General features: G+C 69.0%; 114 protein-coding genes and 1 pseudogene (2 of these 115 running past the window's edge). 58 read left to right on the forward strand and 57 right to left on the reverse strand.

The annotated features are described in order from the left end of the window. On the forward strand, positions 1-66 hold the end of the coding sequence (locus ATK30_RS10890; RefSeq protein WP_101435495.1) for a VOC family protein. It extends 414 nt beyond the left edge of the window; only the last 66 of its 480 coding nucleotides appear in the window; the start codon falls outside the window, past its left edge; it ends in the stop codon at positions 64-66. Here ATK30_RS10890 and mptB read toward each other — a convergent pair. The 3 genes from mptB to ATK30_RS10905 form a co-directional block, all read right to left on the reverse strand. After that, positions 63-1511: a polyprenol phosphomannose-dependent alpha 1,6 mannosyltransferase MptB gene (mptB, locus tag ATK30_RS10895; protein WP_101435496.1), complete on the reverse strand. Its 1449-nt coding sequence runs from the start codon at positions 1509-1511 to the stop codon at positions 63-65. The genes ATK30_RS10890 and mptB overlap by 4 nt on opposite strands. 136 nt (positions 1512-1647) lie before the next feature. Further along, positions 1648-1860: a superoxide dismutase family protein gene (locus tag ATK30_RS45590; RefSeq protein ID WP_208637320.1), complete on the reverse strand. Its 213-nt coding sequence runs from the start codon at positions 1858-1860 to the stop codon at positions 1648-1650. Positions 1861-1969: 109 nt separating this feature from the next. Next, positions 1970-2914 carry a hypothetical protein gene (locus tag ATK30_RS10905; RefSeq protein ID WP_220818183.1) on the reverse strand — a complete coding sequence of 315 codons (945 nt, stop codon included), beginning with the start codon at positions 2912-2914 and terminating at the stop codon, positions 1970-1972. Between the two features lie 64 nt (positions 2915-2978). Here ATK30_RS10905 and ATK30_RS10910 point away from each other — a divergent pair, with 64 nt between their 5' ends. From ATK30_RS10910 to ATK30_RS10940, 7 genes are all read left to right on the forward strand, one after another. Further along, complete coding sequence (locus ATK30_RS10910) at positions 2979-3518, forward strand: PadR family transcriptional regulator (protein WP_208637321.1); 540 nt, start codon at positions 2979-2981, stop codon at positions 3516-3518. An 88-nt stretch (positions 3519-3606) separates the two neighbouring features. Beyond that, positions 3607-4764, forward strand: a complete 1158-nt coding sequence (locus ATK30_RS10915) for a WXG100 family type VII secretion target (RefSeq protein WP_101435498.1) — start codon at positions 3607-3609, stop codon at positions 4762-4764. Positions 4765-4789: 25 nt separating this feature from the next. Then, positions 4790-5116, forward strand: a complete 327-nt coding sequence (locus ATK30_RS10920) for a hypothetical protein (protein WP_101435499.1) — start codon at positions 4790-4792, stop codon at positions 5114-5116. After that, positions 5113-5913 (forward strand): ESX secretion-associated protein EspG, encoded by an 801-nt coding sequence (locus ATK30_RS10925; RefSeq protein WP_101435500.1) that lies wholly within the window; start codon positions 5113-5115, stop codon positions 5911-5913. The genes ATK30_RS10920 and ATK30_RS10925 overlap by 4 nt, the downstream gene beginning before the upstream one ends. Before the next feature lie 29 nt (positions 5914-5942). Then, on the forward strand, positions 5943-6350 hold the full coding sequence (locus ATK30_RS10930) for a YbaB/EbfC family nucleoid-associated protein (RefSeq protein WP_244194582.1): 408 nt from the start codon (positions 5943-5945) through the stop codon (positions 6348-6350). After that, positions 6347-6655 (forward strand): type VII secretion target, encoded by a 309-nt coding sequence (locus ATK30_RS10935; RefSeq protein WP_101435502.1) that lies wholly within the window; start codon positions 6347-6349, stop codon positions 6653-6655. Before ATK30_RS10930 ends, ATK30_RS10935 begins: the two co-directional genes overlap by 4 nt. Beyond that, positions 6652-7581: a hypothetical protein gene (locus ATK30_RS10940; RefSeq protein WP_101435503.1), complete on the forward strand. Its 930-nt coding sequence runs from the start codon at positions 6652-6654 to the stop codon at positions 7579-7581. The genes ATK30_RS10935 and ATK30_RS10940 overlap by 4 nt, the downstream gene beginning before the upstream one ends. Here ATK30_RS10940 and ATK30_RS10945 read toward each other — a convergent pair. From ATK30_RS10945 to ATK30_RS10955, 3 genes are read right to left on the reverse strand one after another with little or no spacing between them, the layout of a single operon-like run. Beyond that, positions 7559-7981, reverse strand: coding sequence for a VOC family protein (locus ATK30_RS10945; RefSeq protein WP_101435504.1), 423 nt, complete (start codon positions 7979-7981; stop codon positions 7559-7561). The two genes, ATK30_RS10940 and ATK30_RS10945, sit on opposite strands and share 23 nt — an antisense overlap. Continuing rightward, on the reverse strand, positions 7978-9441 hold the full coding sequence (locus tag ATK30_RS10950; RefSeq protein WP_101435505.1) for a BTAD domain-containing putative transcriptional regulator: 1464 nt from the start codon (positions 9439-9441) through the stop codon (positions 7978-7980). The genes ATK30_RS10945 and ATK30_RS10950 overlap by 4 nt, the downstream gene beginning before the upstream one ends. Beyond that, on the reverse strand, positions 9438-10604 hold the full coding sequence (locus ATK30_RS10955; protein WP_101435506.1) for a sensor histidine kinase: 1167 nt from the start codon (positions 10602-10604) through the stop codon (positions 9438-9440). Before ATK30_RS10955 ends, ATK30_RS10950 begins: the two co-directional genes overlap by 4 nt. Before the next feature lie 142 nt (positions 10605-10746). Here ATK30_RS10955 and ATK30_RS10960 point away from each other — a divergent pair, with 142 nt between their 5' ends. Next, on the forward strand, positions 10747-11427 hold the full coding sequence (locus tag ATK30_RS10960) for a TetR/AcrR family transcriptional regulator (RefSeq protein ID WP_101435507.1): 681 nt from the start codon (positions 10747-10749) through the stop codon (positions 11425-11427). A 241-nt stretch (positions 11428-11668) separates the two neighbouring features. Further along, positions 11669-12565: a C1 family peptidase gene (locus ATK30_RS10965; RefSeq protein ID WP_101435508.1), complete on the forward strand. Its 897-nt coding sequence runs from the start codon at positions 11669-11671 to the stop codon at positions 12563-12565. 81 nt (positions 12566-12646) lie between these two features. Here the strand turns inward: ATK30_RS10965 and katG are convergent, their stop codons facing one another. After that, the gene (gene katG, locus ATK30_RS10970) at positions 12647-14890 is read right to left on the reverse strand and encodes a catalase/peroxidase HPI (RefSeq protein ID WP_101435509.1); all 2244 of its coding nucleotides are present in this window, start codon (positions 14888-14890) and stop codon (positions 12647-12649) included. Between the two features lie 24 nt (positions 14891-14914). After that, on the reverse strand, positions 14915-15343 hold the full coding sequence (locus ATK30_RS10975) for a Fur family transcriptional regulator (RefSeq protein ID WP_009073531.1): 429 nt from the start codon (positions 15341-15343) through the stop codon (positions 14915-14917). Between the two features lie 148 nt (positions 15344-15491). On the opposite strand from ATK30_RS10975, the gene ATK30_RS10980 reads away from it, so the two are divergent. After that, positions 15492-16322: an SAM-dependent methyltransferase gene (locus ATK30_RS10980; protein WP_101435510.1), complete on the forward strand. Its 831-nt coding sequence runs from the start codon at positions 15492-15494 to the stop codon at positions 16320-16322. A gap of 63 nt (positions 16323-16385) precedes the next feature. On the opposite strand, the gene ATK30_RS10985 is transcribed toward ATK30_RS10980, so the two are convergent. Beyond that, positions 16386-17069 carry a TetR/AcrR family transcriptional regulator gene (locus tag ATK30_RS10985; protein WP_101435511.1) on the reverse strand — a complete coding sequence of 228 codons (684 nt, stop codon included), beginning with the start codon at positions 17067-17069 and terminating at the stop codon, positions 16386-16388. A gap of 238 nt (positions 17070-17307) precedes the next feature. Here ATK30_RS10985 and ATK30_RS10990 point away from each other — a divergent pair, with 238 nt between their 5' ends. Both ATK30_RS10990 and ATK30_RS46840 read left to right on the forward strand, forming a co-directional pair. Next, positions 17308-17544, forward strand: a complete 237-nt coding sequence (locus ATK30_RS10990; RefSeq protein ID WP_101435512.1) for a hypothetical protein — start codon at positions 17308-17310, stop codon at positions 17542-17544. After that, positions 17541-17672, forward strand: coding sequence for a hypothetical protein (locus ATK30_RS46840; RefSeq protein ID WP_279629989.1), 132 nt, complete (start codon positions 17541-17543; stop codon positions 17670-17672). Before ATK30_RS10990 ends, ATK30_RS46840 begins: the two co-directional genes overlap by 4 nt. Positions 17673-17989: 317 nt before the next feature. Here ATK30_RS46840 and ATK30_RS10995 read toward each other — a convergent pair whose 3' ends face one another. Both ATK30_RS10995 and ATK30_RS11000 read right to left on the reverse strand, forming a co-directional pair. Then, positions 17990-18643 carry a response regulator gene (locus tag ATK30_RS10995; RefSeq protein WP_101435513.1) on the reverse strand — a complete coding sequence of 218 codons (654 nt, stop codon included), beginning with the start codon at positions 18641-18643 and terminating at the stop codon, positions 17990-17992. Then, the gene (locus tag ATK30_RS11000; protein WP_101435514.1) at positions 18631-19878 is read right to left on the reverse strand and encodes a sensor histidine kinase; all 1248 of its coding nucleotides are present in this window, start codon (positions 19876-19878) and stop codon (positions 18631-18633) included. The genes ATK30_RS10995 and ATK30_RS11000 overlap by 13 nt, the downstream gene beginning before the upstream one ends. Positions 19879-20025: 147 nt before the next feature. Here ATK30_RS11000 and ATK30_RS44665 point away from each other — a divergent pair, with 147 nt between their 5' ends. Both ATK30_RS44665 and ATK30_RS11005 read left to right on the forward strand, forming a co-directional pair. Next, on the forward strand, positions 20026-20208 hold the full coding sequence (locus tag ATK30_RS44665; protein WP_143271368.1) for a hypothetical protein: 183 nt from the start codon (positions 20026-20028) through the stop codon (positions 20206-20208). A 25-nt stretch (positions 20209-20233) separates the two neighbouring features. Continuing rightward, positions 20234-21118 carry a CPBP family intramembrane glutamic endopeptidase gene (locus ATK30_RS11005; protein WP_101435515.1) on the forward strand — a complete coding sequence of 295 codons (885 nt, stop codon included), beginning with the start codon at positions 20234-20236 and terminating at the stop codon, positions 21116-21118. Here ATK30_RS11005 and ATK30_RS11010 read toward each other — a convergent pair. Both ATK30_RS11010 and ATK30_RS11015 read right to left on the reverse strand, forming a co-directional pair. Further along, positions 21112-21906 carry an SDR family NAD(P)-dependent oxidoreductase gene (locus ATK30_RS11010; protein WP_101435516.1) on the reverse strand — a complete coding sequence of 265 codons (795 nt, stop codon included), beginning with the start codon at positions 21904-21906 and terminating at the stop codon, positions 21112-21114. The two genes, ATK30_RS11005 and ATK30_RS11010, sit on opposite strands and share 7 nt — an antisense overlap. 16 nt (positions 21907-21922) lie before the next feature. After that, the gene (locus ATK30_RS11015; protein WP_101435517.1) at positions 21923-22648 is read right to left on the reverse strand and encodes a LysR family substrate-binding domain-containing protein; all 726 of its coding nucleotides are present in this window, start codon (positions 22646-22648) and stop codon (positions 21923-21925) included. Positions 22649-22692: 44 nt separating this feature from the next. Here ATK30_RS11015 and ATK30_RS11020 point away from each other — a divergent pair, with 44 nt between their 5' ends. Further along, positions 22693-23067: a DUF5997 family protein gene (locus ATK30_RS11020; RefSeq protein WP_101435518.1), complete on the forward strand. Its 375-nt coding sequence runs from the start codon at positions 22693-22695 to the stop codon at positions 23065-23067. A 498-nt stretch (positions 23068-23565) separates the two neighbouring features. Here the strand turns inward: ATK30_RS11020 and ATK30_RS11025 are convergent, their stop codons facing one another. From ATK30_RS11025 to ATK30_RS11050, 6 genes are all read right to left on the reverse strand, one after another. Then, positions 23566-24174: a response regulator transcription factor gene (locus ATK30_RS11025; RefSeq protein ID WP_101435519.1), complete on the reverse strand. Its 609-nt coding sequence runs from the start codon at positions 24172-24174 to the stop codon at positions 23566-23568. Next, on the reverse strand, positions 24171-25232 hold the full coding sequence (locus ATK30_RS11030; protein ID WP_244194583.1) for a sensor histidine kinase: 1062 nt from the start codon (positions 25230-25232) through the stop codon (positions 24171-24173). The genes ATK30_RS11025 and ATK30_RS11030 overlap by 4 nt, the downstream gene beginning before the upstream one ends. Before the next feature lie 10 nt (positions 25233-25242). Beyond that, the gene (locus ATK30_RS11035) at positions 25243-25662 is read right to left on the reverse strand and encodes a hypothetical protein (RefSeq protein ID WP_101435521.1); all 420 of its coding nucleotides are present in this window, start codon (positions 25660-25662) and stop codon (positions 25243-25245) included. Between the two features lie 143 nt (positions 25663-25805). Continuing rightward, complete coding sequence (locus ATK30_RS44670) at positions 25806-26816, reverse strand: hypothetical protein (RefSeq protein ID WP_143271369.1); 1011 nt, start codon at positions 26814-26816, stop codon at positions 25806-25808. 263 nt (positions 26817-27079) lie between these two features. Further along, a complete protein-coding gene (locus ATK30_RS11045; RefSeq protein ID WP_101435522.1) occupies positions 27080-27769 on the reverse strand; it encodes an alpha/beta fold hydrolase in 690 nt (229 codons plus the stop codon). Between the two features lie 84 nt (positions 27770-27853). Then, positions 27854-28618: an AraC family transcriptional regulator gene (locus ATK30_RS11050; protein ID WP_101435523.1), complete on the reverse strand. Its 765-nt coding sequence runs from the start codon at positions 28616-28618 to the stop codon at positions 27854-27856. A gap of 86 nt (positions 28619-28704) precedes the next feature. Here ATK30_RS11050 and ATK30_RS11055 point away from each other — a divergent pair, with 86 nt between their 5' ends. After that, complete coding sequence (locus ATK30_RS11055) at positions 28705-29469, forward strand: sulfite exporter TauE/SafE family protein (RefSeq protein WP_101435524.1); 765 nt, start codon at positions 28705-28707, stop codon at positions 29467-29469. Here ATK30_RS11055 and ATK30_RS11060 read toward each other — a convergent pair. Beyond that, a complete protein-coding gene (locus ATK30_RS11060; RefSeq protein WP_101435525.1) occupies positions 29462-29818 on the reverse strand; it encodes an ArsC/Spx/MgsR family protein in 357 nt (118 codons plus the stop codon). The two genes, ATK30_RS11055 and ATK30_RS11060, sit on opposite strands and share 8 nt — an antisense overlap. 110 nt (positions 29819-29928) lie before the next feature. Here ATK30_RS11060 and ATK30_RS11065 point away from each other — a divergent pair, with 110 nt between their 5' ends. Beyond that, on the forward strand, positions 29929-30462 hold the full coding sequence (locus ATK30_RS11065; RefSeq protein WP_101435526.1) for a GNAT family N-acetyltransferase: 534 nt from the start codon (positions 29929-29931) through the stop codon (positions 30460-30462). Positions 30463-30744: 282 nt separating this feature from the next. Here the strand turns inward: ATK30_RS11065 and ATK30_RS11070 are convergent, their stop codons facing one another. Next, positions 30745-31380, reverse strand: a complete 636-nt coding sequence (locus ATK30_RS11070) for an FMN-dependent NADH-azoreductase (RefSeq protein ID WP_101435527.1) — start codon at positions 31378-31380, stop codon at positions 30745-30747. Positions 31381-31464: 84 nt separating this feature from the next. On the opposite strand from ATK30_RS11070, the gene ATK30_RS11075 reads away from it, so the two are divergent. Together ATK30_RS11075 and ATK30_RS11080 are read left to right on the forward strand one after the other, a co-directional pair. Beyond that, positions 31465-31941: a MarR family winged helix-turn-helix transcriptional regulator gene (locus ATK30_RS11075; protein ID WP_101435528.1), complete on the forward strand. Its 477-nt coding sequence runs from the start codon at positions 31465-31467 to the stop codon at positions 31939-31941. 15 nt (positions 31942-31956) lie between these two features. Then, entirely contained in the window at positions 31957-33546 is a 1590-nt protein-coding gene (locus tag ATK30_RS11080) for a DNA polymerase domain-containing protein (RefSeq protein ID WP_101435529.1), read from the forward strand. A 42-nt stretch (positions 33547-33588) separates the two neighbouring features. Here ATK30_RS11080 and ATK30_RS11085 read toward each other — a convergent pair whose 3' ends face one another. Then, positions 33589-34146, reverse strand: a complete 558-nt coding sequence (locus ATK30_RS11085) for a helix-turn-helix domain-containing protein (protein ID WP_101435530.1) — start codon at positions 34144-34146, stop codon at positions 33589-33591. Positions 34147-34188: 42 nt separating this feature from the next. Between ATK30_RS11085 and ATK30_RS11090 the strand changes: the two genes are divergently transcribed. Further along, the gene (locus ATK30_RS11090; protein WP_183126730.1) at positions 34189-34710 is read left to right on the forward strand and encodes a GNAT family N-acetyltransferase; all 522 of its coding nucleotides are present in this window, start codon (positions 34189-34191) and stop codon (positions 34708-34710) included. On the opposite strand, the gene ATK30_RS11095 is transcribed toward ATK30_RS11090, so the two are convergent. From ATK30_RS11095 to ATK30_RS11110, 4 genes are all read right to left on the reverse strand, one after another. Beyond that, positions 34707-35702: a hypothetical protein gene (locus tag ATK30_RS11095; RefSeq protein WP_101435531.1), complete on the reverse strand. Its 996-nt coding sequence runs from the start codon at positions 35700-35702 to the stop codon at positions 34707-34709. The genes ATK30_RS11090 and ATK30_RS11095 overlap by 4 nt on opposite strands. Continuing rightward, on the reverse strand, positions 35699-36262 hold the full coding sequence (locus ATK30_RS11100; RefSeq protein WP_143271370.1) for a hypothetical protein: 564 nt from the start codon (positions 36260-36262) through the stop codon (positions 35699-35701). Before ATK30_RS11100 ends, ATK30_RS11095 begins: the two co-directional genes overlap by 4 nt. Before the next feature lie 160 nt (positions 36263-36422). Next, positions 36423-36719 (reverse strand): DUF6204 family protein, encoded by a 297-nt coding sequence (locus tag ATK30_RS11105; RefSeq protein ID WP_208637322.1) that lies wholly within the window; start codon positions 36717-36719, stop codon positions 36423-36425. A gap of 1 nt (position 36720) precedes the next feature. Beyond that, complete coding sequence (locus ATK30_RS11110) at positions 36721-37356, reverse strand: TetR/AcrR family transcriptional regulator (RefSeq protein WP_101440750.1); 636 nt, start codon at positions 37354-37356, stop codon at positions 36721-36723. Positions 37357-37465: 109 nt separating this feature from the next. Here ATK30_RS11110 and ATK30_RS11115 point away from each other — a divergent pair, with 109 nt between their 5' ends. From ATK30_RS11115 to ATK30_RS11125, 3 genes are all read left to right on the forward strand, one after another. After that, a complete protein-coding gene (locus ATK30_RS11115) occupies positions 37466-40555 on the forward strand; it encodes an AfsR/SARP family transcriptional regulator (protein WP_158242462.1) in 3090 nt (1029 codons plus the stop codon). 51 nt (positions 40556-40606) lie between these two features. Next, positions 40607-42859, forward strand: a complete 2253-nt coding sequence (locus ATK30_RS11120) for a hypothetical protein (RefSeq protein WP_101435535.1) — start codon at positions 40607-40609, stop codon at positions 42857-42859. A gap of 69 nt (positions 42860-42928) precedes the next feature. Further along, positions 42929-43597, forward strand: a complete 669-nt coding sequence (locus ATK30_RS11125; protein ID WP_101435536.1) for an alpha/beta fold hydrolase — start codon at positions 42929-42931, stop codon at positions 43595-43597. On the opposite strand, the gene ATK30_RS11130 is transcribed toward ATK30_RS11125, so the two are convergent. Both ATK30_RS11130 and ATK30_RS11135 read right to left on the reverse strand, forming a co-directional pair. Beyond that, positions 43594-44580, reverse strand: a complete 987-nt coding sequence (locus ATK30_RS11130) for a glutathione S-transferase family protein (RefSeq protein WP_101435537.1) — start codon at positions 44578-44580, stop codon at positions 43594-43596. The two genes, ATK30_RS11125 and ATK30_RS11130, sit on opposite strands and share 4 nt — an antisense overlap. A gap of 26 nt (positions 44581-44606) precedes the next feature. Continuing rightward, entirely contained in the window at positions 44607-45089 is a 483-nt protein-coding gene (locus ATK30_RS11135; RefSeq protein ID WP_101435538.1) for a MarR family winged helix-turn-helix transcriptional regulator, read from the reverse strand. A 97-nt stretch (positions 45090-45186) separates the two neighbouring features. On the opposite strand from ATK30_RS11135, the gene ATK30_RS11140 reads away from it, so the two are divergent. Continuing rightward, positions 45187-45744 carry a YceI family protein gene (locus tag ATK30_RS11140; protein WP_101435539.1) on the forward strand — a complete coding sequence of 186 codons (558 nt, stop codon included), beginning with the start codon at positions 45187-45189 and terminating at the stop codon, positions 45742-45744. Positions 45745-45793: 49 nt separating this feature from the next. Here ATK30_RS11140 and ATK30_RS11145 read toward each other — a convergent pair whose 3' ends face one another. From ATK30_RS11145 to ATK30_RS11165, 5 genes are all read right to left on the reverse strand, one after another. Then, positions 45794-46246 (reverse strand): pyridoxamine 5'-phosphate oxidase family protein, encoded by a 453-nt coding sequence (locus ATK30_RS11145; RefSeq protein ID WP_101435540.1) that lies wholly within the window; start codon positions 46244-46246, stop codon positions 45794-45796. A gap of 47 nt (positions 46247-46293) precedes the next feature. Next, the gene (locus ATK30_RS11150) at positions 46294-46884 is read right to left on the reverse strand and encodes a TetR/AcrR family transcriptional regulator (protein ID WP_101435541.1); all 591 of its coding nucleotides are present in this window, start codon (positions 46882-46884) and stop codon (positions 46294-46296) included. 49 nt (positions 46885-46933) lie between these two features. Beyond that, a complete protein-coding gene (locus ATK30_RS11155) occupies positions 46934-47467 on the reverse strand; it encodes a hypothetical protein (RefSeq protein ID WP_101435542.1) in 534 nt (177 codons plus the stop codon). A 71-nt stretch (positions 47468-47538) separates the two neighbouring features. Next, positions 47539-49038 (reverse strand): alpha/beta hydrolase, encoded by a 1500-nt coding sequence (locus tag ATK30_RS11160; protein WP_101435543.1) that lies wholly within the window; start codon positions 49036-49038, stop codon positions 47539-47541. Beyond that, positions 49035-49328, reverse strand: coding sequence for a hypothetical protein (locus ATK30_RS11165; RefSeq protein WP_101435544.1), 294 nt, complete (start codon positions 49326-49328; stop codon positions 49035-49037). The genes ATK30_RS11160 and ATK30_RS11165 overlap by 4 nt, the downstream gene beginning before the upstream one ends. A 430-nt stretch (positions 49329-49758) precedes the next feature. Between ATK30_RS11165 and ATK30_RS11170 the strand changes: the two genes are divergently transcribed. The 3 genes from ATK30_RS11170 (at position 49759) to ATK30_RS11180 (ending at position 52438) form a co-directional block, all read left to right on the forward strand. After that, positions 49759-51150, forward strand: a complete 1392-nt coding sequence (locus tag ATK30_RS11170; RefSeq protein WP_101435545.1) for a sugar porter family MFS transporter — start codon at positions 49759-49761, stop codon at positions 51148-51150. Positions 51151-51449: 299 nt separating this feature from the next. Further along, entirely contained in the window at positions 51450-51770 is a 321-nt protein-coding gene (locus ATK30_RS11175; RefSeq protein WP_143271372.1) for a hypothetical protein, read from the forward strand. Positions 51771-51880: 110 nt separating this feature from the next. Beyond that, on the forward strand, positions 51881-52438 hold the full coding sequence (locus tag ATK30_RS11180) for a hypothetical protein (RefSeq protein WP_143271373.1): 558 nt from the start codon (positions 51881-51883) through the stop codon (positions 52436-52438). A 389-nt stretch (positions 52439-52827) separates the two neighbouring features. On the opposite strand, the gene dinB is transcribed toward ATK30_RS11180, so the two are convergent. Beyond that, positions 52828-54045, reverse strand: coding sequence for a DNA polymerase IV (gene dinB, locus ATK30_RS11185; protein WP_101435548.1), 1218 nt, complete (start codon positions 54043-54045; stop codon positions 52828-52830). A gap of 98 nt (positions 54046-54143) precedes the next feature. On the opposite strand from dinB, the gene ATK30_RS11190 reads away from it, so the two are divergent. After that, the gene (locus ATK30_RS11190) at positions 54144-54722 is read left to right on the forward strand and encodes an HAD family hydrolase (protein WP_208637323.1); all 579 of its coding nucleotides are present in this window, start codon (positions 54144-54146) and stop codon (positions 54720-54722) included. Between the two features lie 12 nt (positions 54723-54734). Here ATK30_RS11190 and ATK30_RS11195 read toward each other — a convergent pair whose 3' ends face one another. Further along, positions 54735-54935 (reverse strand): hypothetical protein, encoded by a 201-nt coding sequence (locus ATK30_RS11195; RefSeq protein WP_101435550.1) that lies wholly within the window; start codon positions 54933-54935, stop codon positions 54735-54737. Positions 54936-55404: 469 nt separating this feature from the next. Continuing rightward, a complete protein-coding gene (locus ATK30_RS11200) occupies positions 55405-56886 on the reverse strand; it encodes a serine/threonine-protein kinase (protein WP_101435551.1) in 1482 nt (493 codons plus the stop codon). A 136-nt stretch (positions 56887-57022) separates the two neighbouring features. On the opposite strand from ATK30_RS11200, the gene ATK30_RS11205 reads away from it, so the two are divergent. The 3 genes from ATK30_RS11205 (at position 57023) to ATK30_RS11215 (ending at position 61405) form a co-directional block, all read left to right on the forward strand. Beyond that, positions 57023-58273, forward strand: a complete 1251-nt coding sequence (locus ATK30_RS11205) for an MFS transporter (protein WP_101435552.1) — start codon at positions 57023-57025, stop codon at positions 58271-58273. Positions 58274-59668: 1395 nt separating this feature from the next. Beyond that, positions 59669-60955, forward strand: a complete 1287-nt coding sequence (locus ATK30_RS11210) for a GGDEF domain-containing protein (protein WP_208637324.1) — start codon at positions 59669-59671, stop codon at positions 60953-60955. Positions 60956-60988: 33 nt separating this feature from the next. After that, positions 60989-61405, forward strand: a complete 417-nt coding sequence (locus ATK30_RS11215) for a VOC family protein (RefSeq protein ID WP_101435554.1) — start codon at positions 60989-60991, stop codon at positions 61403-61405. Between the two features lie 163 nt (positions 61406-61568). On the opposite strand, the gene ATK30_RS11220 is transcribed toward ATK30_RS11215, so the two are convergent. From ATK30_RS11220 to ATK30_RS11240, 5 genes are all read right to left on the reverse strand, one after another. Continuing rightward, positions 61569-62324: an SDR family NAD(P)-dependent oxidoreductase gene (locus ATK30_RS11220; protein WP_101435555.1), complete on the reverse strand. Its 756-nt coding sequence runs from the start codon at positions 62322-62324 to the stop codon at positions 61569-61571. 69 nt (positions 62325-62393) lie between these two features. Further along, complete coding sequence (locus ATK30_RS11225; protein WP_101435556.1) at positions 62394-63236, reverse strand: SCO6745 family protein; 843 nt, start codon at positions 63234-63236, stop codon at positions 62394-62396. A gap of 95 nt (positions 63237-63331) precedes the next feature. Continuing rightward, complete coding sequence (locus ATK30_RS11230; RefSeq protein ID WP_101435557.1) at positions 63332-64348, reverse strand: S1 family peptidase; 1017 nt, start codon at positions 64346-64348, stop codon at positions 63332-63334. A 174-nt stretch (positions 64349-64522) separates the two neighbouring features. Beyond that, positions 64523-64825 carry a GNAT family N-acetyltransferase gene (locus ATK30_RS11235; RefSeq protein ID WP_101435558.1) on the reverse strand — a complete coding sequence of 101 codons (303 nt, stop codon included), beginning with the start codon at positions 64823-64825 and terminating at the stop codon, positions 64523-64525. A gap of 10 nt (positions 64826-64835) precedes the next feature. Beyond that, complete coding sequence (locus ATK30_RS11240; RefSeq protein ID WP_101440751.1) at positions 64836-65873, reverse strand: LacI family DNA-binding transcriptional regulator; 1038 nt, start codon at positions 65871-65873, stop codon at positions 64836-64838. A 136-nt stretch (positions 65874-66009) separates the two neighbouring features. Between ATK30_RS11240 and ATK30_RS11245 the strand changes: the two genes are divergently transcribed. Genes ATK30_RS11245 through ATK30_RS11260 form a run of 4 tightly spaced genes read left to right on the forward strand, consistent with a single transcriptional unit; the run spans position 66010 to position 71291 of the window. Beyond that, positions 66010-67395 carry an ABC transporter substrate-binding protein gene (locus ATK30_RS11245; RefSeq protein WP_101435559.1) on the forward strand — a complete coding sequence of 462 codons (1386 nt, stop codon included), beginning with the start codon at positions 66010-66012 and terminating at the stop codon, positions 67393-67395. Continuing rightward, positions 67392-68351, forward strand: a complete 960-nt coding sequence (locus ATK30_RS11250; protein ID WP_101435560.1) for a carbohydrate ABC transporter permease — start codon at positions 67392-67394, stop codon at positions 68349-68351. The genes ATK30_RS11245 and ATK30_RS11250 overlap by 4 nt, the downstream gene beginning before the upstream one ends. 1 nt (position 68352) lies before the next feature. Further along, the gene (locus ATK30_RS11255) at positions 68353-69228 is read left to right on the forward strand and encodes a carbohydrate ABC transporter permease (RefSeq protein WP_101435561.1); all 876 of its coding nucleotides are present in this window, start codon (positions 68353-68355) and stop codon (positions 69226-69228) included. Positions 69229-69233: 5 nt separating this feature from the next. Then, on the forward strand, positions 69234-71291 hold the full coding sequence (locus ATK30_RS11260) for a glycoside hydrolase family 2 protein (RefSeq protein ID WP_101435562.1): 2058 nt from the start codon (positions 69234-69236) through the stop codon (positions 71289-71291). 64 nt (positions 71292-71355) lie between these two features. On the opposite strand, the gene ATK30_RS11265 is transcribed toward ATK30_RS11260, so the two are convergent. Then, positions 71356-73032 carry a sialidase family protein gene (locus ATK30_RS11265; protein WP_244194584.1) on the reverse strand — a complete coding sequence of 559 codons (1677 nt, stop codon included), beginning with the start codon at positions 73030-73032 and terminating at the stop codon, positions 71356-71358. Between the two features lie 383 nt (positions 73033-73415). Between ATK30_RS11265 and ATK30_RS11270 the strand changes: the two genes are divergently transcribed. The 7 genes from ATK30_RS11270 (at position 73416) to ATK30_RS11300 (ending at position 80894) form a co-directional block, all read left to right on the forward strand. Next, positions 73416-75722, forward strand: a complete 2307-nt coding sequence (locus ATK30_RS11270) for a terpene synthase family protein (protein WP_208637325.1) — start codon at positions 73416-73418, stop codon at positions 75720-75722. A 453-nt stretch (positions 75723-76175) separates the two neighbouring features. Next, positions 76176-76967, forward strand: coding sequence for an MBL fold metallo-hydrolase (locus ATK30_RS11275; protein WP_101435564.1), 792 nt, complete (start codon positions 76176-76178; stop codon positions 76965-76967). Beyond that, positions 76964-77551 (forward strand): DedA family protein, encoded by a 588-nt coding sequence (locus ATK30_RS11280; RefSeq protein WP_101435565.1) that lies wholly within the window; start codon positions 76964-76966, stop codon positions 77549-77551. The genes ATK30_RS11275 and ATK30_RS11280 overlap by 4 nt, the downstream gene beginning before the upstream one ends. After that, positions 77548-79668 (forward strand): phage holin family protein, encoded by a 2121-nt coding sequence (locus ATK30_RS11285; RefSeq protein ID WP_101435566.1) that lies wholly within the window; start codon positions 77548-77550, stop codon positions 79666-79668. The genes ATK30_RS11280 and ATK30_RS11285 overlap by 4 nt, the downstream gene beginning before the upstream one ends. Then, on the forward strand, positions 79665-79904 hold the full coding sequence (locus ATK30_RS11290; RefSeq protein ID WP_101435567.1) for a glutaredoxin family protein: 240 nt from the start codon (positions 79665-79667) through the stop codon (positions 79902-79904). The genes ATK30_RS11285 and ATK30_RS11290 overlap by 4 nt, the downstream gene beginning before the upstream one ends. Continuing rightward, on the forward strand, positions 79901-80131 hold the full coding sequence (locus ATK30_RS11295; RefSeq protein WP_101435568.1) for a putative acetyltransferase: 231 nt from the start codon (positions 79901-79903) through the stop codon (positions 80129-80131). The genes ATK30_RS11290 and ATK30_RS11295 overlap by 4 nt, the downstream gene beginning before the upstream one ends. Before the next feature lie 10 nt (positions 80132-80141). Beyond that, complete coding sequence (locus ATK30_RS11300) at positions 80142-80894, forward strand: methyltransferase domain-containing protein (RefSeq protein ID WP_101435569.1); 753 nt, start codon at positions 80142-80144, stop codon at positions 80892-80894. On the opposite strand, the gene ATK30_RS11305 is transcribed toward ATK30_RS11300, so the two are convergent. From ATK30_RS11305 to ATK30_RS11320, 4 genes are all read right to left on the reverse strand, one after another. Next, a complete protein-coding gene (locus ATK30_RS11305) occupies positions 80860-81660 on the reverse strand; it encodes a TetR/AcrR family transcriptional regulator (RefSeq protein WP_101435570.1) in 801 nt (266 codons plus the stop codon). The genes ATK30_RS11300 and ATK30_RS11305 overlap by 35 nt on opposite strands. 49 nt (positions 81661-81709) lie before the next feature. Continuing rightward, on the reverse strand, positions 81710-81904 hold the full coding sequence (locus ATK30_RS11310; RefSeq protein ID WP_101435571.1) for a ferredoxin: 195 nt from the start codon (positions 81902-81904) through the stop codon (positions 81710-81712). A 13-nt stretch (positions 81905-81917) separates the two neighbouring features. Continuing rightward, on the reverse strand, positions 81918-83126 hold the full coding sequence (locus ATK30_RS11315; protein WP_101435572.1) for a cytochrome P450: 1209 nt from the start codon (positions 83124-83126) through the stop codon (positions 81918-81920). 150 nt (positions 83127-83276) lie between these two features. Then, complete coding sequence (locus ATK30_RS11320) at positions 83277-83894, reverse strand: TetR/AcrR family transcriptional regulator (RefSeq protein WP_101435573.1); 618 nt, start codon at positions 83892-83894, stop codon at positions 83277-83279. A 125-nt stretch (positions 83895-84019) separates the two neighbouring features. On the opposite strand from ATK30_RS11320, the gene ATK30_RS46845 reads away from it, so the two are divergent. The 3 genes from ATK30_RS46845 (at position 84020) to ATK30_RS11335 (ending at position 86204) form a co-directional block, all read left to right on the forward strand. Continuing rightward, positions 84020-84631: a YbaB/EbfC family nucleoid-associated protein gene (locus ATK30_RS46845; protein WP_101435574.1), complete on the forward strand. Its 612-nt coding sequence runs from the start codon at positions 84020-84022 to the stop codon at positions 84629-84631. A 144-nt stretch (positions 84632-84775) separates the two neighbouring features. Beyond that, positions 84776-85342: a snapalysin family zinc-dependent metalloprotease gene (locus ATK30_RS11330; protein WP_101435575.1), complete on the forward strand. Its 567-nt coding sequence runs from the start codon at positions 84776-84778 to the stop codon at positions 85340-85342. Positions 85343-85520: 178 nt separating this feature from the next. Further along, positions 85521-86204, forward strand: a complete 684-nt coding sequence (locus ATK30_RS11335; protein WP_101435576.1) for an alpha/beta fold hydrolase — start codon at positions 85521-85523, stop codon at positions 86202-86204. 3 nt (positions 86205-86207) lie between these two features. Here ATK30_RS11335 and ATK30_RS11340 read toward each other — a convergent pair whose 3' ends face one another. Continuing rightward, positions 86208-86537 (reverse strand): ParB N-terminal domain-containing protein, encoded by a 330-nt coding sequence (locus tag ATK30_RS11340; RefSeq protein ID WP_101435577.1) that lies wholly within the window; start codon positions 86535-86537, stop codon positions 86208-86210. Positions 86538-86698: 161 nt separating this feature from the next. On the opposite strand from ATK30_RS11340, the gene ATK30_RS11345 reads away from it, so the two are divergent. Then, the gene (locus tag ATK30_RS11345) at positions 86699-87295 is read left to right on the forward strand and encodes a LysE family transporter (protein WP_101435578.1); all 597 of its coding nucleotides are present in this window, start codon (positions 86699-86701) and stop codon (positions 87293-87295) included. On the opposite strand, the gene ATK30_RS11350 is transcribed toward ATK30_RS11345, so the two are convergent. After that, positions 87292-88296 (reverse strand): LacI family DNA-binding transcriptional regulator, encoded by a 1005-nt coding sequence (locus ATK30_RS11350; RefSeq protein ID WP_101435579.1) that lies wholly within the window; start codon positions 88294-88296, stop codon positions 87292-87294. The genes ATK30_RS11345 and ATK30_RS11350 overlap by 4 nt on opposite strands. A gap of 210 nt (positions 88297-88506) precedes the next feature. Here ATK30_RS11350 and ATK30_RS11355 point away from each other — a divergent pair, with 210 nt between their 5' ends. The 5 genes from ATK30_RS11355 to ATK30_RS11375 are packed head-to-tail and all read left to right on the forward strand — an operon-like array spanning position 88507 to position 95611. Next, entirely contained in the window at positions 88507-89583 is a 1077-nt protein-coding gene (locus ATK30_RS11355; protein ID WP_101435580.1) for an ABC transporter substrate-binding protein, read from the forward strand. Between the two features lie 32 nt (positions 89584-89615). Continuing rightward, positions 89616-91160, forward strand: coding sequence for a sugar ABC transporter ATP-binding protein (locus ATK30_RS11360; protein WP_416332649.1), 1545 nt, complete (start codon positions 89616-89618; stop codon positions 91158-91160). Then, complete coding sequence (locus ATK30_RS11365) at positions 91132-92091, forward strand: ABC transporter permease (RefSeq protein WP_101435582.1); 960 nt, start codon at positions 91132-91134, stop codon at positions 92089-92091. Before ATK30_RS11360 ends, ATK30_RS11365 begins: the two co-directional genes overlap by 29 nt. Beyond that, positions 92088-93071 (forward strand): ABC transporter permease, encoded by a 984-nt coding sequence (locus ATK30_RS11370; RefSeq protein ID WP_101435583.1) that lies wholly within the window; start codon positions 92088-92090, stop codon positions 93069-93071. Before ATK30_RS11365 ends, ATK30_RS11370 begins: the two co-directional genes overlap by 4 nt. Before the next feature lie 50 nt (positions 93072-93121). Further along, the gene (locus ATK30_RS11375) at positions 93122-95611 is read left to right on the forward strand and encodes a LamG-like jellyroll fold domain-containing protein (RefSeq protein ID WP_101435584.1); all 2490 of its coding nucleotides are present in this window, start codon (positions 93122-93124) and stop codon (positions 95609-95611) included. 293 nt (positions 95612-95904) lie between these two features. Here ATK30_RS11375 and ATK30_RS11380 read toward each other — a convergent pair whose 3' ends face one another. Continuing rightward, positions 95905-96321, reverse strand: a complete 417-nt coding sequence (locus ATK30_RS11380) for a PGPGW domain-containing protein (protein WP_101435585.1) — start codon at positions 96319-96321, stop codon at positions 95905-95907. A gap of 332 nt (positions 96322-96653) precedes the next feature. Between ATK30_RS11380 and ATK30_RS11390 the strand changes: the two genes are divergently transcribed. After that, positions 96654-97277: a class I SAM-dependent methyltransferase gene (locus tag ATK30_RS11390; protein ID WP_101435586.1), complete on the forward strand. Its 624-nt coding sequence runs from the start codon at positions 96654-96656 to the stop codon at positions 97275-97277. Here ATK30_RS11390 and ATK30_RS11395 read toward each other — a convergent pair. Further along, positions 97271-97876, reverse strand: a complete 606-nt coding sequence (locus tag ATK30_RS11395) for an FMN reductase (protein WP_101435587.1) — start codon at positions 97874-97876, stop codon at positions 97271-97273. The genes ATK30_RS11390 and ATK30_RS11395 overlap by 7 nt on opposite strands. 30 nt (positions 97877-97906) lie before the next feature. After that, a complete protein-coding gene (locus tag ATK30_RS11400; RefSeq protein ID WP_101435588.1) occupies positions 97907-99001 on the reverse strand; it encodes an LLM class flavin-dependent oxidoreductase in 1095 nt (364 codons plus the stop codon). A gap of 241 nt (positions 99002-99242) precedes the next feature. Here ATK30_RS11400 and ATK30_RS11405 point away from each other — a divergent pair, with 241 nt between their 5' ends. Together ATK30_RS11405 and ATK30_RS11410 are read left to right on the forward strand one after the other, a co-directional pair. Next, complete coding sequence (locus ATK30_RS11405; protein ID WP_101440752.1) at positions 99243-101294, forward strand: DNA gyrase/topoisomerase IV subunit B; 2052 nt, start codon at positions 99243-99245, stop codon at positions 101292-101294. A 32-nt stretch (positions 101295-101326) separates the two neighbouring features. Further along, the gene (locus ATK30_RS11410) at positions 101327-103816 is read left to right on the forward strand and encodes a DNA gyrase/topoisomerase IV subunit A (RefSeq protein WP_101435589.1); all 2490 of its coding nucleotides are present in this window, start codon (positions 101327-101329) and stop codon (positions 103814-103816) included. 623 nt (positions 103817-104439) lie between these two features. Here the strand turns inward: ATK30_RS11410 and ATK30_RS11415 are convergent. From ATK30_RS11415 to ATK30_RS11440, 6 genes are all read right to left on the reverse strand, one after another. After that, positions 104440-104931: a YbaB/EbfC family nucleoid-associated protein gene (locus ATK30_RS11415; RefSeq protein ID WP_101435590.1), complete on the reverse strand. Its 492-nt coding sequence runs from the start codon at positions 104929-104931 to the stop codon at positions 104440-104442. Next, positions 104925-105305 carry a hypothetical protein gene (locus tag ATK30_RS11420; protein WP_101435591.1) on the reverse strand — a complete coding sequence of 127 codons (381 nt, stop codon included), beginning with the start codon at positions 105303-105305 and terminating at the stop codon, positions 104925-104927. The genes ATK30_RS11415 and ATK30_RS11420 overlap by 7 nt, the downstream gene beginning before the upstream one ends. Beyond that, positions 105306-106412 carry a C40 family peptidase gene (locus ATK30_RS11425; protein WP_101435592.1) on the reverse strand — a complete coding sequence of 369 codons (1107 nt, stop codon included), beginning with the start codon at positions 106410-106412 and terminating at the stop codon, positions 105306-105308. Then, entirely contained in the window at positions 106409-106723 is a 315-nt protein-coding gene (locus ATK30_RS11430; RefSeq protein WP_101435593.1) for a hypothetical protein, read from the reverse strand. The genes ATK30_RS11425 and ATK30_RS11430 overlap by 4 nt, the downstream gene beginning before the upstream one ends. Positions 106724-106801: 78 nt before the next feature. Further along, positions 106802-107602, reverse strand: coding sequence for a DsbA family protein (locus ATK30_RS11435; RefSeq protein ID WP_101435594.1), 801 nt, complete (start codon positions 107600-107602; stop codon positions 106802-106804). 5 nt (positions 107603-107607) lie between these two features. Then, positions 107608-108108 carry a MauE/DoxX family redox-associated membrane protein gene (locus ATK30_RS11440; protein WP_167442155.1) on the reverse strand — a complete coding sequence of 167 codons (501 nt, stop codon included), beginning with the start codon at positions 108106-108108 and terminating at the stop codon, positions 107608-107610. Positions 108109-108206: 98 nt separating this feature from the next. On the opposite strand from ATK30_RS11440, the gene ATK30_RS11445 reads away from it, so the two are divergent. The 3 genes and pseudogenes from ATK30_RS11445 to ATK30_RS11455 all read left to right on the forward strand — a co-directional run. Continuing rightward, positions 108207-109037 (forward strand): glutamate ABC transporter substrate-binding protein, encoded by an 831-nt coding sequence (locus ATK30_RS11445; RefSeq protein ID WP_101435595.1) that lies wholly within the window; start codon positions 108207-108209, stop codon positions 109035-109037. After that, positions 109034-111454, forward strand: coding sequence for an ATP-dependent helicase HrpB (hrpB, locus tag ATK30_RS11450; RefSeq protein WP_167441882.1), 2421 nt, complete (start codon positions 109034-109036; stop codon positions 111452-111454). Before ATK30_RS11445 ends, hrpB begins: the two co-directional genes overlap by 4 nt. Before the next feature lie 80 nt (positions 111455-111534). Then, positions 111535-111768 (forward strand): annotated as a pseudogene (locus ATK30_RS11455) (P-loop NTPase family protein); its annotated part runs 100 nt beyond the window's last position; the annotation flags it as partial.

Raw genomic sequence — 111768 nt, forward strand, 5'->3', positions numbered from 1 at the left:
CTGGTGGTCGACGACGCGATCGCGTCCGCGCAAGCGGCCGAACAGGTCTGGCTGAGCAAACGTTAGTCCACTGTGGACGCTTTGCGCAGCGCGAAGAACGCCGTGACCACCACCACGAGCCCGATCCCGTATGCGAGCACCAGCAATCCGACGCGCCCGCTGAAGTTGCCTCCCACCGGCGGCAGCACGACGGAAAACACCGCGACGAGCGTGATCACCACCGACCGCACTCGCCCGGCCGACAACGACGCGGCCAGCGGAACTACCGCCCACAGCAGGTACCACGGCTGCACGACAGGCCCGAAAACCACGACCGCGCTCAGCATCAGCCCGAGCGAGCGGACCGCGTCGATCCGGCCGGTCCATTGACGCCGCAGCACGACGACGATCGCGGCCGCGGTGAGCACGTACCCGATGATCTTGCCGACGCCGATCATCGTCTGCGTGATGTGCGCGCCGAACAGCGAACCGATGCCGCCGACGAGAAAGCCGAACCAGTTCGTGGGCGCCATCCAGCTGTTGACCTCCCCCGAGGTCGTCAGCGCGGACACCCAGCTGAACCCGATCCCCGACGCCAGCGAAACCACCGCGGACACCGCCGCGAAGACGACGATCATCCCCGCGCCGGCGAGCAGGAATTCACCGATCCGGCCGCGCCGGCGGGCGATCGCCGTCCCGACCGCGGCCAGCGCGACCAGCGCGGGTACCTTCACCTCCGCGCCGAGCGCGATCAGCAGCACCCCGCCCGCGAGCGGCCACCAGCGGATCCGGTCGCCCACCGCGTCCAGCGCGATCGCGACGCCCGCGAGCATCAGGCCGAGCATCAGCGAATCGTTGTGCATCCCGGCGACCACGTGCCACAGCACCAGCGGGTTCAGCACGCCCAGCCACAACGCGACCCGCGGCGACGCTCCCGCCGCGGCGGCCAATCGCGGCACCGCCCACGCGATCAGCACCAGCCCGGCGACCTCGACCAGCCGGTGCAGCGCGACGCCGACGATCGGGTTCCCGCCGGACACCTGCGCGATGACCCGCTCCACCGCACCGAACAACGGCCCGTACGGCGACGGCGTCTCACGCCAGTAAACGCTCACCCGGCCGACGATGTCCGAGGCCGAGCCCAGCGCTTGCCGCGGCCCGACGACGTTGAGGTCAAACCCGTGCGCTGCCACCGCACCCTGCGCGAGATAGCTGAAAACGTCCCCGCTGAACAACGGCGGCACGACGAGCAGCGGCCCGCACCACCACGCGAGCGTCCACTTCAGCCAGCGCGCGCCGGGGGCGTCCGAGGCGAGCACGCGTCCGCCGAGCAGCGCCCACGCGAGCACCACCAGCCCGACGCCGGCGATCCCGCCCGCGAACGGCAGCACCCCCGGCATCCCGGCGGCGCCGGCGTACACCGCGACGGCCAGCAGCAGTACGCCGCCGAAGCCGGTCCAGCGCAGACTCGTCGCGGACGCGAAACTGAAGAACCGCACGGGCCGCGAGAGCGTGACCGGCTGACTACTCATCGAAGACCTGCGCACGACATGCGGTGATCGTAGTAGCCAGCCACCGCCCCACCGCCCCGGCTACCGGTCCGCGAGGGGACTCCCGGGGAATCAGAGTCCCCTCACGGGCCTTGCCCAACCCGCGTCCACAAAGGACTCAGGGCTGGTCGCGGGTGATCACGCCACAGGCGAACCGGGAGCCAGCATCGCCGGTCGCCTTGGTTTTTTCGTCCGGCACCGGTGCTTTCGGATCGTTGCGCACGCTGTTGCGATCGGCGGGAATGTTCGCGAAATTGTCGGACTTCGAGTGCACGATGATCGAGGTCCCGTCCGGAACGAACAGCTGGTCCAAGGTGAAGGTGTCCAGCACGAACCGGTGCTCTCTGACCGGTCCAGGATCGGGCCTCGCCTTCCCTGCGGCCAGAGGCCAGATGACACCAAACGGGTACGGCACGCGGCGGAATGTCCACCTTTCGCGGTCAGAAAGAATATTCGGCGATCAGCCGTTTCACCGTCTCGTACACCGGTTTCGCGGAATAGTCGTCCCGCAACAGCCCGAACCTATTTTCTCGCGGACCGCTCGACAGCCCGTCCCGCAGCCCGAAAATCTCGTATGTGTCCACCCCGACCTCAGAAGCCAGCCCGAAGACCGTGCGCGCAACGGATTCCATCACCCGAACCTGGTGCTCCTCCGAATTCTCCGGGCCAGTCGGCCAACCGGTCTCAGTGATGTGCATCGGCACTCCCGACGGGATCCCGATCGCCGACGCGGATTCGCGAAACGACCGCACGACGTGCGTCACCGCACCGGCCAACGCGTCGGCGGGCACGGGACGGAAGACGTCCGGAAAGAAGTCCAGGCCAAGGAAATCCAGCCGGGCCAGCACCTGGGGGTCCACCGCTGTGCGCACCTCGGCCCAGAATGGATCGCCGGGCAGCGCGACCGCGGCGTTGAACCCGATCGCCACGTCGGCCCCGAGCCGCGCCCGCTCGTCGAGCGCCGCTGCGAGCCCGGACCCGAGCGCTTCGTAACAACCAGGGCTGCCGCCGTCCAGCGGCGCGGCCACGTTGACCTCTTCGCAGACCTGCAGTTTCCCGCCGCCCAGCTCGACGACCTCGCGAACCGCGGCGCGCACCGCAGCGGAGAACCCGTCCGGATCGACCTCCGGACTGCTGTAGCCGAGCACGTAGTCGACCACCCGTCCGTCGCCGAGGTACGGCACCGGGTCCGGCGGCGTCGGCTCGTGCGCGCCGCGATAGCTGCGATAGCACCGCACATAGAACCGCTGCGTGCCCTCCGCGAGGTCCCGCAACGCTTCCGCGGTCCGTTCGACGTCCTCCGGCGGCGCGTCGATGAAGGTTTCCAGCCGCACCAGATCCTTGCCGACCACGCCGGGCCACACGCCAAAGGTGATCACGGACATCCCTCCAGTAGTCGTATACGAGCAACAGTACTCGTATACGACTAACATCCGCTACCCTGATCCGGTGCCGACGAACGCTCTCGACAACCCGCTCGTGCTGCCGATGCTGGGCCTGCTCGTGGAAACCCCGCGCCACCAGTACGCGCTCCTGCGCGAACTCCGCACGCGTTATCCGTTCCTGAACCCGAAGACGTCGACCGTGTACACGCTGGTCGGCACGCTGACCCGGAACGGCCTCGTCGAGCCGGACGGCGACGGCGACCCGCAGCCGGTGCGGCTGACCGAAGCGGGTCTCGCCGATTTCCGCGAACGGATCGAACGGCAGCTGCGCGACGCCGACCCGAATCTCGACTCCCGGTTCCTGATCGCACTCGCCTACCTCGGCGCGCTGCCGCCGGAGCGCGCGGCGACCCTGCTGCGCGACCGGGCCGAACGGGTCCGAGACCAGCACCACGAGCTCTCCGCGACGCTCGACAACGCCGCTTTGCCGGAAATGCACATGATCGAGGTGCATTTCCTGGTTTCCCGGCTCGAGCACGACGCCGCCTGGCTCGCCCGCACCGCGGCCCGGATCGAGAGCGGAGACCTCGTCCCGCCCCGGTGATCACAGCTTTCATCGTGATTTCATCGCCGCCCCTTACCGTGCGCGAGTGCCCGGCGCCAGCTGGCCGGGCAGAGGCGAAGGTGGGGGTATGACCGGCGAATCCGGATCAGTGGTCGACGCCGCGTCGGCCGGGGTGGAGAACCTGGCGGACTCGGCACTCGCGGGACTCGACAAGGCGGGGCCGCTCGGCGACCTGGCCAAACCAGTGGTGTCCGCGCTGCGCAACGTGTGGGAGGGCTACTTCGGGGCCCCGATCCCGCCCGGCGGCACCAATTGGAACGCCTACACGCACCAGCAGCTGTACCAGATGCTGTGGGACAAGGCCGACGTCGGCGACGTCAGCACGGTCGCGGCCGAATGGCAGCGGCACGGTTCGGAAATGCGCGCACACGCCGATTCGCTCAAGGAGCAGCAGGGGACGCTGCACGAGAACTGGAGCGGACAGGCGGCCGAACGCGCTTCCGGACGGCTGGGTGCGCTCGGCGAGCGCGCGTCCGGGATCGGCGACCGCGCCGGGACCGTCGGCGGCGCCGCCCAGAACGCCGGCGATTCGCTCGCCGTCGCGCGCAACACCATGCCGAAACCGCCAGGCGACCCGACTGGGGGCGCAGTCGCCGCCGCGGCGGCCGGAGCGGGTGCGGGCGCGGTCATCGGCGGAATCCTCGGGGCCGGGGCGGGCGGCATCGGAGCCGGTCCGGGTGCGTTGATGGGGGCGGCGATCGGCGCGGTCGCGGGCGGCGGGGCCAGCCTGTTCGCCGCGAATGTCGCCGCGGCCGAACAGAAAGCCGAAGCGGTGCACGTGATGCAGCGCTACGAAGCCAGCCTGCACAAGAGTTCGCGCGCCATCAATCCGCCGCCCGCCGGGGCGACGACCGCGGATTCCTACGGCGCGGACGAGTCGACCAGTGCGTCGAGCTACGTCGGTCCGCTCGGCGGAGCAGGTGCCGGGACCGGCGCGGGCAGCGGCATGCCGTGGGGCGCGCTGACCACCGCGACCCCGGTCGAATCAGGGCTGTCTGTCGGGTTTCGCTCCGCGCTCGGCATGGAAGGCGCGATGCTCGCCCGCAACGCCGCGATGGCGGAGATGGCCGCGGCTCGCGCGGCCAACGGCAACGGCATGATGCCCGGCCGCGGCGCGAACGCCTCGGAGGAGGAAGAAGAGGAGCACAAGAACAAGATGCCGGTGCTCGACCAGCCGCTCCTCAACCCCGAAGACAAGACCATCAGCCCGGTGATCGGGCTGTGACTGACCAGAACGACAGGAGCATTCGATGACCGGCCACGAGGTCGCCCCGAACGCACTGGACCGGCAGGTCGCCGCGCTGGGCAGACTCGGCGAGCAGACCGGGGAACTCGTCGGTTCGGCGGGACGGCTCGCCGACCGGCTCCCGCAGCTCGGCACCGCGCCGCCCGCACTGCATCTGGCGCAGCGGCTGCGCGAGGCCGCCGGACACGCCGGGCTCACCGGCGAACTGGGCGCGGCGGACACCGAGCTGACCGGGTTCCACGAGGCGCTGCGGGCCGGCATCCGGCGTTACCAGGAACACGAATCCGGGGTGCGGGAAGCGTTCCAGCGACTCGAACGGCAAGCCGAATGACCGCCGTGCTGCCGCCGCGCACCGGCGACGAGACCGTCCACATCGGACTCGTCGAGGCCGACCTGCTGGCCGCGCACGCGGGGGCGAGCTGGCCGTTTCCGTTGCGGGTGCCGTCCTACGGCCGGATCGACGGCGAACGCGAGATCCTGTTCGCCACCGCCGCGCACGCGCTGCGGGTGCGCGGCCTCGCGGACGAATCCGGGCCGGACGGCCTCGCCGCGGAAGCCGTGACCGCACTGCGCGAACGCCGCGGCATCGTTGATTTGGTGGTGGCGGACGCCGAGGGGGCGACCGCCGTCACCGCACTCGTCTACCAGTCGTCGGCGCTGATCTGCCGTCAGCGGCTCGAGGCGGACACGTTGTCGGTGCGCCGCGTGGACGAGACCGCGCTGGTGGACGCCGTGCTCGCGGAGATCCCGCACGTGGAGGCGGCTCGGACGATGCCGGTCACGCTGCCCGCGCACGCGGTCAAGGAGGCGATGGCGCTCGACGACGACGAGGACGACACCTCCCGTGCGCACCGGCTGCGCGACCTCGTCCGCGACAGCGGCGGCGACCCGGCGGCGCTGGACAGCCTCGTCGGGCTGGTCGTCCCGCTGACCGGCCGCGGCCAGCTCGGCGCGACCCGCGACGGGCGCACCCGGGAAGGCCGCGAACTGTCCTGGATGGACGGTCCGCGCGGCCGCGTCCGGATCAACCCCGCGCGCGACGGCTGGATCAGCGTGAACTCGCTGCGCCCGGCCGATCTGCGCTTCGCCCTCGGCGAGCTGGCCACTGTCGCGCGACGGCCGCGATGACCGCACCGAAAACGACCGGAGGACCTTCCGTGCCGATCCAAGATTCGGCGGCCTGGCTCGCCGAGTACCAGAAAAACCTGTCCCGGATGCGGGCGAACGCGGAGGCAGCGAGCGCGAGCCTCAGCCGCGTCGGCGGCCGTGCCGCGTCCCCGCGCGGCGAGGTCGAGGTCGAGGTGGGCCCGAGCGGCGCGCTGACCGATCTCCGGCTGAGCCCCGCCGCCCGCGCGCTGGAAGCCGACGCACTCGCCCGGCTCATCCTGGCGACCGTGCACGACGCGCACCGCCAGGCCGGCGCACAGGTCGTGGACATCATGACCGACTACGTCGGCGACGGCCCCGCGCTCCAGCTCGTCCGCGACAACCTGCCGGTCGAGGCCGCTCCGGCCGCGCCGCGCCAGGAGGACGACTACTTCGCGAACCCGGGGATCATCTCGTGACCGCCGGGTTCGAGGTCGACCCCGCGCAACTGCGCCGGCACGCGGCCACCGTCGGCGACCTGGCCGACCGGCTCGGCAATGTCGCCCGCAGCGCCCCCTCCGGGCTCGGCGACCAGGCACTCGGCGTCTTCGTGCAGTTCCTCACCGCGGGCCTGCAGTCGGCGGTCGCCAAGACCAATGACGCCGTCTCGCACGCTTCGTCCACTGTGGACAAGGTGAGCGCGAATCTCGCTCAGGCGGCGGAAAGCTACGAGCGTCGCGACCAGGGCAACGCGGCCTCGCTGCCCGGGAAGGACCTGCCGTGACTGATTCCGGCCAGCTGCTCGCAGACCTGAAAACCACCACCAAGGCGGTCGAGAACCACGACTGGGTGTCCGCCGGACTCGGCGGGGCCACCACCGCGCTCGACCTGCTCGGCGCGTCGCAGGACCCGCTCGCCGCCTTGACGTCCGCCGGGTTCGGGATGATCACCGAACTGGTGCGGTTCCTGGAAGAACCGTTGAAGCAGTTGCAGGGCAACCCGGATTCCGTGTCTTCGCACTCGCAGGGCATGGAGGGCAGCGGCCAGCAGGTGTCGTCGGTCGCGGAGGATTACCGGCAGTCGGCTGGTCCGGAAACGTCGGGATGGAGCGGTTCTTCGGCCTCGAGCTATCGCGACAACAGTTCGCAACACGCGGACTGCGTCGAGGCGGTCGGCCAGGCGGGCATCGCGATGGCCAAGGCGGCTACCGGCGCGGGGAAGGTCGTCGCGAAGGCACAGCAGGAGGTCGGCGGCCTCATTTCGGAGGCTGTCGGGCAGATCATCCAGCTGATGACGCAGGCGTTCGCCGCCGCGCAGGCGACATTCGGCGCGAGCATCGCGGCGGCGATCCCGCAGGCGGTGGCGATCGCTACCCAATACGGCGGGCAGATCGCGCAGAAGCTCGGCGTTTTGCTGTCGGACTCGGACAATCTGCTGCAGCTGATCACTTCGGTGACCCAGGGGCTGGAAGCGGCTACGCAGCTGATGACGAAGCTCAGCGAAGCTTCGAAGTCTGGTTCTGGGGACTCCAGTTCGGCTTCTTCGTCGGATTCGCAGTATCCGTCGTCGAGTTCGCAGTACCCGAGTTCGTCGGAGTCGCAGTATCCGGCGGATTCGCAGTACTCGGACTCGGATTCTGCTTCGCCGGATTCTCAGTACCCGGGCCAGCACCGCCCGCGCACTCCGGTCAGCACGACCCAGCAGACCTGACCGCTTCCGCCGCGACGAGTTCGACCTCGAAGCCGTCGGCGTTCTCCAAGTACGCGGCATAGTGCTCCGCGCCGCCCGCATGGGGATGCTTCTCCGGAAACATCAGCCGCCATCCATGCCGGGCGGCGTCGGCGGCCAACCGCTCGACCGTCGCCGCGTCCTCGACGTGGAACGCCAGGTGGTTCAGCCCCGGCCGACAGCGGTCGTGCCGGTCCGCGGTCAGCGCCGGGGATTGCTCGACCACGAGATATGTCGGCCCGAGCCGCCAGCTGCGTCCGGCGGCCCATTTCTGAAACGGCTGATATCCCAGCTCTTCCAGCAGCCATCCCAGCGATGCCGCCGCGCGGCCGAGGTCCGGCACCCACAACTCGACATGGTGCAGCGTCCCGTGCTCGCTCACGAGGGAGCCCGGTCCGAGCTGAGCACCACCCGCAGTTCCCGGTCCAGCTCCGCTCCCGGCTCCACCCCCAGGTCCGTCCGCAGCCGTTCCCGCATCCGCCGATGCACCGCCAGCGCATCAGCCCGCCTGCCACCGCCGTGGAGCGCCCGCATCAGCAGCACCGCCAACGGTTCCCGGTGCGGATGCACCGCCAGCAACGCCGACAGCTCGTGGACCACATCGTCGGTCCGGCCCAACTTCAGCTGCAGCAAGGCCTTCTCCTGCACCAACGTCAGCCGACGTTCGGTCAGCCGCACGCGCTCTCCCTCGGCGAACGGTCCGGGCAATCCGGCCAACGGCTCGCCGTGGAACAGGGCCAGCGCACCGGCGTAAGCCTCGACAGCCGCCGCCGGGTCGCCGCCGCGGGTGGCGGTCGAGGCTTCCGCGATCCGGTCGGTCAGCTCGGTGACATCCAGGTGCGCTCGCTCCGCGGCAAAGCGGTATCCGCCGCGATCGCTGCCGATGACGGAGTCTTCCGTCCTTTCACCAGCCCCACGCAGGCATTTCCGTAGTCGGTGCACGTAGACCGGAACCACCCGGCCACCGGTCCCGGGCGGTTCCAGCCCCCACACGCCGTCGAGCAGCTCTCCGGGGCTGACCGTCTCGCCAGGCCGCAGGACCAGCGCCGCCAGCAGCGCCTGCTGCCGCACCGGGCCCAGGTCGAGCAGGTTCGGCCCCCGCCAAGCCTGCAACGGGCCGAGCACGCTGAACCGCAACGCGTCCGGGCCAGCCGGAGCCGGGGCCACGCCCGGGGTGACCAGGCCGTGGTCGAAGGCGTAGACGATGGCCGCCGCCCGGTCGCGGAGGCGGAGTTTCGCGCACACCCGCTCGAAATGCGCCTCGACCGCGCTCGCGGAAATCCCCAGTGTTCCGGCGATCTCCGCATCCGTCAGACCCCGAGCCACCGCCGTCAGCACGTCCAGCTCGCGCGGTGTCAGCAACCCGGACGGCATCGCCGGGCGATCAGATGCCGCCGCACGGTAGGTCGTGAGCACGCGGCCGGTGACCGCCGGGTCAAGCCACGCTTCGCCCATCGCGACCGCTCGCACCGCGCGGATCAGGTCCTCGGCGGGCGAATCCTTCAGCACATATCCGACCGCACCCGCGCGCAGCACTCCGGCGAGCAGTTCGTCGTCGTCGAACGTGGTCAGCGCGAGCACCGGCGGACGCGGGCCGGACGCGCGCAGCCGCCGCGTCGCCTCGATGCCGTCGACGCGCTTCATCCGCAGGTCCATCACCACGGCATCGACGCTGTCGACCCCGCCGGCCGCTTCGAGCGCGGCCGGGACCTCGTCGCCGTCCGCGCACTCCCCCACCACCACGAACCCGTCGCGGCGGCGCAGGATCAGCCGCAATCCGGACCGCACCAGCTCCTGATCGTCAACCAGCAATACCCGCAGTTCCCCGGAGGCAGCGGTCACGACGCGGCCCCGCGCGCCAGCGGAACGGTCACGTCGACTACCCACTCGCCGCCCTCGGGCCCGGCAGACAGCCGCGCAGCCAGCTGGTCCGCCCGCGCCGTCATGCCCGCCAACCCCGAGCCGCCCTCGTTGCGCGCCGCACCGTTGTGTCCATTGCGGACAGTCAATCGGGCGTCCGCGGAACCTATCTCCAGCCGTACCAATGCTTTCTCCCCCCGAGCATGTTTGACCACGTTCGCCAGCGACTCCTGGGCGATCCGGTAGAGCCCCAACCCAACCGTGGCGCCGACCGCGGCCACGTCGCCCTCCAGTTCGTAGTCCGCGACCAACCCGGCCGCGCACGTTTCGGCCACCAGGTCCGCGATGTCGCCCGCACCGGGCAACGGCCGCGTTCCCGACGACTCCTGCGCGAGCAATCCAACCGTGCGCCGGATGTCCGCCATCGCAGCCCGCCCGATCCGCTCCGCCTCGGTGAGCGCCGCGACGGCCTCGTCGACGTCGCGATCCGTGCGCAACCCGTGCCGCGCGCCCGTGACGTGCAGCAACGTGATGCTCAGCGAATGCGCGACGACGTCGTGCACCTCGCGCGCGATCCGCTGGCGCTCGCCGAGCCGCGCCTGTTCCCGCACGGCTTCCTGCTTGCCGCGCTCGGCGTCCAGCGCGCGCACGTACCAGCGCAGCATGAACCCGGCGGCCAACCCGACCAGCACCGCCAGCAGATACACCGGGAATCCGACGAGCCCGACCGTCAACGCGGCGGCCCCGAGCACGGCAGCGGCCCCGCCGGTCGCCGCGAACGCGACCCGCGCCGACGCGATCGACCCCAGTTCGCCGGTGAGCACGGCCAACGGCATCGGCGCGAAGTCCGGCACGACCGGATAGGCCAGCAACAGCCCGATCCCGGCGAGCATCCCGAGCGCCTTCAGCCACGACGGCGCGAGCCTGCCGGTGCACACCCACAGCAGCGTCGACGACGTGGCCAGCAGAAACCCCGCGATCGCCGCCGGCAGCGCGGGTCCGACCCGCTGCCCCACCGCGACGACCAGCCCGCTCACCGTGAAGGCGGTCGTCCCCAGCGGCACCCACCAGGGCAGCGTGAGCCCGGACCGGGCCAAGCCGTCCGCCAGCCGGCCCCGCAACCGGTCCTTCGCTGTCTCCCACACGAGGTCCAGCCTAGGAAACCGCGTCCGAAGCCGCCCGGCATATCGGCGATATCCCGTCGCGTGCGCGTCCTGCTCAGCGTGCTCGCCGAGCAGACCGGTCAAGGTCCAGACCGTTCGGGCGGCGTGCGCATACCATGGGCGGATGACCGCGAGTGGCTACAACCGCCGGGAACGTCCCGCCAAGCCCGCGCTGAGCCGCGAAGGCATCGTCGCGGCCGCTCTCGACGTCGTGCGCCGCGAAGGGGCCGAGCGCGTCACCATGCGGCGGCTCGCGAAGGAACTGGACACCGGCCCGGCCTCGCTCTACGTCTACGTCCGCGACACCGACGAACTCCACGCCGCGGTGCTCGACGAACTCCTCGGCGAAGTCCCCACCACCGACAGTGCCGCCGAGGCCGACTGGCGCAGTCGCTTGTGGACAGTCCTGTCCACCTACCGCGACGTCCTGTACGCCCACCCCGGGCTCGCCCGCGTCGCGCTCGTGACCCCGCTGAACGGGCCGAATTACCTCGCCATCGTCGACACCGTGCTCGGCCTGCTCGCCGAAGCCGGGGTGCCGTCCGGGCCCGCCGCGTGGACGGTCGACCTGCTGCTGCTCGTCGCCACCGCCAGCGCGGTCGAGCACAGCAGCCGCAAGGACCGGCCAGAGACGGAACGCAAGCACGACGCGCTCGCCGAAACCGTCCGCGGCCTCTCGCCCGAAACGCATCCGAACATCGCCGCGGCGAGCGCGAACCTGTTCTCCGGCAACGGAGACATGCGTTCCCGATGGGCGATCGACGCCCTCCTCAACGGCGCGCGCACGACCCCGTTGCCCGACTGAGCGGATCGGATCGCGCCGGAAACAGCGGTTCCTCCAGTGTCCACCATGGACCAGTTCGCCGGAATAGCGGCGATAACGGGCGCAATGTCCGCTTGATCGATTCGCCTCAATTCCACACTTGATGCGGTCCCTCCTTTCGTAGGTTCCCCGGAAATTTTCGCCGATCTACCTTTGCAGTGGTCGGATCCACCTCCCCACCCTTTCCGAATTCTTTTTCTGCATGTCCACAAGGAGCATCAGAATGCAGATCAGAAAAACGTCCGCACTCGTTTCCCTGCTCGCCGCGGCCGGCCTCGCCGCGGCGATGGGCGCGACCCCTGCCTCCGCGGCCGCGGCCCAGCACCACCCGCAGCACCTCAAGCACGGCCTCGGACTGAACGTCGCCGGGCTGAAAGCCGCGCAGGCGGGCAAGCACGCCCACGCGAACTCCGCTCTCCCGGTGCACCAGCGCGCCACGGCCGAACTGCCGTCCAGCGGCGACCTCACCCAGTACACCAACGCCCCCGGCGACCAGGGCCAGGTCGGCTCGTGCGTCACCTGGGCGACCGGCTACACCGGCTACGGCGTGCTGATGAACGAGCAGGGCATCAGCGGCGGCCCGATGGCCCCGATGTTCATTTACTCCCAGATCGCCAAGGGCAACGACCAGGGCACCTGGGCGAGCGTCGCGCTGCCGATGGAACAGCAGCAGGGCATCGACACGAAGTCCGACTACTGGCAGGGCGATTTCGACTACACCACCCAGCCGGATCAGAACGAAAGGGCGAATGCGGCGAACTACAAACTGTCCGGCTACACGCAATTGTCGACGAGCGGCGACGCGGCGAAATCCGACATCGAGAACGCCATTTCCCAGGGCGAGCCGGTCGCGATCGGGTTCACCGTGCACCAGAGCTTCATGAACCTGGACGCCTCGACCGCGAGCGACTATTCGTACCTGCCCGGCGACTCGAACAGCGACCCCGTCGTCGGCGGCCACGAGGTGACCATCGTGGCCTACAACGACCAGGGCGTGAAGATCGAGAACAGCTGGGGATCCGGCTGGGGCGCGGACGGTTTCGTGACCGTGCCGTGGTCGTTCTTCAACACCGGCGACGTCGACGAGGTCAACGCGATGGGCAAGCTCGTCCAGAGCTGACCCGGGCAACGACCCGGGCAACGGCAAAGGGCTCCTTGCGGGAATTCCCGCAAGGAGCCCTTGTTCAGCGGATCAGGAAACTCAGACCAGGTCGTACCGGTCGTTGTTCATGACCTTGTGCCACGCGGCGACGAAGTCGCGGACGAACTTCTCCTTGGCGTCGTCGCAGCCGTAGACCTCGGCGACGGCGCGCAGTTCGGAGTTCGAGCCGAACACCAGGTCGTTGCGGGTCCCGGTCCACTTGACCTCGCCGGTGGCGAGATCGCGGCCCTCGAAGGACTCCGCGTTCGGGCCCTCGCCGTCGGCCGGCTTCCACTCGGTGCCCATGTCGAGCAGGTTGACGAAGAAGTCGTTCGTCAGCGTGCCCGGCCGGTCGGTGAAGACGCCGTGGGCCGAGTTCTGGTAGTTCGCGCCCAGCACTCGCAGGCCGCCGACCAGCACGGTCATCTCCGGCGCGCTCAGGTTGAGCAGGTTCGCCTTGTCGACCAGCAGGTACTCCGACGGCAGCCGGTTGGCCTTGCCGCGGTAGTTGCGGAACCCGTCGGCCTTCGGCTCGAGCGGCGCGAACGACTCGACGTCGGTCTGCTCCTGCGAAGCGTCGGTGCGGCCCGGCGTGAACGGAACGGTGATGTCGACCCCGCCGTCCTTCGCCGCCTTCTCGACGCCCGCCGCGCCGGCCAGCACGATCAGGTCGGCGAGCGAGATCTTCTTGCCGCCGGTCTGCGCGCTGTTGAACGCTTCCTGGACGCCCTCGAGCGTGCGCAGCACCTGAGCCAGCTCGTCCGGCTCGTTGACCTCCCAGCCGCGCTGCGGCTCGAGGCGGATGCGGGCGCCGTTCGCGCCGCCGCGCTTGTCGCTGTGCCGGTAGGTCGACGCCGACGCCCACGCGGTGGACACCAGCTGCGAAACCGTCAGGCCGGATTCGAGGATCTTCGCCTTGAGGTCCGCGACGTCCGCGTCGTTGACCAGCTCGTGGTCGACGGCCGGGACCGGGTCCTGCCAGATCAGCTCTTCCTGCGGCACCAGCGGGCCGAGGTAGCGCTGGATCGGGCCCATGTCGCGGTGGGTGAGCTTGAACCAGGCGCGGGCGAAGGCGTCCGCGAACTCGTCCGGGTTCTCGTAGAACCGGCGCGAAATCGGCTCGTAGATCGGGTCGAAGCGCAGCGCCAGGTCGGTGGTCAGCATGCTCGGCGCCCGGTTGAGCTCACCGGTCTCCGGGTCCGGCACGGTGTTCGCGGCGGCGTTGTTCTTCGGCTTCCACTGGTGCGCGCCGGCCGGGCTCTTGGTCAGCTCCCACTCGTAGGTGAACAGGTTGTGGAAGAACCAGTTGCTCCACTTGGTCGGGGTGGGGGTCCAGGTGACCTCCAGCCCGCTCGTGACGGCGTCCCGGCCCTTGCCGCTGCCGAAGCTGTTCTTCCAGCCGAGGCCCATCTGCTCGATCGGGGCGCCCTCCGGCTCCGCGCCGACGAACTTGTCCGCGTCGGCCGCGCCGTGCGTCTTGCCGAAGGTGTGCCCGCCCGCGATGAGGGCGACGGTCTCCTCGTCGTTCATCGCCATCCGGCCGAACGTCTCGCGGATGTCGCGCGCCGCGGCGATCGGGTCCGGGTTGCCGTTCGGGCCTTCCGGGTTCACGTAGATGAGACCCATCTGGACCGCGGCCAGCGGGTTCTCCAGCTCGCGGTCGCCCGAGTAGCGCTCGTCGCCGAGCCAGGTGCGCTCCGGGCCCCAGTAGACGTCCTCGTCCGGCTCCCACACGTCGGCGCGGCCGCCGGCGAAGCCGAAGGTCTTGAAGCCCATGGTCTCGAGCGCGCGGTTGCCGGCGAAGATCATCAGGTCGGCCCACGAGATCTTCTTGCCGTACTTCTTCTTGACCGGCCACAGCAGACGGCGCGCCTTGTCGAGGTTCCCGTTGTCCGGCCAGCTGTTCAGCGGCGCGAACCGCTGCTGCCCGGCGCCGGCCCCGCCGCGGCCGTCGTCGATCCGGTAGGTGCCGGCGCTGTGCCAGGCCATCCGGATGAACAGCGGGCCGTAGTTGCCGAAGTCCGCGGGCCACCACTCCTTGGAGTCGGTCAGCACCGCGTCGACGTCGCGGGCGACCTCGTCGAGGTCGAGGCTCTGGAACTCCTTGGCGTAGTCGAAGCCGTCGTCCATCGGGTCCGCCACGGCGGGATGCTTCCGGAGGATCTTCAGGTTGAGCTGGTTCGGCCACCAGTCACGGCTGCTGCCGCCCTCGGTCGGGTGCGCGAAGCGGCCCGTGTGGACCGGGCACCCGCCAGCGGTCTCCTCATTCATCTCGCCGACTTCGGCGTTCGGGGTGTCAGACACGGGAATCCTTCCGGAAATCAGGAATCAGTTTGCTGCCGTCGAACAGGCGGGGCATCGGCCCCAGTAGACGACCTCGGCCTCGTCGATGACGAAACCGTGTGCTTCGGACGCGGTCAGGCAAGGCGCTTCCCCGACCGCGCAGTCGACGTCCTCGATGGCGCCGCACGAGCGGCACACGACGTGGTGGTGGTTGTCGCCAACCCGGGCCTCGTACCGCGCGACCGAACCGGGCGGCTGGATGCGCCGCAGCAGACCCGCCTCGGTCAGTGCGCGCAGCACGTCGTAGACGGCCTGGTGGGACACCTCGCCGAGATCCGCGCGCACCATGCCGATGACGGATTCGGTGTCCGCGTGCGCGTTGGCGTGCACCGCGGAGAGCACGGCCAGCCTTGGGCGCGTGATCCGCAACTGCACTCCGCGCAGCAGCTGCTCGAAGTCCGTGGTCGTCGGCATGCCCCGGAGTCTGCCGCATTTTCTGGAATGAATCAAGAATCTGTCACCCACTCCGGTTGTCCTCCTCCTGGCGGTCGCTTGACAGCCCGGACGGTCTACGGTGAGTAGGCCCGAAGAGACGTCCGACACATCCGAGGTGACGCCAGAAATGACCGAGGCCGTCGAATCGCCCAGTTCGCACCCGGTCGGGGTCGATATCACGCGAGCGAGCATTGCCCGGGTGTACGACGCCGCGCTGAACGGCACGAACAACTACGAGATCGACCGCAGGGTCCTCGACCAGGTGCGGACCGTGGCCCCCCAGGTCAACGACCTCGCCTGGGCCAACCGCAACTTCCTGATCCGCGCCTGCCGGTTCCTCGCCACCCAGGGCAGGATCACGCAGTACCTCGACTGCGGGTCTGGCCTGCCCACCGCGGAGAACACGCACCAGGTCGTGCAGCGGATCATCCCCGAGGCGCGCGTGCTGTACGTGGACAACGACCCGGTGGTGCTCGCGCACGGCCGCGCGCTGCTCGAGGAGAACGAGAACACCCGCTTCATCGACGCGGACATCTTCAAGCCCGAGCAGATCCTGCAGAACGAGACCGCGCGCGAGTTCCTCGACTGGACCCAGCCGATCGCGTTGCTGCACAACGGAACCCTGCACCACTACCTCGGCGACGACTACGCCGAGATGATGCAGACCTACGTGGACGCGCTGCCGTCCGGATCGTTCGTGGTCATCGCGCACTTCCTCGACCCGCAGACGCCGGAGCACAGCCAGATCGCCCGGCAGATGGAGGAGAAGTTCACGCACAGCCCGATGGGCAGCGGTCTCTTCCGCACCTACGACGAGATCGCGCGGATGTTCGGCGGCACCGAACTCGTCGAGCCCGGCCTGGTGCTGTGCGACGACTGGTGGCCGGACGGCCCTCGCTACCAGCCGCTGAACCAGGTCCAGGAGTGCATCGCGGGCGGGGTCGGCCGGAAGGCCTGACGCTCTCGCTCGTCTTCGTTTCGAGGCCTCCCCGCGGTCACGCGCCGCGGGGAGGCCTTTTTGTCAGTCGAGGATGCGGTAGTCCAGGTCGGACAACGGCGAATCCGGGTTGAGCGCGACGCCGACCGTGCGCAGGGTGTCGTCGAGGATCGACCAGACCCAGCGGGCCAGCAGCTGGCGCAGGTCCTCGCGGTCGATGCCGCGCGGGGCGTCGAGCCAGCGCGCGGTGCTGGATTCGACGAGCCCGACCAGTCCGTAGGCGATGGTCTCCCCGACTCGCTGGTCCGCGCCGAACAGGCCGAGGTAGTACTCGAACAGCACGGTCAGCTGCTGGGCGATCGCGGTTTTCACGTCCGCGACGACGTCGCGCGGCCCGGTCACCGACTGCCGCATCAGATAGTGGTAAAGCTCGCGGTGTTCGGAAATCCATTCGATATGCGCGCCGATCGTCGCGTACACGATTTCGCGCGGAGTGCCGGAAACTCCCCACAGCGGCGCGAATTGCGCGCCGATCATTTCCGCCGCGCGCAAGGCGATAGCGCGCTGCAGATCGGCGGCGTCGGCGAAATGCTTGTAAATGCGCGTGCGAGCGACGCCGGCCTCGTCGGCGATCTGCTCGGTGGACACCTCCGGCCCGTACCGGGCGATCGCGCGCATTCCGGCTTCCACGAACTCCCGGCGCCGGCGTTCGCGCTGCCCTGCCCACCGGGTGGCCCGCCCGTCGGGCGGAGTACCTGAGGACGTCATCCGCGCGAGTGTATCGCCGGGTCACATACCAGATACGCCACTGTCCCTGTTACTTTGGGTATAGAGGGATGACTGTCAGTGGTCGAGGTTCCTTCGATGCGGCGGTTGCCTGCGCGGCGGCGGTTGTGTCGACGTGACCCAGATCACGGACCGGGAGTGCGTCATCGGCGCGAGGGGAGCGAGTCGCGTCGATGAAGCGAGCGCCGCCCACCAGGGCAGCGTGCAGGGAGGAACACACATGGACGGCGAACAGCACCGGGCGGAACTGTCCACCGGGCACCGGGTCACCTACCTGGTCGGCCAGCGCACCGGCAGGCGTCAGCTGTGCCGGCGCGGGGTGGTCACCGGGGCCCCGGTCACCGACGACGCCACCGCGGTCACCTGGGTCCCGGTCCAGGTCGACGGCCAGGCAAGAGACGCGAATCCGCAGTGGATCTCGGCGGACGCGATCATCGACGTGGTGAGCGCGTCATGAGCGCGGAACAGGCCGTGGCCACCCCGATTTTCGACGGCGTGGTCGCCGAAGCCGGGCTGGACTGGTCCGAAGAGGACGTTCCCCAGGGCGGAGCGGACGAGGGCAAGAAGCCCGGCTCGACCAAGTAACCGGCGGCGTCTCCGCTGGACGTCTCAGCACCGGTCAACCCCGGTGCGGTTTTCGCGCGCCCGCATCCGGTCGGGCGGAGGGCACTGAGCCACTTCGGGGTCACCGGTTTGTGCGGTCGATACTGCACTCGTCCGGGTGAATTTCAGGCTGCCGAACCTCGGTGAGCGCTGCCCATTTCGCCCCTGGGCGGGAGACCCGCGGTACCGCGTCCCGACCGGCCCGGGTCGGCTCGTCCGGTGCCGTCTCCGCGTGCGCGGATTGCCTCGGGCCGCTAGCCGCCGGGTGCTGACCGATCCGTCCAGAATCGCGCGAAGAATCAACGCCTGGCTTCCTCCAAATACCGCAGAACCGCGGTCACCCGCCGATCAGCACTGTCGTCCGGCGCTAACTGCAGTTTCGCGAAAATGCTGCGGATATGCTTGTGGACCGCGCCGTCGGTCACCACCAATCGTTCGGCAATCGCGCCATTTCCCCATCCTTCCGCCATGAGTGCCAGCACCTCCCGTTCCCGCGGGCTGAGCCGTTCGAGTCCGGAATCCGCGCGCGTCCGGGTCAGCAGCTGCGCCACCACTTCCGGATCGATCGCCGTCCCGCCGTCGGCCACCCGGTTCAGGGCTTCCATGAACTCGGCGACCCGCCCGACGCGTTCCTTCAGCAGATACCCGAGCCGCGCGCTGCCGCTGCCCAGCAGGTCGGTCGCGAAGGCCTGCTCGACGTAGGCTGACAGCACCAGCACCGCCAGCCCCGGACGTCGGCGACGGGCTTCGACCGCCGCGACGATGCCTTCGTCGGTGTGCGTCGGCGGCATCCGGACGTCCACAACCGCGGTGTCCGGCTCGTATTTGTCCACGGCGGCAAGGAAATCGGCCGGGTTGTCGGTGGTCGCGACGACGTCGAGGCCCTCGGCGTGCAGCAGGAGCGCGAGTCCTTCGCGCAGCAACGGGTCGTCCTCGGCGATCACAATCCGCATGGCAGGCTCACAGTCAGGATGGTCGGTCCGCCGGCGGGGCTCGCCAGCGCGAATGTTCCGTCGAGCGCCTCGATCCGGCGGCGCATCCCGCCGAGTCCCGAGCCGCCGGTTTCGGCCGCACCGCCGCGGCCGTCGTCGGTGACGCGGAGGCGGAGCACGTCGTTCTCGCGTCGCAAGACCACTTCGGCGCTGCTGGCACCGCTGTGCTTGGCGACGTTCGTGAGCGCTTCGGCGACCACGAAATACACCGACGCCTCCACCGAAGCGGCGTACCGGCCAGGCAGGTCGGCGTCGATCGTGCACGGGACCGGACAGTCCGCGGCGAGCGCGGTCAACGCGTCGGCGAGGTTCCGGTGGGCCAGCACGGGCGGCAGGATGCTGCGCACCACCGCACGCAATTCCGCGAGAGCAGCCTCGGTGGCGTCCTGCACGCGGCCGAGGATCTCGTCGACGTCTTCCGAACCGCGGGCGGCTGCCCGGCGGGCCGCGCCGACCAGGACGTTCACCGCGACCAGCCGGTTTTGTGTGCCGTCGTGCAGCGCTCGCTCGATGCGGCGCAGTTCGGTGGAATGCGCGTCGAGCGCGGCGGCCCGGGTGGCAGTGAGGTGGGCGATCCGGAGCGCGACGTCAGCGTCCGAGCCCGCGGGCAGCAGCCGTCGGCCGGGCAGCGCCTGCAGCCGTGCCAGCGCGGGCAGCAGCGCGACCGACAGGAACGCCCACGCAACACCGAGAAGCGACACCGGGAGAGCTTCCGCCAGGCTGTGCACCGGCCAGCCCAGTGACGCCGTCGCGTCGTCCGGCGGGAGCAAATACCAGTAGAGCGGGAAAAGCCCGTCGCGCGCGGTGTTGAGCACGATCGTCAGCGCGATGAAGCCGAGCAGGAAACCGGTCAGGCCGTGCACCGCGAGCCACAGCAGTTCGCGTTGCACCGTCCGGTCGCGCAGGGCCGCACCGAGCCGTTCGGGACCCGGTCCGGGGCTGATCACGTCCGGTTTCATCGCGGTGAGCCGGATCCGTTCCCGATCGGCGACCGCGTGCACGACGCGCAGCATCGGCCGTGCCAGCAGCACTCCGACGCCCACCAGGCACAGCACCGCGACCACGGCTACGCCGAGCAGGACCAGCAGCGCCAGCACCGAGGTGCCGATCCCGCCGACGAGGTGTTCCAGCGCGTCGAGGGCAGCCCGGACGCGCACGGTCCACGGACGCGGCCGGGGTTCGCCCGCGGTTGCCATCGCACCTCCTAGCGCCTCCTGCGCCGAACCCTAGCCCAGAAATCCGCCCCGACGCCGCCGCGGCGCGAAGGAGTACAGCCTGCTGTACCTCGAATCCTCCTGTGCACGGGATCGTCTTGCCGAGCCTCGATTCGTAGCGTTCCCGGCATGACGAAATCCCCTCCCAGAGAAAGCACTCGGCCGCTGCTGTGGGGCGTGCTGGTGCTCAGCGGCGCAGCCAACGCCGTCACCTCAGCCCTCGGCGTGAACCTCGTGCTGAGCACCGTTTTCGGCGTCGTCACCCTCGCCGCGGGCATCGCGCTCATCGCGAACTACCGCACCCACCGCTGAACCGTCCACAACGGAGACAACAGCCATGACTGCCTTCCGCGCTTTCGTCGCGCGCCGCCCGATCACGACCTTCTTCACGCTCGCCATCACACTGAGCTGGCTCGGCTGGATCCCTTACGTGCTCTCGGACAACGGCCTCGGCATCGTCCACTTCGGATTCCCGCCAGTGCTCGGCACGACGCAAATCCTGGGCATGCTCCCCGGTGCATACCTCGGTCCGATCTTCTCCGCGTTCCTCGTCACCGCGCTTGCGGAAGGCCGCCCCGGACTGCGGGCGTGGGTCGGCCGGTTGCTGCGCTGGCGGGTGAACTGGAGGTGGTACGCACTCGCGCTCTTCGCTGTCCCGGTCGTGCTGACGCTGTCCAGCCTGCCGTTCGCCGGAGCGTTCCGGGTCCCCGCCGCGTCGCTGATCCTGGTGTGGGTCTTAGGTTTCGTGCTGCAGGTGCTCACCACTGGCCTCGCCGAAGAACCCGGCTGGCGCGATTTCGCCCTGCCGCATCTGCAGCCGAAGTACGGCCCGTTGCGCGGAACGCTGATCCTCGGTCCGCTGTGGGGCGTCTGGCATCTGCCGTTGTTCTTCACCGAATGGGGCCATTGGCCGGACGTGACGGTCTGGTCGGTGCTCGAGTTCGTCGCGACCGCCATCGCGATCAGCTTCGTGATGACCTGGGTGTTCAACCGCAGCGGCGAAAGCTTGCCGATCGCGCTGCTGCTGCACGCCGGGATCAATAACTACCTCTCCGTCGCCTGGGCGGAACTGTTCCCCAGCGCGGACCCGAAACTCGCCGAGCACCTGCTGTTCGCCGCGTTCGCCGCAGCCGCGCTGATCGTGCTCACTGCGACCAAGGGCCGTCTCGGCTGCCCGCGCTCGACGACGGAATCCCGGAGCGAACTCCAGGTCGTTCAGTAGTAGATCTGGCCGGGGACGCCGCCGCCGACCGCGATGGCGTCTCCGTTGATCGCCACGCTGCGCGGGGACGCCAGGAACGCCACCACGTCCGCTACCTCAGCCGCAGTCACCAAGCGCCCGATGCTCACCCCGGCGGTGAGGCCCTTTTCCAGCTCCGCCACCGAAATCCCGCGTGCCGCGGCGATCTCGGCGAACTTCTCCGGCGTCCGCTCGGTGACCGTGTACCCCGGATGCACGACCGTCACGGTGATTCCCTGCGGCCCCAGCTCGTCGGCGAGGTTCTTGGTCATCGCCGCGACCGCGACGTTGCGGATCGAACCGAACGTCGAACCGGCCAGCCGCGCGTTGAGCCCGCTGACGTTCACGATCCGGCCCCAGCCGCGCTCCCGCATCCCCGGCGCGAGCGCGCGGGCGCACCGCAGGTAGCCGAGCACCTTGGTCTCGATCTCGAGGCGCAGGTCCTCGTCGCGCAGGTCGTCGAGCGGCGTCCGGACCCCGCTCGACGCCGGAGCCGCGCAGTTGACCAGGAGATCCGCCGCCCCGAACTCCGCGTTGACCCGCTCCGCCATCGCCGTGACCGCAGCGTCGTCAGTGGTGTCCGTGGCCACGGCTACCACCTTCGTGCCGTGCCTGCCGACGCTTTCCGCCGCAGCGGCAAGCGCTTCAGCGTCCCGGGCGACGAGCGCGAGGTCCGCTCCTTCCGCCGCGAGCACCTCGGCAACCGCCAGCCCGATCCCGCGGTTGGCCCCCGTGACGACCGCGCATTTGCCCTTCAGACCGAGATCCACGGCTTCTCCCTCGAAGTCAACGACGACGGCGAGGCTTACCGCGCCCGCCGGACTTGGGCACGTTCCGGCGACGGTCCGGTTCGCGCTGCTTCTTCTTGGCAGGCGCCTTGCCCGTCTTCGCCTGCGTTTCCTGCCGCCCGCGGGTGCTGTTCACCGTGCGCCCACGAACGATCCCGATGAACTGCTCCACCAGGTCGCTGGTCTCGCCCTCCGGCCAGGACAACGCGACGCGCGACTGCGGCGCGTCCTCGACCGGCCGGTAAGTGAGGTCGCGACGATGGTGCAGCCGGGCGAGCGACTGCGGCACCATCAGCACGCCGACGCCCGCAGCCACCAGCTCGATCGCGTCGCCGGTCGTCTCCGGCCGCTCAAGCGCGGGCTTGCCGGGCAGGTGGTCCCACCCGAGCGAGTCGTCGAGCGGATGCAGCACGAGTTCGTCCGCGAGGTCCGCGATGGACACCTCGTCGGCGGCCGCGACCAGGTGATCCTTGGGGACGACGACCACCGTGGTCTCGGTGTAGAGCGGGATCGCGTGCAGGCCCTCGCGGTCGTCGGACAGCCGCAGCAAAGCCGCGTCGACCCCGCCCTCGCGAACGACGTCGGCGGCCTCGGCGGCGGTGACCGCGACCAGGTCAAGCGGCACTTCGGGATGGCGTTCGCCCCAGATCCGGACCCACTTCGCGGGGGTCGCACCCGGAACGTAGGCGAGCCGGAACGCCGAGGGCTGGTCGGCTCCTGTCACGTGGCAAGGCTACCGGCGAAGGGGCGCCGGTTACGCTGGTGGGCATGACGGCGCAGAAGACCCCCCAGACCATGAAGCCGGCGACGGCAGCGAAGAAGCTGGGCGTCTACCTCGAAGCGACCCCCGCAGAATTCCGCGCGGGCGCCGTCTCGCGCGACGAACTGAACGCCCTGCAGACCGACCCGCCGGAATGGCTGCGCGAACTCCGCCGCAACGGCCCGCACCCGCGCCCGGTAGTGGCAGCGAAACTGGGAGTCTCCATCGGCGGCCTCGCCCGGGGCGGCATCACCGAAGCCCTGACGACGGACCAGATCGAGGCCCTGAAGACCGAGAACCCCGCCTGGCTGCAACGCGAACGCGAAACCCAAGCCGAAGTCCGCCGCGAAGCCGCCCGCCTGGCCGCGGAGAAGACCGCCTAGGCAGTCCACTTCGGACACTCCCGGCTCGGCTCGACGCCCGTGAAGGCTCCTTCACCCCCGAGCCCGGTGCTGCGACGCACCCAATGTGGCATCCGCTCCATCCCACACACCCAATGCCGCATTGAGGTTTCTCAGTAGCGCGCGTGCCGCTAAGCACTCACTATCGCAATGCTGGCCAGCGCCGAACACTGCTGACGCATGGATCGCAGAACCTAACTCCGCAGGTATCTGCGAGGAAGTCAGAGCCCCTCACACCTCCCCCGATGACCTCGGCATCGCCCGCGAGGCGCGCCAAACCGCCGCCGACGCACCCAACAATCGAGGCTCCCACACCACCCCCGCACCCCGATACGAAGCCCCCCTGCGGTCTGGGGGTGCTTGTCAAGGCATCTTTCCCGCCTTGACAAGCACCCCCAGACCGTCAGCACACTCAGGCTTCGGGGTGCCCCACGCGAGGACCGGGCGCAATGTCGCCGCCAGGCGACGAGCAGACGAACCTCACAACCACCCCCGATCCTCAGCCACCCTCACCGCCCCCATCCGGTTCCGCGCCCCAGTCTTGGCAATAGCCCCCGACAAATAATTCCGCACCGTCCCCTCCGACAAATACAAACTCCCCGCGATCTCCGCCACCGACCCCCCACCCCGAGCGGCGATCAACACATCCCTCTCCCGAGCAGTCAATGGCGATTCCCCCGCAGCCAAAGTCGCGACCGCCAATGCCGGATCCACCACCCTCTCCCCCGCCATCACCCGCCGAATCGCATCGCCCAACGCCTCCGCGGGCGCGTCCTTGACCACAAACCCGACAGCCCCAGCCTCCATGGCCCGCCGCAAATACCCAGCCCGCCCGAACGTCGTCAACACGACCACCCGGCACTCCGGCGCCTGCTCCGCCAGCACCGCCGCCGCGGCCAACCCGTCCAGCCCCGGCATCTCGATGTCCAGCAACGCGACGTCCGGCCGATGCTCAAGCGCCGCCCCCACCACCTCGTCCCCTCGCCCCACCTGGGCGACCACCTCGAAGTCGTCCTCCAGGTCAAGCAAGGTCCCCAACGCCTGCCGCACCAGTGCCTGGTCATCCGCGAGCAACAACCGAATAGTCACGCTTCCCCCACTGTCACCCGCAAGCGCCACCCCCGAGGCCGCACCGGCCCCGCGTCCATCCGCCCGCCAGCCGCCGCCACGCGATCCCGCAGCCCGGACAACCCATTCCCGGGGTCCGACGCGGAACCGACACCGTCGTCCCGAATCTCCACGGAATCCCCCGAAACAATCACCGCACAACTGGTCGCCCGAGAATGCCGGACCACATTCGTCAATCCCTCTCGGACCACCCAGCCGAACAATTCCTGATGCGGCCCGTCCGCCGCAGTCGGCAACTCCGCGCTGATCCCCGCCGCCCGCAGCAATTCCCGCCCACGCGCAAGCTCCCCGGCAAGCGTCACCTCACGGTAACCGGAAACCGCCGCCCGAACATCCGCGAGCGCCTGCCGGGACAACTGCTCGACCTCCCCGATCTCCTCGACCGCTCGCCCATCCCCCTTGGCCGCGAGCCGCCGGGCAAGATTGCTCTTCACCGTGATCGCAGTGAGCGAATGCCCCAAGAGATCATGCAAATCCCGCGAAATTCGCGACCGCTCCGCATCAGCTGCCAACCGCTGCACCTCCGCCCGCGCCTGCACCAGCGCCCGGTTCGCCCGCAACGCCTCCGCGAACGCGACGACCACCAGCACGGTGAACACCAGCGCAGCCGCCTGCGCCCACCCCGGATCGGTATGCCAGACCGCCCACGGCACCACCACAGTCGCCGCCGCGGCGATCGGCACGAGGACCACACCCCAGCGCGGCAATCGTGGAACAGCGAGCGAAACCACCACCGCAAGCAGGTAAAACGCGTTCGCCCGAGCGATCGGCAGCACGACGGCGAACAGCGCCGTCAACACCCCGGTCAGGATCCAGAAGAGCCGGCTCCGAAACGCGTAAGCAGCAACGGCCGCCCCGATGTAGCACGCGCAGAACGCCAGCAGCACTACCACCGCCACTGGCTGGCCGGCCGTCTGGGCGAGGACGATCAGCGGATACACCAGGAGGCCGGCGTCCAGCACGAGCCGGCGCCAGCCCAGTACCCAGCGTTGCGCGTCGGAATCGGGGCCGCGGTCCACGTCCGGCACGCTACTCGGAGAACAGCGAACGCACGTGCCGTCCGTTGACCAGGACGACCACTGCCAGCAGCAGCAATCCGCAGACGCCCTGTTCCAGCCGGACCCACAGCGGGAGGAACCCCGGGATCGAGACGATGACGATGATCGCGACCGTCATCACCGCCGACACGATCCGGAGCCGCAGCAGCCCCCGTTTCGACCCGCGAGCCGCGCTTCTCGCGAACAGGAACGTGAGCAGCGCGCTGGCCGCGACGATCGTGGCGCGGACCCAGACGACGTCGGTGACCATCGACGGGTCGTTGCGGAAGAGGAAGATCGCGCCGAGAGTGAGCACGCTCAGCGCCAGGTAAGCCCCGGTGAGGACGCGGACCGCCCGTAGTGCCGGGTCGGTGCGGAGCGGAGAGGAAACCGTTGCGGGACGGGAGTTCATGACTGTCCTTTCCGGACCATCAGCCGGCCCGGTGGATCCGGCGCCGCTTGCCCGTCCCATGGTGGGCGGACGGGCAAGCGGGCCGTAGTGTCACCGCGCATCAGTGCGCGATGACATTTGTCAGAACCCGGTCATCCGCGACGTCAGCGGGCAGCCGTGAGCTTCGGCCCGATCGCCGCGCCGACGACCACGAGCACTCCGCCGAGAACGAGCAGATACGCGCCGAGGCCGATCTTCGACAGGTCCTCGGAGAACATCGCGACGATGCCGGCGATGTGGAAGATCAGCATCAGGGTGGCCCGCCCCGCGAAGACGGTGCGGTACCACCAGAAGTTCGGCGGCGTCAGCTCGCGGCTGCGGATCCCGCTCAGCCAGTAGGCGGACTTCTTGGTGCGCAGCGCGCCGAGCACCCACGGGAGGGTGGCCCCCAGCGACGCGGCGATCAGCACGAAGGCGAGGAACCGCACGTACATCGCGGCGAAGCTGTCGGAGCCGGACGTCATCTTGCCGAAGGCGTCGATGAAGGTGACCGAGGCCGTCTGGGAGCCCAGCGTGAACGTGACCCAGGGGACGAAGAGGGCGACGATCTCGAGAATGCCGCCGAGAGCCACCGGGATGGCGCCGAGCCCGGGCTTGGTGAGGGGCTGGTTCTGGGCCGGATAGGCCTGGCCGGGCGGCGGCGCGGCGTAACCGGCCCCCGGCTGCGGCTGGGCGGGATAGCCCGGCTGTTGTGCTGGATAACCCTGCTGGCCGGGGTAAGCGGGCTGGCCGGGGTACGGCTGACCCGGCTGCGGCTGGCCGAACTGGGGCTGGCCCGGTTGCGGCTGGCCGAATTGCGGTTGCCCGGGTTGCGGTTGGCCGGGTTGCGGCTGTGCCGGTTGTCCCAGGTACTGCCCCTGCGCAGGCTGCCCCGCGTACTGCTGCGGCTGCCCGGCCTGGCCCGGGTACGAGCCCGGCGCGGGCTGGCCCGGGTACTGTTGCGCGGGCTGTCCGTACTGCGGCGGCTGCCCCGGCTGCTGCGGATAACCCGGCTGAGCGCCGGCTTGCGGATAACCCGCCCCGGCGCCCGCCGGAGGCGCCTGCCATCCCGGCGGGACCGCGCCCGGCTCCTGCGACGTGCCAGGCTGCTCTTGTGGACCCCCTGAGGTGCTCATGGCCGCCGATGGTAACTGCCGTACCGACTCGGCGAACGGTGAAAGTCCGGCTCGGCCATGACCAGTCCGCACCACGGGACCGAGTGGCCCCCGGATAACCGCACAACGAGGCCGCTGACCACGCCAATCACCACGGCCCGCGCAACCAGGATCACTGACCTGCCGGGCCTCCCCCGCCGATGCAACGCACCCGCCCAGTGCTCGCACCCTGTCCGCGCAGCGCCTCCAGACGCGCGACGCGGACCGGCCTCACCGCGCCAACCTCACCGAGCAGCGCGCAAGATCAGCTCCGCGACCACCTCCGGCTGCGAAACCAGCACCGCGTGCGACGCGTCCGCCACCTCGACGACCTCGGCCTCCGCGCGTTCCGCCATGAAGCGCTGCGCTGCGGGCGGGATGTTCTTGTCCGCAGTGGGAATCAGGCTGTACACCGGCAAGTCCTTCCACGCCGGTGCGGGCGAAGCCTCGTCCAGGGCCGCCGCGGCGATCGGGCGTTGACCTGCCGCCATCAGAACGGCCTGCGCGGCCGGGACGTCCGCCGCGAATTGCTGGTGGAAGAGGTCCTGCCGGACGTACAGGTCGGCACCGCTCGACAGAGCGACCTGCTCCAAAGTCTCCCCGAGCGTCCCGCCAGGGAACTTCCCGGCCAGCTCACCGGCGCTTTCGCCCTCGTCCGGAAGGAAACCCGCGATGTAGACGAGCGCCCGCACCCCGGGGTGGCCCACCGCGGCGGCCGAGATAACCGAGCCGCCGTAGGAGTGGCCCACCAGGACGATCGGGCCCTCGATGCTGTCCAGCAAAGACCGCACGGAGGCGGCGTCCTCGGCGACTCCGCGCAGCGGGTTCGCCGCCGCGATCACCCGGTGCCCGGCGGCTCGCAGCCGCTCGATCTCCCCGTTCCAGCTGGACGAATCCGCGAACGCGCCGTGCACCAGAACGACAGTGGCAGTCATGGGTCCTCCTCAGAGAAAGTTCCGAACGCCGCTAACAGTACAACTAAGTTGTGCACGATCAAGTTGTACTCAATGAGACCTGCGTCATGGTTCTCGATAGGCCCGGGGCGGGGCGCCGAGCAGGCGGCTGAACATCGTCGTGAAGGCGGCGGGGCTTTCGTATCCGAGCGTGACCGCGACCTCGGCGACCGGAAGGTCCGCGGCCAGCAGCGGGAGCGCGTGCAGCACACAGGCCCGTTCGCGCCAGCGGGCGAAGCTCAAGCCCGTTTCAGCACGGAAGAGGCGATGCAGAGTCCGCTCGCTGACGTGCAATTCCTCCGCCCAGCGAGACGGCGGATCGTGCACATCGGGAGCGTCCGAAAAGGACTGACACAGTGCGCGCAAGCCCTCGTGCCGCGGCCACGGGAGTTCCAGCGGCAGCGGAACGCAGCGGGAGATCTCGTGCAGCAGAAGGGAAATCAGCGTAGCATCGCGGCCGCGGCGGGGATACTCGGGAGCGACGTCTACGGCTTCCCGCAGCAATTCCCGCAGCAGAGGCGAGACGTCGACAGTCTGACAGCGGCGCGGAAACCACGGTACGGCCGACGGTTCCAGGTAGAGACTGCGCGTGGTCACGTTCGTCATCACGACGCTGTGGTCGGTCTCCGGCGGGATCAGCACCGCGCGCCGCGTTGGGACGGTCCAGGTTCCATCGGCAGTTCCGACGCGCATGGAACCGGTGGCACCGTAGAGGAACTGCGCGCGACGGTGGCGATGCGGCGGCAGGAAGTGGTCCGGCGGATAGTCCGTGCTGATCGCGAGCACGGCCCTCGGCAGGGCGTCCACCTCGGACAACGGAACGTTGCGCATGCCTCCAGGGTAGGTGTCCGATACTCGAAAGAACCTGGCGAATCTTCGAATGCGAGCCGCATCCGTGACGATCTACTTTGAGGCCAGTGCTGACCTCGATCCTGACTCTTCTGCTTTTCGGCTGCCTCAGCGGCGTCACGACCGTGCTGTTCGGTTTCGGCGGCGGGTTCGTCACCGTGCCGGTGGTCGCAGCGGTCACGAATCGCGGCGACGCGATGCACGTCGCCGTCGCTACGTCCACCGCGGTGATGGTGGTGAACGCGGCCAGCGCGACCGTCGTGCAAGCCCGGGCCGGACGTCTCCGTCGCGATTACGTCTGGCCGCTCGCCGCGTTCGTCGCGATCGGCGCCATCGCGGGTTCGATTGCCGCGACCTATACGGGAGACGGATTGCTGCGGATCCTGTTCGTCACCTACCTGGCAGTGACCATTGTGGACAGTCTGGCGCGCGGCGGATTCCTGAAGCCGCAAGGAAAACCGAAGCCGCTGAGCACGTTCACGACGACCGCGGGCGGCGTCGGAATCGGTGCGGTGGCAAGCTTTCTCGGAGTGGGCGGCAGCGTCATGACGGTGCCGTTGCTGCGCCGCAAGGGGCTTCCGATGGCGGACGCGGCCGCGATGGCGAACCCGCTCAGCGTGCCGGTCGCGGTCGTGGCGACGGCGGTCTACGCGACGGCGAGCGGCGGACCGTCGGGGTATCTCGATCCCATCGCGGGCGTGGCGCTGCTGGCCGGTTCACTGCCGACGATCGCGCTCGTGCGACGGGTCGCCGACCGGTTGCCGGACAAGGTGCATGCCGTCGCGTACGTGGGGCTGCTGGCGGCGGCGCTGATCGCGGTCGCGGTCAGCTGAGCACGGACCGGACGGCCTCCTCGTCGCGGGCGACCACGGTGGTGCCGTCGTCGGCGGTGATGATCGGCCGCTGGATCAGCTCGGGGTGCTCGGCGAGCGCGGCGATCCACCGCGGACGGTCTTCCGGGGTACGGGACCAGGATTTCAGCTCGAGTTCACCGGCGATTTTCTCGCCGGTGCGGGTGATGTCCCACGGGTCGAGGCCAAGCCGGTCGAGCACCGCGACGAGTTCCGCCTCGGTCGGCGGGTCCTCCAGGTAGCGGCGCACGGTGTACTCCGCGCCGGCCTCGTCGAGCAGCGACACCGCCGAGCGGCACTTGGAACAACGCGGGTTCACCCAGATCTCCACCCGGGCAGTTTAACCCGCGCCGGATCGGGCGGAGTCCTTGGCGGACAAGAGCGTTCGGTGCGTCCTGGATCACCTGCCCCGACCGGGTGGAACGGGCGTACCGTTCGTACATGACCCTGCCGCTGACCACCGACCGTCTCGTGATCCGGGACTGGACGCCGGACGACGCCGAAGCCGCGTACCAGATCTACGGCTCTTCCGATGTCACGCATTGGCTCACGCCCGCGATGGACCGGGTCGCCGACGAAGCGGCGATGCGGTCGGTGTTGCAAGCGTGGCAGGAGGCGCAGCCCAATCTGATTCCGCCCCGGGGACGGTGGGCCGTCGAGCTTCGGTCCGACGGGCGGGTCATCGGCGGGCTGGGGATCCGGTTGCTGCCGCCCTACCGCGAGGATTTGGAGCTGAGCTGGCAGTTGCGGCCCGAGGAGTGGGGACACGGGTACGCGACCGAGGCCGCGCGGGCGTTGGTGGAGTGGGCGTTTCAGCAGGACGGGACCGACGAGTTGTTCGCGGTGGCGCGGCCCAGCAATTCCCGGGCGATCGCTACCGCGGAGCGGATCGGGATGCAGTGGGTCGGGGAGACTACGAAGTATTACGAGCTGAGGTTGCAGGTTTACCGGATTCGGCGGGGGGATGTTGTTTGAGTCCTCCGCTGGCTCGTCGCCTGGCGGCGACATTGCGCCGGGTCGTGCGGTGGGGCACCCCGAAGCCCGAGTGTGCTGACGGTCTGAGGGTGGTTGTCAAGGCGGGAAAGATGCCTTGACAACCACCCTCAGACCGCAGGGAGGCTTCGTATCGGGGTGCGGGGGTGGTGTGGGTGCCTCGATTGTTGGGTGCATCGGCTGCGGTTGGGCTGGTCGTGGTCCGCGAAGGGCTCCTTGAGGAGATCTTGGTTCCTCGAGGAGCCCTTTACGTACGTCGTGCAGTCAGCGGGTGGCACCTGCGGGGGTCCAGAGGGCGTCGATTTCTCGTTCCGCTGCGGAAAGGCTTTCTTCGGCGTGCGAGCGGAATTCCGCCAGTGCGGGGTTGACGTCTGCCATGGTGAATTCCGCCGTGATGAAGCGCGGTTCCAGGCCGGTCAGCGAAAGGCCGTGCGGCAGCCAGCCTTCTGCGTGGTCCCAGCCGTGTCGGGGGGTGCCTTCGCCGTAGCCTCCGCCGCGGCTGGCCACGACCAGGAGTTCCCGGCCTGCGCCCAGCACTGACGGGTCGTCGCCTGCGGACGCGATCAGGCGGTCCACCCAGGCCTTCACCGAGCTCGGTGCGCCGTAGTTGTAGAGCGGCAGGCCCAGCAGCACGGTGTCCGCGGCCAGTACCTCCGCGGCCAGTTCTTCGCCGATTCGCGCGGCTTCGCGGTGGGCTGCGGTGTGCTCGGACGCGGGGAGGATCCGGGCTTCCCAGGCCAGCGGATCCAGGTGCGGGATCGGGTTCGCGCCGAGATCTCGGTAGGTCACCGTCCCGTCCGGGTGGGCGGCGAGCCAGGCCTGGGCTGCCCGGGCGCTGAGCTTGCGGCTCACCGAGCGGTCGCCGTTGATGCTGGAGTCGAGGTGCAGCAGGTGTGCCATGTCGATGACCGTCCATAGATAGTTTGTGTAAGACAAACCATTTATAGCACGGCAGCTACCCGGCTTGTCTCGTAGACTGGACACATGGCTCCGCTGCCGCTCGTCGCCCAGGCTCCGCGCAGGTCTGGTGCGTTGCTCGAGCACTTCGCGCGCCGCATCCGGCTGCGCGCGGAGAGCGTGCTCGCTCCGTTCGGGCTGCGGCCTCGGCATTTGATCGCCCTGACCGTCCTCCAGACCCGCGGGTCCAGCACCCAGCAGTCCCTCGCGCAGATCCTCGAGATGGACAGCACCAACGTCGTCGGCCTGCTCAACGACCTCGAGGCCGGCCAGCTGATCGAGCGGCACCGGTCGCCCGAGGACCGCAGGCGGCACGTCGTCGTGCTGACCGAGCGCGGCGCGAAGGAGCTGGCCCGCGCCGAGGCGGCGCTCGCGGCGGTGGAGGACGAGGTCTTCGCGGCGCTCGATCCGAACCAGCGCGAGCAGCTCTACAACTTGCTGGTGCAGGCGGCTTCCGGAACGGTCGACAGCAGTGCTTGCACGGAGGAACCTCCGACCTGCTGACGGGAGGGGCAGCGAATGGACGGCGCCGCCGAGCGGTTGGCGAAGTACCGCGCCATGCGCAACTTCGCGAAGACCGACGAGCCGTCTGGTGCGGACGCCCCGAAGGAACCTGGCTACCGCTTCGTCGTGCAGCGGCATCGGGCGCGGCGGAAGCATTACGACTTCCGCCTCGAGCTGGGCGGGGTGCTGGTCAGCTGGGCGGTGCCGAAGGGGCCGACGCTCGATCCGAAGGCACGGCGGATGGCCGTGCACGTCGAGGACCATCCGCTGGAGTACGCCGATTTCGAGGGCGTGATCCCGCGCGGCGAGTACGGCGGCGGCGACGTGATCGTGTGGGACCGCGGGCGCTGGGAGCCGGTCGACACGGACGATCCTGAGCAGGCACTCGCGGACGGGAACCTGCACTTCGATCTGTACGGCGAGAAGCTGGCCGGACGCTTCGTGCTGATCCATCCCAAGAAGGACGACGACGGGAAGCAGTGGTTTCTGCTGCACAAGCAGGACGACTACGCCACCCCGGGCTGGGACGCCGAGGACCATCCGAAGTCAGTCAAGAGCGGGCTCACCAATGACGAAATCGCGGCCGCCCCACCTGCGTTGTGGCGAAGCGATCTGCCCGCGACCGAAGCGGAAGTGCCGCTGCATCCAGTGTTCAAGCCAGCCTCCGAGGAGGAACTGGCCGCGCTGAACGAGCTGGGCAAGCAGGGCACGTGGACGGTCGCCGGTCGGCAGTTGAAGGTCACCAACCTCGACAAGACGTTGCTCCCCGGCCGCGAGGGCGAAGAGCCGATCACCAAACGGGAGCTGATCGAGTACTACACCCGGATCGCGCCGACGATGCTGCCCTACCTCGCCGGCCGCGCGCTCAACACCCACCGGTTCCCCGGCGGCATCGGCAAACCCGGGTTCTGGCACAAGGAAGTCCCCGACCACGCGCCGGAGTGGCTGCACCGCTGGCATTACGAAGCGGCCGACCGTGACGACGTGCAGCAGTACCTCGTGCCCTCCGGCGTCGCGGATCTGGCCTGGCTGGCGAATTTCGCCGCGCTGGAGCTGCACGCCTGGACGTCGCGCACGTCCGACGTCGAGCATCCGACCTGGCTGCTGTTCGACATCGACCCCGGTTCGGAGACCTCGTTCGACGACGTGCTCGCGCTCGCCCGGCTGCACCGCACCGCGCTGGACCACTTCGGGCTCATCGGACGGCCGAAAACCACCGGACAGCGCGGTATCCAGATTTGGGTGCCGGTTGAGCCGCGGTACACGTACGCGGAGACCCGGGCGTGGGCGGAAACCGTGTCGAAGTCGATCGGGAAGATCGTGCCGGACCTGGTGAGCTGGGCGTGGCACAAGGATCGCCGCGGCGGACTGGCTCGGCTCGACTACACGCAGAACGTGCTGAACAAAACCCTTGTCGCGCCGTACAGCGTGCGCCCGAAGCCGGGGGCGCCGGTGTCCGTCCCGCTGGAGTGGGACGAACTCGACGACCCCGACCTCACTCCGGATCGGTGGACGATCCGGACGGTGCTCGATCGCGTGGCGAAGGTGGGAGATCCCTTCGCGCAACTGCTCGACGTGCACCAACGCCTGCCGCAGCTGTCGTGAGACCCCGGCAATCAGCCAAATTCGGCGCGAACTGCGTCCCAGTCAGCGTTTGGTGAGCACCACCAGATAGCGGCACGGCCGCATGCCGGGATTCTCGTACGCGCAGTCGACCGGGCGGCCCAGTTGGAGGCAGTCGCCCTCGGCGAGTTCGTGCACGACTTCGCCTTCGTGGAACCGCAGCTGGCCGGACAGCACCCAGACCTGGTGGTCGGCGAACGCGTAGGAGCTGGCCGGGAATCCGGCTTTAGCGCCCGGCGGCAGGTCGATTTCCACCAGCTCGGTGGCCCCGTGGCCGGGCGGCGAGACCGCGCGGCGCACGTAGCCGGTGACCGGGTCCTGCCACGTCGGCTGGTCCTCGCGACGGGCGAGGCGGCGGTCGTCGCCCTCCGCGCGGGCGATGAGTTCGGACAGCGTGAGCCCGAGCGCGGTGGCGAGCCGGCTCAGCAGCACGGCCGTCGGCTGCGCCTCACCGCGTTCGATTTTCCCGATCATGGCGCGGGAAACTCCGGAGCGTTCGGCGAGCACGCCAGCGGACATCCCACGGTCCTGACGGGCTTCGCGCACCGCCGCGGCGAGCGAGACGGAAAGGGGATCGGTCACAGTGGTCGACTATAGCAGCGGTTCTTGTCTACTATCGTGCACATGTTGATCCGACCTGCCGAAGAACGGGACGCTGAGGCGTGCGCGGCGATCTACGCGCCGTACGTCCGGGAAACCACGATCAGCTTCGAGACCGAACCGCCCACGCCGACGGAAATGGCCGCCCGCATCGCGAGGGCGACCAAGTCGCACGCGTGGCTGGTGCTGGAAATCGACGGCGAGGTCGTCGGATACGCATACGGCAGCCCGTACAAGGAGCGCGCGGCTTACCGCTGGTCCTGCGAGGTGAGCGTCTACCTGGCGCAGGACCGTCGCCGCGCAGGTGGCGGAAAAGCCTTGTACGAAGCCCTTTTCGCCCGGCTGGCCGAACGCGGCTTCCGGATGGCGGTCGCCGGGATGACCCAGCCGAACGAACCGAGCGTCGGACTGCACCAGGCGATGGGCTTCGAGCTCATCGGAACCTGGCGGCGGATCGGCTGGAAACACGGCGCGTGGCGCGACGTCACCTGGATGCAGCGAGAACTCGTACCCGCTTCGGACGACGTGCCGGAGGAACCGCGTTAGTCCACGCCGAGGTCGAGTTCCTCGATGTCGTGCTCCAGCCGGGCCCGCCAGGACCACTTCGGTTCCGTCCAGTCGGTGTCCGACGGCGGCGGTTCCCCCAGTGGCAACGCCGGATCGACCACGCCGTGCGTCACCCGGTACGCCAACGCCGACGTCGCCGCGCGGATCCACTTGTCCCCCGCCGCACCGGACGGAGGCGCGACCCCGAACGCGTGCGTGAACCACACCGGCAACAGCGCGCTCGACCCGAGCGCGTCGGTGATGCGCTCGCGCAGCCGGGAATGCAGCTCTTCCCAGTCCCGCTCGCACTTCTCGATCTGCGGCAGCACCCGGGTCCGCGTCACCTCGTCCGCCGCCAGAACCTGTTGTGCCGCTTCGGCGTCCTGTTGCGCGGCAGGCAACTGACGGTCCAGCACACCACGCCGCCGAGCGACCACTTCGGACAGTCGCGACTCCGCGTCGTCCCGTTCCGGTGTGCCCCGCTCCGCTTTCGCCAGCACCTCCAGCACCGCGATCAACGCTTCTTCGCTCTCCGCCAACGCTTTCCGCGCCTGCGGCAGTCGCGCGACGTCCTCTTCGTACGGTCGGCGCTGGCTCGGCGTGAGCAGCTGCGCGGCCAGACTGTGCCGCCGTTCCGCCTCCGCGGCGAGCTGCCGCACCCTCGGGCCGACGTTGTCGAGGTCGACCACCGGCACCTTCTCCGACACCCGCACCGCGCGTTCGAGCACCAGCAACCGCTGCCGGAGCCGTTCAAGCTGCCGGGAGGTGTGGTCGAGCCGGGTTTCGTGCCGGGAATGCGTTTCCGTGAACGACTCGACGGTCTCGCGCAGCTCGGAAAGCTCGCGGACGGTGCGGTTTTCCAGATCCTCGACGGTCTCTTGCATACCGCCGACCGTGTCGGTGAGGGCGAGCAGTTCCGGGTCGTGCTCGACCTCCGGCCCCTCCTCGGCCGGGTAGTACTCGGTGTCGCGGTAGTACTCGGAATAGGTCACCGCGCCTCCAGCACCAGGAACGCCACGGTCGCCACCGTGGCGAGAGCGGCCAGAATGACCACGATCGGCTGGGCGGTCGGCCCAGTGCCGATGAGTGCGACAGCGGTCAAGATCGCGGCCAGCGCCCCGCTGTACGCGGCACGCTGCCGCCGGCTGACCATCAACGGCGTCGGCCCGAGCGGCCCGAACGCGATCCGCAGGCCAGCGCCAAGCAGCGGCAACGCGAGCAGCAGCCAGACCGGGTTGAGCGCGCCGAACAGCATCATCGCCCCGCTCACCATCCCGACCGCGACCGGCGCGACCGCCAGGTACAGCGTCGTCCGCTGCGCCTTCCCGCGCTTCGCCTCCAACCGGGCGAGCCGCACCTGCTCGACGGCGGCGTCGACTTCCTTCTCGGTGCGCAGCAGCGCCTCCGCCCGCTCGACCAAGGCGTCGAGCGTCCGCGTGCGTTCGTCGTCCGCCTGGTCCGGCAGCTGCGCCAGACCCGCACGAAGCTCACGGCGGAGCGCGGACGCGCGCGCCATCACGTGGTCGCGCTGGTCCTCTGCAGGCGTAGTCACCTGGCCACTGTAGGTACGAAGCGCACCGAACCCGGGGACCGACGCGACTTCGGGCGGATCCAGTCAGAGCCGCAGCAGGTCCCGGCCGACGACGACCTCGCCGTCGAACCCGGCAGCGGCTCCCGCCACGGAATCGTCGCGACCGCGCTGGCGGAGGTCGCTAGCCTTTCTTGCGCCGGATCTTGATCGCCCGCAAGTCCGTGACCGCGTAGTTCAGGTCCCGGTACGGCAGGCCGTGCGCATCCAGCGCGGCGGTCGCACCGTCCTTGGCCGCGCGTTCGTCGTCGTCCGGACCGGCCGGGACCTGGCAGCGGAAGGTGAACGCTGTCGCGTTGACGTCGTGCGTGAACGTGCCTTCCTCGGTGAAGGCGACGTCGGTCTTGTCCTCCAGCAGAGCCCGGGCCTCGTCGTCGAGGGGGTCGAATTTGCCGCGGATGAGCACGCGGAACGCGTCCATGTCAGGCGTCCTTCCGGGTCGCATAAGTCAGTACTTGTTCGCTGAGCAGGCCCTCCACCACGTCGAGGAGCGTCAGCGCGGCCTCCGCGATGTCGTCCGGCCGCTCGCCGGCAACGGTGCGTTTGCCGATCTCGCCGTACAGCAGGCTGTGCACCCATCCGATCTGCGCGGCGACCAGTCCAGGCACCGGATCCCCTGGCGCCGCACCGGTTTCCGCGGTCAACAGCTCGGCGAGTTCGGCGACCATCTGTTCGCCGAGGTCCCGCAGCCGCGCGGCGAGCGTGGGGGCGGCCAGCATCATCGGCAGCACCCGGCCGAACCCCGGGCTCAGCCCGACGGTCCGCGAGCGTTGCCGGATCTCGTCGCGCAGGCGGTCCAGCACCGCACGCGCCGCGGACACCCCCGGTGCCCGCGCCGCCACGATCTCGGCCAGCCGTCCCGCGGAAGCCTCCGACGGCGGCAGCACCAGGTCTTCCTTCACGCGGAAGTGGTTGTAGACCGTGTTGACCGCGACGTCGGCCGCCTCGGCCACCTCGGCGATGGTCACCGCCTCGAATCCGCGCTCGACGAACATGTGCATCGCGGTTTCCGCGATGCGCCGCACCGTCTCCTGCTTCTTCCGCTCTCGAAGTCCCACGCCGAAAAGTGAAGCAGACCGCAAACTTAGAGTCGACTCCATTTTCTACCGCGGATATCGGGGAGATCCCGGAGGACGGGACGGCCGCCGGCGCGGCATCATCGACCAGGTGCGGATCGGCTTGCTGGGCCCGCTGGAGGTCCGGAACGACGACGGTGCCGCAGTCGAGATCACCGGTGCCCGATTGCGGACGCTGCTGAGCGCCCTCGCGCTGGAGCCCGGCCGGGTCGTCCCGTCCGGGCGACTGGTCGACGCCGTCTGGGGGACGCGTCCGCCGGCCACGGCCAACGCGCTGCAAGCGCTCGTCTCGCGGCTTCGCCGGGTGGGCACGCGGCTCGACTCCACCCCGTCCGGCTACCGGCTGCCCGAGGCGACCGTGGACGCGGCCCGGTTCGAGGAACTGGTTACCGCGGCGAGGACAGCGCCCGACGAGAAGCGCGTCGTGCTGCTGCGCGAGGCGCTCAATCTGTGGCGCGGCCCGGCGCTCGGCGACGTCTCCGACGCACAGTTCTTCCAAGGCCACATCGCGCGGCTGAACGAGCTGCGGCTTTCGGCCACCGAGGAGTTGGCCGAAGCCGCGCTTCGGCTGGGCCACGGCGCGGAGCTCGTCGAAGAGCTGTCGAAGCTGCTCGCCGAACATCCGCTGCGCGAACGGCTGGCCGCCTCGCTGATGCTCTCGCTGCAAGCTGCCGGACGACCGGCCGAAGCCCTGCAGGTATTCGCCCGGACCCGCATGGCGCTCGCGGACGAACTGGGTGCTGATCCGGCGCCCGAGCTGTCGGCCGCACACACCAAGATCCTCCGCGAGACAGTGGCCGACGAGAACGAAGCGCGCACGAACCTTCGAGCCGGGCTGACCAGCTTCGTCGGCCGGAACGCCGAGGTCACGCGGGTGGCCAAGCTGGTCGGCGAGTACCGGCTCACCACGCTGACCGGGCCCGGCGGGGCCGGGAAGACCCGGCTGGCCACGGAAACCGGACGGCATCTGCTGGCCGAACGCGGCGGCGTGTGGTTCGCCGAACTGGCCCCGGTCACCAACGGCACGGACGTCCCGCAGGCCGTGCTCGACGCGTTGGGCCTGCGCGAGCAGATGTACACCGGATCGCTCGCCAGCGGCACTCCGCGCGAGCGGGCGGCGAGAGCGTTGCGCGACCGGGACGCGGTGCTGGTGCTCGACAATTGCGAGCACGTCATCGAGGCCGCCGCGCAACTGGCCGAATACCTGCTCGGCGAATGCCCGCGGCTGCGCATTCTCGCGACCAGCCGGGAACCGTTGGCCCTGACCGGCGAAGCGCTCTGGCCGGTCGAACCCCTGACGTTGCCCGCGGAAGGCGCGACGCCCGCCGAGGCGATGTCGTGTGCTTCGGTACGGCTGCTGGCCGACCGCGCCGCTGCGGTGCGGCCAGGGTTCACCGTCGACGAGTCCACTGTGGACGACGTGGTGCGGATCTGCCGGGCTCTCGACGGGATGCCGCTGGCGGTCGAGCTTGCCGCGGCCCGGTTGCGGTCGATGACCGTGTCGCAGCTGGCCGCGCGGCTTGACGATCGGTTCCGCCTGCTCACGGCGGGCAGCCGGACCGCGTTGCCGAGGCACCGAACGCTGCGCGCGGTGGTCGACTGGAGCTGGGACCTGCTGGAACCGGACGAACGCCAGCTGCTGCGCCGGTTGTCGGTGTTCTCCGGCGGCGCGACCGCAGGGGCGGCGGAAGCGGTCTGCGGCGGCACGTCGGAGCTGATCAGCGCATTAGTCGACAAATCACTACTGACCGTCTCCGACGATGCCGAGCCGCGCTACCGGATGCTCGAGACGATCAAGGCGTACGGACTGGAACAGCTCTCCGCGGCCGGCGAACGCGAGAAACTGCGTCAAGCGCACGCCGAGTGGTTCGCCAGCTTCGCCGAAACCGGCGACAAATACCTGCGCCGGGCCGAGCAGATCGAATGGCTGGCGCGCTTCGCCGCCGAGCACGGCAATCTGATCTCCGCGGTGCGCGGCGCGATCGCCGCCGGCGACGCCACGACCTCGCTGTGGCTGGTGACGTCGTGCGCGTGGTTCTGGATGTTGACCGGGCACAAAACCGAGGCGCAGGAACTGATCGAGGCGGCGCTCGCGTTGCCCGGCGAGGTGGACCGCGAACTGCGCGCGATGGGATACGCGATGGCCGCACTGCTGCTGACCATCGGGATGAGTGCCGAGACCACCGCCGACGCTCTCGGCCGCAAAGCGCTCGAACTCAGCCGCGACAGCAAGAATTCCTTGCTTCGGTCCATCCTCCCGGTGTTCACGCAAACCGGAGACCGCGCCATAGAGTCCACATTGGACGACTTGCTCTCCGATGAGGACCCGTGGTTGCGTGCCCATGCCCGGCTGCACCGGGCGCGGTCGCAGCTGAACCGCCGGCACGATGCGGCGGCGCAGGAAGACGACGTCCGCGAGGCCGTCCGGTTGTTCCGGCTGAGCGGGGAGCGCTGGGGACTGTCGCTGGCGCTGAACAGCCTTGCCGAGGTCGTCGGCCGTCGCGGCGAACTGGAGGAAGCCGTTTCGTGCTACGAGGAATCGATCCAAGTCGTCTCGGAAATCGGTTCGGCCGAAGACGTTCTGTTCGCCCGGGGACGGCAAGCGCACCTGTTCTGGCAACTCGGCGACGAGGCTGCCGCAGCCGCCGCAGTATCCGCCGCCGAACGCGACGCGCGGAATGTGCCGTTCCCCGATGTGCTCGCGTTTCTGGCCCATACGAAAGCTGAGCTGGCCCGCTGGCGCGGCGACCTGTCGGAAGCCCGCCAAGAACTGAACCGCGCCGAAGCGTTGCTGCGCGACGCCTCGCCGCATCCGTTGTTCCGCGCGATGATCCAGCATTCGCACGCCTACCTGGACGCCCAATCCGGCGACCTGCCCGCGGCCCGGAACCGCCGTCGTGAAGCACTCGCCTTGGCCGCGGAATCGGGCGAGGTGCTGTATCTGACGATCGTCCTCGTGGGCGTCGCCGACCACGCGCTGCGGCTGGGCCGCCCCGTCGCCGCCGCCGATCTCCTGGCCGCCGCGGACCGCCTCCGCGGCGGCCCTCACCTGGCCCTCCCCGACGCGACCGCCGCCGAAGCCGCCGTCCAGGCCCAGCCGTCCGGCAGGGTCGACGACCCGGTCGCCCTCGCTTACGACGTCCTCGATGCGGCCCCACCCGAGCGCGGCCATTCCCGCTAACCGTCCCCGAAACCGGCCTGCCCGAAGCACTTCTTGTGGCATCATCCGCCGGTGGCCGGCGAGCGGAGCGACCCGCATTCGATCGAGGAGCAAGACCTCGAGGATTTCGACTCGTGGACCGCAAAGGCCGCGCTGGCCTCCCTCATCGACGAGACGCTCGGCTCGCCCGAGGTCACTCGGCTGCTCGCCCGGGAGTCGCTGCGTACCGAAATCGTGCGCGAGGAACTGGTCGCGAACGAGACGCTGCTCGCGAAGATCCGGACGCTGCAGGACCAGGTCATGGCCGAGGGCGACCGGGGGTTCCGTCCGCGAAACCGTGCGGTGTCGCTGCGCGAGGTGGCCTGGCTGCTCGTCGCGGTGCTGCTCGGACTCGGCTACCTCAGCCTGATGACGGCCGCGTGGAGCCGGCTTCCCCTGTTCTTCCGGATCTTCGCCGGACTGATGCTGCCGTGCGTCCTGTTCGCCACCGGCGCGCTCGCGGTCCGCAAGGTCACCTCACTGCGCGAGTGGATGAACCCGGACGCCATGCAGTTCCACGAGGAGCAATTCGGTCTCGGCCCGCGGCGTTCGTTCGCCGCGCGCGAGATCGTGCTGCCCGAGGTCCGCGACGTCATTTCCGCACACCGGCGGCTGCACTTCGGCACGACGCTGGTTTTCGAACAGCAATACGATCTCGGCGAGGAGGACAGCAGCAGGATCGTCCCGACTGCCGCGGCGAAACGGATCCGGCGCGTCCTCGAGCGCGCGGGTTCCGGCGCGGTCGCGCTCGGCGGGCAACGCGGGTCGGGCAAAACCACCGCGATCCGTTCCCTGCAACGAGGGCTGCTGCACGGCAGCGAAAACCCCGCGCCGCTGGTGGTAGTCGCCTCCGCCCCGGCCACCTACGACGCCCGCGATTTTGTGCTGCACCTGCACAAACTGCTGTGCCAAGCCGTGCTCGAACGGATCTGGCAGACACTCGGTCCGGAAACCGGCTGGCGCTGGTGGGTCCGCCGGTTCTGGCTCGGATCGGCCGACCTCGTCGGCTCGGCCGCGCTTGGCTGGGCGATCGGCGGGGTGCTGTGGAACGGGAAGTTCACGCAGTTCCCCACCGACGTGTGGCAGACCATCGCCAGGGTGCGCTTTCCGGACCTTCTAGGTCCATTATGGACACAGCAGTCGGTGCCGAACCGGATCGCCCTGGGCGTAACCGCCTTCCTCGCGCTCCGCTGGGCGGTGAAACTCCTCGCGTCCGCAACCGACGCGGTGCTGCACTTCGTGCGCCGGAAATCGTCCGCCGGGGCGCGCGCCCTCGAGGCCAAAGCACGACGCCAGTTGCTCCGGATCCAGTACCTGCTCACCTACACCACCGGCTGGTCGGGCAAGCTCGCCGTCCCGGCAGGCGGCGAACTGGGCCGCACCCGCACCACGCAGCGGGCCGAACAACAGCTGACGCATCCGGAAGTCGTCGACGAGTTCCGCGCGTTCGCCCAGCTGACCGCCGAGTCCTTGCGCGCGGAAGGGATCACCGACCGGGTCGTGGTCGCCATCGACGAACTGGACAAGATCGGCGAGCAGGACAAGGCCCAGCAGCTCGTGAACGACATCAAGGGCATCTTCGGCGTGCCCGGCTGCCTGTATTTCGTGGCGGTGTCCGACGACGCGGTGCTCAGCTTCGAGCAACGCGGACTGGCCGTGCGCGACGCGTTCGACAGCGCGTTTTCCGAGGTGGTGCGCCTGGAACCGTTCACGCTGGACGAAAGCAGGCTGTGGATCGCGCAACGGCTGCCCGGCGTCCCGGAGCAGTTCTGCTACCTCGGCCACTGCCTCTCCGGCGGACTGCCGCGCGACCTGCGCCGCACCACGATCGACATGGTGGACGTGACGATCGAGCACTACGAACCGTCGCTGTCGACGGTCACCGGCATCCTGGTCCGCGCCGATCTGACCGCCAAGGCGAGCGGCTTCGCCGGACAGGCCCGCGGACTCGCGCAGACGCCGGAGCTGACCGAACTGTGGCCGAAGCTGCTCCGCATCCCGGATACCCGCCAAGCGGTGGAACTCGCCGAACTCGCCGCCGAACTGCACGAAGGCGCGACTCCCGACCTCGCCGACCCGATCAACCGGCTGCGTCTGCACAGCTGCGCGTTCGTCCTCTTCTGCGCCACCGTCCTGGACGTGTTCACCGACGCGCTCACCCAGTCCCGTCTCACACCCAGCCTCCACGACCTGGCCCTCGCCCGACGGCACCTCGCGCTAGACCCGCACCTCGCGTGGGCGGCACTGAACGACTTCCGCAAGGCACACGACCCTGCCGCTGCATAACCAGCAGTTCTGAAGCGTGGAAGAACCAGCTCTTGGACTTCTCGACGTGCCACTTCTAGCGTTGCGTCCATGACCACGTACGTCCTCATCCCCGGTGCCTGCCACGGCGGCTGGTGCTTCGACCGGCTCACCGGTCAACTGCGCGACCGCGGCCACCGCGTGCTCCCGCTGACGCTCACCGGCCTCAGCGAGCGGAAGCATCTCCTGCACGCCGGGGTCAACCTCGACACCCACATCGAGGACGTCGTGCGCGTGCTGCAGGCGGAACAGGTCGAACACGCCGTGCTCGTCGGCCACAGCTACGGCGGGATGGTCATCACCGGTGCCGCCGACCGCGTGCCGGACCTGGTCGACGCGCTCGTGTACCTCGACGCTTTCGTGCCCGAGGACGGTGACTCCTGCTGGAGTCTGACTGACGACCGCCAGCGCGAGTGGTACCTGAGCGTCGGCGAGACCGGATACGCCGTGCCGCCGCTGCCGTTCTTCGACCCACGAGCGTCAGCGCACCCATTGGCGACGCTGCTGCAGTCAATCCGGCTGGACGCGGACCTGAGCCGGTTCCGCCGCCGGGACTACGTGTACGCCCGGATCTGGGACGGCGGATCCCCGTTCGAGCCCACCTATCGACGGCTCGTCGACGATCCACAGTGGAATGTCCGCGCGCTGGAAAGCAAGCACGACCTGATGCGCGACGCGCCGGAAGAGCTGCTGCGGATCCTCCTCGACGCCGCGGCCTAGCCGAGCGAAGGAACCCGCTCCCCTTCCGGAGGCGGCCCGGGCGGCGTCCCGTCCCCGAACGGACGTCCGCCCAGCTCCTCCCGGCCGTGCGGCGTCAGCCAGCCCGACAGCTCGGGTCCCACCGGCACGATCCCGGTCGGGTTCACGTTCCGGTGCACCACGTAGTAATGCTCCTTGATCTGCCCGAAATCGATCGTGTCGCCGAAACCGGGCGTCTGGAACAGATCCCGCGCGTACGCCCACAGCACCGGCATCTCCGAAAGCTTCTGCCGGTTGCACTTGAAATGCCCGTGGTACACCGCGTCGAACCGGACCAGCGTCGTGAACAGCCGGATGTCCGCCTCAGTGATCGTGTCGCCCACCAGATACCGCTGGCCGGCCAGCCGGTCGGACAGCCAATCCAACCGCGAGAACAATGCCCCGTACGCCTCTTCGTAAGCCTCCTGCGAAGTGGCGAAACCCGCCTTGTACACCCCGTTGTTCACGTCCCGGAAGACCTTCTCCGCGACGTCCTCGATCTCGTCGCGCAGCCGTTCCGGGTAGAGCTCCGGAGCGCCGTCCCGGTGGTAGGCGCCCCATTCCAGCGAGAAGTCGACGGTGATCTGCTTGAAGTCGTTGGTCACCACCTGTCCGCTTGGGACATCCACAATGGACGGAACGGTGATCCCGCGCGGATAGTCCGGGTACCGCGCGAAAAAGGCCTCCTGCAGCCGTTCGATGCCGAGCACCGGGTCGCGGCCGCCGGGGTCGAGGTCGAAGGTCCAGCTGCGCTCGTCGTGCGTCGGGCCGCACAGGCCCATCGAGATCGCCTCTTCGAGGCCCAGCAGCCTGCGCACGATCGACGCGCGGTTCGCCCACGGGCACGCGCGCGCGATCACCAGGCGGTAGCGGCCCGCCTCCACCGGCCAGCCGTCGCGGCCGTCGGCGGTGATGCGGTCGGAGATGTAGTTCGTGTCGCGTTTGAACTCACCCTGGTCGGGCATCGGAAGCCTTTCGTCGGGGATCAGGTCTAGTCGTCCGGGCAGGCGGAACAGTCCGGCGGCTCCAGCGCGGCAGCCAGCCGGGCGAGGATCGGGCCCGCGGCGCGGACCTCCTCGGGCGAGAGGTGGTCGAACAGGAACGAGCGCACGCGCTCGAGGTGCCCGGGGTACGCGGCGGCCAGCTTCGCGTGCCCCAGCTCGGTGAGCGTCGCGTGCGCGGCCCGGCGGTCCTGCGGGCACTTCACCTTCCGCACCAGCCCCCGGCGGACCATCGCCTCCACGACCCGGCTGATCCGGCTCAGCGACAGCGCCGTGGCCTGCGCCAGATCGGTGAGCCGAAGCCGGCCCTCGGGAGCCTCCGACAGCGACACGAGCACGGTGTAATCCGTCAGCGAGACGCCGTTGTCGTGCGCGAACTGGTCCTCGAGTGCCCTCGGCAGGACGGTGACGATGCGCGTCAGCGGACGCCACACCGCCTCTTCTTCGCTGGTCAGCGGGGTTCTGGTCACCACAGAGGGCGAGTATATCCGACACTTGCTCGCGCAATCAGTTATTGTGGGCTACAGTGCTAGTTGAACACTCAACCAAGGACCCGAAGGAACGGAACACATGACCAGCGCGACCACCTACGCCCACCTGACCGGCACCTACACGATCGACGGTTCGCACAGCCGGATCGGCTTCGTCGCCCGCCACGCCATGGTCACCAAGGTCCGCGGCTCCTTCAACGAGTTCGAGGGCTCGTTCACCCTGGACGGCGAGAACCCGCAGAACTCGAGCGCCACGGTCACCATCCAGACCAAGAGCGTCGACACCCGCAACGCCGACCGCGACGGCCACCTGCGCACCAACGACTTCCTGTCCTGCGACGAGTTCCCGACCATCACGTTCACCTCCACCGGGATCAAGCAGACCGGCGAGGACACCTTCGACGTGACCGGCGACCTGACCATCAAGGGCATCACCAAGTCGGTCACCGTCCCGTTCGAGTTCGGCGGCTCCGCGAAGGACCCGTTCGGCAACGACCGCGTCGGCTTCGAGGGCTCGACCTCGATCAACCGCAGCGACTTCGGCGTCACCTTCAACGCCGCGCTCGAGACCGGCGGCGTGCTGGTCTCGGACAAGATCACCCTCGAGTTCGAGATCTCCGCGATCAAGAACGCCTGAGCGAACAGCGGGTGAAGGGTTCCGGAACCGGGACCCTTCACCGCGGGCGTCACACGTCGAGCGCGGTGCCGTAGAGCCGCTCGACCGCGAGCCGGATCACGACTCGCCGCTCGTCCACGAGCTGCTTCAGGAACGCCTCGGTGTCTTCCGGCCGCGAGGCCTCCGGAATCATCGCGAGCAGCTCCTGTCCCACCGCGTCGCCGGGAACTTCGGTGACCTCGGAGACCTCTGCCCGCCCCTCGGCGGCGGCGAACGACCACACGTCGCCGCCCTGAACGTGCAGGGTCGCCCGCGGGTTGCGGCGCAGGTGGCCGACCTTGCTCCGGTCGGCCGTCGTCGAGAACCGCACCATCCGGGCGGCCGGATCCCAGTTGTACAGCATCGTCGTCAGATGCGGCTGACCGCTCCGCTTGATCGTCGCGAGCGTGCCGAACTGCTGCTGGCCAAGCAGGGCCGAAAGGGCTTCATCGGACAGCTGCCGGGGTGCGGGTCCTTGACTCATGCCCTCCTCAACCCGCCGCCGGTCCGGCGCATTTCCGCCCGCTACCGCTATTTTCCGGCGCGCAACCCGGCGATCCCCACGTCGAGCGCGGCTTCGAGATGCTCCGCCTCCCCGGTCGTCAGCAGCATCAGCACCCCGCCCTGCACCCCGGCCAGCAGCGCCGACGCCGCCTGCCTCGGGTCCAGTCCGGGCCGGACCTCGCCCGCAGCCCGCAGGTGCTCGATCCCCGCGGTCAGCTCGGACAGCCACCGCTGCATCAGCTGCGTGACCACCGACTGCGCGCCCGGCGTATTGCGGCCGATCTGCGACATCACCACGTTCAGCGGACAGTGCCTGCCCTGTTCGGTGTAGTGCCCGAGCACCACCTTCTGCCAGGTCCGGAAGTCGTCCCAGGTGCGCAGCGTGCCGAGGACCGGCTGCTGCACCTCGATCACCCGGTCCGCTTCCCAGCGCGCGACGGCCAGCAGCAGTTCCTCCTTGCCGTCCGGGAAGTAGTGGAACAGCTGGCTTTTGCTGGTCCTGGTGCGCGCGCGGACGTCGTCCAGCGTCGTCGCGAGCACGCCGCGCTCACGGATCACCTCGGCCGCGCCCTCCACGATCCGCTGCCTCGTCGCCTCGCCCTTGCGCGTGAGCGCCATCCGCCCGCCTCCCCGATTGGACCTGCGAGTCCACTCTACGCGCGGCGGCTCAGAACGCGGTGCCTCCGTCTGCCCAGGACGTCTGGCCGAAGTCCTCGTCGTCCACCGGCGCGCGGCGCGGGCGGGGACGCTCCGGCTCCGGCGGCTCCACGACCTCGGGCTCCACGACGGCCTCTTCCTCGGGAGTGCCCTTCGGCCAGACGCACGGCGAGGTCGCGCCCAGGTAGAGCTTGCCGAGTTCGTTAGCTTGCAAGGACATGTCGAAGCCGTCGCGCTCGTTGCGCGCGAAGACGTACTGGTCGGTGGGCCGCCGGTCGGTCAGCACAGTGAAGCCGTGGCCCTGCCACCACTTCACGACAGCGTCGAACTGCGCTGGGAAAGTGCCCGGTTCCAGGCCGGTCACCTCGTAGGTGGCGGAGATTTCGAACCGTCCCGCCGGACCATCGTCGGTCGGGTCAGTGCATTCGGAACGGTTGCGGGAGAACAGTTCCCGTCCGGCCGGCGCGGGCAGCGCGGAGAACGCGCCGCGCACGTAATCCTCGACCCGGTCGCGGGCTTCGGTTTCGGTGATCGTGGGGGTCATGGCTCCACCTCCTGGGGAGCAGGCTACGAGGGGAAGGCCGGCGAGGCAGGCCAGCGCGGTGCGGCGCGCCGTCACGCGGGCAACCCGGCGATGATCCGGCCGAAACTGCGCAGCGACGGGTTGTTGTCCTCCCAGTATTGGCTGTGCGCGGCCCCGGACAGGCCGCCCTCGTACCACGGGCCCTTGGCGCCCGGAGCCGACGCGAAGACCTGGCCGCCGAATCCGTCGCCGGCCGGGCTCGGGCCGAGCGGATCGTGGCCGCCGACGCCGAGGTTGGTGATCTTGATGAGGTCGTGTTCCGCGACCGTCGAGTGCACGTGCTGGGCGACCTGATCCTGCGGGACGCCGTCGAGGTGCAGCTGGTTCGCGTGCTCGACGCCGACGCCGGGGCTGCCGACGAAGACCAGATCGTCGGCGTTGAGCCCGCCGTCGCGGGCCGCGTGGCCGATCACCGTCGTGCCGTAGCTGTGGCCGAGCACGGTGTTGTGCGACGGCGCGCCTTCGTGCGACGCGCGCAGGCCGTCCTCGAATTTCGCCAGCTGCGCCTTGCCGCCGTCGGCGTATTTCTCGCTGGCCGCGTTCACGAGTTCGTCCGGTGCGTCGTAGCCGACCCAGGTGATCACCGACGTCGACGGCGAGCCCGCCATCGTCGCCGACTGCCACATTTTGTCCGACCGGCCGAGATCGCCGCCGATCTTGGCCAGCTCGCTGCCGGTGCCGGGCACGTAGGTCGCGACGTTCGCCGCGGTGTCCGGGTTTCCGGCCGCGACCACCGCGGTGCCGTCGCCGCTGACGTCGAGCGACATCAAGAAGGCGGGCGGTTTGCCGTCGCCGGTGGCCGCCAGCCGGTCGCGGATCGCGGTGAGGCCGCGCAACTGGGCGTCGTCACCCTTCCGTTTGTCGATTTCCCGTTGCAGCACCACGCGATTCGCCGCGTCGCGGTCGACCACCGGGATGCCGTCGAGGTTGCGGATCAGGTCCGGGTTGTCGCGCAGGATCGAGGACTGCGCGGAGTCGGACAGGCTGTCCCACCACGCCCGGTTCTCCGCCGGGGCGCCGTTCGGTTTCGGCTGGCTGCTGGTCGCCATCGCCAGCGCGACAAGCCCGGACCCGCCGCTTTCGCCGTTGGCCGCGCGGTCCAGGACGACGGTGAGGTCAGCGTCGACTTCGGTGGCGTCGCGGAGAATCTGGCCGACGCGATCGGCGACCTCGGCCTGCCGTTCGGGCTTCCCGCTGACCCCGCCGCCGTCGTCGACCCGCATTCCGTTGCGGGAGGCGAAATCGTCGACCTCGCGCACCGCCGAGCTGATCCGCTCGACCGCCAGCTGTGCGTCGTGCACCCCGCGCCGGACCGCCGACACGTCGGTGGCCAGCTGCCGCAATTCCGTTGTCAGCACGGTGCCCCTGGCTGTTGCCGCGTCCGCCGCGTCGCCTTGCCAAGCACCGAACTTCGTCATGGCGTCGGCATCGTCATTGGCTGCGGCGAGCCGGGCGGCCCGGATGCCGAGCGCGTCGACTGCCGCGGCGAGGTCTGCGGGGTTCCAGCGCCGGACGTCTCCCCAGGTGATCATCGTCCTGCCGCCGCGATCTCGCCGGTCGCGTTCTGGTCGGAGTCGCGGTAGCCGGCCGCGGCCTGGTCGAGGTTCCCCGCGTAGGTCTCGGTGTCGGCCGCCCACTTCGGAACGGCGCGGCCCCAGGTGCCGGACAGGCGTTCCGCCGCGGCCACGCTGGTGCCGCCGGAAAGCCCGACGCCGGCGAGCGCGGCCGCGAGGTCGGCCGTCCGCACGGTCGCCGCCGCCTGACGCGCCCGTCCGGCCGCGGTCGCGACCTCCCCCGGAGCGACCTCGAAACCCGTTCCCATGCGCATCTCCCCCACCGCGGCGACCGGACGACCCGTACGACGGACGTCTCCGGTGCCCGGTTCCGCACAGTTCGGCCTTCGCGAAAACTCTTGGCCCGATCTGTGCGCCACCACTCTGACCTGGGAAAACACTCGCCTAGCGTGTCCACATATGTGAACGCTAGTCACGTGACTGAATAGTTATCAGCCCGCGTCTTGCCCGCCGGTGACCAGCGTGTGACTGTGTACGGCGAAGTTCGAACCGGAACGGACGGAGCCGGCGCGCGGCGGGGAAAGGCGTTGCGCGGCGGTGGATTCAGCCGTTCCGCAGTGCTGGACCAGTCCGGCAGTCCTTGTCCCCTCGACCCCCATTCGTCCGGCCAGGACGGCGCTGACCTCCCGGGCAGCGGACCAGGACCGGCCGGCCATCCCGGAAAGAGACGGCTCGGCAATGACACAGACAGCCGCGGCGCGGCGGCCCATCGGCAGAACGACGCTGTATTTCTTCGGTGCCCTCGGCGGCATCCTGTTCGGTTACGACCTCGGCGTGATTTCCGGGGTGTTGCCGTTCATCGGGAAACTCTGGGGCCTGTCCGGTTGGGACAAAGGCGTCATCACCGCGAGCATTTCGGTCGGCGCGATCGTCGGCGCGAGTTTCTCCTCGCGGCTCAACGAAAGACTCGGCCGCCGCCGGACGATCATGGTGGCAGCCGTCGTCGTCATCATCGGCACGCTCGCGGCCACGTTTTCGCCGACGTTCGCGTTGCTGATCATTTCCCGGCTGGTGATCGGCGTGGGCATCGGCCTGTCGTCGTCCACGGTCCCGACGTACCTGTCGGAACTGGCTCCGGCCCGGCTGCGCGGGGCGATGGGCGCGCTGAACCAGATCTTCATCGTGCTCGGCATCCTGATCGCGTTCCTGGTCAGCTACGGCCTCGGCAGCTCGGGCAACTGGCGGCTGATGTTCGCCGGAGCGATCGTGCCCGCGGCGATCCTGCTGGCGGGCCTGGTGTTCCTGCCCGAAACGCCGCGCTGGCTCGTCGCGAACGGCCAGGAGGAACGGGCGCGCGAGGTCCTGCTCAGCTCGCACGGCGGCAGCGTGAACGTCGACGACGAGATCGGCACGATCCGCGAGGTCATCCGGCTCGACTCGGAATCGGCGAAGACCCGCCTCCGCGACCTGCTGACGCCGACCGTGCGGCCGATGCTCGTGGTGGCCCTGCTGCTCGCGATCGGCCAGCAGTTCAGCGGCGTGAACGCGGTGAACGCGTACTTCCCGACCATGCTGATCGGCCTCGGCTTCGCGACCCAGGCGGCGCTGCTGTCCGGCGTGCTGCTGGGCGTGACCAAGTTCCTGTTCACCGCGTGGGTCGTGTTCGTGGTCGACCGGTGGGGCCGCAAACCGCTGCTGCTGATCGGCAACGTGCTGATGGTCATCACCCTGGTCGCGGCCGGGTTCATCGTGCTCGAAGTCCACGACACGGCGACCAAGGGCATCCTGATGCTGGTCGCGATGGTGCTGTACCTGGTCGGCTACGAACTGGGCTGGGGCGCGGTCGTGTGGGTCATGATGGCCGAGGTGTTCCCGCTGAAAGTCCGCGCCGCGGGCATGGGCGTGAGCAGCGTCGTGCTGTGGGCCGCGACCGGCATCATCAGCGCCGTGTTCCCCATCATCTCCGACCCCGGCGCCCTCGGCCTCGGCGGCTCGATGTTCCTGTTCGCGGGCATCAACGTGGTCCTGTTCTTCCTCACGAAGTGGCTCGTCCCGGAAACCAAGGGCCGGTCATTGGAGGAAATCGAACTCGACCTGCGCGGGCGGACGCATTCGAAGGCACGCGCCTGAATTTCCCTCTTGGGGTGTCGCCGGGCGGCAGGGGTTTCCCTTGCCGCCCGGCTGTTTTTATCGCCCTAGCAAGCGGTATCGCCGGTTGGCCATCGGCAGGAAGATCTCATCAGCACCGCGGGCCACGCCAACGCGAGCAGCACCGAATGCTCCGCCGCCCAGCCGTTCGCGGTCCAGGCCAGATCACCGATCCGGCTGTCCACGCTAATCGCAGGCACGAGCACAGCGGCACAGACAGTGACCGGCCTGGCGCTGACTGCTACGCTTCGCTCGAAAGCTACGCAGGGGAGGCGTACACCGTGGTTGAAGCCTGCCGTTTCGACGGCCGGGTAGTTGGTTTGTGCCAGCTGCTTCGTCAGCACAGGGCGGCTGACAATTTTCTGGAAAGAATTGCCGAAGCCGCCATCGACGCGGCGACCGTGGTCGGGAGCCCCATCGCTGTCAGCAATCTGTCCAGCACTGTCGAAGGATTGGTCACCGACGGACTCAACCTCCTGGTAGGAATCGCGAACCGCTTCATGGAAACACTCAGCCGGATTCGAGATCTGAACAGCTGGATGAACGACAAGGCGCTTCCCGCGTCTCGATGGCCGCAAGCCGTCCACTCGGCTGGAGCGTGACCGTGCATCCGAACCATCCGCCGACCGCACCAACACCACAGCCTCCGGCCCGACAAAATATGAAGACGGGCCACCGGGTCGCGCTGTGGTCCGGGGTCTGCGTCGCTGTCATGGCGACCGCACTGGTGGTTTTCTGGGCGACGGGCTTCGGCGCGTTCCTCTGGGGCGCGGACCATAAAACCTCAGACGCGACGCCGGACAAGTACCGCGACACCGACTTCGCCGCCTGTACTGGCTTCACGGCCCGGAGCACGGAAATTCCGCGGGACGCTGCCGAAGTGGCCCGCACCTGGTATCCCGAAATCAGCAAGGACGGCACCCTCCTCTGCAGCTTCACCCCCACGGATCGACAACGACCACTCGTGGAAATGCAAGCAAGCTGGTTCGCGACAACCGCCGCGCAGTCCGGCAGCGAACACGCCACCACCAACTTCACCGGTGCCACCGCCGTGAGCAACGACGACAGCCCCGTCGGCCTGGCCTTCGGCGAGAAGGCTCGCTGGCTCCCGCAGAAAAGCCAGACGGACTGCGGGCTGATCTTCTTGGACCGCAACGCCGTTTTTGAGATCCACTACACCACGGCTGCTCCGAGCGGAAACCCCGAGTCCTGCCGTGGTCCGCTCCGCAAGATTGCCCAAGCGCTGTATAACGCGGCGCAACCGCGATAGCAGCAGTGAGGGCAAGGTCATCACCCTGCCACCGCGACGACGAACGCTCCGACCGCGCGATCCCACCTGGCGATCGAGCCTCAGAGCGGGAGCCATGGCACGAGGCCCCTCGACACAGCACCGTGCTCGAATCCCGGCAAACACCCGCCGGACTTCGGCCAGCACGCCACCCGGCCGAACTTGCCGGGTGGGCCAGGCGCGGCCAGACACGGCCAGGCGCGGCCAGGCGCGGCCAGGCGCGGCCAGGAAACAGTCCTCGCGGGACCACCACGCTCTATAAGTCCGGCGGCATCACCAGCATCCATTCCTGATGCCAGACAACGGCCTCTCGCCCTCTCGCGCAAGCCGTCCGAACCACCGCGTAGTGTCCGCGGAACCACCGCTTTCGATCAATCCGGCAGCATAGGCATCTCCATCCCCGCCTCATGGCTCAGCAACGCCGCCCGAGTCAACGCGCTCGCGCCGAAGCGGTTTCGCAGCGCGTCCACTGCTGAGTCCAGCGCAGTTGCCTCCGCGGACATCGCCGGGCTCGACGGTTGGTCCAGCGGCAGCGCCAGCTGCACCGCGCCATGGCTGTCGAGATTTGAAAACGACAGGCCTAGCAACGTCAAACCTCGGTCGTACACCAGAGGTTGCGCAGCGGACAGCAGACCTCGGGCAGCGCACAGCAGCGTCTCCGTGTGGTCGGTGCTGTCGGCGAGCGTGTGCGACCTCGTGGCGCGGGTGAAGTCCGCGAAGCGCATGCGCAGCACCACCGTCCGACATACCCGCGATGCTCCGCGCAGCCGACGCGCTAATCGGTCCACAATGGACACCACGATCTCGTCCAGCTCCGCCGGGGAGCGGGAGCGACGGCCCAGGGCGCGTTGCGAGCCAATCGAGCGGCGGCGTTTTCCTGGCTGTACCGCGCGTGGGTCGCGGCCGTGTGCCAAGGCGTGCAGGTGGCGTCCGGAGCCTGGGCCCAGCATGGAGATCAGGGCGGCCTCGGGCAGTTCGGCGACTTGGCGCACGGTGCGGACGCCGCGTTCCCGCAGTTTCGCCGACGTCACCTTTCCCACTCCCCACAAGCGTTCCACCGGCAGCGGGTGCAGGAATTCCAGCTCACGCTCCGGCGGCACCACCAGCAGGCCGTCCGGTTTCGCGACGCCGCTCGCCACCTTCGCGAGGAATTTCGTGCGCGCCACCCCTACCGTGATCGGCAGCCCGACTTGCGCGAGGACCTCCGCGCGCAAGCGCACCGCGATCTCCGACGGACGCCCGGCGATCCGCCGCAGACCGCCGACGTCCAGGAAAGCTTCGTCGATCGACACTCCTTCCACTGCCGGCGTCGTCTGCCGGAACACTTCGAACACCGCCTTGCTCGCCGCGCTGTAGACCGACATCCGCGGCGGCACCACCACGGCATGCGGGCACAACCGCCTGGCCTGCGCCCCGCCCATCGCCGTGCGCACGCCCAACGCCTTGGCCTCGTAGCTCGCGGCCAGCACCACGCCACCGCCCACGATCACCGGCCTGCCGCGCAGCCGGGGATCGTCGCGCTGCTCGACCGAGGCGTAGAACGCGTCGAGGTCGGCATGGAGGATCGGTCCTTCGCTCGTCACGAACATATGTTCGCATCGAACCCCGACAAAAACCGGGATCTGTTCACTCGAACGGAGTAGAAAAATCTCCGAGAGCCTCGACTGGACGCGCTAATCTCTCCCTCGTGCGGCTCGCCCTGTTCGACCTCGACACCACGCTCGTCGATCGCGCGGAGGGCTTCCGCCGCTGGGTGTGGGAGTTCTGCGCGGAACACCGGCTGACCGAGACGGACGCCGAATGGCTCATCGCCGCCGACGACCGCGGCCGCGCCGACCGGGCGACGTTCTTCAAGAACCTCCGCGAACGCTTCGACCTGCAAGAACCCGACCTCGAAGACGCCTACCGCGAACGCCATCCCGTACTCGTCCCCACCACGCCGGGCGTGCTGACCGGATTGCCCCGGCTGCGCGCGGCGGGCTGGCGGATCGGCGTTCTCGGCGAAGGCGAAGCGCAGCTGTCGACGCTGCTGTGCACCGGAATCGCTGGACTCGTGGACGGCTGGGCGCTCGCCGGGCCGGACGGACTGTCCACATCGGACCCGAAGCTGCTCCAGCTCGTCGCCGAACGCTGCGAGACCACCCTGGACGACGCCTGGCTCATCGCCGCGGACATCGAACGCGCGCGGTCCGCCGGATTGCGCACTGTACGAGTCGGTCCGGACCGCGACACCGCCGCCGCGATCGCACTGCTCCTCGACAGCTAATCCTCGAACCGTTCAGCTCACCGCCGAACGCCGCCCGACCACACTGAACGACGCCTGGCACATCGCCGCGGACATCGAACCCGCACGATCCACCGAACTGCAGACCGCGCAAGCCAACCCGGACCGTGACACCGCCGCCGCGCTGCTCCTCGACAGCTGGCCCTCGAACAGCTCCAGCTCGCCACCGGACCTGCCCCACCACACCAAGCCCATCAGTGCGCACTTCAAACCCGCACAGTCCGCCGGATTGCACACCGCGCGATTCGGTGCCGCCCGCGGCACCGCCACCGCACCAGTCGACAACTCCAGCCCGCCCCCGAACACCGCGAAACCACACCGAGCACCTCAACGCGAGCCTCAAACCCACACAGTCCGACAGGCTGCACACCGCACGATTCAGTCCAGCCCGCAGCACCGCCACCGCACTACTCAACAACTCCAGCCCGCCCCCGAACACCGCAAAGCCACACCGAGCACCTCAACGCGAGCCTCAAACCCACACAGTCCGACAGGCTGCACACCGCACGATTCAGTCCAGCCCGCAGCACCGCCACCGCACTACTCAACAACTCCAGCCCGCCCCCGAACACCGCGAAACCACACCGAGCACCTCAGCCCGAACCTCAAACCCACACAGTCCGCCGCGCGGCACCCCGCCGCCCTCGCTCTGCTCCCCCGAGAGCTAGCTCTCCACGTCGATCTGCCAGACCCCGTTGTGCTGCGACATCGTGTAATGGTGCGTCTCACTCGTCGTGCCGCCGTTGGCGCGGTGATAGGTGATCCGCGCGGTGAGCGTGTTCGCACCGGTGATCTGGACGTCGTTCGCGGTCACCGAGCTGAACTGGGTCCACCAGGACTTGTACCGGTCGAAAGTCTGGCCTCGCGACGAGCGGAAACCCTCGCTGAGCATCGCCCAGCCGCTCTCCAGATTGCTCGGGATGTACGAGAAGTAAGTGCGCAGGGCCGCTGCCATCGCTTCCGGCGAGTTCGCCGCGGAGCTGGACGTCGGAGCGCTGCTCGACGAAGGCGGAGTCGACGGTGACGCGGACGAAGTCGCCGGTGCGCTGGACGGCGCGGAACTCGCGGCGACCGGCGGCGGGTTCGCGGCCGGGGTGTCCTCCCCGTGGTTGCGGGTGAGGATGACAGTGACGATCACGGCGATCACGACGAGCAGCGCGCCCGCCCCGGCGAAGATCATTGCGCGACGTCTTCGGTCCGAGCCCGCGGGCGGCGCGGCGGCAGCGCCCGCGCCCGCGGCCGGAACCGCGACCGTGGTGGGCACAGCCGGCGGTTTGGCGTCCGGGAGCGTCGGCGGTTCCGGGACGGTCGCGACCGGGGTGACGCCGCCGTCGAGTTTGCGCAGTTCCTCGACGACCTCGGCCATCGACGGCCGGTCTTCCGGCTTGAGCTCCAGGAGCTTCAGCAGCAGCGGCTCGAGCTTCCCGGCCTGTTTCGGCGGGTTGATCGAACCGCTGGAAACCCGGTACAGCAGGGCGATCGCGTTGTCCGCGGTGCCGAACGGCGGATCGCCCTCCACCGCCATGTAGAGCGTCGCGCCGAGGGCGAACACATCGGAGGCGAACGTCGCTTCCTCGCCGCGGGCGACCTCGGGTGCGAGGAACGCGGGCGTGCCGGAGATTTCGCCGGTCGCGGTGAGCGTGACGTCGCCGACCGCGCGGGAAATGCCGAAGTCGGTCACCTTCACCGTGGTGCCGTCGTCGCCGAGCAGGACGTTGCCCGGTTTGACGTCGCGGTGCACGATGCCCGCCCGGTGCGCGGCGGCGAGCACGCCCGCCAGCTGCACCGCGAACGGGATGGCCTCGTCGACGGTCAGCGGGCCGTCCTCGCGCAGTTTCACCGCGAGGCTGCGCGAGGGCAGGTACTCCATGATCAGCCACGGCCGGTCCTCGTGCTCGACCACGTTGAACACCGAGATGGCGTTCGGATGCTGCAGCCGGGCGGCGATCCGGGCCTCGCGCATGGCGCGGTTGCGGGCTTCCTCGACCTTGTCCTCGCCCTGGTTCACGGGCATGAGGAGTTCCTTGACCGCGACAACGCGGCCGAGGATCTTGTCCTCCCCGCGCCAGACCATCCCCATCGCGCCGCTGCCGATCAGTTCGACGAGCTCGTAGCGACCGGCGACCTGCCGGCTCTCCTCGGTCAACGGAAAACCCCTCGGTGCGACATCATCCACGGACGGCGATCACCCAGTTTTCCACGGACGGCCGGAGCGGAGTTCTCGACCCACCCACGGTCGCCCGGGGTTGCTCCGGGTGGCCGGGTCACGACAGGGTGAGCGCATGACCACGACGGCGCCGTCTTTCCGGAGCGTGTTCCGGGTTGGCGAATTTCGTGCGCTCTGGCTCGCCCACGTGCTGTCGGTGGCAGGTGACCAACTAGCACGAGTCGCGCTGACTGTGTTGGTATTCGACCGAACGGCGTCCGCCGGTTGGGCCGCCGGGACGTACGCGCTCACCTATTTGCCAGACCTCCTCGGCGGCGCGCTCGGTGGACTCGCCGACCGGTTCCCGCGCCGGACCGTGCTCGTGGTCGCGGATGTGGTGCGCGCACTGCTCGTCGCGTTGATGGCGATTCCCGGCATGCCTTGGCCGGTCGCCGCCGTCCTGCTCGTGATCGTGCAACTCGCGGCCGGACCGTTTCAGGCGGCTCGGCAAGCGGTCCTGCCGGACATGCTGGGCGAGGAAAAACTGGCGACCGGTCAAGCGATTCTCTCCTCGACGTACCAGGCCGCACTGGTGCTCGGCTTCGGCGCGGGAGCCGCGGTGGTCGCGTGGCTCGGGGTTTCGGGCGCGCTGTGGGCGGACGCGGTGACATTCGCGGTGTCGGCGGCGGCGCTGCGCTGGGGTTTGCGGCCGTACCCGGTCTCGAAGGTGACCGAACGCGTGCCGCAATGGGCGTCGTTGAAGGCTGGGTGCCGGCTTGTCGCGCGGGACCGGAAACTGCGGTCGCTGCTGGCGATCGCGTGCTGCTGCGGGTTTTACGTGGTGCCGGAAGGGCTGGCGGTGCCGGTGGCCGCGCAACTCGGCGGTACTGGCGTGCTCGGCTGGCTGCTGGTGGCGAACCCGGTCGGGACGCTGCTCGGAGCGTTGCTGATCAGCCGGTTGCCGCGGGCGCGACAGGTGCGGTGGCTGGGTCCGCTCGCGGTGGCGAGCAGCCTCGTGCTGCTGCCGACCGGCTGGACGCCCGCGTTGCCGGTGGTCGTGGCGATCTGGACGGTGTCCGGGATGTTCTCCGCGCACGACTTGATCACGCAGGTGCAGTACAGCCTCGCCGCGCCGCCAGACCAGCGCGGCCAGGTGATCGGGGTCGCGATCGCGGCGCTGCGGGCGGCGCAGGGCCTGACGATCGCCGCCGCGGGCGCGCTGGCGCTGGCCTTCGCACCGACGACGGTGGTCGCGATCGCCGCCGTCGCCGGAGCCGGATGCGCCGGGGCGGCCGGGATCGCGTGGACGCGGGCGGTGCGAACGGACCGCGCGGTGCGGCCCCGCCGAACTCCCCTCGACGGGGCCACCCCACCTCCCGCGCCGTAATCCGCGGGACGGGTGCGCCGCGGGGCTGGTTTCGGTCACGTCCAGTTGTTGTCACGCATGCCCTCTCACCTCCTCGTGGGGCGGGCCGGGGACGGTGATCAGCGGGTCCAGTTGTTGTCGCGCATGGCGGCGGCTCCTTTCGCGACTTGATGGGCGGTGATCGACGAGGCTCAGCGGGTCCAGTTGTTGTCACGCACGGTTGGCGGCTCCTTCCATCGCTTGGCGGTCAGTGGTTGCGAGATTCAGCGAGTCCAGTTGTTGTCGCGCATCGCGGCAGCTCCCTTCGCGGCTCGGCGGGCAGTAATCGGCAAAGGTCAGCGAGTCCAGTTGTTGTCGCGCATCGCGGCTGCTCCCTTCGCGGCTCGGCGGGCAGTAATCGGCAAAGGTCAGCGAGTCCAGTTGTTGTCACGCATCGCGGCAGCTCCCTTCGCGCAGCTCGGCGGTCAGCGATCGGCAAAGGTCAGCGAGACCAGTTGTTGTCACGCACGGCGCGGCTCCCTTCATGGCTCGTTCGGTCGGTGGTTGCGGTCAGCGAGTCCAGTTGTTGTCGCGCATCGCGGCGGCTCCCTTCGCGGCTCCGGTGGTCGGTGGTCGGCAAGGGCTCAACGAGTCCAGTTGTTGTCACGCACGGCGACGTCCTCCTCAGTGATCGAGCGATCGGCATCCCACGGGCTTCAGCGGTCCCAGTTGTTGTCGCGCACGGCGGCAGCTCCCTTCCCGAAGCGACGGTCGGCAGTCAGCAGGTTCAACGAGTCCAGTTGTTGTCACGCACGGCAGTCCTTCACCTCCTCCCACCGCATTTCGTGCAGTGCTCGCAGTCGTTTCACCGGGTCCAGTTGTTGTCACGCACCGCAGCCACCTCCTTTCTGTCCGCCAATCCCGATCCACCGGCAGTCCTCAGCGAGTCCAGTTGTTGTCGCGCATTCGCCGCTCCTTTCCGCGTCCCTGATTCCCGTCCCGGCTTGGTTCACCAGTTGTTGTCCCGCACTGTGGGCACCTCCTCCCCTTCGCGAAGACCGAAAGTCTCAACCTCAAGTCGAGACCCGAAGGGACCTCAAGGGAGACCGCGGTCACCGAAGAGCTGTCCAGTTGTTGTCGCGCACGGTCGTCACCTCCGTTTCAGAGTCGCGCCGTCGGCGGTTTTCGCACGTCAGCACCGGTGGGCCGGTCACCGAAAGTGGCCGTGGGAGGCCAAAAGGGACACTCGTGGATCCCCTGGTCCGGCCCGGATTCGGAGCAGGTGGCCACTACTCACAGTGGCTACCTCCCCTCGCCGGCCGTCTGGCGCTGGTCTGTCCGGGCGAAATCGCCCCGGTGCTTCCCAGAGTCCGGACGACAGGCAGCACACAACGCGCCTCGTCGTTTACCGTAGAAGCCAATCGGGTGAGGTGAAGAGTGCGCGGACGAGTTGCCGGGTGGTTCACAGGCTGGCGCCTATGGCGGTTGCCCTCTCACGTCCGCATGTATGTGCTGCTGGTGAACGTCGTGGCAGTGGGCACCACCCTCGCCACCGCGTGGCTCGCGCCAGTGCGCCAGATCGACCTGATCCGCTTCGGGGTCCTCGCCGTGTGCGCGGCGCTCGCGATCGAGGCGACGCGGCACATCGAACGACAGCGCGAGTACAGCCGGGCCCCCACCGTCGCGTACGTCGACACCAAGGCCGTGTGGAGCATCGCCGCCGTCGTCGCGCTGCCGGCGATTCTCGCGTCGGCGATGGTCGTGCTCACCTACGCCGTCGCCTGGTGGCGGATCTGGCCGCGCGAACGGCCGGTCCTGCCGCACCGCTGGATTTTCTCCTGCGCTTCCGTCCTGTGCGGGACGCAAGCCGCGGTCGCCGTGCTCGCGCTCGGCATGCACCACTACCCCGGGGTTCTCTCCAACGGCTTCGGGCCTGGCCTGCTCGACCTCACCGTCTTCGTGCTCGCCGCCGGGCTGCGCTGGGCGATCAACACCGCGCTCGTCATGGTCGCGATCGCGCTGTCGAGCCCGCCGCGGTCGTTCGCCGACCTGTTCTCCGGCTTCGGCGACCAGCTGCTGGAGGCGGGCGCGATCGGGCTCGGCCTGGTCACCGCGGCGCTCCTGATGCTGGCCAACCCGCTGATCCTGGCCGGCGTCGTGATCGCCCTCGTGGCTTTGCACCGCGGGCTGCTGCTCACCCAGTTCCAGCGCGACGCACGCACCGACGTCACCACCGGGCTGGCGACCAAACGCTGGTGGCGCACGGTCACCGAGCGCTACCTCGAACGCGCGCGGGCGAACCAGGACAGCGTCGGCGTGCTGCTGCTCGACCTCGACCACTTCAAGGCGATCAACGACACCTACGGCCACCCCACCGGCGACCTGGTGCTGCGTGAGATCGCGATGTCGCTGCGCGACGAGGTCCGCGAACAGGACGTGTGCGGCCGCTGGGGCGGCGAGGAATTCGCGATCGCGCTGCCCGACATCCCGAGCGCCGAGCACCTCGGCCACATCGCCGACCGCATCCGGCGGCGGATCCCGCAGGTGGTCGTCGCGCTGCCGGACCAGGAGTCGGTGATCAGCGACCTGACCGTCTCGATCGGCTGCGCGCTGTACCCGGCCGAGCATCTCGCCAGCGTCGACGACGTGCTGGTCGCCGCCGACGCCGCGCTGTACCGAGCCAAGCAGGCGGGCCGCAACCGGGTGGAGCTGGCGAGCGCTTGACCGTCGGCCGAGGCCGCCGCTAGAACTCGTCCCATGGACTGGACTCTCGAGGTCGTCGTCGTGCCGGTGACCGACGTGGACCGGGCGAAAGCGTTCTACGTCGACCAGGTCGGCTTCCGCCTCGACCACGACATCAGTCCCGGACCGGGACAGCGCCTGGTGCAGCTGACCCCGCCGGGCTCGGGCTGCTCGATCGTCCTGGGCAAGGGCATGGTCCCGGACATGCCGCCGGGGTCGCTCAAGGGCCTGCAGCTGGTCGTCGCCGACGTCCGGAAAGCCCGCGAGGAGCTGGTCGAACGCGGCGTCGAGGTCGGCGAACTCCAGCTCTACGGCCCCGACCCGGGAACCGGCGCGCTCGAAGACCTCGACAACATCGGGTTCATCCACTTCTCCGACCCCGACGGCAACAGCTGGTCGGTGCAGCAGATTTCCGCGCGCGCCAAGGTCTGACCCGGGGCGGTGGCGGCCTAGTCCGGTGAGCAGCACCGAGCCGCTGGACCCGTTCGCTCCCGCGCTCGCGGTGTTCCTCGCCGCAGCTGTCTCGGCTTGGGATGCCGTCGAGCGGGGGCGAACATCGGCGGGCCGCTGACGCTTCGGCCAAGACGACAGAGCGCTAGTCCACCAGCGCACCGCAGCTGACATTCACCGTGGCCGCAGTCATCGTGCGGGCTCGGTCGGACGCGACAAACGCCGCTACCGCACCGACATCGGCCAGCGTCGCGGTGCGGCCGAGCATGGTCGGTTCGGCGAGTTCCGCCGCGAGTTCCTCGGCTCCGGGGAAATCCGCTGGGATGGTTTCCGGGACGCCACCGGTCCGGAGGGTCACCGTGCGCACGCCGTACCGGCCGAGTTCGGCGGCGAGTTGCCTGCGCATCGCTTCCAGTGCGGCGAAGCCGACTTGCAGGCCGCCGACCGCGTGGTTGCGTACCGGGTCTCCGTCGCCGCCGAAGAGGAGGACGACGCCGCTGCCTTGGCGTTTCATGTGCCGGCCAGCCGCGCGCATCGTGAGGAAGGTCGTACGGACGCCGTTGACCACCGGTTGCTCGTAGTCCGCCAGCGACATCTCGACCATCGGAGTTCCCTGGACGTCGCCGTGGCTGATCACGTTCACCGAGATGTCGAGGCTGCCCGCGGCTTCGACCACTGCGTCGGCATGAGCGTCGACGGACTTCTCGTCGAGCGCGTCCACTACGGCGACGTCAGCGGTACCGCCAGCTGCGCGGATGTCGTCAGCGACCCGGTCCAGCTTCTCGCGAGTGCGTCCGGCCAGGAAGACTCGCGCGCCTTCCTCGGCGAACGCTCGCGCGAACGCACCGCCGATCCCTCCGCCAGCGCCGTACACGACCGCGTTCTTGCCTTCGAGCAGCATCTTGAGAGCTCCCTTCTCGTGCCTGTCACCAGTGCGTCGAGCGGGGAGCCGGGGAATCGACGTCGGTGTTCAGGGACGTGGCAGGCCCATCGGGTTGGGGACCGGAACACCTCCGCTGTCGATGATCCGTCGGCTGAGCGGGGTCGCCAGCTCCAACACCCGGTCGACGCCTGCCGGGCCCAGTGCTTCGAGCGGGGCGGCGGCCAGCCGGTCGGTGGTTTCTTCGATGGTGCGGCGGATTTCCGCACCTGCCGGGGTCAGCCCCTCGGCATCGATCAGGCCGCGCTCGACCAGGTTTGCCGTCGCCTCGGACCATTCCTCGTCCGTCCAGCCCCGGGCGCGCTGGACTTGCTCGCGAACGGTAGCGCCGGTGGCGATGTGGGTGAGCGTGGTTTCGAGTCCGGTCAATCCGGAGGTGACCGCGGCCAGGACGTGACCGTCGCCGCGGTGTTCGCGCAGCACGGCGGTCGCCAGCCACAACCGGGCCAGCGGACGGTCCGGGCTCGGCACCGCGGACCAGGCCGCCGCGAGTGGGCGCGCGTCGAATTGGCAGGCGGCGACGGCTTGTTCCAGCAGCGTGGCCAGCTCGCCCACCGCTGCCGGCCCCAGCAGCCGCGTCAACGCCGCTTCGACCGCTTCGATGCGAGTGCGCAGCACGTCGCCGGGAGAGGCGAACGACCACGCGTCGGGAAGCGCTCGCGCGACCATCCGCGGGGCGAACCCGAAGAACATCGACGTGACCGGTTCCGGGCCGATCGGGCCGAGTGGTGCCGCTCGGCCCGCGAAGTAGCCCATCCACCAGCCGCGCAAACCGACGTCCTTCGCCGCCGCGGCGGGCTCGGGGGCGAAGTAGACGACTGCGTGGAGTGGTTCCAGGGCGGTCCAGAGGTTGCGGGCCGGGTTCGGCTTCATGCGGCAACTCTAAGACCCGGGTACGACAAAACGGGTCGCACGAAAGCGGCCCGCCGCCCCGAAAGCCGGGACGGCGGGCCGTGGAGCGGAAAGCCTCAGGCGAGCTCGAGGCCGTAGGACTGCAGTTCCAGAGTCAGCGGGTAGAAGTAGCTGGTCTGGGTGTCGCCGCCGGAGAGCGTGCCGAGGCCCTTCTCGCCGTCGTACGCCGGGCCGCCCGAGTCGCCGTGGTCGGTGTGGGCGGTGGTGCCGAACTCGTGGTTCAGGACGCCGACGTCGAAGTTGACCGACTCGTCGACCGAGGTGACCTGGCCGCTGCCGCCGCCGGTCGTCTGGCCCATCTTCTCGATCTGCTCGCCGACGGTCGGGCTGGCCGCGCTGGTGATCTTCTGGCCGGTGTTGATCGCGCCGGGGCCGGTGCCGTTCGGGCGGGTCAGCAGGCCCGAGTCGGCTCCGGGGCAGTCGCTCTGGACGACCTGGGCGCCGGAAACGTCGCCGCCGGACCAGGTGCCGCCTTCATTAGTGCAGTGGCCCGCGGTCAGCATGTACGGCTGGCCGCCCTTGGTCACGTTGAAGCCGAGCGAACAGGTGAACTGGCCGTTGTTGATCGAGTCGCCGTCCGCGATGTAGGTGGCCAGCTTGCCCGAGCGGTGCTCGACGCGCGCCGCGTCGCCCAGCTTCGCCGCGGCCGCGGCGACCTTGTCCTTGGTGGCCTGGGACGCCGAGTCGTAGATCTTCACCACGACCTGGTTGGTCTTGGTGTCGATGCCCCACGACGTCTGCGGCACGTTCTTGACGGTGTCCATCTGGTTCTTCGCGCTGGTGAGGGCGGTGAAGCTGTGCTTCACGAGCTTCGTCGCGAAGCCCGCCGCCTTGGCCTTCTCCTGCGCCGCGGCGTCGGTGACGTTCAGGACCGCCTTGCCGCGTTCGAGGTAGATGCCGCCGTTTCCGGCGCCGAGCGTGTCGGCGACCTGCGTCGCCTGGGTGATCGCCTGTGCCTGCATCTTGGCGAACGCCAGCGGGCTTGCCGACGCGGCGTTCACGCACATGCCCGCGGTCAACGCCGCGGCCGACAGTGCGGTGAATCCGGCGACGAGAGTCTTCCGGGAAGTCATGGATCTTCCTCCAGGTGGGCTGAACCGACCGGTGGGACGCCCCACACTGTTGTTGCCCGGCAACCAACGCGAAACCGACGAAGGTTGGTTAATAACCAAAAAATGCGGACCAACCGGACAAGATTGCGCCGTTCGGACCACCTGGAATAAGCCGAACGGCACCACCCGGACGAGTCAGTGCTGTCCGGGCCACCGGACGTGCTCGGCGTAGCCCTCGTTCTTGCGCAGGTACCCGGCGATGAACGGGCACACCGGAACGATCACGCCGCCGCGCGCCACGACGTCGTCCAGCGCGGCCTTCGCCAGCACCTTGCCGAGGCCGCGGCCGCCGAACTCGTCGCCTATCTCCGTGTGGGTGAAAACGGTTTCGGTGTCCTTCGGGGTGAATTCGGCGAAGCCGGCGAGCTTGCCGTCCGCATACACTTCGTAGCGGTTTTCGCTGTCGTTGCGGGAAACGCGGGGTTCTTCTTCGCTCATTCCCGCATCCTCACACACCGCCCGAGTCCGCGCGGGACGCTCCGCCCGTGCTCTCCCTGGGGATGACCGTGTGCGGCGCGACGAATTCCTCCGCGGGCAGCCCCGGATCCTCGATCCGGGCGGCGAGGCGGGAGACCGCGGTGCGGGCGATGAACGGCGTGTCCAGCGAAACGGTGCTCAACGAGGGACGGGAATAGCGGCCTTCCTCGATGTCGTCGATGCCGATGATCGCCACGTCGTCCGGGACGCGCAGACCGGCGTCGAACACCGCCCGGATCGCGCCCATCGCCAGCAGGTCGGAGTAGCAGAAAATGGCGTCCGGGCGCGGAGATTCGCGGAGCAGCGACGCGGTCGCCTCGTACCCGTCCGCCCGGCCGTAGTGAGCGGCCGTGGCCTGCAACGCGGTCACCGGCTCCAGGCCGTGCTCGTCCAGCGCTTTGCGGAAGCCCTCAGTGCGCTGCAAGGGCGTCGAGTACATCTCCTTCGGCTGGGCGCCGATCGCCGCGATGCGAGTACGGCCGCAGTCGAGCAGATGCGTCGTCGCGTCGTGGGCCGCGACGACGTTGTCGATCGCCACGTGGTCGAAGCGGTGGTCGAACACGTGCTCGCCGAGCAGGATCAGCGGCGACGAACGCGCCGGGTCCACGTCGCGCAGCTCGTCCCCGGTCGCGAGCGGCGCGAACAGCATGCCGTCGAACAGGTTGCGCCTGCCGCCGCCGCGCAGCAGCTGGCGTTCCCGCTCGTGGTCGTGCCCGGTCTGGTCGATCATCACCTGGAAGCCGAGGCTCGCGGCGGCGTCGATGACCTCGCGGGCGAGCTGGCTGAAGTACGGCACGTCGATCTCCGGCACCACCAGCGAGAGCAGCCCGGTCTTGCCGGTGCGCAGCGTGCGGGCGACCGGGTTCGGGATGTAGCCGAGTTCCTCGATGGCCCGCAGCACGCGCTGGCGCATCTTCTCGCTGACGTGCTCGTAGCCGCTGACGACGTTCGACACCGTGCGCACCGAAACCTGCGCCCGATCCGCCACGTCCCGCAACGTCGCCGCCATGGAGCCCCCTTCGCCGAAAGTCATCCTACCTTTTGCAACGTGTGCAAGCATGTCGTACAGTTTGCCTACGTTGGCAAATTCACGGCGCGCCCCTCCTCGCACGTCGCCTTGCCGCCGTCCCGCACAAAGGAGTGCCATGAACCCCACTCTCCGACGGAGCGGACGGACAGCCCGCCGCCTCGCCCGCAGCGGCGGCGCCCTCGCCGCCGCGACCCTGCTCGTCACCGGGCTGAGCGCCTGCGGTCCGGACATCAGCTCCGACGGCGCGGCCTCGGACAACTCCGTCCTGCAGGCCCCGTCCGAGGACGCGCCGAAGGGCGAGATCACCGTCTGGGACCGCTCCGGCGACCTGTACAAGGTCTTCGATTCCGCGATCAAGAAGTTCACCGCGAAATACCCCGGCGTCACGGTCAAGCACGAGGCCGTGGACATCGCGGGCAAGCTCCAGAACACGCTGATCACCGGCACCGACGTGCCCGACGGCGTCTTCCTGGACGACGCCAAGGTCGGCGGCTACGTGAGCCACCTGTGGAATCTCAAGGACGTGCTCGCGCCCTACACGAAGGACATCGCCAAGCAGAAGGTCGACGTCAACACTGTCAACGGCGGCATCTACGGGGTGCCCTTCGACCTCGACCCCGGGCTGCTGTTCTACAACGCGAAGGCGCTGAGTGCGGCCGGGATCGACCCGAACGGCATCAAGACCTACGACGATTTGCTCGCGGCGGCGAAGAAGTACCAGCAGTTCAAGCCCGGCGCGAAGCCGATCCATCTGGAGCAGGACGCCTTCAACAGCCAGCTCCAGCTCGAGATGTTCGCCAGCCAGCAAGGCACCGGCCTGGCCGGCCCGAACGGGGCGTTGCGGCTGAATTCCCCGCAGTACCACCAGATCCTGAGCTGGCTGGACACCGTGCGCAAGGAAGGGCTCGGCACCCGTGCGGAGTACCTCAAGCCCACCGACGTCAGCGCGCTGGACTCGGCCAACGAGGTCTTCTACCCGTGGGCGATCTGGTTCGACTTCGCCCCTCAGCAGCAGCTGACCGCGACCAAGGGCGACTGGCGGGCGATGCCGCTGCCGGCGTGGACCGCGGGCGGCGCGCGCAGCGGCGCGATGGGCGGCTCGTCGTTCGTGATCCCCAAGGACGCCAAGAACCCGAAGCTGGCCTGGCTGTTCTACCGCTTCCTCATGTTCGACCAGGCCGGTTACACCGGCGTCTACGGCCCGAACGCGGTCTACCCGGGCGGCTTGAACACCTCGATCCCGGCTTACCAGCCTGCCGCCGATCCGGCGAAACCGCTGTTCCGGCCGATCGACGCGATGGGCGGCCAGGACGTCTGGAAGACCGCCGTCGAAGCGGGCCGGGAAATCCCCGGCGGAGCCCCGATCCCGGCCTGGTGGTCCGGCGCGGTCGATTACCTCGGCACCGACCTGCAGAAGATGCTGGACGGCACGCTCACCCCGCAGCAGGTGATCGACAAGGCGGGCCAGGACATCCAAACCAACCTGATTGACCGCAAATGACCACTCGTTCCGCGACCGCCGCGGCGAGGGTGTTCCGGGAACCGCCTCCGGCAGCCAAGCCGAGTTCCCGGGCACCACGCCGCCGTCGGCGGCGCACCCTGCCGTGGCGCCGCCGCTTCGCGCCGTATCTGTTCGTGCTGCCGTTCGTGCTGGTGTTCCTGGCGTTCAGTGTCTATCCGCTGTTCTTCACGCTGCGCCTGAGTTTCACCGACTGGCACGGGTCCGGCGCCGCGCGCTGGATCGGCCTCGACAACTACCGGTATCTGCTGACCAGCAGCGGATTCTGGTCGTCGCTGGGCAATTCCGGGGTGCTGTGGCTGCTGACCGTCCCGGCGCAGATGGTGCTGGCGGTGGTCGTGGCGGTGCTGCTCAACGCGATCAAACGGCTGCGCGGGTTCTACCGGGTGGCCTTCGTCGTGCCGTTCGTGACGCCGCTGGTGGCGGTCGCGCAGATCTGGATCGTGCTGTTCGACCAGAACAACGGCGCGGTGAACGCGATGCTCGGCGCGGTCGGGCTGCCGCCGGTCGGCTGGCTCGTCACGAGCGGATGGGCGAAACCGACGCTCGCGCTGCTGTTTCTCTGGAAGACCACCGGGTTCGTGGTGCTGATCGTCCTTTCCGGACTCCAGCAGATCGACCGCGGCCTGTACGAGGCCGCGTCGCTCGACGGGGCGGGCCGGGTGCGGCAACTGTGGACGATCACCGTTCCGCTGCTGCGCCGGTCGCTGATGTTCAGCCTCGTCCTGCAGACCCTGGCGGTGTTCCAGATGTTCGCCGAGCCGTACGTGGCCACGAAAGGCGGGCCGTACAACTCGACCACCACGGCCGGGCTCTATCTCTACAACCACATCACCCGCGCGGATCTCGGCACCGGGGCGGCGAACTCGTTCCTGCTGGTGATCGTCGTGATGGCGGTGTCGCTGCTTTTCGTCCGGCTGCTCCGAGCGGAGGACTGACATGACCACCCTCGGCGTCCGCGAACGGCGGACCGGGCCCCGGCCGCTGCTCGGCTCGCACGCGTTCCTGATCGTGCTGACCGTCGCCCTGCTCGCGCCGGTGGCGTGGGCGATCCTGTCGTCGTTCAAACCGGCGGGCGAGATCATCCGGCACCCGCTCGGGTTCGACCCGGCGACCTTCACGCTCGACAATTTCCGCGGGATGTTCCAGGACGTCCCGATCGGCAGCGGGTTCCTCAACACCGGCATCGTGCTCGTGGCGAAGGGCGCGATCACGATGTTCTGCGCGCCGCTGGCGGCCTACGCGTTCGCGAAATACCGGTTCGCGGGCCGGAACCTCATCTTCGGGGCCGTGCTGCTCACCCTGATGCTGCCGACGATCGTGCTCGTCATCCCGCTGCTGCTGGAGATGAAGGAACTCGGCTGGGTCAACACCTACCAGGCGCTGATCCTGCCCGGTTCGGTCGACGCGTTCGCGATCTTCTGGATGCGCCAGGTGATCGCGGCCGTGCCGGACGAACTGCTCGACGCCGCCCGCGTCGACGGCTGCGGCGAGTTCGGCATCTTCTGGCGGGTGGTCGTCCCGGCGATCCGGCCGGGCCTCGCCGGGCTCGGCGTGCTGACGATCATGAACATCTACAACGATTTCGTCTGGCCGGTCGTCACGGCCAGTTCCAGCCGGATGGCCACCCTCCAGGTGGTCCTCTCGACGCTTGCCCAGAACATCTCGGGCAACCGGGTGGGGTCCGATTACGCAACCATCACCGGCGAACTGCTCGCCGCCGCGTCGATCGCGCTCGTCCCGCTGCTGATCCTGTTCATCGTGCTGCAGAAGCACTTCATCAACGGCATCCTCGCCGGAAGCGTAAAGGGCTGACACACATGACGATTGCCGAGAACGCCGCCGATCCGATCGCCGCGGAGGCGGTCCCCCGGCCCGGCTATCCGCGTCCGGACCGGGACCGGTCCGCGCGGTGGCTGAGCCTCAACGGCCGCTGGCGGTTCACCGCGGCCGACGGCGCGCCTGAGTCGATTGTCGTCCCGTTCGCTTGGGAGACCCCAGCCTCGGGTGTGCAGCGGACCTGGCTGGAACACGCGGTCTACGCGCGCTCGATCACGGTTCCGCCGGAATGGACGGGACAGCGAGTGATGCTGTGCTTCGGCGCGGTGCATCACCGAGCGGTCGTCTCGATCGACGGGGCGGCCGTCGGTTCGCACGTCGGCGGGTACAGCTCGTTCGAGTTCGACGTCACCGACGTGCTGGAACCGGGCCACCCCGCTGAGCTGACCGTCGAGGTCGAGGCACCGGCGGACAAACGCGAAATCCCGCACGGCAAACAGCGTTCGATCCCCCGGGACGACTACGACGGCGTGTCGTTCACGCCGACGTCCGGCATCTGGCAGAGCGTCTGGCTTGAAGCGCGCGGCCGCACGTACGCCGCCGAGGTGTCCGTCCGCGGGGATTCCCTGACTGGCTTCGACATCGCCGGCGAACTCGCTGGGGATGGTCCGGACAGCGCAGCCGTGGTCGCGCTACTTGACGGCCGCGAGACCGTCCTTTCGGTGCAGAACGGGCGGTTCTCCGGTCGCCTGGACGTTCCGTCTCCGCGGTTGTGGAGCCCTGAATCGCCGCACCTCTACTCCATCACGCTGACCGTGGGCGAAGGCGACGAAGCCGACCGGCTGACCGTGACCGGCGGGCTGCGCCGGATCGAGACGCGCGGCGAGGCGTTGTATCTCAACGGGGAACGGCTGTACGTGCGCGGCGTGCTCGACCAGGGCTACTGGCCGGAGTCCGGGCTCACCGCGCCGGACGACGAAACTCTGATCCGCGACCTCGACCTGGCGCGGGAACTCGGTTTCTCGCTGGTGCGCAAGCATCTCAAGGCCGAGGAACCGCGGTGGCTTGACCACGCGGACCGGACCGGGATGCTGATCTGGGCCGAACCGCCGGGCCCGAGCCGGTTCAGCCCGGCGGCCGCCGAGGCCTTCGAGGCACAGCTGCCCGACCTGGTCCGGCGCGACGGCAACCATCCGTCGATCGTGATCTGGGGGCTGTACAACGAAGAATGGGGGCTGGACTGGGACATCCCGGGCAGCCCGGAGCGCGCCGCCGCGGCCGAGCACGCCTACGACCTGATGCGTTCGCTCGACGACACGCGGCCGATCGTGGAGAACTCCGGCTGGGCACACGTCAAGACCGACCTCGTCGACTGGCACTACTACGACGAGAACCCGCGTACGTGGGCGGAAAACCTCGCCGCGCTGGCGTCCGGCGAGCGGGAGTCGTTCGAGGTCAAGCTCCGGCCGGACTTCCTGGTCGACAAATCGTTCTACGGTTCGGCCGACTTCCCGCGGTCCGGCGTTCCGGTGCTGAACAGCGAGTACGGCGCCGGGTTCACCAGCCTGGAGCGGGCGTGGCACGTCCGCTGGCAGACCCAGGAAATCCGCAGGCACGACCGGTTTTCCGGCTATATCTACACCGAGCTGACCGACGTGGAACACGAAATGGCGGGACTGCTCGACACCCACCGGCGGCCGAAGGACTGGGGCGGGCTGAACCCGGCCGACGCGTTCGCCGCGACGACCCTGGTGGTCGACCTGGTGCCGGCGCACGCGGGTGCCGACCTGCCGGTCCCCGCGGAACCGCTGACCCTGGACGTGCACGTGTCGCACACCGGCCAGGAACCGATCGCGGGAACTCTGCACGCCGCGTGGGGCGCGTCGGGCTCCCGCAGCCTCCCGTCGTCTCCGGAGGATTCTGTTTCCGCGCAAGCGAAACCGTTCCGGCTCAGTGACGCGTTCCCGCTGACGGTCCGAGCCCCCGGCGGTCCGGCGCGACTGCACCTGTGGCTGGAGATCGACGGCAAGGTGGCCGCGCGGACGTTCGTGGACGCGGCGGTGGTGGAAGAGCTGAACCGGCGAGGCGCGCGGGACTGAGCAATCACGGAAGGGGCGGCCAGCTCGGGTGAGCTGGCCGCCCTTTCCGCTCAGGACAGGGCCCTCATGAGGCCGGGACATGCCAGACCTGAGTGAACAGGCCGTTGCAGTCATAGATCTGCAGCTGCGTACCGTCCGCGGTCTGCGCCTGCGGATCGTCGAGGCAGCGACCCGACTGCGGGTTGTAGATCGACCCGTCCGCACGAGCCTGCCACTGCTGCGAGGGCGTGCCCAGACAGTCGCGAAGCTCCACTTTGGACGAATTGGCGGTGCCGCCGCCTACGATGTTGAGGCATTTGTCGAAAGCGCGGATCGTGCCGTCGGTTTCCAGCGACCACTGCTGTCCCGTCGCGATGCCGCAGGTGTACAGCTGCACCGCGTTGCCGTTGACCGAGGTGTTGGTGTTGACGTCGACGCATTTGCCGGTGGTGCCGGGGCCGGTGATCTGGCCCTGCGCGTTCGGCAGCGTCGCCGTGCCGAAGTCGGTTTCGCATTTGCCGGTGGACAAATGCGTGCCCGCGAGCATCAGGAAGGTGTTGCCGGAGGCCGCGCCGAGGAGCGGCGAGCTGTATCCGGCGCAGGCTGTCTCGCCCGCGTCGTAGCCGCCGGTCGGCGCGGTCGTCACCGGCGTGGTGATCTCCTGCCAGGCGCCCGATCCGAGGTTCCGGTTCACGAACAGCACATGCCCGTCCTCCGGCTGAATCGCCAGCGAACCGTCCGTGCCCGCGACCACCCGCTGTCCGGACGCGATGAGCGTTCCGTTCGCGCCGCCCGCCGGCGACCAGGTCAGATACGGCGTGTGCAGCAGGAACCGGTGGTCGGCGGTCTCTATCCGAGTGCCGAGACTGCCGGGGTTCCACGATTCGGCATCGGGAGACGTCTTGAAGTAGACGTCACAGGCCTGGTCGGGGTCGGCACCGGCTTTGCAGTCCTCGTAGGTCATCGCGTAGGTGCCGTTGGGCAACGGGACGACAGTTGCCATCCCGGGCCGGTCGACCCCGTTCTGCAGAGCGACGTCGTAGACCTCGTTGCCCCACGTCAGACCGCCGTCAGTGGAGACGGCGTGCGCGAGGACCTGGGCGTAGTTGTTCACCGACGGGCGTTCGTCGGAGAAGTAGCAGATGAGCCCGTGGCTGGTGGTGGCGAACTCCGGCTCCCAGATGCCGTGGCCGATCGTGTTCGCCATCCCGGATTCGGCCGCGCACGAACTGCGGTAAGTCCAGCTCGCGCCCTGATCGGTAGAGACGAAGACTTCGACCGCCTGCTGCGTGTAGTCGCCGTGGTTCCAGGCCGTGCCCGCGGCGAGCAGTGTGCCGGCCGGCAGCGATCCTTGCGCGCTCGGCAGTTCGTAGAGCGTCGGGCCGTCGAGATCCCAGCCGTGCTGGGTGTCGGTGACCGTGCTGATCGGCGAGGACGTCCAGGTGACGCCGTTGTCGGCCGAGCGGTAGATCGGGAAGTTCGCCTTCCCGACCCCGGTGCCGGAATGGGAGAACGTGGCCAGCAAGGTGCCGTTCGCGCTGCCGTTGTGCGCGAGGCGGATGACGCGCGGATAGCTCGCGTCCTCAGTGGAACCGGCGGCGGTGCTGGGCCGGTAAAGCACTCCGCCGGAGGTCGTTGCCGCGGCGGCGACGCCCGTCGGCAGCGCGGCCGCGACGGCGGCGCCGAGCACGACAGCAGCGACGAGCGCGCCGCGCCGTCTCGGACCGGAGCGAGAACGGAAAGCGAGGGGACCAGGCGACATAAGCGTCACTCCTAGGACGGGACGGCGCCACGGCCTGCTCCCGGCTCTCCTTCCCGGACACAACGGCTCGCGCGGCCGCTGAGCTTGTCGAAGAGGTGGCCGGCCCCGGCCGCTTTGCCATCGTGTGAAAACCGGAGAATACTCCGATTTGCACACGTTGCAAGAAACTGTCCGGCGGACAATCGCCGCTGTCGCCCCGCACCCGGATGTCGGCCCGCCGTCCACCGACGAGCGACGCGGCAGCACGCACCGGAGACCCCGCGACGGACCGCGCTGGTCCGCCCGGGCGATCCGCCGAATCGGCGGAGTGGCAGGACTTCCGCCGCGCCGGGCGGGTCTGTTTGCCTCGTGGAGTCGGTACCCGCGAAGGCAAGGGAGCACGCGTGCAGCCGTTCGTCCTGCCCGAGTTCTACCTCTCGTACCCGGCCCGGCTGAACCCGCACCTGGAGAGCGCGCGGAAGCACAGCAAGGCGTGGGCGTACACGATGGACATGATCGACGTGCCCCAGCACGGCACCGTCATCTGGAACGAGCACGACCTCGATTCCCATGACTACGCGTTGCTCTGCTCCTACACCCATCCCGACGCCGCCCCGCGGGAACTCGATCTCGTGACCGCCTGGTACGTCTGGGTCTTCTACTTCGACGATCACTTTCTCGAACTGTTCAAACGCACCGGCGACATCGACCGCGCACGTGCGTACCTCGACCGGATCGCTCGCTTCATGCCCGCCGAAGGCGAAATCACCGAAACCCCGGAAAACCCGGTCGAACGCGGCCTCACCGATCTGTGGAACCGCACCGTGCCCCACCGGTCCGCGGGCTGGCGGCGACGTTTCCGGACAAGCACGCGCAACCTGCTCGACGAATCGTTGTGGGAACTGGCGAACATCACCGAGAACCGGATCGCGAACCCGATCGAATACGTCGCCATGCGCCGCAAAGTCGGCGGTGCCCCCTGGTCAGCGAATCTCATCGAACACTCGCTGAACGCCGAAGTCCCAGACGTAATCGCGGCGAAACGCCCGATGGAAGTCCTGCGCGACTGCTTCGCCGACGCCGTACATCTGCGCAACGACCTCTTCTCCTACCAGCGCGAAGTCGAAGACGAAGGCGAACTCTCCAACAGCGTCCTGGTCTTTGAGAAATTTTTAGGCTGCACGACCCAAGAAGCCGCAGACGCCCTCAACGACCTGCTGACCTCGCGCCTGCACCAATTCGAACACACCGCCCTCGCCGAAGTCCCCGCCCTCTTCGACGAACACGGCGTGCACCCAGCCGGACGAGCCGAAACCTTCGCGTACGTCAAAGGCCTGCAAGACTGGCAATCCGGCGGACACGAATGGCATCTGCGCTCGAGCCGCTACATGAACAAAGGCACCCTGGACGCCCGCGGCGGCCCAGAGTTGCCAGGCGGCCCGTCCGGGCTGGGCACCTCCGCCGCCCGGATCTTCCGCTCCGTCGCCACCACCGCACCCCAACGCGCACGAGCGTTCTCGCACCAGCCTTACGAACAAGTAGGCCCAGTCGCTCTGCCGACGCTGCCCCTGCCATTCCCTTTGCGACTCAGCCCGCATTTAGCCGCGGAACGCAAGAAAATCGCCGAGTGGCCACGGCGCATAGGCATCCTGTCCGAACAGGTCTGGGACGCCGCCCGCCTGCGCGCGTCCAACGTCCCCTTGGCCGCCGCAGGAATTTGCCCCGACGCACCCCCGGAGCAACTGTCCCTCACGACCGACTGGCTCACCTGGGGCACCTACGCCGACGACTACTACCCGGCGGTCTTCCGACACGACCTGCCCGCCGCCAGGCTTGCCACCGAACACCTCAAACTCTTCATGCCCACAAACGGTGAATCCCCACCACCACCGCTGACCGCCTTGGAAACCGGCCTGGCCGACCTGTGGCAACGCACCACCGGACCAATGAAGCCCGCCGAACGCGAAACGTTCCGCGGCACGGTCGAAACCATGATCAACGCCTGGGTGTGGGAATTGGCCAACCAAGCCCAGAACCGCATCCCGGACCCCATCGATTACGGGGAAATGCGCCGCCAAGCCTTCGGTTCCGATCTGGTGACAAGCCTCTGCCGGATCGTCAACAGCCGCGCCGTGCCCGCGGAAATCCAGCGGAACCGAGTCATCGAATCGCTGGAGGACTCCGCCGCTGATTACGCCTGGCTGGTCAACGATTTATTCTCCTACCGCAAGGAAATAGAATACGAAGGCGAACTGCACAACGCGGTGCTGGTCGTACGATCGTTCCTGGACGTGGAACAAGATCGAGCCCTGCGCATCGTCGCCGACCTGGCGAAAGCAAGGCTGACGGAGTTCCGCCACACGGTAGACGTCGGCCTGCCCAGCCTCTTCGCCGACTACGGCTTGGACCCGAAGACCCGCGCGGCCCTCACCGGCTACGCCGACCTGCTGAAGAACTTCATGACCGGCATCGCCCACTGGCACCGCGAATGCGACCGGTACAAAGACGCGGAACTGGACCGGCTCGGAGTCCGAGCCGGACCAGCCCACCTCAAGCCGAACGACGCCGAGAACCCCCTCGCCGCCGCACCGCAGCACCCAGGCTGCACTGGCACCCCGCCCATCCCGCTAGGCACAGAACCCCGCCGCTTCCAGCCCGGCCCCACCGGCCTGGGCACCCAATCCCTGAACATCCCCGCACCCACCCGCTGACCGCGAATCCCTCAAGGTCCCCCTCACGGACCTCCGCAGCCCGTGAAGGACCCCTTCACAGACCGGCCCAACCGGCGCGACTCACCCAATGCCACGAAGCGCTAACCCGACATCGCGAACCCCCACACCCCCTACCCCACCCGCGCACCCCCGCCCCTCAAACCACCACCGACGCACCCAACAATCGAGGCACCCAGCCCCTCCCCCACACCCCGATACGAAGCCTCCCTGCGGTCTGGGGGTGCTTGTCAAGGCATCTTTCCCGCCTTGACAAGCACCCCCAGACCGTCAGCACACTCGGGCTTCGGGGTGCCCCACGCACACCCGCCTGCAATGTCGCCGCCAGGCGACGAGCAGAAGACGAGCCGCCCCAGAAACCAGACAATCGCCCGCAAGGGTGCGCCCCGCCACTCCACCGAGCATCCCGCCCCACATCCGGCAATACTCGACACCGTGACCAGCCCGAACCTCCACTTCCTGGGCCACGCGACCACCCGCGTGGAACTAGCCGGCCAGGTCGCCCTCACCGACCCAGTCCTCACCCGCTGGATCGGCCCCCTCACCCGCGTAGTCCCCAAACCGGACGTCTCCGCCTGGACCGCGGTGGACATCGTCCTGATCTCCCACCTCCACGGCGACCATCTCCACCTCCCCTCCCTGAAACTCCTCGGCAAAGCCACCAGAATCGTCGTCCCGAGAGGCGCGGGCTCCTGGCTGGCGAAACAAGGCTTCACCGCCGTAGAAGAAATCTCCCCCGGCGAAACCGTCACCTCCGGCCCGCTGACGATCACCGCCACCGAAGCGGTCCACTCTGGCCACCGCTGGGGCCCTCGCCTCACCCACGGCCCGCAAAGCCCAGCCCTGGGCCATCTCATAGAGGCCGGCAACCAGCGGATCTACTCCGCCGGAGACACCGACCTCTTCCCCGGCATGGCCGACCTGGGCCCAGTCGACGTAGCCCTCCTCCCGGTCTGGGGCTGGGGCCCGAACCTCGGCCCCGGCCACCTGACCCCGGAACGAGCCGCCGAAGCCGCCGCCCTGCTGCAGGCCCGTACGGCGGTCCCGGTCCACTGGGGCACCCTCGCCCTCCCCGGCATCCACCGGACCGCCAAAATGCGCCAGCTCCTCGTGGAACCCCCGCGCACCTTCGCGCACCACGTCCGCTGCAAGGGCCTGGAGACCGAGGTCCTGCACACCCGCCCCGGTGCCGACGTCCTGCTCCCAACCCGCGAGGAGCGCGGGTGAATTGGACTGACCCGTCAGCGATCGGCTATCCGGCGCTGTTCGGCGGAGTGCTGCTCGGCTCCGTGATCCCGATCGTCCCGACCGGCGCGGTCGTCGGCGCGGCAGCCGCAGTCGCGATGACCACCGACCACCTCTCGCTCCCGCTCGTGCTCCTGCTGGCGGTCGCGGGCGCGTACCTGGGCGACGTGATCACCTTCGCCGTCCCGAGATTCGGCAGCGAACCGCTGCTGCGCTTCGTAGAGCGACGCCAGCAGGCCGAACGCCTCGCGAAAGGACGTGAGCAGTTCGCGAGACGCGGCTGGCAGCTCGTGGTCATCGGCCGCCTGGTCCCGGCCGGGCGCATCCCGGTGCTGCTCGCCGCGGGCACGCTCGGCTACCCGTGGCGCAAGTTCCTGCCGTCCGGTCTGCTGGCCTGCGTGCTGTGGGCGGTGGCGTACTCGCTGCTGGGCATCCTCAGCGGCGGCATCTTCGACTCGCCGCTGATCGCGACGCTGCTCGCCACCGTCCTGGTGCTGCTGGTCACCGCGGTGACCACGCTGATCTCCAAGAAACGAGCGGCCCACCAGACGGAAGGACATCGATGAGCACACCGGCTCCGGCGAAGGGCCGGTTGTTGCGCGGCGGCCGGGTCGTCGCGCGGGTCCTGCTGGTCTGGGTGGCGGTCACCGGCGCGTTGCGGCTGCTCGACGCGTGGCTCGACGGGTTCACGATGCAGTCGTGGTGGCAGCCGACCGTGTGCGCGCTGATCCTCGGCCTGCTCGTCTCGGTGGTGTGGCCGCTCGTTGTGCGGGTGGCCTGGCCGATCGCGTACTTCACCCTCGGCGTCGGCACCTACATCCTGCTCAGCGCCGCCGCGCTGGCGATCCTGCAGGCTGTGCCCGGCGTTGAGCTGCACGGCTTTTCGACGGCAGTCATCATCACCGTCGCGATGTCCGCGGTGGGCGCGATGATCTCGAGCGTGCTGGCCGTCGACGAGGACGAGATCTTCTTCCGCCGCGCCGCTCGCCGCCGGCGGAAAGCGCAGCACCGCACCGATTTCGCCGACCAACCGCCCGGTGTGATTTTCCTGCAGATCGACGGGCTCGGGTACGACACCGTCCGCCGCGCCATCCGCGACGGCGACATGCCGACCTTCGCGAAGTGGCTGTCCGAGGGCACGCATTCGCTCACCCGATGGCACACCGACTGGAGTTCGCAGACCGGCGCGAGCGTCTGCGGGATCCTGCACGGTTCGAACCACGACATCCTCGGTTTCCGCTGGTACGAAAAGGATCGCGACCACGTCATGGCGTGCGCGCATCCGTCCGACGCGGCCGAGATCGAGCGGCGGCACAGCGATGGGCGCGGCCTGCTGTCGATCGACGGCGCGAGCCACGGCAACCTGTTCTCCGGCGACGCCCCGCACGTCAGCCTGACCATGAGTTCGGTGCCAGTGCTCACGCCGCGCAAGCGTCGCCGGGACCGGGTCGGCGCCGGGTATCGCGCTTACTTCGCCAACCCGGTCAACGTGTTGCGCACCTTCGGCGTCGCGCTCGCCGACGTCGTCCGTGAACTGTCCGCGGCGGCGAAGCAACGACGCGCTGGCGTGCTGCCGCGGATCCCGCGCGGCGGCATCTACCCGCTCGCCCGGCCGGGCACGACGGTGATCGCGCGCGACGTCGTGGTGTCCGCGATCACCGGCGACCTGCTCGCCGGGCGGCCGGTCGTGTACGCCGATTTCCTCGGCTACGACGAGGTCGCGCACCACTCCGGCATCGAACGGTTCGACACGCTGGAGGTGCTGCGGTCGATCGACCAGCAGTTCGCGCGGCTGCTGCGGGCCAGCCGGCTCGCGCCGCGGAAGTACCACCTCGTCGGGCTCTCCGATCACGGGCAAACCCAAGGCCAGGCGTTCGTCGACCGGTTCGGCGAGACGATCGAGGCGCTCATCGGACGGCTCTGCGGCGGCGAACCCGTTGCCGGCCAAGGAAAGCGTCGGCAGGCGGAAAGCTGGCAGGTCAACGCCGCACTCGCCGAGGCGAGCGCGGGCGGCGGTTTGATCGCCCGCCGGTTGCGGGCCCAGGTCGAAGGCGCGGAAGGGGCCGACAACCGGCCACGCACCGCCGCTGGCTCGCCAGGACAGGTCGCGCGGGTGGCCCCCGGGGTCGTCGTGGTGGTGTCCGGGCATCTGGCGATGGTGTCGTTCACCGAGCACGAGGGCCGGGTCGAGCTGGAGACGATCGAACGCGAGCACCCGGACCTGCTGCCGACGCTCGTCGACCACGACGGTGTCGGATTCCTGCTGGTCCGCAGCCGCGAGTTCGGTCCGGTGGTGCTGGGCCGCGACGGGTTGAAGCGGCTGGCCACCGGCGTCGTGATCGGCGAGGACCCGCTGGCCGACTACGGTCCGTACGCCGCGGAACTGGTCCAGCGTGTCGACAGTTTCCCGCATTGCGCGGACATCATGATCAACAGCCGGTACGACCCGGATTCCGACCAGTCCTCGCCGTTCGAACGGCACGTGGGCTCGCACGGCGCGCTGGGCGGACCTCAGCAGCGGGGCTTCCTGCTGCATCCGCGAGAATTCCCCGCACCCGGCGAACCCGTCGGCGCGGAAGCCGTGCACCGCGTCTTCCGCGACTGGCTCACCTTCCTCGGCCACCCGGAACCCGGTGCGGCCGAAGAGAAAACCGCTGTCGTCCCCTCGGAGGTAGTGTCATGAGCAACCCGATCGTCTACGGCGCGAGCTGGTGCCCGGACGTCAAACGCAGCCGCGCGCTGCTCGACGCGAAGGGCGTCGAGTACGACTACGTGGACGTCGAGGCCGACCCCGCCGCCGAGGCCCGCGTACGCGAACTGCAGGACGGCGCTCGCCGCATCCCGACCATCGTCTTCGCGGACGGGAGCCACCTCGTCGAGCCGAGCGACGACGAACTGAACGCGCACCTGTCACGGTGACCCCGCTGACCGAACTCCCGCTGGGCACGCGGGTGGTCGTGCGGTACCGGATCGAGGGCGGATTCACCGACGCCCTCGGTCCGTTGCGCGCCCGCGATGCCGACACGTGCACCGTCGAAACCAAACGCGGCCTGGTCATCGTCCCGCTGGCCGCGGTGGTCGCCGCCAAACCCGTGCCGCCGGCGCCGCAGCGGAAATCGAGTGGCCCGGCCGAGCCGGATTTGTGACGATCACCGGATGCGCTCCTTCGACGAACTGGTGGACGAGGCCGCGTCGGTGTCCGTCGACGGCTGGGATTTCTCCTGGCTCGACGGCCGCGCCAGCGAGCAGCGGCCGTCGTGGGGGTATCAGCGGCTGCTCGGCGAACGGCTGCGGAACGTCCAGTCCGTTGTAGACGTCCAAACCGGCGGCGGCGAGGTGCTGGCCGGTGTACCCGTGCTGCCGCCGCTGACCGTCGCCACCGAATCGTGGCCGCCGAACCTCGAGAAGGCCGCCGCGTTGCTGGAACCGCGCGGCGCGACGGTCGTCGCGGACAGCGACGAACCGCCGCTTCCGTTTCAGGACAACGTGTTCGAAATGGTCGTGAGTCGTCATCCGGTCACTGTGTGGTGGGACGAGATCGCGCGTGTTCTCCAACCTGGCGGGAGTTATCTGTCGCAGCAGGTCGGTCCGTGGAGTGTGTTCGAACTGGTCGAGTACCTCCTCGGGCCGCAGCCGCCGGAAGTGCGCAATAGTCGGCATCCGGACCGCGCGAAAGCCGAAGCGGAGCAGGCCGGGCTTGAAGTGGTGGATCTGCGTTTCGAAGAACTGCGCACTGAGTTCCACGACATCGGTGCGGTGATTTACTTCCTGCGCAAGGTGATCTGGATGGTGCCGGGATTCACGGTGGACGAATACCTGCCCCGATTGCGCGAACTGCACGAGGAGCTGCGGAAGGGGCCGTTCGTCGCGACGACTACGCGGTACCTGATCGAGGCGCGGAAGCGATAGCCGCCTCGATGCCGTCCGCCAGCACCGCCACCCCAGCCTCGAAGCTCAGTCTCGCCTCGTGCTCCAAATAGGACACTCCGGCAGGCGGCGGCGGTGAACTCTCCTCACCGAGCCGGGCGACATTCGGGTACCGCTCAGCCAGATCCGGGGCCAGCTCGCCGAGCGCCGACGCCCGCGCCCGCCACCAGTCCTCATCGGACAGTCCGGTTTCCTTCAGAGCCAGCCGCGATTCAGCGGCGACCTGCACTGCGCCGCGGACCACGTTGAGCAGCGCGCCCACCAGCCGTCGCACCTGACCGGCGGGCAGTCCGGTCGAGAACAACACTCGCAGCACGGTCTCCTGCATCCGGAACTCCCCCGGACCCAGCACCGGCCGCGCGTAGGACACCTGCAGCAGCCACGGATGTCGGAGGTGGAACTCCCACAGGTCGCCGGCCAGCTGAAGCAAAGCCGGACGCCAGCCGCCGGACAGGTCGTGGTCGTCGCGGAGATCGCCGAACACCTGGTCGCACATCAAGTCGATCAGCTCGGTCTTGCTCGGCACATACGTGTACAGCGCCATCGCCGTGCGCCCGAGCCGCTCTCCGACCGCGCGCATCGACAGCGCGGACATGCCTTCGGCGTCGGCGAGCTCGATCGCGGCGTCCACGATGAGGTCCACGCTCAGTGCGGGTTTCGGCCCCGGCGCACTGCGGGGTGCACTGCCCGCGCGCCACAGCAGCTCCATCGAACGGCGGGCGTCGCCCTGCCCCGCGAACACGACCACCGGCGACCCCTTTCTCCTTACAGGATAAAGGACCGCCGGGGTCGCTGCCTCAGCCGTCCACCTCGATCGCGAGCGCCGGACAGAGCTGCGCCGCTTCCTTCGCCTGCGCGTGGAGTTCCTCGGGCGGGTTTTCCCGCAGCAGCACCACGATCCCGTCCTCGTCGCGCTGGTCGAACACCTCGGGTGCGACGAGCACGCACTGTCCGGCTCCGACGCAGCGGATTTGGTCCACGACCACCTTCATCTCGCGACTCCTTTCACCAGGTCACGGGGAGTTCGTGCACCCCGTAGACCGCCATGTCGTGCTTGAACTTCAGCTCCTCCAGCGGCTTCGCGAGCCGGAGCGTCGGGATCCGCCGGTAGAGGGTCCGGTAGACCACCTGCAGTTCGACCCGCGCGAGCGGCTGGCCGAGGCACTGGTGCACGCCGTAGCCGAACGCGACGTGGTGGCGCGCCTTGCGAGTCACGTCGAGCTTGTCCGGCTCCGGGAATTGCGTCTCGTCGCGGTTGGCGATGTCCGTGGCCGCGACCAGGCCCTCGCCCTTCCGCACGGTCTGCCCGCCGATCTCCAAGTCTTCGAGCGCGACGCGGCGCCGTCCGGAGTGGACGATCGTCAAGTACCGCAGCAGCTCCTCGACCGCGTTGGCCAGCAAGGCGTCGTCGCCGTCGCGGACCGCGGCGAGCTGGTCCGGGTTCTCCAGCAACGCGACCGTGCCGAGCGCGATCATGTTCGCGGTGGTCTCGTGCCCGGCGACGAGCAGCAGCTGGCCCATCGAAGCGACTTCCTCGACGGTCATCGCGCCGGTGGCGACCTGCCCGGTCGCGAGGCGGCTGAGCACGTCGTCGGCCGGGTCGTCGATCTTCTTTTCCACCAGCCGCGCGAGGTAGTCGAGCAGTTCCTCGGCCGCGGCGAGCGACTGCTCCGCGGTCGCCTCCCGCGAGACCAGGACCTTGCTGCAGCGGTGGAAGAAATCACGGTCGGCGTAGGGCACGCCGAGCAGCTCGCAGATCACCAGCGACGGCACCGGCAGCGCGAACGCCTGCACGAGGTCGGCGGGTTTCGGACCGGCCAGCAGATCGTCCAGCAACTCGTCGACGATCCGCTGGATCCGCGGCCGCATCCCCTGGATCTTCTTCACCATGAAATCGCCGGTGAGCAGCCGGCGCTGGGCAGCGTGCTCGGGGTCGTCCATGCCGATGAAGGATTTGAACCGGCTGCGTCGCGCCTTGATCCCGGGCGTCTGCGCTGGATAACCGGCGCGGTCGGGATCGGCGCTCACACGCGGGTCGGTGAGCAGTGCCCGGACGTCTTCGTAGCGGGTGAACAGCCACGGTTCGCTGCCGTCCCAGATCCGCACGCGCGACACCGGCTCGTCGTGCAGCCTGCGGCCGAGTTCGGGCGGCGGATCGAACGGGCAGCGCCCGCGAGACATCGGGAACTGCTCTACGGGCCGGACGTCGGCCATCACAGCCTCCTGAAAAGTCACCAAACGATCGTTCGGATACTTACCGAACACATGTTAGGAGATCTGGTGAACAACTGACCAGACCCGGGTTCCAAGATCACCGGGATGGCCGTGCACGACCGTCCGAAAGCGGGAGAAAACGCCCGTGGCTCAGGCGAAAATGAGCGACAGCAACTCGTCGGCGAAGCTCACCACGGCGTCCTCGCCCGGCCGCCTGCCGGACGAGTGGAACAGCGCGACGCGGCCGTGCGCGCCGACGAACGCGATCACCCCGGCCCGGTCGGCGGGCACCCGGAGCGCGACGCCGGACTCGGCGCAGCGGGCGAAGGCGGCGCTGATCCGGTCGATGAGATCGATCGTCGGACCGTGCGGCCGGACCCCGGGAGCGATGCGGCTGGCCCCGTTGGCGGTCATCAGCCGGTAGTGACCGGGGTTGTCCATCGCGAACCGGCAGTACGCGTGCAGCAGCGCGCGCACCCGGCCCACCGAATCCTCGGCGGGAACCCGGGACTCGGCGGCTTCCATCGCGAGCCGCAGCCTGCCGAACTCGTGCTCGGCCAGTCCGGTGACGAGCGCGGCCCGGTCGCTGAAGTGCTGGTAGATGCTGGCCGGGGCGATGCCGACGGCGCGGGCGACCCCGCGGATGGTGAGCGCGTCCTCGCCGTCGAGTTCCGACAGGAGCCTGCTGGCCGCGGCGAGGATTTCCCCGCGCAGCCGTTCGCCCTCGCCCCAGCGGTTGCGCGTGCGGGCCTGGACTTCTTCGGACACCTGCCCATTGTTACCGCTCGCGTTGCCCTCGGCCGCTCCGGCCCGCCGCGGATGTCGATCGTTTCGTCGTCCGTCCGCCATCCGGGGTTCACCAACTGGGCGAGGGGGATCGATAGCGTTCGCCGGTGGACGATCAGGGGTGGCTGGACGACTTCCAGCGGCGGATTGACGAAATGCAGGCGAAGAGCGTTGCCCTGCAGGAGACGCTGAGCACCGCCGAGGGCCGCGCGAAATCGGGCGACGGGCTGGTGTCGGTTTCGGTCGCCCCGAACGGCGCGCTCAAGGACCTGGTGATCGACGACCGCGCTCTGCGGCACGGCGGCGCCCGGCTCACCGCCTTGATCATGGACGCCTACGGGAAGGCCCAGCGCCAGGTGTCGCGCGACGTCATCGACGCGTTCGCGCCGATCGCCGGTGACAGCGAGATGATGAACGTGGTCAAGTCGTACCTGCCGGAGCCCGAGGAAGAGCCGGAACCTCCGGCCGAGCCGCCGCGGCCCGAAACGCCTGCCCGGTACTCGGGACCTCCGCCGGGCAGCACCACTCCGCCGGGCAGCGCGTCCTTCGGACGCCCGATGCCCCCGCCGGGCGGCGCGACGCACAGCCGTCCGCCGATGCCGCCTCCGGGCGACACTCCGCCGCCGCCCCCGGCCGCGCCCGAACCGCCGCGGCCGACGTCCGGCCCGCACCGCCGGCGCGCCGCGGGCGAGGACGACGACGAGATGCAGCCGTGGTGACCGGACTGTCAACCCGTCGTTAGTGCTGGGAAATCACCAGTTTCCGGACCGTACGAAAGAGGGGTCACATTCCGGGAGCTTCTGCCTACTTTGGGTTGAGCGCGCGCAAACCCGGCAAACTCCCCACCTCCCCAGGAGCTTTCTATGTCTAGGAAGTTCGTGCTGTCCGGCGCGATCGCGCTCGCTGTGGCCGCCGCGCCGCTCGCGGGCGGCGTCGCGGGCGGCGTCGCGGTCGCCGCGCCAGCTCCGTCCGCCGCCGCCACGGTCTACTACTCGACTTCAGGCGCGCCGTCGTTCCGGGCCGCGATCAACGCGGGCGCGGCGAACTGGAACCGCGCGGTGACCAATGTGAAGCTGGTCGAGCGTTCGTCCGGGGCCTCGCTGCGGTACGTCGAGGGCAACGACCCGCGCGGGTCCTACGCGCAGACCGACGGCCACGGCAACGGCACCATCTTCATCGACTACACCCAGGCCCGCCAATACGACAACACGCGGATCACCGCGCACGAGACCGGCCACGTGCTCGGCCTGCCGGACCACTACTCGGGCCCGTGCTCCGAACTGATGTCGGGCGGCGGCCCCGGCCCGTCGTGCCACAACGCCAACCCGAACTCCCAGGAAGCGTCCCGGGTGCAGCAGCTGTGGGCCAACGGAATCCGCGCCGCGGCCGGTCCGCAGCAGCGGATTTACGAAAAGATGCCCGTCGGCTGAGACCGATGAGCGAGCGGCGGCCGGGTACGTCCCGGTCGCCGCTTCGCTGTCAAGGCTGTCGGGTCGGAAAGCGCCGTTCGGACCATGGTTGAGGTCGGAATCCGCCTTATCTCGCTGAGACAGGAATGCCCGCCGTCCCCCGGTGGTTGGCTTGCCTTCAGACGAAGGGGAGGCATTCATGGCGGAAATTGTTCTGGTGCACGGTGCTTGGAGCGACGGGTCGGCGTGGCTGGACGTGATTCCCGCGCTGCACCGGCAGGGACACCGGGTCCGCGCGGCACACCTGCCGATGACCTCGCTCGCCGACGACATCGCCGAAGTCCGCCGGGAGGTAACTACCTTCAGCGGCCCGGTCATGCTGGCTGCCCACTCCTACGGCGGCGCGGTGATTTCCGGTGCAGCGAAAGATAATCCGCAGGTCAGCGCTCTGACTTACTTCGCGGCGTATGTCCCCGACGAAGGCGAGACTGTGCCCTCGATGAACGCCCTCTTCCCGGGCGCTCCCGGAAAAGACGTCGTGATGTCGCACGAGAACGGCTGGTCGTCCCTCGACCCGGATCGCTTCCATTACGCCCTCGCCGCCGACGTTGCTTCCGATCGAGCGGCCGCGCTGGCCGCAGTGCAACGACGCGCCCGCGCCGAGTGCTTCCTCGCACCGGCGGGTCCTGGCGCCTGGCGCGATCTGCCGACCGGCTACGCGGTGTCCACAGAGGACCGGATCCTCAACCCGGACCTGCAACGCTGGTTCGCCGAGCGGGCTGGAGCGGACTGTGTCGAGTTGTCGGCCAGCCATTACTCACTGCTCTCCCAGCCAGAGGCGGTGGCCACGATGATCGACAAGATCGCGGCTCGCAGCGAGTAGCGGCTATTTGCCCGCCACGGCCGCGTGCACCGCGAAATCCGCCGCCCGCATCGGTTGTGCGTGCCCGGGGCGCGGACTGCGCGGTTCCCAGACCACGTCGACCGGCACCGACCTCAGCCCGAGCCGCAGCGCGACGGCGATCCGGTGGTTGCCGTCGAGCGTGCCGAAGTCCTCGCAGAACCCGAGCCGCAACGGCGTCCGGATGCCGTGCCGCGCGATGTCCTCGGCGAGGGCGTCGAGATGCCGCGGGGTGTCCACGAGTGCGGAGCCCACCTTTTCCCGATCCACCGCCCGGTACCGGGCCACCAGCGCGACAGGCAGTTCAACCGGCATACGCTCATCCTGGCACGGAGGAAATTCAGTTGCCCAGTCCCATTCGGACGACCGAGTATTCCCCCCATGACCACCGAACCCGCCCGCCGTGCCCCGTCCCGTTGCCTTGCTCTGCACGGCAAGCAGCAGACGGCGCAGGAAGGGACTAGCCAGGCCGCGCGATGAGCGCCGAGCTGGTCGCAGGGCTTGTCGCGGGGTACGGGATCGCCATGCCGGTCGGGGCGATCGGCGTTTACCTGGTCGAACTCACCGCTCGCACGTCGTGGCGGGTCGGGGCGGCCGCGGCGATGGGGGTGGCCACCGCGGACGGCGTCTACGCCGTTCTCGCCACCACCGGCGGCGCCGCGCTGGCCCCGCTGCTCGCCCCGATCACCACTCCCCTGCGCCTGACCTCCGCCGCCGCGCTGTTCGTGCTCGGCGCGTGGACCGCGATCCGAGCTGTCCAGCGCTATCGATCCGCGGAAACTCCGTTGCTGGCAACGGAACCGCACCCGCTCCGGGCGTACGCGACGCTGCTCGGCCTGACCCTGCTCAACCCGTCCACCATCATCTACTTCACCGCGCTCGTCCTCGGCGACCGCCCGGCCAACGGCACGGTATTCGCCGCCGCCGCGTTCGCAGCTTCGGCCAGTTGGCAACTGCTCCTGGCCATCGGCGGCGCATTGCTCGGACGCGGACTCACCGGTCCGCGCGGACGGCTCGGCACCGCCCTGCTGTCCAGCGCGGTGATTCTCGTGCTGGCGGTGCGGCTCCTCTAGGAAACGACCGTGCTTTCCCTTACCTCCAAGGAAAACGGCGGCTGCACCGAACGCGGCTCAGCGCTCTCGGTACCGGCGAGGCGGCTGTGGATGAGGTCGATCGCGGCCTCGGCGATCGCCGCCTTGTCCGGCGAGATCGTGGTGAGCGCGGGCAGGCTGAACGCGCTCTCCTCGGTGTTGTCGAAGCCGACGATCGCGATGTCGTCGGGCACCCGAAGCCCGTGCTCGGCCGCCGAACGCAACGCGCCGACGGCCAGCAGGTCGTTGAAGCAGAACACCGCGTCCGGCGGTTCTTCCTGTGCCAGCAAGCGTTTCATCGCCGCCGCACCCTCGGCGCGATGGTACTTCGCCACCGGCTCGACCAAGGAATCCGCGGACGGCAAACCAGCATCGGCCAACGCGGCCCGATAACCCGCGAGACGCAGCGACGAAGTCCCGCGCTTCGGGTTCGCGCCGATCGCCGCGATCCGGCGGCGGCCGAGCGAAACCAGATGCGACACCGCGAGATGCGCGGCCTGCACGTTGTCGATCGCCACTCGGTCGAGCGCGACGTCCACCGCGTGCTCGCCGAGCAGCACCATCGGGATTTTCTTTTCCGCGGCGGGGAAATCGGCCGCTTCGAGCGCCTCCGGATGCACCAGGGCGCCGTCGACCAGATGGGGGCCCAGCGAGTCCACAGTGGCCCGTTCGCGGTCGCGGGTCCCCTGCGTCTGCTCGATCAGCACGCTCCACCCGCGGCGCTGCGCGGCGGTGATCACCAGCCCGGCCATTTCGCCGAAGTACGGAATGCTCAGCTCCGGCACCATCAGCGCCAGGAACCCGGTCCGCCCGCGGCGCAGGTTGCGCGCGCCGAGGTTCGGCCGGTACCCGGTCGCGGCCAGTGCCTCCTCGACGCGCCGCCGGTTCTCGGGCTTCACGAACGCGTAGCCGTTCACCACGTTCGACACGGTTTTCACCGAAACGCCCGCCAGCGTCGCGACGTCCTTCAGGGTCACGGCCACGCTGACTCCTCATCTCCTCCGCCCGGGAGCCCGAGCTCATCACGAGCCCGCGAAGCCCTCGGCACCAGCCCCGACGACCACGTAGTGTAGCGACGTTTTGCCTGTTTACAACGTTGTTCCAACGATGTAAAAATAGCCGGAGCTCGGCGGGGTGACGGTCGTCACCCCGCCGAGCGGGTTGCCCCAGTCGTCGGCTGCGAGGAGTCCGCCGTGTCCCCGTCCGTCCCTGCCCGCTTCGCCCTGGTCGCCGGCACCGCCACGGCACTCGTGCTCGCCGGCTGCACCAGCCGCGAGGAAACCCCGGCCGCGCAAAGCAACGGCTCCGGTCCGGCCGCCTCGGCCGCGTCCTCCGCGCCCAGCGCCGACGGCTGCACCATCGACAAGACCGGATACCCGAAGGTCGACCCGAAGACCGCGATCGTCGGCTTCTCCCAGTCGGAGAAGGAGGCGAACCCGTTCCGGATCGCCGAGACGCAGTCCATCCGCAGCGAGGCGGCCAAGCTCGGCATCCCGGCCGACCACCTGCTCACCACGAACGCGCAGAGTGACCTCAACAAGCAGATCTCGGACATCAAGTCTCTGCTGGACCGGGGCGCGCAGCTGCTCATCGTGGCCCCGCTGAACTCCGACGGCCTGCAGCCCGCGCTCGACGCTGCGAAGGCGAAGAAGGTCCCGGTGGTCACCATCGACCGGCAGGTCACGTCGAAGCCGTGCACCGACTACCTGACCTTCATCGGCTCCAACTTCATCGAACAGGGCCACCGCGCGGCCGCCGCGCTGGCGAAGTCCACCGGCGGCAACGGCAAGGTCGCGATCCTGCTCGGTTCCTCGGGCAACAACGTGACCACCGACCGCACCAAGGGGTTCAAGGACGAGCTGGCGAAGACGCCCGGGCTCACCGTGGTCGCCGAGCAGACCGGCGAGTTCGACCGGTCCAAGGGCCAGTCGGTGATGGAACAGCTGATCCAGAGCCACCCGGACCTCACCGCGGTGTACGCGGAGAACGACGAGATGGGCATCGGCGCGGTCAACGCGCTCAAGACCGCGGGCAAGAACCCCGGCAAGGACGTGAAGGTCGTGTCCGTCGACGGCACCCGCAACGCGGTGCAGCTGATCGCCGACGGCAGCTACAACGCGGTCATCGAGTCGAACCCGCGGTTCGGGCAGCTGGCGTTCCAGACGCTGCAGCAGTTCGAGGACGGCAAGCCGATCCCGCCGAGCATCGTCATCACCGACGACGCCTACGACGAATCGAACGCGGCCCAGAAGGTCGGGAACGCGTACTGATGATCAGCGCGGCCGACACCCAGGTGGCGACCATGACCGCACCGGTGCTCGAGGTGGCCGGGGTGACCAAACGGTTCCCCGGCACCGTGGCCCTCGACGACGTCTCCTTCCGCTTGCGCCGCGGCGAAGTCCACGCGCTGGTCGGGGAAAACGGCGCGGGCAAGTCCACTTTGATCAAGGTCCTCACCGGCGTGTACCGGCCGGACGAGGGCGAGGTGCGCCACCTCGGCGAGCCGGTCGATTTCCGCAGGCCGATCGACGCGCAGCGTGCCGGGATCTCCACCATCTACCAGGAGGTCAACCTCGTCCCGCTGATGAGCGTGGCGAGCAACGTCTTCCTCGGCCGGGAACCGCGCACCCGCACCGGCCTGGTGGACTGGTCGGCGATGAACGAGCAGGCGCGCGACCTGCTCAGCGGCTACGGGATCGACACCGACGTGCGGCGTCCGCTTCACACGCTGGCGGTCGGCGCGCAGCAGATGGTCGCGCTGGCTCGTGCGGTGTCCACAAAGGCCGGTGTCGTCGTGATGGACGAGCCGACGTCGTCGCTCGAACCGCGTGAAGTGGACACTTTGTTCGAGGTGCTGGCCCGGCTGCACGCCGACGACATCTCGGTGCTCTACGTGAGCCACCGGATGGACGAGCTGTACCGGGTGTGCGACAGCGTCACGGTGCTGCGCGACGGACGCGTAGTCCACAGTGGGCCGCTGAAGCCGTTGCCGCGCATTGAGCTGGTGTCGATGATGCTCGGCCGGGAAATCCGGCAGATTCGCGCCGAGGGCGTCACCGCGTTCGGCGAGGAGCATCATGCGCAGAAGGAGCCGTTGCTGCAGGCCATGAACCTGTCCGGCGGGAACAAACTGCACGACGTTTCGGTGAGCGTGCGGCCAGGCGAGGTCGTCGGGCTGGCCGGGCTGCTGGGCTCCGGCCGGAGCGAGACCGCGCGGGCTGTGGTCGGGGCGTTTCCGCTCGACGGCGGCACCGTGCTGCTGGCCGGAAAGCCGTTGAAGCGGGGGAAGATCTCCGCCGCGATGCGAGCCGGAATCGCGCTGCTGGCCGAGGACCGCAAGGCGGACGGGATCATTCCGAACCTGTCCGTGCGCGAGAACATCGTGCTCGCCGCGCTGCCGCGGCTGTCCACTTTCGGCTTCGTCAGCCGGTCCAAACAGGACCGCGTGGTGAAGACGTTCATGGAACGATTGCGGATCAAGGCGTCCAGTCCGGAGCAGAAGGTGTCCGAGCTGTCCGGCGGCAATCAGCAGAAGGTGCTGCTCGCCCGCTGGCTCGCCACCGGCCCGAAAGTCTTGCTGCTGGACGAGCCCACGCGCGGTATCGACGTCGGAGCCAAGGCCGAGGTGCAGGCGTTGATCGACGAACTGGCGCAGGACGGGCTCGGCGTGCTGCTGATCTCGTCGGAACTGGAAGAAATTCTCGACGGCGCGGACCGGGTGGTCGTCCTGCGCGACGGCAGCGTCGCCACCGAACTGGCCGGCGACGCGGTCACCGAGGACAACGTGCTGGCGGCGATAGCTGCAGGGGGTGACAACGATGTCGACCGCGACACTGACGAGACCTGACCGCGCCCGCGTCACGAGCTGGCTGCAGAACTACGGCGTGTACCTGGCCGTGGTCGTGCTGCTGCTCTTCAACGTCGCATTCACCCAGAACTTCCTCTCCGCGGCCAACTTCCGCACGCAGTTGGTGCAGGCCGCGCCGGTGTGCATCGTGGCGCTCGGCATGGCGCTGGTGATCGGCACCGAAGGCATCGACCTGTCCGTGGGCTCGGTGATGTCGGTCGCCGCGGCGCTCGTCCCGCTGTATCTCGGGGCCGGGCCGCTGATGGTGATCCTGGTCGCGCTCATCGCCGGGCTCGTTTCCGGGCTGTTCAGCGGTTTTCTGGTCGCCCAGCTCGGAATTCAGCCGATCATCGCGACCCTGGCCTTACTCGTCGGCGGTCGCGGGCTCGCGCTCGTGATCGCGCACGGGCAACTGGTGCAGCTGCACAACCCGGACTTCCTCGCGCTCGGCACCGGCGACGTCCTCGGGGTGCCGATCATGGTCCTGGTAGCCGCTGTCCTTTCAGTACTGGCCGGATTGCTGGTGCGGCGCACCACTTTCGGCCGGCACCTGGTCGCGGTCGGCGGCAACCGTCCCGCCGCGACACTCGCCGGGCTGCCAGTCAAACGCGTCCTGATCGGCGTGTACGCCATGTCCGGCGCGCTGGCGGCGATCGCCGGCGTGCTGTCCACCGCACGGCTCGGCGCGAGCGACCCGAACGACCTCGGCCTGCTGATGGAACTCTCCGCGATCACCGCGGTGGTGGTCGGCGGCACTCCGCTCACCGGCGGGCGCGTCCGCGTGCTCGGCACGGTGTTCGGCGCGCTGCTCATGCAGCTGGTGCACGCCACGCTGATCAAACACAACCTGCCCGACTCCGCCGCGCAGATGGTGCAGGCCGCCATCATCGTCGCCGCGGTGTACGTCGCCCGGGAACGGAGCACGCGATGATCGCGACCACCGTCGCCCCGCCGTCGGAACGCGGCGCGGCGTTCGCCGCAGTCCTGCAACGCCAAGGCGCGGCCGTGGTGCTCGTCCTCGGCGTGCTTGTCGCGTGGTTCACCTTCCCTCGTTTCGGCTCCGCGGACAACCTGCGCGACCTCGCCTTGCAAAGTTCCTTCCTGGCAGTGATCGCACTGGGCATGACGTTCGTGATCATTTCCGGCGGGATCGATTTGTCCGTCGGCTCGGTGTACGCGCTCGGCGGTGTGCTCGCCGCGTACGGTTCCCGCTACGGCCTGGTCGTCGCTATCCTGCTGCCATTAGTCGTTTGCGGACTGATCGGACTGATCAACGGTCTGCTCATCGCGCGGACGAAAATGGCGCCGTTCATCGTCACGCTCGCCTCGCTGTTGTTCGCTCGCGGGCTCTTGCTGGCCTTGACCAACGAGGGTGCGACAACGTACAAAGTGGAGCCAGGCGCGGCCTTGCTGTGGCTGGGACAAGGCAAGATCTTCGGCATCGGCGTACCGGTGTATCTCGCGTTGATCCTTTTCGGACTCGGCGGACTGCTGTTGCGCCGAACCCGCTTCGGCCAGTCGATCTTCGCTCTCGGCGGTGCGGAACAATCCGCGTTGCTCATGGGTCTTCCGGTGGCCCGCACCAAAATCGTCCTCTACACGCTCAGCGGCACTCTCGCCGGATTCGCCGGCGTGCTCACCGCCGCGTATCTGCAATCGGGCGTCACCGTGCTCGGCGTCGGCACGGAACTGGACGCGATTTCCGTCGTGGTCATCGGCGGAACGCTGCTCACCGGCGGCGCCGGGACCGTCATCGGCACGCTCGTCGGCGTGCTGCTGAAGACGCTGATCCAGAACGTCATCAACCAGGTCGGCACTCTCGATTCCAACTACCAGACGGTGGTCAGCGGCGCTTTCCTGCTGGTCGTCGTCGTGATCCAGCGGCTGCTGGCCCGTTCCCGCCGTTCCTGACCCGTGCAGTTCCATCCGCGCTGATCCACCTGTCAGTAGGAGGTTCGACGATGGTCCGTCCTGCCCGCAGACCCGGCCGTTTGGCCACGGTGGCCGCCGCGCTCGCCGTGGCCGTGTCCGGGTTGTCGAGTGTCCCCGCCGCCGCGGCCGATCCGCCGCAATGGCAACGCCTCACCCCTCCCCTCACCACCCCGTGGACCAACCAGGTCTCCCCGACCAACGCGCTTCCCGAATACCCGCGCCCGCAGCTGACCCGCGACAACTGGCAAAACCTCAACGGCGTCTGGGAATTCTCCGCCGCCAAACCGGGCGACTCGCCGCCGATCAACCGCGGTCTCGACGAACGCATCCTCGTGCCTTATCCGGTCGAATCGGCGTTGTCGGGAATCATGCGGCACGAAACGTCGATGTGGTACCGGCGGACGTTCCAGGTGCCGAAGAACTGGCACGTAGGCGGCCGGGACCAGCGGCTGATCCTGCACTTCCAGGCGGTCGACTACGACACCACGGTGTGGGTCAACGGCCATCAGGTCGTCCACCACACCGGCGGTTACGACGCGTTTTCCGCGGACGTGACCAACGCGTTGACCACCGGGAAAGACCAGGAAGTCGTCGTCGGCGTCACGGATCCCAATGACGCGGGCGGGCAACCGCTCGGCAAGCAGCGCAAACCCGGCGACGGTATCTTCTACACCCCGACTTCCGGCATCTGGCAAACCGTCTGGATGGAACCGGTGACCCCGGCGTACATCTCGCGAGTGGACACCACGCCGGACGTCGCCAGCGGTTCGGTCACCGTGAACGCCGTAGTCGGCGGGCCGGTGAAACAACGCGTGCAAGCCATCGCGTACGACCACGGCCGAGTCGTCGGCGTCGCGTCCGGACCGGCGAACACTCCGTTGACGCTCAAGGTGAACAAGCCGCATCTGTGGACGCCGGACGATCCGTTCCTGTACGACCTGCGTGTCTCACTGTCCTCTGGGGACAGTGTCGGCTCGTACTTCGGCCTTCGGTCGATTTCCGTCGGCAAGACCGCCGACGGCAAGCAACGGATGATGCTCAACGGCAAGTTCGTGATGCAGCTCGGCCCGCTCGACCAGGGTTTCTGGCCGGACGGCATCTACACCGCACCGACCGACGCGGCGCTGAAGTTCGATCTGGAACAGGAAAAGGCGCTCGGCTTCAACATGGTCCGCAAGCACATCAAGGTCGAACCCGATCGCTGGTACTACTACGCGGACAAACTCGGTTTGATGGTGTGGCAGGACATGCCCGCGATGAAGGACGACATCGAGCCGACGCCCGCGTCGCAGGCGAACTTCGAATCCGAACTGCACCGGATGATCGACCAGCACCGCAGTTTCCCGTCGATCGTCACCTGGGTCCCGTTCAACGAGGGCTGGGGCGACTACGCCGTCGGCCGGATCGCCGACCAGGTCAAGGCCTGGGACCCCACGCGGCTCGTGGACGCGGAGTCCGGCGTCAACTGCTGCCGGTCCGAACCGGACAGCGGCCGCGGCGACATCTATGACGACCACACCTACACCGGTCCCGGAACCCCGGTGCCGGACGCGACCCGCGCCGCGGTCGACGGTGAATACGGCGGCCTCGGCCTCAAGGTCGACGGACACCAATTCGACCCGGCCGGCAGTTTCGCCTACGAAATGGAACCGGACAGCGCCACGCTCACCCGCCGCTACGCCGAACTCCAGCAACGTCTGCTGCTCGCGGGACGGCAATGCGGGGTCTCGGCAGGCGTGTACACGCAGACCACCGACGTGGAAAAGGAGGTCAACGGCTTCCTCACCTACGACCGTCAGGTGAAGAAGATGGACTTCGCCGCCGTCCGGGCCGCGAACCTATCGGTGATCAACGGCGTGGACGGTTCACCGCAACAAGGTCCGGTGATTCCGCCAGGCACGCCCGGCATCGACGGAATCGCCGCGTACCCGTTCGACGAGAACAGCGGCACCACGGCGGCGGACACCGTGGGCCACCACGACGCGACGCTCATCGGCGGCGCTTCCTGGACCGCCGGACACAGCGGTTCGGCCCTGGCGGTGAACGGCTCGGGCCAGTACGCGGACACCGGCGCCGCGCTGGTGAAGACCGACCTGAGCTACAGCGTCGCCGCGTGGGTGAAGTTCAACGCGGTCGGCGACGGTTTCCAGACCGTCGTGAGCCAGGACGGCGACGACCACAGCGCGTTCTTCCTGCAGTATTCCGGCGCGGACCACAAGCTGGCGTTCAGCTTCGTGGGCACACGGGCCCTCGCCCCGATCACGCCGGAAGCCGGACGCTGGTACCACCTGGTCGGAGTCCGGGATGCCGCTACCGGTCAGCTGGCGCTGTATGTGGACGGTCAACTGGCCGCGTCGCGCAGCGTTTGCCTGGGCGAGGCGTCCACCGGCCACACGGTGATCGGCCGCGGCAAGTACGGCGGGAACCCGGTCGACTTCCTCAACGGGGCGGTTGACCAGGTGCACGTGTACGACCGGGCGCTGTCCGCGGCGGAGGTGGCGAAGCTGTACGCCTCTTGAGCTCGGTGAACGGTTGCTGAGGAGCGCCTGGGCCTGCGAGTTCGCGGGTCCAGGCGCTTCTCTTTCCGGGTCCCCCGGGCCGGTGCCATTCCCGGATGCCAAGACAGCTTGGCGGGGCAAAAACGCGCCGGTCGGCTCGTGCCGTGCATCGGTCTGCCACCCTTGACTTGCCTTGCTTTTCCTCGCCGTGGCAAAGGTTTGCTGGTCCAGCGTCGAGTTGAAAGACCACACCGTCCCGCAAGTGAACTGGGCGCGGCGGCTGGCGTCATGTCGTGCTCGGCGAAGGCGGCTGCCTAGGGCTTGCCGGAGACTTCCTGCTTCGCCCGCACCCGCAGGTAACTCCAGATCACCAACGCGAACAAGATCAGGCTCGACAAAATCAGGCTGGTCCCGGTGCTCCACCCGCTGAACGGCAGCGACCGCACCGTCCCCCACACGATGCCCGCGGCCAGCAGAGCCAGCCCGGCCAGCACCGAACCGCCGATCCGCAGCGGCGAGGACACGCTGTCCTCCGCGGCTTGCATCGCCCGCGTCCGCACCGGGCCGACGAATCGTCGCAGTGCCGGGAACTCCGAGGCGAGCACCAGCAATCCGGCGAGCACCAGCAGCAGTCCCGGTCCCGGCAGCACGAGCAGCACGACCCCGACGATCACCAGCGCCCCGCCGACGACCGAGAAGAGCACCCGGCGCACTGGCTTCCCCAATCCCATCGGGCCAGTGTGCCGCCGGGCTCGCGGCACTGCCAGCCGGACTGTCCATACTGGACCCCGGCAGCGGATCGGCCGTTTTTGTCGGTGCCGGGTGCTTAGCTGCTCAGCGTGGCCGAATCACTTCCCGACCTCATCCGCCGCTGGCAGGCGGGATGGGGCGCGTCCCGAGGATTCCGGCCCGCCGAAGAAACTCGCGGCGGGCCGCGAGTCCTGCTCGAACAACCGGATCCGCACGGCGAAATCATCGCGCGGTCCGCCGAACCCGATGTGCATGGACCTTCCCTGAACCACCCGCGCCACCGTCCTCATCGTCCAGACCCCGGCAGGCAGACATGAACTGGCTCACCGACGCCCGAACGTCCTACGACACCGTGGCGGAGGACTACGCCACGTTCGTCCGCGACGCGCTCGGCAAACAGCCGTATCTGCTTGCCGCACTGCGGTTGTTCGCCGAACAAGTCAGCGACGGCCCGGTCGCGGACCTCGGTTGCGGCCCCGGCCAAGTGACCGCGCACCTCAACGAGCTCGGCGTAGCCGCGTACGGCGTCGACCTCTCCCCTGGCATGATCGAGGTGGCCCGGCGCGACTATCCGAAGCTGCGGTTCGAGGTCGGCTCGATGACCGACCCGCTGCCGACCGCGTCGCTGGCCGGGATCGTGGCGTGGCAGTCGGTCATCCACCTGCCCGACGACCGGCTCCCGGCCGTCCTCGCAAACTTCCGCCAAGCACTGCGTCCCAGCGGAGTGCTCCAACTGCTCTTCCACGTCGGCGACGAAACCCGGCTGAAGACCGAGGGTTACGGCGGCCACCCGATGAAGGTCCAGGTGCACCGCCGCCCGCGGGAACGCATGGCGAACTGGCTGCGCGACGCCGGGTTCGCCGTCGAGGCCGAACTGCTCCTCAACCCGGAAACCCCGGCGCCGCAGGCACTCTTGACCGCTCGGAGGCGTCAGTGACCAGCCAGCAACTGCTCGAACGACACCGACGCGTACTCGTCGTCCGGTTTCGCCTCAGGTGCCGCCGAGACCATCTGGGCCAGCTCGCGGCCCGCCCGCTCCACGCGCTGCTGCAACGCACCCGTCGCCTCGACGCTGCCCCAGTCCGACGACGCCGCGTACACGCCCGTCGGGACCACAGTCGCGCGAAGGTAGGCGAAGAGCGGCCGCAGCGCGAAGTCGAGCGCGAGCGAATGCCGTTCCGTACCGCCCGTCGCCGCGAGCAGCACCGGCTTGCCGTCGAGTGCTTCCTTGTCCAGCACGTCGAAGAACGATTTGAACAGCCCGCTGTAGGAAGCGGTGAACACGGGCGTCACGGCGATCAAGCCGTCGGCGCGCGTCACGGTGTCGATCACTTCCCGCAGCTGCGGGCTGGGGAACCCGGTGAGCATGTTGTTGGTGACGTCCACCGCGATGTCGCGGAGTTCGAACACCTTCACCGTCACGTCGTCGTCGACCAGGGCGGCGCGGGTGGCCTCGGCCAGCCGGTCGGCCAGCAGCCGCGTCGACGACGGCTGGCTCAGCCCCGCGGTGACCACGGCGATAGTGCGTGCAGTCATGACCTCTCCACTAAGTCCGGCGAGCCCAGGTCAAGCGGTGACGGTCTGGGCTTCGCGAGCCGCCTTGAGCGATTCGTGCGTGGGCGCGTCCGGCACGTGCGCCGGGCGCTTCGCGTCCAGTTCCTTGCGCAGCACCGGCACGACCTCTTCGCCGAGCAGGTCGAGCTGCTCCAGCACGGTCTTGAGCGGCAGGCCGGCGTGGTCCATCAGGAACAGCTGGCGCTGGTAGTCGCCGAAGTGCTCGCGGAAGGTCAGCGTCTTGTCGATGACCTCCTGCGGGCTGCCGACGGTCAGCGGCGTCTGCTCGGTGAAGTCCTCCAGCGACGGCCCGTGCCCGTACACCGGCGCGTTGTCGAAGTACGGCCGGAACTCGTTCCACGCGTCCTGCGACTTCGGCCGGATGAACGCCTGCCCGCCGAGCCCGACGATGGCCTGGTCGGCCTTGCCGTGCCCGTAGTGCTCGTAGCGCTGCCGGTAGAACGCGATCAGCTGCTGGAAGTGCGAGGTCGGCCAGAAGATGTGGTTCGCGAAGAACCCGTCGCCGTAGTAGGCGGCCTGTTCGGCGATCTCCGGGCTGCGGATCGAACCGTGCCACACGAACGGCGGCACGCCGTCGAGCGGGCGCGGCGTCGAGGTGAAGCCCTGCAGCGGGGTGCGGAACTTGCCCTGCCAGTCGACGACCTCCTCGCGCCACAACTGGTGCAGCAGCGCGTAGTTCTCGACGGCCAGCGGGATGCCCTGGCGGATGTCCTGCCCGAACCACGGGTAGACCGGGCCGGTGTTGCCGCGGCCCATCATCAGGTCGAGCCGCCCGTCGGCCAGGTGCTGCAGCATGGCGTAGTCCTCGGCCAGCCGCACCGGGTCGTTGGTGGTGATCAGGGTGGTCGACGTCGAGAGGACGATCTTCTCGGTCTGCGCCGCGATGTTCGACAGCAGCACGGTGGGGTTCGCCGGCGCGGCGAACGGCGGATTGTGGTGCTCGCCGACGGCGAAGACGTCGAGGCCGACCTCTTCGGCCTTGAGCGCGATCTTGACCATCGCCTTGATGCGCTCGTGCTCCGTGGGCGTGACGCCCGTGGTGGGGTCGGTCGTGACGTCGCCCACCGAGAAGATTCCGAACTGCATGACCGCTCCCTAGCCGGTTCGTTCTGTCCTTGCTTGTCGGCACAACTACTCGCGTGGAAGATGTATTCCTCCAGGACTATACCGGTGACCTGGGACACGCTGCCGGACCCCATCGGGGGCGCAGCGGCCCGATCCTGTCGGGGGGTGCGGATATCCTGCAGTACGGTGACGGCCCGGGGCCCCTGCTCCGGCCGCCTGTTTGCCCACCGAACAGCTCGCCTCGATCCGGGAGAACGACCTCGTGACTGCTGAGACTCTGTACGGGGCCGACGACCTGACCCACCTCGAAGGACTCGAGGCGGTCCGCAAGCGCCCCGGGATGTACATCGGCTCCACCGACAGCCGTGGCATCAACCACCTGTTCTCCGAGGTCGTCGACAACTCCACCGACGAGGGCGTGGCCGGTCACGCGACGCGCATCGTCGTCACGCTGCACGCCGACGGCAGCGTCCAGGTGGACGACGACGGCCGCGGCATCCCCACCGGCGTCCACGCCAAATCCGGCCTTTCCGGCGTCGAACTGGTGCTGACCCGGCTGCACGCCGGCGGCAAGTTCGGCGGCTCCGGGTACAAGACGTCCGGCGGTCTGCACGGCGTCGGCGCTTCCGCGGTGAACGCGCTCTCGCACCGGTTCGACGTCACGGTGAAGCAGAACGGCAAAGTGCACCAGATGTCGTTCGCGCACGGCGTGCCCGGCGTGTTCGACGGCCCCGGCCCGAAGGCGAAGTTCACCCGCCGCTCCGGGCTCAACCTCGTCGGCAAGATGAAGCGCGGCGAGCGCAGCGGCACGTCCATCCGCTACTGGTACGACGCGCGGTACTTCGAAACCGGCGCGGCGCTGGACGTCGAAGGCGTGCGCACGAAGCTGCGCAACACCGCGTTCCTCGTGCCGGGCGTCACGTACGTGCTGCGCACCGCGTTCGAGGACACCATCAACGAGGAGACCTTCCACTTCCCGAACGGGCTGGCGGACATGGTCGACTTCCTCGCCCCGGACAGCGAAAAACCGGTCTGCGGCACGCTGATGATCACCGGCGAGGGCACGTACAAGGAGAACGCCGCGGACGCCAACGGCGTCATGCAGTCCAATGTGGAGCGACACGCCGAGGTCGAGGTCGCGCTGCGCTGGGGCACCGGCTACGAGCGCACCGTGGAGTGCTTCACCAACACGATCCGCAACGTGCACGGCGGCACGCACCGGCGCGGCTTCGACCGCGCGGTCACCCGCGCGCTGCAGGACGTGATCGGCAAAACGCGCGGGCTGCTCAAGCCGAAGGAGGACCCGCCGACCACCGAGGACGTGCTGGAGGGCATGACCGCGGTGATCCACGTCCGGCTGCCGGAACCGCAGTTCACCTCGCAGACCAAGGACGAACTGTCGACCGCGGGCATCACGCGCGTCCTCCAGGGCATCGTCGACAAGCAGCTGCGGGCTTGGACCGAGGACCGGAAAACCAAGTCCGAGGCCAAGATCGTGCTGCAGAAGGTGGTCGACGCGGCACGCGTGCGGCTCGCCCAGAAACAGCAGAAGGACGCCGCTCGGCGCAAGACCGCGCTCGAGGGCGCGGCGATGCCGCCGAAGCTGGTCGACTGCCGCACCACCGGCGTCTCGCGCAGCGAACTGTTCCTGGTCGAGGGCGACAGCGCGCTCGGCTCGGCGCGGATGGCGCGGGTGTCGGAGTACCAGGCGCTGCTTCCGTTGCGCGGCAAGATCCTCAACGTGCAGAAGGCGTCTCTCGGCGACACGCTGAAGAACGCCGAGATCTCGTCGATCGTGCAGGTGCTCGGCGCGGGCACCGGCCGCACGTTCGATCTGTCGACGATGCGCTACGGCCGCGTGATCCTGATGGCGGACGCGGATGTCGACGGTTCGCACATCCGCACGCTGCTGATCACGCTGTTCGCGAAGTACATGCGCCCGGTGATCGAGGACGGCAGGCTGTACGCGGCCATGCCGCCGCTGCACAAGGTCACCACGAAGGGCCGCGGTGCGGAGACCTTCTTCACCTTCTCCCAGCGCGAGATGGAGCAGAAGGTCGCCGAGCTCGAGGCGGCGGGCAAGCAGGTCGTCACGCCGGTGCCGCGGTTCAAGGGTCTCGGCGAAATGGACGCCGACGAACTGTGGGAAACCACGATGAACCCGGCGACGCGCTCGGTCCGGCGGATCACGCTCGAGGACGTCGAGGCCGCGGAGCTGGCGCTGGAGCTGCTGATGGGCGAGAAGGTCGAGCCGCGGCGCAACTGGCTGGTCGAATCGTCCGACCGCGTCGACCGCGACGCCATCGACGTCTGAGTTTTCCGTTCGTTCCCAAGGAGTTGTGAGCCATGGCTCGCCGTAGCAAGACCCCGGTGACCCGGGTCGACCCGAGCGCGTTCGACTCGCCGGGCGCGCAGGTCTTCGACAACCCGCTGAAGACGGAGATCGAGGACTCGTACCTGGAATACGCGTATTCGGTGATCCACTCGCGCGCCCTCCCGGACGCGCGAGACGGCCTGAAGCCGGTGCACCGCCGGATCCTGTTCTCGATGAACGAGAACGGCTACCGCCCGACGCACGCGTACGTGAAGTCGTCGCGCGTGGTCGGCGACGTCATGGGCAAGTACCACCCGCACGGCGACGTGGCGATCTACGACGCGATGGTCCGGCTGGCGCAGGACTTCTCGATGAACGCCCCGCTGATCGACGGGCACGGAAACTTCGGCAGCCCGGACGACGGACCGGCCGCCTCGCGGTACACCGAGGCCCGGATGTCGCCCGAAGCGATGCTGCTCGTCGGCGAGCTCGGCGAGGACACCGTCGACTTCCGGCCGAACTACGACGGTTCGCTCGAAGAGCCCTCGGTGCTGCCCGCCGCGTACCCGAACCTGCTGGTCAACGGCACGTCCGGGATCGCGGTCGGCATGGCGACCAACATGATCCCGCACAACCTCGGCGAGGTGATCGGCGCCGCGCGGTGGCTGATCAACCATCCGAACGCCACGCTCGACAAGCTGATGGAGTTCGTCCCCGGCCCCGACCTGCCGACCGGCGGCAGCCTGCTGGGACTGGACGAGGTCCGCAAGGCCTACGAAACCGGCCGCGGCGTCGTGCGGATGCGCGCGAACGTCGAGACCGGCCCGCTGGAGGGCAGCCGCGGACGGCAGGCCATCACGGTCACCGAGCTGCCGTACGGCGTCGGCCCGGAGAAGGTGATCGAGAAGATCACCGACGAGGTCAACAAGTCCAAGCGGCTCACCGGAATCGCGGACGTCAAGGACCTCACCGACCGCGAGAACGGCACCCGGCTCGTCATTGAATGCAAGGTGGGCGTCAACCCGCAGGCGCTGCTGGCTGATTTGTATCGCCTCACGCCGCTGGAGCAGTCGTTCGGCATCAACAACCTGGTGCTCGTCGACGGGCAGCCGCAGACGCTCGGACTGAAGGCGCTGCTGGAAGTCTTCCTGAAGCACCGCTACGAGGTCGTCACGCGGCGCACGCGCTACCGCCGCCGCAAGCGCGAAGAGCGCCTGCACCTGGTCGACGGCCTGCTGATCGCGCTGCTGAACATCGACAAGGTCATCCGGCTGATCCGCGAGAGCGAGAACGCGGCCGCCGCGAAGGACGGCCTGATGACGAAGTTCAAGCTGTCCGAGATCCAGGCGACCTACATCCTGGACACTCCGCTGCGCCGGCTCACGAAGTACGACCGCCTGGAGCTGGAAAGCGAACAGGACAAGCTGCGCGAGGAAATCGCGGAACTGACCACGATCCTCGAGGACGAGTCGGTCCTGAAGAAGCTCGTGTCGACGGAACTGGCGAAGATCGCCAAGGACTTCCCGACCGGACGTCGCACCCGCCTCATCGACGGTGACTTGAAGGAAGTCCTGGCCGCGTCGAAGCCGTCCGGCCCGCTGGAAGTCGCGGACGACCCGTGCCAGGTGATCCTGTCGGCCACCGGTCTGGTCGCCCGCACCGCGGCGGAATCCGAAGAGGCGTCGGAAGTCCGCCGCCGAAACGGCCGCGTAAAACACGATGCCGTATCAGCCGTCGTGCACACCACCGCGCGCGGCCAGGTGCTGCTGGTGACCAGCCGAGGCCGCGCGTTCAAGACGGACGTGCTGCCCCTGCCCGTGCTCCCCGAACAAGCAGGCACAGTCTCGCTGCGCGGCGGGATGGCGGCAAAAGAACTGGTGCCGCTGGAAAAGGGCGAGCGGGTCGTCGGCATCGCGCCGTTGGGGGAGCAGGCAGGCAACTCGCCAGGCCTGGCCATCGGCACCCGCGGCGGCGTGGTGAAGGTCTGCGCGCCGGACTGGCCGGTGCGCTCGGACGAATTCGAGGTCATCAGCCTCAAGCCCGGTGACGAGATCGTCGGCGCGACCTGGCTGACCGACGGAAACGAAACGCTGGCCTTCATCTCGTCGGACTCGTCCCTGCTGCGCTTCGCCGCGAGCCTGATCCGCCCGCAAGGCACGAAGAGCGGCGGCATGGCAGGCATGAAACTGGCCGCGAACGCCACCGCGGTCTTCTTCGGAGCCATCCGCACCGACGACGAAGAACACGGCGAACCGATGGTCGTGACGGCAACGGGACAGAGCGTCAAGGTCACGCCCTTCAGCGAATACCCAGCGAAGGGCCGAGCCACCGGCGGCGTGCGAGCCCACCGCTTCCTCAAGGGAGAAACCGAAGTCCAGGTCGCCTGGGTAGGCCCCCGCCCAGCAGGCGCGAGCCGCACCGGTGACCCAGTGGAACTCCCCGAAGCAGACCTCCGCCGCGACGGCTCAGGCCACGCCCACCCCGGCCCAGAAGTAGTAGGCCACCTCATCGAACGCGGCTAGCCAAAACGGCGCGACCCAGGACCACACCGGGGCGCACCCACCCGCCGCCATGCTTGACGGGAACCCTGAGGGACTCTGCTCCCCTCAGGGTTCCTCTCACGGCCCCCTCGCTACCCGTGAAGCCCCCTTCACGGCCTTGGATTCCCTCGGCAGGGCCTTGGGCACGATGGACGCGCGGCCGAGGCACGTTCACCGAGGCCGAAGGACCTCGCAAGCCCACGCTGGCTGCGGCGCGGCGCGGGACGACGCGGCACAGGGCCGTCGTCTGTGCGGGCTCCAACCCGCACAGACCACCACCCAACCGCCGCCGACGCACCCACCGATCCCGGCACCCACCCCACCCCCACACCCCGATACGAAGCCAAAAACACGGCGCGGGGGTGCTTGGCAAGGCATCTTTCCCGCCTTGACAAGCACCCCCGCGCCGTAGTGACAATCAAGCTTCGGGGTGCCCCACGCAACCACCACCCCCGAAGGGGGCGTCAGCCCCCGAACCGCTCCGCCCCACCGAAGCCCACTCCATCCACAATGGACTCAACAGCAAGACCAGACCCCGCCCCTCACCGACCCAACCCCAACGACACGACCCCTCTTCACCCACGACGGATTCACCAGCAGAACCCTCACCGATCCGAACGCAACGACGCCGGATCAAAGTCTTCCCAGTCCTCCACAGTGGACTCAGCCACAGCCGAAGCAGGAAACCGCCTCTCCCCCAACCGTTCCCCCCTCAACCGCTGAAACTCCTCCACCGTCATCCCCGGATCGTCATCAGCAGCACGAGCCGGAGCCGCCCGCCCGGACAACGCCTCCACCAGCAACCCCGCCTCCTCCCCCAGCAATAACCCCACCCGGTTGAAACAATCCTGCTCAGCCTCAGCCATAGCCACCCGAACCACCTCAAGCACCACAGCCGAAACCCGCGAAGGATCCCACTGCGCCACCGAAGGCGATAGCCACAACCGCTTCAACGCTCCCAGCGCATCCACGGTCACCTCAACCGACCCATCCACCGCATGAGCCGACCCGCGCGCTTCCGCCATCAACGAAGCGACCTGCCCCAACGCAGCCTCGCGAGAACGGGCCAGCTCGATAAGTTCCCGGGTCTTCACCACGTCACCGGCTCTTCGTCATAGAAATCCGGATCATCCTCACTCAACGCCGTATACCCCAACGCAGCCACCGCTTCCGCGCCCAGCACCGGCGACAAAACCTGATGCATCCGATCCCCGGCCCGCCGCTCGGCCCGCCGAGACAACTCCACAATCTGCGCGGCAACCGCCTCCGAGCCGCTCCGCAACGCAGCCCGAGTCACCGTCAGCCCCGTCAACAACCCGCCAGGCGCGACCTCGACCGAAACCCCGCCCGCAGCAGCCTTCCCGACCACCGGCCCGGCGCGCTCGAACCGAGCAGCAGCGGCATCCCCGGCCCGGGAGGCCTCCTCCATCACCCGCGCCACCGCGCGGTCCATGTCGAATTCAGCCACCACTCACCCCGTCGGCCGGTAAAATCCGATGAACTGCTGTCCGGCGTTGGTCGTGCGGATCTTGCTGATCTGCACCGGATCCCCGGCCTCGACCATCTGCCCGTCGCCGATCACCATCGCGACGTGCCCGGACCACACCACCAAATCCCCCGGCAGCAACTGGTCGATCGACGGCACTTCAGCCCCGACAGTCTGCTGCCGCGCGATCCGGGGCAACTGCAGCCCAGCGTCCTGATAGGACGTCATGGTCAACCCGCTGCAGTCGAGTCCTTGCCCGCGCGCGGTGCCGCCCCACACATACGGCACGCCCAGCTGGGACAACGCCGCCCGCACCGCTTTGGCCGCGGTTTCGTTCGGCGCCATCACGGTTTTCCCGCCCGGCAGGTTGATCCCGACCCCGCTGCCCGGCTGCGGTGGAACAGCCACCGGCAACCGCGGTTTCCCGGCGAACCCGCCGCCACCACCCCCACCGCTGTCGCCTCCACCGCTGTGGCTGACGTGCGCGCCGTTGGTGTTGAACGCCTGCGGCACCGAGGTCGTCGCGCTGCTCGCGGAAGTCGATTCCGACCCGCCGAGCCGTCGCCCCAGCCCGGTCAGCTTCCCGAGCGTCTCCTCGGTGAACGTGGCCGCTTGTCCGGTCAACTGCCCGATCTTCGTTTGCAGCTGCAGCAGAATCTGCCGGGCCGCGGCCGCGCGGCTCTCCGGCGGCTGAATCCCGTTGACCGCCGCCAGCGCCTTCATCGAGGACGCGATCTCGCGCAGAATCTCGTCCCGCACCTGATCGTTGCGGATCTCACCGACGTGCAGCGTCTCCGCGGCCTCCGCGACCGCTCCTTCGATTTCCGCGCTCTCGTCGAGAAGGTCCTGGACTTCCTTCTCCAGATCCTTCGACGTCGCGACCGCGCGTTCCGAGGTCGCCCCGGAACTGGCCGCCGCCAGATTCACCCGCTGAGTGCCCGCGTGCTGATTGGCCCGGCCAACGGACGTCTGCAGCGCGACCTGCCCGTCGCGCGCGCCGTTGATCGCCGCCGGATCGTGCTTAAGCTTCGCGGCAAACTGTTTCGTGGTGTCCAGGCCGTTCCGGACCAGATGGTCGACCGGAGCGTTCACGAAAGCCTGCGCACAGCGTCGCCGTGTTCCTGCTCAACGGCGGCGTAATTGACCTGCGTGCGCCGAGCGGCCTCGCCGACGTCGTGCCAGCCGCCGCCGAGCACGTGCATCCGTTCCTGCAGCGCCCGCATCCGCGCGCCATACGCGCCGGCGAACCCGGATTCGTCCCCGATCGCGGAGAACCCGTCGCCGGACAGCGTCACGTGCGGACCGATATACGCCTTCGCGGCGGACCGCACCTCGTCGCCAAGTGGGTCGACCTGCTTCGCGTAGTTCTCGTACGCGCCGTCGTCGACATGAAAACCGGACACAACCCGCCCCTCCCCTGAGCCCTGCGGCCCAGGTTAGCGGACGGATTGTGCCCGGACAGGCGAAATGACCGAATCAGGTCAGCCGTTGAGAACCTTCGTCAGCCAGTCCCCCGAAGCGGGAATGGCCTTGCCGTTGACCGCGACCGTCGGCGTCCCGAAGCCGATCTGGCCGTTGCCGAAGTCCTGCTGCAGCTTCGGGTCGCTCTGGATCTGCTGAAACGCCGTCTGCAGCTGCTGGTCGTAGGTGCCGGCGTTGACCGTCTGCGCGAACTTCGGATCGGTGATCCCCAGGTCCTGGCCGAGCTTGATCAGCTGGGCCTTGTCGTACCCGCGGCCGCCTTCCTGCGGCTGGTTCTTGAACAGCGCGTCGTGGAACGCGGTGAACTTCTGCTCGTCGGCAGCGGCGAGCGCGGCGTTCGCCGAGTCGAGCGAGTAGCCCGGCGGGTCCGAGTTCTTGTTGAGCAGGATCACCATGTGGTAGCGCACGGTGAGCTGCCCGCTGTTGATCGCCTGCTCCATCCGCGGCCCGTAGTCCTGCTGCAGCTTGGCGCAGTACGGGCACAGGAAGTCGGCGTAGAGGTCGATGGTCTTCGGCGCGCCCGGCTTGCCGACCGACACCACGACGCCGTCGCGCTTCTCGACGACGCCCGGCCCGAGCGCCGTGGGCGTGCCCGCCGGGATCGCGTTGTCCTGCGTCGCGTTCTTGCTGGAGTTGATCCAGAGCACGCCGCCGATCACGAGCGCGGCGATCACCACGACGGCCACCACCACCGCGATGATCTTGTTCCGGTCGCTTCCCGAGCCCCGCGCCTGGGCGACCGACCTCGCGGCCGCCGCCTGCTGACGGCTTTTCCGCGCGTTGCGCGCAGCTCCACCCACTGTTCCTAGTTCCCTTCCGCGATGCTCTTGGGGTAGTCGTCCGAGGCCCCGCCGGAGTTCCGGCCCTTGCCCCAGCCGAGCCAGCCGTCGACCGAAAGCCACGTGCGCGGCCGGGCGAGCAGCCACACCGCGAGCAGGGCGAAGCCGGCGTCACGCAGGATCTCCTGCGGGTATTCGGTCTGCCCGGCGTTCACGCGCCCGCCGCCGCCGAAGCAGCCGCAGTCGATGCTCAACCCGCGCGCCCATGACTGCGCGATGCCCGCGACGAGCACGGCCAGCAGCACGAGCGAGACGCCCGCGACCCAGCGCGTGGCCAGCCCGGCGAGCAGCAGCAGCCCGAGCACCAGCTCCAGCAGCGGCAGCCCAGTGGCGACCGGGCGCACCAGCGCGTGCGGGAGCACGTCGTAGGCCTGCACGGCGATGTACGTCTGCCCCGGGTCGGCGATCTTCAGACCGCCGGACACGAGCCACACGGCAGCCAGCCCGAGCCGGGCGAGCGTGCCGATGGTGTCGAGTACAGGTTGGGGCAGTCGGCGCACGCGCTTAGGCTAACCGTCTGACCTGAGAACCATGTGAGCAGCCAACCGGCGAAGCGGAGGCACCGATGCGGATTCGCGCACTGGTTGCCGCGCTGTTTCTGCTGGTCAGCTGCGTGTCCTGCGGATCGTCGACGGTATCCAAGGACGATCCGCTTCCCACCCGGGCGCGTGACGGCAACCACCTGACCATCGGGATCCGGTTCGACGCGCCCGGCCTTTCGCAGCGGACGGTCGACGGCAGGTTCACCGGTTTCGACGTCGACGTCGCTACTTTCGTCGCGCGCGAACTGGGGGTCGACCCGGACCACATCACCTGGCACGAGACGACCCCGGCCCGCCGCGAGACCGACCTCACGTCGGGCGCGGTCGACCTGGTCGTGGCCACCTACTCGATCACCGACAAGCGGAAACAGCAGGTGAGCTTCGCCGGCCCGTACTTCGTCACCGGCCAGGACCTGCTGGTGCGGCTCACCTCGCCGGACATCACCGGCCCGGAAAGCCTCAACGGCAAGCGGCTCTGCTCGGTCACCGGCTCGACGCCCGCGCAGATGGTGAAGGACAAGTTCGCGCAGATGGTGAAGCTGGTCGAGTACCCCCGCTATCCGGACTGCGTCACCGCGCTGCTGGCCAACCAGGTCGACGCGGTGACCACGGACGCGGTGATCCTCGCCGGGTACGTCGCGCAGAATCCGGAGCTGCTGAAGGTGGTCGGCCGCCCGTTCTCCACCGAGCGGTACGGCATCGGCCTGCGCAAGGGCGACACCGAGGGCCAGCACGCGGTGGACGACGCCATCCGGAAGATGGTGTCGACCGGGGCCTGGCGGAAGTCGCTGGAGGCGAACATCGGGCCGTCGAACTACCCGTTGCCGAATCCACCGGAGATCACCGAGCAGTGACCGACCTAGCCTCGCTGCCGGACCTGCCCGTCCGCGCGGTGCTGCCGTCCGTGCTGAGCGCGCTCGACGACCACGGAGCCGCGGTGCTCGTCGCCCCGCCCGGCACCGGCAAGACCACTCTCGTGCCGCTCGCGCTGAACCGCGGCGAAGGACGCGTCGTGGTCGCCGAACCCCGTCGGCTCGCTGCGCGGGCCGCGGCTGGGCGGATGGCCGCGCTGCTGGGCGAACCGGTCGGCGAGACGGTCGGGTACGCGGTGCGCGGCGACCGGAAGGTGTCTTCGCGCACGCGGATCGAGGTGGTCACGTCCGGGCTGCTGGTACGGCGGGTGCAGCACGATCCCGAACTGGCCGGGGTGTCGACGGTCCTGCTGGACGAATGCCACGAACGCCATCTCGACGCTGACCTGCTGCTCGCCTTGCTCCTCGACGTCCGCGCCGGGTTGCGCGACGACCTGCGGCTGCTCGCGACGTCGGCGACCGTCGCGTCCGGACGGCTGGCCGAACTGCTCGGCGACGCTCCGGTCATCACCGCACACGCCCGCACGTATCCGGTCGAGCTGAGCTACCGCGCTCCGGCGCGCGGGGAACGTCCGGAAGCCGCGGTCGCGTCGGCGGTCCGGAAAGCACTGTCCGAGGGAGACGGTGATGTGCTCGCGTTCCTCCCTGGTGCCGGGGAAATCGCGCGCGCGTCGGCGTTGCTGAGTTCGCTGGACGCAGATGTGCTGCCACTGCACGGACGGCTTTCCGCTGCCCGACAGGACGAAGCATTGCGGCCACGGGACCGGCGGCGAGTAGTTCTCGCGACCGCCGTCGCCGAGTCGAGCCTGACCGTTCCGGGCGTCCGCGCGGTCGTGGATTCCGGTCTCGCCCGCGTCCCCCGGGTCGATCATCGACGCGGTCTTGCCGGGCTCGCCACGGTGCGGGTTTCGGCTGCGGTGGCGGAACAACGCGCTGGCCGGGCAGGTCGCGAAGCACCTGGCCGGGCGTACCGCTGCTGGCCGGAGCACGAGCAAGCGACGCTGCCCGCATACCCGGAGCCGGAAATCCGCACCGCCGAACTCGCGCGGTTCGCGTTGGAGCTCGCCTGCTGGTCCACTCCGGACGGAACCGGCCTGGCCTGGTGGGACCCGCCCGGCGAAGGTGCGCTCGCCGCCGCGCGAAGCCTGCTCGTCACCCTCGGCGCGACCACGGCCGACGGTGCTGTCACGCCGCGCGGGCAGAAAATGGCCGACCTCGGCTTGCATCCTCGTCTCGCGCGCGCGTTGCTGGACGGCGCTGAGGCCGTCGGAGCCCGTGCCGCCGCGGAAGTCGTCGCGCTGCTCGATGCCGCAGCGACGCTCACCGATGTCGAAGCCGAACTGCGCCGGCTCCGTTCCGCGCACGACGACGCGGCCCGTCGATGGCAACGGGACGCGAAACGCTTGGCCTCACTGGTCAATTCGCCAGCCTCCGGGGCCCCGGACGCGGCGTTGGTCGTCGCCCTCGCGCATCCGGAACGCTTGGCGCGGCGGCGCACGGGATCGGCACCGGTGTATCTGATGGCCAGCGGCACCGCGGCCGAACTGCCCAGCGGAAGCGGACTGGGTGACGCTGAATGGCTGGCCGTCGCCGAAGCCACCCGCGACCCGGGCCGCGTGCACGGCACGATCCGGCTCGCCGCGACCGCCGACGAAGCGCTGGCCGTCCGAGCCGCGCCGACCCTCGTGTCCGAAGCGGACGAAGTGCATTGGGACGGCGATGTCGTCGCCCGGCACGTGCGTCGGCTGGGCGCGATCGTGTTGTCCGAAAAGCCTTTGCGCAACCCAGATCCGCAGAAAGTCCACGACGCAGTGGTCACCGGACTCCGCACGGAAGGCCTCGGTTTGCTGCGGTGGACCCAGGACGGTACCCGTCTCCGCGAACGTCTGGCCTTCCTGCACCGCGTACTGGGCGATCCTTGGCCGTCCGTGGATGACGAGAATCTTCTGTCTGATGTAGACAGTTGGCTGGATCTCTCGCGGGTTCGCCGCCGAGCCGATCTGGCGAACATCGACGCCGGAACTGCCCTGCGCGGCCTGCTCCCCTGGCCCGAAGCAGCGCGGCTCGACGAACTCGCTCCGGACCGGCTCGAAGTCCCGTCCGGTTCGCACTACCGCGTGGACTACCACGGCGACCAGCCCGTGCTCGCGGTGAAGCTGCAGGAGACGTTCGGCTGGACCGAAACGCCGTCGCTCGCCGACGGTCGCGTGCCGGTCGTGCTGCACCTGCTGTCGCCCGCCGGTCGCCCAGCCGCGGTCACCGCGGATCTCGAATCCTTCTGGCGCACCGGGTACGCCGCCGTCCGCGCCGATCTCCGCGGTCGTTACCCGAAGCATCCGTGGCCGGAGGACCCCGCGACCGCCAAGCCGACCCGGCACACCACCCGCCGGTCCCGCTGACCCCTGCCTAAAGTCGAGGTCGGCCCGGGACGGCCGGCTGATGTCCACGCACGCCGCGCGGGCGCAGACTTCGCCGTACGATCACGTTTCGCGGATTGACGAAGCGCTACGGCCAGAAACCGGTGGTCAACGGCCAGCGCGGGCAAGTCCACCACTATGCGGATGACTGTCGGCCTCGACCGGCCGGACTCCGGTGACGCACTGATCCGCGGCAAACCGTATGCGGAACTACGGTTTCCGCTGCGGGAAGTCGGTGCGCTGCTGGATGCGGAAGCCGTGCACCCCGCCGCGCGGGGAAGCATCTGCTCGCGATG

This window comes from Amycolatopsis echigonensis, from assembly GCF_002846615.1.
GTDB lineage: Bacteria > Actinomycetota > Actinomycetes > Mycobacteriales > Pseudonocardiaceae > Amycolatopsis > Amycolatopsis echigonensis.

What these genes read in the sequence shown, in the direction of transcription:
- mptB (WP_101435496.1), bottom strand. Translation starts at nt 1,511, where the DNA reads ATGAGTAGTCAGCCGGTCACGCTCTCGCGGCCCGTGCGGTTCTTCAGT.
- ATK30_RS10905 (WP_220818183.1), bottom strand. Translation starts at nt 2,914, where the DNA reads ATGTCCGTGATCACCTTTGGCGTGTGGCCCGGCGTGGTCGGCAAGGAT.
- ATK30_RS10915 (WP_101435498.1), top strand. Translation starts at nt 3,607, where the DNA reads ATGACCGGCGAATCCGGATCAGTGGTCGACGCCGCGTCGGCCGGGGTG.
- ATK30_RS10920 (WP_101435499.1), top strand. Translation starts at nt 4,790, where the DNA reads ATGACCGGCCACGAGGTCGCCCCGAACGCACTGGACCGGCAGGTCGCC.
- ATK30_RS10925 (WP_101435500.1), top strand. Translation starts at nt 5,113, where the DNA reads ATGACCGCCGTGCTGCCGCCGCGCACCGGCGACGAGACCGTCCACATC.
- ATK30_RS10960 (WP_101435507.1), top strand. Translation starts at nt 10,747, where the DNA reads ATGACCGCGAGTGGCTACAACCGCCGGGAACGTCCCGCCAAGCCCGCG.
- ATK30_RS10965 (WP_101435508.1), top strand. Translation starts at nt 11,669, where the DNA reads ATGCAGATCAGAAAAACGTCCGCACTCGTTTCCCTGCTCGCCGCGGCC.
- ATK30_RS10975 (WP_009073531.1), bottom strand. Translation starts at nt 15,343, where the DNA reads ATGCCGACGACCACGGACTTCGAGCAGCTGCTGCGCGGAGTGCAGTTG.
- ATK30_RS10980 (WP_101435510.1), top strand. Translation starts at nt 15,492, where the DNA reads ATGACCGAGGCCGTCGAATCGCCCAGTTCGCACCCGGTCGGGGTCGAT.
- ATK30_RS10985 (WP_101435511.1), bottom strand. Translation starts at nt 17,069, where the DNA reads ATGACGTCCTCAGGTACTCCGCCCGACGGGCGGGCCACCCGGTGGGCA.
- ATK30_RS10990 (WP_101435512.1), top strand. Translation starts at nt 17,308, where the DNA reads ATGGACGGCGAACAGCACCGGGCGGAACTGTCCACCGGGCACCGGGTC.
- ATK30_RS46840 (WP_279629989.1), top strand. Translation starts at nt 17,541, where the DNA reads ATGAGCGCGGAACAGGCCGTGGCCACCCCGATTTTCGACGGCGTGGTC.
- ATK30_RS10995 (WP_101435513.1), bottom strand. Translation starts at nt 18,643, where the DNA reads ATGCGGATTGTGATCGCCGAGGACGACCCGTTGCTGCGCGAAGGACTC.
- ATK30_RS11000 (WP_101435514.1), bottom strand. Translation starts at nt 19,878, where the DNA reads ATGGCAACCGCGGGCGAACCCCGGCCGCGTCCGTGGACCGTGCGCGTC.
- ATK30_RS44665 (WP_143271368.1), top strand. Translation starts at nt 20,026, where the DNA reads ATGACGAAATCCCCTCCCAGAGAAAGCACTCGGCCGCTGCTGTGGGGC.
- ATK30_RS11005 (WP_101435515.1), top strand. Translation starts at nt 20,234, where the DNA reads ATGACTGCCTTCCGCGCTTTCGTCGCGCGCCGCCCGATCACGACCTTC.
- ATK30_RS11020 (WP_101435518.1), top strand. Translation starts at nt 22,693, where the DNA reads ATGACGGCGCAGAAGACCCCCCAGACCATGAAGCCGGCGACGGCAGCG.
- ATK30_RS11035 (WP_101435521.1), bottom strand. Translation starts at nt 25,662, where the DNA reads ATGAACTCCCGTCCCGCAACGGTTTCCTCTCCGCTCCGCACCGACCCG.
- ATK30_RS44670 (WP_143271369.1), bottom strand. Translation starts at nt 26,816, where the DNA reads ATGAGCACCTCAGGGGGTCCACAAGAGCAGCCTGGCACGTCGCAGGAG.
- ATK30_RS11045 (WP_101435522.1), bottom strand. Translation starts at nt 27,769, where the DNA reads ATGACTGCCACTGTCGTTCTGGTGCACGGCGCGTTCGCGGATTCGTCC.
- ATK30_RS11050 (WP_101435523.1), bottom strand. Translation starts at nt 28,618, where the DNA reads ATGCGCAACGTTCCGTTGTCCGAGGTGGACGCCCTGCCGAGGGCCGTG.
- ATK30_RS11065 (WP_101435526.1), top strand. Translation starts at nt 29,929, where the DNA reads ATGACCCTGCCGCTGACCACCGACCGTCTCGTGATCCGGGACTGGACG.
- ATK30_RS11070 (WP_101435527.1), bottom strand. Translation starts at nt 31,380, where the DNA reads ATGGCACACCTGCTGCACCTCGACTCCAGCATCAACGGCGACCGCTCG.
- ATK30_RS11075 (WP_101435528.1), top strand. Translation starts at nt 31,465, where the DNA reads ATGGCTCCGCTGCCGCTCGTCGCCCAGGCTCCGCGCAGGTCTGGTGCG.
- ATK30_RS11080 (WP_101435529.1), top strand. Translation starts at nt 31,957, where the DNA reads ATGGACGGCGCCGCCGAGCGGTTGGCGAAGTACCGCGCCATGCGCAAC.
- ATK30_RS11090 (WP_183126730.1), top strand. Translation starts at nt 34,189, where the DNA reads ATGTTGATCCGACCTGCCGAAGAACGGGACGCTGAGGCGTGCGCGGCG.
- ATK30_RS11105 (WP_208637322.1), bottom strand. Translation starts at nt 36,719, where the DNA reads ATGGACGCGTTCCGCGTGCTCATCCGCGGCAAATTCGACCCCCTCGAC.
- ATK30_RS11125 (WP_101435536.1), top strand. Translation starts at nt 42,929, where the DNA reads ATGACCACGTACGTCCTCATCCCCGGTGCCTGCCACGGCGGCTGGTGC.
- ATK30_RS11130 (WP_101435537.1), bottom strand. Translation starts at nt 44,580, where the DNA reads ATGCCCGACCAGGGTGAGTTCAAACGCGACACGAACTACATCTCCGAC.
- ATK30_RS11140 (WP_101435539.1), top strand. Translation starts at nt 45,187, where the DNA reads ATGACCAGCGCGACCACCTACGCCCACCTGACCGGCACCTACACGATC.
- ATK30_RS11145 (WP_101435540.1), bottom strand. Translation starts at nt 46,246, where the DNA reads ATGAGTCAAGGACCCGCACCCCGGCAGCTGTCCGATGAAGCCCTTTCG.
- ATK30_RS11150 (WP_101435541.1), bottom strand. Translation starts at nt 46,884, where the DNA reads ATGGCGCTCACGCGCAAGGGCGAGGCGACGAGGCAGCGGATCGTGGAG.
- ATK30_RS11155 (WP_101435542.1), bottom strand. Translation starts at nt 47,467, where the DNA reads ATGACCCCCACGATCACCGAAACCGAAGCCCGCGACCGGGTCGAGGAT.
- ATK30_RS11160 (WP_101435543.1), bottom strand. Translation starts at nt 49,038, where the DNA reads ATGATCACCTGGGGAGACGTCCGGCGCTGGAACCCCGCAGACCTCGCC.
- ATK30_RS11165 (WP_101435544.1), bottom strand. Translation starts at nt 49,328, where the DNA reads ATGGGAACGGGTTTCGAGGTCGCTCCGGGGGAGGTCGCGACCGCGGCC.
- ATK30_RS11170 (WP_101435545.1), top strand. Translation starts at nt 49,759, where the DNA reads ATGACACAGACAGCCGCGGCGCGGCGGCCCATCGGCAGAACGACGCTG.
- ATK30_RS11180 (WP_143271373.1), top strand. Translation starts at nt 51,881, where the DNA reads ATGGCGACCGCACTGGTGGTTTTCTGGGCGACGGGCTTCGGCGCGTTC.
- dinB (WP_101435548.1), bottom strand. Translation starts at nt 54,045, where the DNA reads ATGTTCGTGACGAGCGAAGGACCGATCCTCCATGCCGACCTCGACGCG.
- ATK30_RS11195 (WP_101435550.1), bottom strand. Translation starts at nt 54,935, where the DNA reads ATGGGCTTGGTGTGGTGGGGCAGGTCCGGTGGCGAGCTGGAGCTGTTC.
- ATK30_RS11205 (WP_101435552.1), top strand. Translation starts at nt 57,023, where the DNA reads ATGACCACGACGGCGCCGTCTTTCCGGAGCGTGTTCCGGGTTGGCGAA.
- ATK30_RS11215 (WP_101435554.1), top strand. Translation starts at nt 60,989, where the DNA reads ATGGACTGGACTCTCGAGGTCGTCGTCGTGCCGGTGACCGACGTGGAC.
- ATK30_RS11220 (WP_101435555.1), bottom strand. Translation starts at nt 62,324, where the DNA reads ATGCTGCTCGAAGGCAAGAACGCGGTCGTGTACGGCGCTGGCGGAGGG.
- ATK30_RS11225 (WP_101435556.1), bottom strand. Translation starts at nt 63,236, where the DNA reads ATGAAGCCGAACCCGGCCCGCAACCTCTGGACCGCCCTGGAACCACTC.
- ATK30_RS11230 (WP_101435557.1), bottom strand. Translation starts at nt 64,348, where the DNA reads ATGACTTCCCGGAAGACTCTCGTCGCCGGATTCACCGCACTGTCGGCC.
- ATK30_RS11235 (WP_101435558.1), bottom strand. Translation starts at nt 64,825, where the DNA reads ATGAGCGAAGAAGAACCCCGCGTTTCCCGCAACGACAGCGAAAACCGC.
- ATK30_RS11240 (WP_101440751.1), bottom strand. Translation starts at nt 65,873, where the DNA reads ATGGCGGCGACGTTGCGGGACGTGGCGGATCGGGCGCAGGTTTCGGTG.
- ATK30_RS11245 (WP_101435559.1), top strand. Translation starts at nt 66,010, where the DNA reads ATGAACCCCACTCTCCGACGGAGCGGACGGACAGCCCGCCGCCTCGCC.
- ATK30_RS11250 (WP_101435560.1), top strand. Translation starts at nt 67,392, where the DNA reads ATGACCACTCGTTCCGCGACCGCCGCGGCGAGGGTGTTCCGGGAACCG.
- ATK30_RS11255 (WP_101435561.1), top strand. Translation starts at nt 68,353, where the DNA reads ATGACCACCCTCGGCGTCCGCGAACGGCGGACCGGGCCCCGGCCGCTG.
- ATK30_RS11260 (WP_101435562.1), top strand. Translation starts at nt 69,234, where the DNA reads ATGACGATTGCCGAGAACGCCGCCGATCCGATCGCCGCGGAGGCGGTC.
- ATK30_RS11265 (WP_244194584.1), bottom strand. Translation starts at nt 73,032, where the DNA reads ATGTCGCCTGGTCCCCTCGCTTTCCGTTCTCGCTCCGGTCCGAGACGG.
- ATK30_RS11285 (WP_101435566.1), top strand. Translation starts at nt 77,548, where the DNA reads ATGAGCACACCGGCTCCGGCGAAGGGCCGGTTGTTGCGCGGCGGCCGG.
- ATK30_RS11290 (WP_101435567.1), top strand. Translation starts at nt 79,665, where the DNA reads ATGAGCAACCCGATCGTCTACGGCGCGAGCTGGTGCCCGGACGTCAAA.
- ATK30_RS11300 (WP_101435569.1), top strand. Translation starts at nt 80,142, where the DNA reads ATGCGCTCCTTCGACGAACTGGTGGACGAGGCCGCGTCGGTGTCCGTC.
- ATK30_RS11310 (WP_101435571.1), bottom strand. Translation starts at nt 81,904, where the DNA reads ATGAAGGTGGTCGTGGACCAAATCCGCTGCGTCGGAGCCGGACAGTGC.
- ATK30_RS11315 (WP_101435572.1), bottom strand. Translation starts at nt 83,126, where the DNA reads ATGGCCGACGTCCGGCCCGTAGAGCAGTTCCCGATGTCTCGCGGGCGC.
- ATK30_RS11330 (WP_101435575.1), top strand. Translation starts at nt 84,776, where the DNA reads ATGTCTAGGAAGTTCGTGCTGTCCGGCGCGATCGCGCTCGCTGTGGCC.
- ATK30_RS11335 (WP_101435576.1), top strand. Translation starts at nt 85,521, where the DNA reads ATGGCGGAAATTGTTCTGGTGCACGGTGCTTGGAGCGACGGGTCGGCG.
- ATK30_RS11340 (WP_101435577.1), bottom strand. Translation starts at nt 86,537, where the DNA reads ATGCCGGTTGAACTGCCTGTCGCGCTGGTGGCCCGGTACCGGGCGGTG.
- ATK30_RS11345 (WP_101435578.1), top strand. Translation starts at nt 86,699, where the DNA reads ATGAGCGCCGAGCTGGTCGCAGGGCTTGTCGCGGGGTACGGGATCGCC.
- ATK30_RS11360 (WP_416332649.1), top strand. Translation starts at nt 89,616, where the DNA reads ATGACCGCACCGGTGCTCGAGGTGGCCGGGGTGACCAAACGGTTCCCC.
- ATK30_RS11365 (WP_101435582.1), top strand. Translation starts at nt 91,132, where the DNA reads ATGTCGACCGCGACACTGACGAGACCTGACCGCGCCCGCGTCACGAGC.
- ATK30_RS11370 (WP_101435583.1), top strand. Translation starts at nt 92,088, where the DNA reads ATGATCGCGACCACCGTCGCCCCGCCGTCGGAACGCGGCGCGGCGTTC.
- ATK30_RS11375 (WP_101435584.1), top strand. Translation starts at nt 93,122, where the DNA reads ATGGTCCGTCCTGCCCGCAGACCCGGCCGTTTGGCCACGGTGGCCGCC.
- ATK30_RS11380 (WP_101435585.1), bottom strand. Translation starts at nt 96,321, where the DNA reads ATGGGATTGGGGAAGCCAGTGCGCCGGGTGCTCTTCTCGGTCGTCGGC.
- ATK30_RS11390 (WP_101435586.1), top strand. Translation starts at nt 96,654, where the DNA reads ATGAACTGGCTCACCGACGCCCGAACGTCCTACGACACCGTGGCGGAG.
- ATK30_RS11395 (WP_101435587.1), bottom strand. Translation starts at nt 97,876, where the DNA reads ATGACTGCACGCACTATCGCCGTGGTCACCGCGGGGCTGAGCCAGCCG.
- ATK30_RS11400 (WP_101435588.1), bottom strand. Translation starts at nt 99,001, where the DNA reads ATGCAGTTCGGAATCTTCTCGGTGGGCGACGTCACGACCGACCCCACC.
- ATK30_RS11410 (WP_101435589.1), top strand. Translation starts at nt 101,327, where the DNA reads ATGGCTCGCCGTAGCAAGACCCCGGTGACCCGGGTCGACCCGAGCGCG.
- ATK30_RS11445 (WP_101435595.1), top strand. Translation starts at nt 108,207, where the DNA reads ATGCGGATTCGCGCACTGGTTGCCGCGCTGTTTCTGCTGGTCAGCTGC.